The sequence below is a fragment of the Ferdinandcohnia sp. GQ5 genome (assembly GCF_059759275.1).
Window position 1 is genome coordinate 1 of the sequence record NZ_JCAXEW010000004.1, and the last position, 115,343, is coordinate 115,343.

119 protein-coding genes and 2 pseudogenes (1 of these 121 running past the window's edge) are annotated in these 115,343 nt (G+C 38.0%); 26 read left to right on the top strand and 95 right to left on the bottom strand.

All coding sequences use genetic code 11. The features are described from left to right. Positions 1-233: 233 nt before the first annotated feature. A complete protein-coding gene (locus AC6CHV_RS05935; protein WP_498078317.1) occupies positions 234-728 on the bottom strand; it encodes an NUDIX domain-containing protein in 495 nt (164 codons plus the stop codon). A 163-nt stretch (positions 729-891) separates the two neighbouring features. Here AC6CHV_RS05935 and AC6CHV_RS05940 point away from each other — a divergent pair, with 163 nt between their 5' ends. Beyond that, on the top strand, positions 892-1,173 hold the full coding sequence (locus tag AC6CHV_RS05940; RefSeq protein WP_498078318.1) for a hypothetical protein: 282 nt from the start codon (positions 892-894) through the stop codon (positions 1,171-1,173). A gap of 132 nt (positions 1,174-1,305) precedes the next feature. On the opposite strand, the gene AC6CHV_RS05945 is transcribed toward AC6CHV_RS05940, so the two are convergent. From AC6CHV_RS05945 to AC6CHV_RS05965, 5 genes are all read right to left on the bottom strand, one after another. Next, positions 1,306-1,794 carry a hypothetical protein gene (locus AC6CHV_RS05945; protein WP_498078319.1) on the bottom strand — a complete coding sequence of 163 codons (489 nt, stop codon included), beginning with the start codon at positions 1,792-1,794 and terminating at the stop codon, positions 1,306-1,308. A 2-nt stretch (positions 1,795-1,796) separates the two neighbouring features. Continuing rightward, positions 1,797-2,156, bottom strand: a complete 360-nt coding sequence (locus AC6CHV_RS05950) for a hypothetical protein (RefSeq protein ID WP_498078320.1) — start codon at positions 2,154-2,156, stop codon at positions 1,797-1,799. A 165-nt stretch (positions 2,157-2,321) separates the two neighbouring features. Further along, on the bottom strand, positions 2,322-2,669 hold the full coding sequence (locus tag AC6CHV_RS05955) for a rhodanese-like domain-containing protein (RefSeq protein WP_498078321.1): 348 nt from the start codon (positions 2,667-2,669) through the stop codon (positions 2,322-2,324). A 14-nt stretch (positions 2,670-2,683) separates the two neighbouring features. Further along, positions 2,684-2,953: an adhesin gene (locus AC6CHV_RS05960; protein ID WP_498078322.1), complete on the bottom strand. Its 270-nt coding sequence runs from the start codon at positions 2,951-2,953 to the stop codon at positions 2,684-2,686. Between the two features lie 83 nt (positions 2,954-3,036). Continuing rightward, positions 3,037-3,819 carry a methyltransferase domain-containing protein gene (locus AC6CHV_RS05965; RefSeq protein WP_498078323.1) on the bottom strand — a complete coding sequence of 261 codons (783 nt, stop codon included), beginning with the start codon at positions 3,817-3,819 and terminating at the stop codon, positions 3,037-3,039. Between the two features lie 119 nt (positions 3,820-3,938). On the opposite strand from AC6CHV_RS05965, the gene AC6CHV_RS05970 reads away from it, so the two are divergent. Continuing rightward, a complete protein-coding gene (locus AC6CHV_RS05970) occupies positions 3,939-4,670 on the top strand; it encodes a methyltransferase domain-containing protein (RefSeq protein WP_498078324.1) in 732 nt (243 codons plus the stop codon). Positions 4,671-4,763: 93 nt separating this feature from the next. Here the strand turns inward: AC6CHV_RS05970 and AC6CHV_RS05975 are convergent, their stop codons facing one another. The 8 genes from AC6CHV_RS05975 to norA all read right to left on the bottom strand — a co-directional run bounded on the left by AC6CHV_RS05975 (position 4,764) and on the right by norA (position 11,650). After that, positions 4,764-5,216: a GNAT family N-acetyltransferase gene (locus AC6CHV_RS05975; protein ID WP_440272762.1), complete on the bottom strand. Its 453-nt coding sequence runs from the start codon at positions 5,214-5,216 to the stop codon at positions 4,764-4,766. A gap of 36 nt (positions 5,217-5,252) precedes the next feature. Continuing rightward, on the bottom strand, positions 5,253-6,290 hold the full coding sequence (locus tag AC6CHV_RS05980) for a serine hydrolase (RefSeq protein WP_498078325.1): 1,038 nt from the start codon (positions 6,288-6,290) through the stop codon (positions 5,253-5,255). Positions 6,291-6,311: 21 nt separating this feature from the next. Then, positions 6,312-6,488, bottom strand: coding sequence for a hypothetical protein (locus AC6CHV_RS05985; RefSeq protein WP_341333604.1), 177 nt, complete (start codon positions 6,486-6,488; stop codon positions 6,312-6,314). Between the two features lie 36 nt (positions 6,489-6,524). Next, positions 6,525-6,929, bottom strand: a complete 405-nt coding sequence (locus AC6CHV_RS05990; protein WP_498078326.1) for a group-specific protein — start codon at positions 6,927-6,929, stop codon at positions 6,525-6,527. Between the two features lie 112 nt (positions 6,930-7,041). Then, positions 7,042-8,211 carry an MFS transporter gene (locus tag AC6CHV_RS05995; RefSeq protein WP_498078327.1) on the bottom strand — a complete coding sequence of 390 codons (1,170 nt, stop codon included), beginning with the start codon at positions 8,209-8,211 and terminating at the stop codon, positions 7,042-7,044. 1,046 nt (positions 8,212-9,257) lie between these two features. Further along, entirely contained in the window at positions 9,258-9,743 is a 486-nt protein-coding gene (locus AC6CHV_RS06000; RefSeq protein ID WP_440272760.1) for a nitroreductase family protein, read from the bottom strand. 30 nt (positions 9,744-9,773) lie between these two features. After that, the gene (locus AC6CHV_RS06005; RefSeq protein WP_440272759.1) at positions 9,774-10,178 is read right to left on the bottom strand and encodes a hypothetical protein; all 405 of its coding nucleotides are present in this window, start codon (positions 10,176-10,178) and stop codon (positions 9,774-9,776) included. A 281-nt stretch (positions 10,179-10,459) separates the two neighbouring features. Beyond that, positions 10,460-11,650 carry a multidrug efflux MFS transporter NorA gene (gene norA, locus AC6CHV_RS06010; RefSeq protein WP_440272758.1) on the bottom strand — a complete coding sequence of 397 codons (1,191 nt, stop codon included), beginning with the start codon at positions 11,648-11,650 and terminating at the stop codon, positions 10,460-10,462. A 109-nt stretch (positions 11,651-11,759) separates the two neighbouring features. Here norA and AC6CHV_RS06015 point away from each other — a divergent pair, with 109 nt between their 5' ends. Together AC6CHV_RS06015 and AC6CHV_RS06020 are read left to right on the top strand one after the other, a co-directional pair. Continuing rightward, positions 11,760-12,593, top strand: a complete 834-nt coding sequence (locus AC6CHV_RS06015) for a MerR family transcriptional regulator (RefSeq protein ID WP_440272757.1) — start codon at positions 11,760-11,762, stop codon at positions 12,591-12,593. Between the two features lie 41 nt (positions 12,594-12,634). Beyond that, the gene (locus AC6CHV_RS06020; RefSeq protein ID WP_121449010.1) at positions 12,635-13,237 is read left to right on the top strand and encodes a LysE/ArgO family amino acid transporter; all 603 of its coding nucleotides are present in this window, start codon (positions 12,635-12,637) and stop codon (positions 13,235-13,237) included. A gap of 126 nt (positions 13,238-13,363) precedes the next feature. On the opposite strand, the gene AC6CHV_RS06025 is transcribed toward AC6CHV_RS06020, so the two are convergent. From AC6CHV_RS06025 to AC6CHV_RS06040, 4 genes are all read right to left on the bottom strand, one after another. Beyond that, positions 13,364-14,161: a Cof-type HAD-IIB family hydrolase gene (locus tag AC6CHV_RS06025; protein ID WP_498078328.1), complete on the bottom strand. Its 798-nt coding sequence runs from the start codon at positions 14,159-14,161 to the stop codon at positions 13,364-13,366. A 126-nt stretch (positions 14,162-14,287) separates the two neighbouring features. Then, positions 14,288-14,545, bottom strand: a complete 258-nt coding sequence (locus AC6CHV_RS06030; protein WP_498078329.1) for a hypothetical protein — start codon at positions 14,543-14,545, stop codon at positions 14,288-14,290. 153 nt (positions 14,546-14,698) lie between these two features. Further along, positions 14,699-15,241, bottom strand: a complete 543-nt coding sequence (lepB, locus tag AC6CHV_RS06035) for a signal peptidase I (protein WP_121449013.1) — start codon at positions 15,239-15,241, stop codon at positions 14,699-14,701. A gap of 182 nt (positions 15,242-15,423) precedes the next feature. Continuing rightward, positions 15,424-15,981, bottom strand: coding sequence for a hypothetical protein (locus tag AC6CHV_RS06040; protein ID WP_498078330.1), 558 nt, complete (start codon positions 15,979-15,981; stop codon positions 15,424-15,426). 266 nt (positions 15,982-16,247) lie between these two features. On the opposite strand from AC6CHV_RS06040, the gene AC6CHV_RS06045 reads away from it, so the two are divergent. Beyond that, the gene (locus tag AC6CHV_RS06045; RefSeq protein ID WP_498078331.1) at positions 16,248-17,681 is read left to right on the top strand and encodes a PQQ-dependent sugar dehydrogenase; all 1,434 of its coding nucleotides are present in this window, start codon (positions 16,248-16,250) and stop codon (positions 17,679-17,681) included. Between the two features lie 84 nt (positions 17,682-17,765). Next, positions 17,766-18,062, top strand: a complete 297-nt coding sequence (locus tag AC6CHV_RS06050) for a 4a-hydroxytetrahydrobiopterin dehydratase (protein WP_498078332.1) — start codon at positions 17,766-17,768, stop codon at positions 18,060-18,062. Positions 18,063-18,172: 110 nt separating this feature from the next. Here AC6CHV_RS06050 and AC6CHV_RS06055 read toward each other — a convergent pair whose 3' ends face one another. From AC6CHV_RS06055 to AC6CHV_RS06110, 12 genes and pseudogenes are all read right to left on the bottom strand, one after another. Further along, positions 18,173-18,670 carry a DinB family protein gene (locus tag AC6CHV_RS06055; protein WP_121449017.1) on the bottom strand — a complete coding sequence of 166 codons (498 nt, stop codon included), beginning with the start codon at positions 18,668-18,670 and terminating at the stop codon, positions 18,173-18,175. A 396-nt stretch (positions 18,671-19,066) separates the two neighbouring features. Beyond that, positions 19,067-19,417 carry a DUF2200 domain-containing protein gene (locus tag AC6CHV_RS06060; protein WP_121449018.1) on the bottom strand — a complete coding sequence of 117 codons (351 nt, stop codon included), beginning with the start codon at positions 19,415-19,417 and terminating at the stop codon, positions 19,067-19,069. Positions 19,418-19,495: 78 nt separating this feature from the next. Beyond that, positions 19,496-19,837: an avidin-fold protein gene (locus AC6CHV_RS06065; protein WP_207900021.1), complete on the bottom strand. Its 342-nt coding sequence runs from the start codon at positions 19,835-19,837 to the stop codon at positions 19,496-19,498. Beyond that, a complete protein-coding gene (locus tag AC6CHV_RS06070; RefSeq protein WP_498078333.1) occupies positions 19,834-20,286 on the bottom strand; it encodes a GNAT family N-acetyltransferase in 453 nt (150 codons plus the stop codon). The genes AC6CHV_RS06065 and AC6CHV_RS06070 overlap by 4 nt, the downstream gene beginning before the upstream one ends. Positions 20,287-20,950: 664 nt before the next feature. Next, positions 20,951-21,406, bottom strand: a complete 456-nt coding sequence (locus tag AC6CHV_RS06075; protein WP_121449020.1) for a hypothetical protein — start codon at positions 21,404-21,406, stop codon at positions 20,951-20,953. A gap of 118 nt (positions 21,407-21,524) precedes the next feature. Further along, positions 21,525-22,407: pseudogene (locus tag AC6CHV_RS06080) on the bottom strand (PhzF family phenazine biosynthesis protein). A 39-nt stretch (positions 22,408-22,446) separates the two neighbouring features. Next, positions 22,447-22,833: a hypothetical protein gene (locus AC6CHV_RS06085; RefSeq protein ID WP_121449022.1), complete on the bottom strand. Its 387-nt coding sequence runs from the start codon at positions 22,831-22,833 to the stop codon at positions 22,447-22,449. A 99-nt stretch (positions 22,834-22,932) separates the two neighbouring features. Continuing rightward, on the bottom strand, positions 22,933-23,325 hold the full coding sequence (locus AC6CHV_RS06090) for a DUF2178 domain-containing protein (RefSeq protein WP_341330153.1): 393 nt from the start codon (positions 23,323-23,325) through the stop codon (positions 22,933-22,935). Next, entirely contained in the window at positions 23,318-23,530 is a 213-nt protein-coding gene (locus AC6CHV_RS06095) for a helix-turn-helix domain-containing protein (RefSeq protein WP_121449024.1), read from the bottom strand. Before AC6CHV_RS06095 ends, AC6CHV_RS06090 begins: the two co-directional genes overlap by 8 nt. Before the next feature lie 126 nt (positions 23,531-23,656). Then, the gene (locus AC6CHV_RS06100; RefSeq protein ID WP_341330152.1) at positions 23,657-24,277 is read right to left on the bottom strand and encodes a glycerol-3-phosphate acyltransferase; all 621 of its coding nucleotides are present in this window, start codon (positions 24,275-24,277) and stop codon (positions 23,657-23,659) included. Positions 24,278-24,302: 25 nt separating this feature from the next. Beyond that, a complete protein-coding gene (locus tag AC6CHV_RS06105; RefSeq protein ID WP_341330151.1) occupies positions 24,303-26,156 on the bottom strand; it encodes an LTA synthase family protein in 1,854 nt (617 codons plus the stop codon). Between the two features lie 170 nt (positions 26,157-26,326). Beyond that, on the bottom strand, positions 26,327-26,737 hold the full coding sequence (locus AC6CHV_RS06110) for an Rrf2 family transcriptional regulator (RefSeq protein ID WP_121449027.1): 411 nt from the start codon (positions 26,735-26,737) through the stop codon (positions 26,327-26,329). 177 nt (positions 26,738-26,914) lie between these two features. On the opposite strand from AC6CHV_RS06110, the pseudogene AC6CHV_RS06115 reads away from it, so the two are divergent. Beyond that, positions 26,915-27,802: pseudogene (locus AC6CHV_RS06115) on the top strand (sulfite exporter TauE/SafE family protein). Positions 27,803-27,880: 78 nt separating this feature from the next. Here the strand turns inward: AC6CHV_RS06115 and AC6CHV_RS06120 are convergent. Beyond that, positions 27,881-28,258, bottom strand: a complete 378-nt coding sequence (locus AC6CHV_RS06120) for a VOC family protein (protein WP_341330150.1) — start codon at positions 28,256-28,258, stop codon at positions 27,881-27,883. A 118-nt stretch (positions 28,259-28,376) separates the two neighbouring features. Further along, entirely contained in the window at positions 28,377-29,075 is a 699-nt protein-coding gene (locus AC6CHV_RS06125; protein ID WP_341330149.1) for a Type 1 glutamine amidotransferase-like domain-containing protein, read from the bottom strand. 211 nt (positions 29,076-29,286) lie between these two features. Here AC6CHV_RS06125 and AC6CHV_RS06130 point away from each other — a divergent pair, with 211 nt between their 5' ends. After that, positions 29,287-29,952 (top strand): hypothetical protein, encoded by a 666-nt coding sequence (locus AC6CHV_RS06130; protein ID WP_440272801.1) that lies wholly within the window; start codon positions 29,287-29,289, stop codon positions 29,950-29,952. A 43-nt stretch (positions 29,953-29,995) separates the two neighbouring features. Here the strand turns inward: AC6CHV_RS06130 and AC6CHV_RS06135 are convergent, their stop codons facing one another. Further along, positions 29,996-30,262, bottom strand: a complete 267-nt coding sequence (locus AC6CHV_RS06135) for a DUF2277 family protein (protein ID WP_121449032.1) — start codon at positions 30,260-30,262, stop codon at positions 29,996-29,998. Positions 30,263-30,446: 184 nt separating this feature from the next. On the opposite strand from AC6CHV_RS06135, the gene AC6CHV_RS06140 reads away from it, so the two are divergent. The 6 genes from AC6CHV_RS06140 to AC6CHV_RS06165 all read left to right on the top strand — a co-directional run bounded on the left by AC6CHV_RS06140 (position 30,447) and on the right by AC6CHV_RS06165 (position 35,635). Further along, the gene (locus AC6CHV_RS06140) at positions 30,447-30,638 is read left to right on the top strand and encodes a hypothetical protein (RefSeq protein ID WP_121449033.1); all 192 of its coding nucleotides are present in this window, start codon (positions 30,447-30,449) and stop codon (positions 30,636-30,638) included. 24 nt (positions 30,639-30,662) lie between these two features. Then, positions 30,663-31,223, top strand: coding sequence for an SF0329 family protein (locus tag AC6CHV_RS06145; RefSeq protein WP_121449034.1), 561 nt, complete (start codon positions 30,663-30,665; stop codon positions 31,221-31,223). A 407-nt stretch (positions 31,224-31,630) separates the two neighbouring features. Then, entirely contained in the window at positions 31,631-32,710 is a 1,080-nt protein-coding gene (locus AC6CHV_RS06150; RefSeq protein WP_121449035.1) for an endospore germination permease, read from the top strand. Beyond that, positions 32,710-34,239, top strand: coding sequence for a spore germination protein (locus AC6CHV_RS06155; protein WP_121449036.1), 1,530 nt, complete (start codon positions 32,710-32,712; stop codon positions 34,237-34,239). The genes AC6CHV_RS06150 and AC6CHV_RS06155 overlap by 1 nt, the downstream gene beginning before the upstream one ends. Next, on the top strand, positions 34,236-35,387 hold the full coding sequence (locus AC6CHV_RS06160) for a Ger(x)C family spore germination protein (RefSeq protein WP_207900023.1): 1,152 nt from the start codon (positions 34,236-34,238) through the stop codon (positions 35,385-35,387). Before AC6CHV_RS06155 ends, AC6CHV_RS06160 begins: the two co-directional genes overlap by 4 nt. Positions 35,388-35,509: 122 nt before the next feature. Next, positions 35,510-35,635 (top strand): hypothetical protein, encoded by a 126-nt coding sequence (locus AC6CHV_RS06165; RefSeq protein WP_498078334.1) that lies wholly within the window; start codon positions 35,510-35,512, stop codon positions 35,633-35,635. Between the two features lie 220 nt (positions 35,636-35,855). On the opposite strand, the gene AC6CHV_RS06170 is transcribed toward AC6CHV_RS06165, so the two are convergent. From AC6CHV_RS06170 to AC6CHV_RS06210, 9 genes are all read right to left on the bottom strand, one after another. Continuing rightward, on the bottom strand, positions 35,856-36,506 hold the full coding sequence (locus AC6CHV_RS06170) for a FusB/FusC family EF-G-binding protein (RefSeq protein ID WP_341330146.1): 651 nt from the start codon (positions 36,504-36,506) through the stop codon (positions 35,856-35,858). Between the two features lie 144 nt (positions 36,507-36,650). After that, positions 36,651-36,920 (bottom strand): CD3324 family protein, encoded by a 270-nt coding sequence (locus tag AC6CHV_RS06175; protein WP_121449038.1) that lies wholly within the window; start codon positions 36,918-36,920, stop codon positions 36,651-36,653. A gap of 1,521 nt (positions 36,921-38,441) precedes the next feature. Next, the gene (locus AC6CHV_RS06180) at positions 38,442-38,900 is read right to left on the bottom strand and encodes a hypothetical protein (RefSeq protein WP_440272751.1); all 459 of its coding nucleotides are present in this window, start codon (positions 38,898-38,900) and stop codon (positions 38,442-38,444) included. A gap of 451 nt (positions 38,901-39,351) precedes the next feature. Then, on the bottom strand, positions 39,352-40,008 hold the full coding sequence (locus AC6CHV_RS06185) for an MOSC domain-containing protein (RefSeq protein WP_341330144.1): 657 nt from the start codon (positions 40,006-40,008) through the stop codon (positions 39,352-39,354). Positions 40,009-40,033: 25 nt separating this feature from the next. Then, positions 40,034-40,606: a DJ-1/PfpI family protein gene (locus tag AC6CHV_RS06190; RefSeq protein ID WP_121449041.1), complete on the bottom strand. Its 573-nt coding sequence runs from the start codon at positions 40,604-40,606 to the stop codon at positions 40,034-40,036. 97 nt (positions 40,607-40,703) lie between these two features. Further along, a complete protein-coding gene (locus tag AC6CHV_RS06195) occupies positions 40,704-41,825 on the bottom strand; it encodes a M20 metallopeptidase family protein (protein WP_121449071.1) in 1,122 nt (373 codons plus the stop codon). 72 nt (positions 41,826-41,897) lie between these two features. Further along, positions 41,898-42,617 carry a hypothetical protein gene (locus AC6CHV_RS06200; protein ID WP_121449042.1) on the bottom strand — a complete coding sequence of 240 codons (720 nt, stop codon included), beginning with the start codon at positions 42,615-42,617 and terminating at the stop codon, positions 41,898-41,900. A gap of 28 nt (positions 42,618-42,645) precedes the next feature. Next, positions 42,646-43,092 carry a hypothetical protein gene (locus AC6CHV_RS06205; protein WP_121449043.1) on the bottom strand — a complete coding sequence of 149 codons (447 nt, stop codon included), beginning with the start codon at positions 43,090-43,092 and terminating at the stop codon, positions 42,646-42,648. A gap of 114 nt (positions 43,093-43,206) precedes the next feature. Continuing rightward, positions 43,207-44,340, bottom strand: coding sequence for a zinc-dependent alcohol dehydrogenase (locus tag AC6CHV_RS06210; protein ID WP_121449044.1), 1,134 nt, complete (start codon positions 44,338-44,340; stop codon positions 43,207-43,209). A 224-nt stretch (positions 44,341-44,564) separates the two neighbouring features. On the opposite strand from AC6CHV_RS06210, the gene treP reads away from it, so the two are divergent. From treP to AC6CHV_RS06235, 5 genes are all read left to right on the top strand, one after another. Beyond that, entirely contained in the window at positions 44,565-45,992 is a 1,428-nt protein-coding gene (gene treP / locus AC6CHV_RS06215) for a PTS system trehalose-specific EIIBC component (RefSeq protein ID WP_498078335.1), read from the top strand. Between the two features lie 93 nt (positions 45,993-46,085). Continuing rightward, positions 46,086-46,802: a trehalose operon repressor gene (gene treR, locus AC6CHV_RS06220; protein ID WP_121449046.1), complete on the top strand. Its 717-nt coding sequence runs from the start codon at positions 46,086-46,088 to the stop codon at positions 46,800-46,802. Between the two features lie 107 nt (positions 46,803-46,909). Further along, positions 46,910-47,056 carry a hypothetical protein gene (locus tag AC6CHV_RS06225; RefSeq protein ID WP_498078336.1) on the top strand — a complete coding sequence of 49 codons (147 nt, stop codon included), beginning with the start codon at positions 46,910-46,912 and terminating at the stop codon, positions 47,054-47,056. A 12-nt stretch (positions 47,057-47,068) separates the two neighbouring features. Further along, on the top strand, positions 47,069-47,215 hold the full coding sequence (locus tag AC6CHV_RS06230; RefSeq protein WP_498078337.1) for a hypothetical protein: 147 nt from the start codon (positions 47,069-47,071) through the stop codon (positions 47,213-47,215). Positions 47,216-47,227: 12 nt separating this feature from the next. Then, the gene (locus AC6CHV_RS06235) at positions 47,228-47,374 is read left to right on the top strand and encodes a hypothetical protein (RefSeq protein ID WP_498078338.1); all 147 of its coding nucleotides are present in this window, start codon (positions 47,228-47,230) and stop codon (positions 47,372-47,374) included. 468 nt (positions 47,375-47,842) lie between these two features. Here AC6CHV_RS06235 and AC6CHV_RS06240 read toward each other — a convergent pair whose 3' ends face one another. The 14 genes from AC6CHV_RS06240 to AC6CHV_RS06305 all read right to left on the bottom strand — a co-directional run bounded on the left by AC6CHV_RS06240 (position 47,843) and on the right by AC6CHV_RS06305 (position 57,064). Then, positions 47,843-48,436: an NADPH-dependent FMN reductase gene (locus AC6CHV_RS06240; RefSeq protein WP_099355375.1), complete on the bottom strand. Its 594-nt coding sequence runs from the start codon at positions 48,434-48,436 to the stop codon at positions 47,843-47,845. A 204-nt stretch (positions 48,437-48,640) separates the two neighbouring features. Further along, positions 48,641-49,072 carry a hypothetical protein gene (locus AC6CHV_RS06245; protein WP_341330135.1) on the bottom strand — a complete coding sequence of 144 codons (432 nt, stop codon included), beginning with the start codon at positions 49,070-49,072 and terminating at the stop codon, positions 48,641-48,643. After that, positions 49,069-49,278, bottom strand: coding sequence for a helix-turn-helix transcriptional regulator (locus AC6CHV_RS06250; protein WP_341330134.1), 210 nt, complete (start codon positions 49,276-49,278; stop codon positions 49,069-49,071). The genes AC6CHV_RS06245 and AC6CHV_RS06250 overlap by 4 nt, the downstream gene beginning before the upstream one ends. Before the next feature lie 118 nt (positions 49,279-49,396). Then, positions 49,397-49,981 carry a putative ABC transporter permease gene (locus tag AC6CHV_RS06255; RefSeq protein WP_498078339.1) on the bottom strand — a complete coding sequence of 195 codons (585 nt, stop codon included), beginning with the start codon at positions 49,979-49,981 and terminating at the stop codon, positions 49,397-49,399. Positions 49,982-50,146: 165 nt separating this feature from the next. Continuing rightward, positions 50,147-50,356 carry a hypothetical protein gene (locus tag AC6CHV_RS06260; RefSeq protein ID WP_498078340.1) on the bottom strand — a complete coding sequence of 70 codons (210 nt, stop codon included), beginning with the start codon at positions 50,354-50,356 and terminating at the stop codon, positions 50,147-50,149. Between the two features lie 225 nt (positions 50,357-50,581). Beyond that, positions 50,582-50,989 carry a VOC family protein gene (locus AC6CHV_RS06265; RefSeq protein ID WP_121449051.1) on the bottom strand — a complete coding sequence of 136 codons (408 nt, stop codon included), beginning with the start codon at positions 50,987-50,989 and terminating at the stop codon, positions 50,582-50,584. A gap of 90 nt (positions 50,990-51,079) precedes the next feature. Then, positions 51,080-52,276, bottom strand: coding sequence for a DUF2812 domain-containing protein (locus tag AC6CHV_RS06270; protein WP_498078341.1), 1,197 nt, complete (start codon positions 52,274-52,276; stop codon positions 51,080-51,082). Then, the gene (locus AC6CHV_RS06275; protein WP_341330131.1) at positions 52,269-52,589 is read right to left on the bottom strand and encodes a PadR family transcriptional regulator; all 321 of its coding nucleotides are present in this window, start codon (positions 52,587-52,589) and stop codon (positions 52,269-52,271) included. Before AC6CHV_RS06275 ends, AC6CHV_RS06270 begins: the two co-directional genes overlap by 8 nt. Positions 52,590-52,802: 213 nt before the next feature. Then, a complete protein-coding gene (locus AC6CHV_RS06280) occupies positions 52,803-53,636 on the bottom strand; it encodes a hypothetical protein (protein WP_498078342.1) in 834 nt (277 codons plus the stop codon). Positions 53,637-53,782: 146 nt separating this feature from the next. Further along, positions 53,783-54,544, bottom strand: coding sequence for an undecaprenyl pyrophosphate synthase (uppS, locus tag AC6CHV_RS06285; RefSeq protein WP_498078343.1), 762 nt, complete (start codon positions 54,542-54,544; stop codon positions 53,783-53,785). A gap of 61 nt (positions 54,545-54,605) precedes the next feature. Next, positions 54,606-54,815, bottom strand: coding sequence for a helix-turn-helix domain-containing protein (locus tag AC6CHV_RS06290; RefSeq protein WP_010676789.1), 210 nt, complete (start codon positions 54,813-54,815; stop codon positions 54,606-54,608). 10 nt (positions 54,816-54,825) lie between these two features. After that, positions 54,826-55,317, bottom strand: coding sequence for a DUF2975 domain-containing protein (locus tag AC6CHV_RS06295; RefSeq protein ID WP_341330128.1), 492 nt, complete (start codon positions 55,315-55,317; stop codon positions 54,826-54,828). Between the two features lie 192 nt (positions 55,318-55,509). Then, the gene (locus AC6CHV_RS06300) at positions 55,510-56,103 is read right to left on the bottom strand and encodes a DUF1801 domain-containing protein (RefSeq protein ID WP_498078344.1); all 594 of its coding nucleotides are present in this window, start codon (positions 56,101-56,103) and stop codon (positions 55,510-55,512) included. A gap of 88 nt (positions 56,104-56,191) precedes the next feature. Beyond that, positions 56,192-57,064 (bottom strand): LysR family transcriptional regulator, encoded by an 873-nt coding sequence (locus AC6CHV_RS06305; RefSeq protein ID WP_341330126.1) that lies wholly within the window; start codon positions 57,062-57,064, stop codon positions 56,192-56,194. Positions 57,065-57,177: 113 nt separating this feature from the next. Between AC6CHV_RS06305 and AC6CHV_RS06310 the strand changes: the two genes are divergently transcribed. Next, entirely contained in the window at positions 57,178-57,879 is a 702-nt protein-coding gene (locus AC6CHV_RS06310) for a DUF6198 family protein (protein WP_498078345.1), read from the top strand. A 200-nt stretch (positions 57,880-58,079) separates the two neighbouring features. Here the strand turns inward: AC6CHV_RS06310 and AC6CHV_RS06315 are convergent, their stop codons facing one another. The 3 genes from AC6CHV_RS06315 to AC6CHV_RS06325 form a co-directional block, all read right to left on the bottom strand. Beyond that, positions 58,080-58,274, bottom strand: a complete 195-nt coding sequence (locus AC6CHV_RS06315) for a hypothetical protein (protein ID WP_121449059.1) — start codon at positions 58,272-58,274, stop codon at positions 58,080-58,082. Between the two features lie 18 nt (positions 58,275-58,292). Next, positions 58,293-59,210 carry a DMT family transporter gene (locus AC6CHV_RS06320; protein WP_341330125.1) on the bottom strand — a complete coding sequence of 306 codons (918 nt, stop codon included), beginning with the start codon at positions 59,208-59,210 and terminating at the stop codon, positions 58,293-58,295. A 165-nt stretch (positions 59,211-59,375) separates the two neighbouring features. Next, positions 59,376-59,504: a hypothetical protein gene (locus AC6CHV_RS06325; RefSeq protein WP_440272851.1), complete on the bottom strand. Its 129-nt coding sequence runs from the start codon at positions 59,502-59,504 to the stop codon at positions 59,376-59,378. 196 nt (positions 59,505-59,700) lie between these two features. Here AC6CHV_RS06325 and AC6CHV_RS06330 point away from each other — a divergent pair, with 196 nt between their 5' ends. Further along, the gene (locus tag AC6CHV_RS06330) at positions 59,701-60,375 is read left to right on the top strand and encodes an LbetaH domain-containing protein (RefSeq protein ID WP_498078346.1); all 675 of its coding nucleotides are present in this window, start codon (positions 59,701-59,703) and stop codon (positions 60,373-60,375) included. Between the two features lie 203 nt (positions 60,376-60,578). Here AC6CHV_RS06330 and AC6CHV_RS06335 read toward each other — a convergent pair whose 3' ends face one another. The 14 genes from AC6CHV_RS06335 to AC6CHV_RS06400 all read right to left on the bottom strand — a co-directional run bounded on the left by AC6CHV_RS06335 (position 60,579) and on the right by AC6CHV_RS06400 (position 82,345). Then, positions 60,579-61,580, bottom strand: coding sequence for a substrate-binding domain-containing protein (locus tag AC6CHV_RS06335; RefSeq protein ID WP_498078347.1), 1,002 nt, complete (start codon positions 61,578-61,580; stop codon positions 60,579-60,581). 54 nt (positions 61,581-61,634) lie between these two features. Continuing rightward, entirely contained in the window at positions 61,635-62,516 is an 882-nt protein-coding gene (locus tag AC6CHV_RS06340; protein ID WP_498078348.1) for an EamA family transporter, read from the bottom strand. Between the two features lie 50 nt (positions 62,517-62,566). After that, positions 62,567-64,255, bottom strand: coding sequence for an MGH1-like glycoside hydrolase domain-containing protein (locus tag AC6CHV_RS06345; protein WP_498078349.1), 1,689 nt, complete (start codon positions 64,253-64,255; stop codon positions 62,567-62,569). 44 nt (positions 64,256-64,299) lie between these two features. Beyond that, positions 64,300-67,359, bottom strand: a complete 3,060-nt coding sequence (locus AC6CHV_RS06350) for a glycoside hydrolase family 2 TIM barrel-domain containing protein (RefSeq protein ID WP_498078350.1) — start codon at positions 67,357-67,359, stop codon at positions 64,300-64,302. A gap of 32 nt (positions 67,360-67,391) precedes the next feature. Beyond that, the gene (locus AC6CHV_RS06355; RefSeq protein WP_121449066.1) at positions 67,392-68,213 is read right to left on the bottom strand and encodes a carbohydrate ABC transporter permease; all 822 of its coding nucleotides are present in this window, start codon (positions 68,211-68,213) and stop codon (positions 67,392-67,394) included. Further along, the gene (locus tag AC6CHV_RS06360) at positions 68,210-69,142 is read right to left on the bottom strand and encodes an ABC transporter permease subunit (RefSeq protein WP_121449067.1); all 933 of its coding nucleotides are present in this window, start codon (positions 69,140-69,142) and stop codon (positions 68,210-68,212) included. Before AC6CHV_RS06360 ends, AC6CHV_RS06355 begins: the two co-directional genes overlap by 4 nt. Positions 69,143-69,212: 70 nt before the next feature. Then, positions 69,213-70,454 (bottom strand): extracellular solute-binding protein, encoded by a 1,242-nt coding sequence (locus AC6CHV_RS06365; protein ID WP_498078351.1) that lies wholly within the window; start codon positions 70,452-70,454, stop codon positions 69,213-69,215. Positions 70,455-71,248: 794 nt separating this feature from the next. After that, positions 71,249-74,314, bottom strand: a complete 3,066-nt coding sequence (lacZ, locus tag AC6CHV_RS06370; protein WP_498078352.1) for a beta-galactosidase, LacZ type — start codon at positions 74,312-74,314, stop codon at positions 71,249-71,251. Between the two features lie 489 nt (positions 74,315-74,803). Next, positions 74,804-75,628: an ABC transporter permease subunit gene (locus AC6CHV_RS06375; protein WP_498078353.1), complete on the bottom strand. Its 825-nt coding sequence runs from the start codon at positions 75,626-75,628 to the stop codon at positions 74,804-74,806. Continuing rightward, on the bottom strand, positions 75,621-76,547 hold the full coding sequence (locus AC6CHV_RS06380; RefSeq protein ID WP_498078519.1) for an ABC transporter permease subunit: 927 nt from the start codon (positions 76,545-76,547) through the stop codon (positions 75,621-75,623). Before AC6CHV_RS06380 ends, AC6CHV_RS06375 begins: the two co-directional genes overlap by 8 nt. A 99-nt stretch (positions 76,548-76,646) precedes the next feature. Next, positions 76,647-77,933, bottom strand: coding sequence for an extracellular solute-binding protein (locus tag AC6CHV_RS06385; protein WP_498078354.1), 1,287 nt, complete (start codon positions 77,931-77,933; stop codon positions 76,647-76,649). Between the two features lie 179 nt (positions 77,934-78,112). Continuing rightward, positions 78,113-79,864, bottom strand: coding sequence for a histidine kinase (locus AC6CHV_RS06390; protein WP_498078355.1), 1,752 nt, complete (start codon positions 79,862-79,864; stop codon positions 78,113-78,115). 7 nt (positions 79,865-79,871) lie between these two features. After that, positions 79,872-81,413, bottom strand: coding sequence for a response regulator (locus AC6CHV_RS06395; RefSeq protein ID WP_498078356.1), 1,542 nt, complete (start codon positions 81,411-81,413; stop codon positions 79,872-79,874). 53 nt (positions 81,414-81,466) lie between these two features. Next, the gene (locus tag AC6CHV_RS06400; protein WP_440272863.1) at positions 81,467-82,345 is read right to left on the bottom strand and encodes a LysR family transcriptional regulator; all 879 of its coding nucleotides are present in this window, start codon (positions 82,343-82,345) and stop codon (positions 81,467-81,469) included. 373 nt (positions 82,346-82,718) lie between these two features. On the opposite strand from AC6CHV_RS06400, the gene AC6CHV_RS06405 reads away from it, so the two are divergent. The 4 genes from AC6CHV_RS06405 (at position 82,719) to AC6CHV_RS06420 (ending at position 87,176) form a co-directional block, all read left to right on the top strand. Then, entirely contained in the window at positions 82,719-84,038 is a 1,320-nt protein-coding gene (locus AC6CHV_RS06405; protein WP_498078357.1) for a GntT/GntP/DsdX family permease, read from the top strand. Between the two features lie 75 nt (positions 84,039-84,113). Further along, positions 84,114-84,962, top strand: coding sequence for an NAD(P)-binding domain-containing protein (locus AC6CHV_RS06410; protein WP_498078520.1), 849 nt, complete (start codon positions 84,114-84,116; stop codon positions 84,960-84,962). A 319-nt stretch (positions 84,963-85,281) separates the two neighbouring features. Further along, a complete protein-coding gene (locus AC6CHV_RS06415; RefSeq protein WP_498078358.1) occupies positions 85,282-86,421 on the top strand; it encodes a YibE/F family protein in 1,140 nt (379 codons plus the stop codon). After that, entirely contained in the window at positions 86,418-87,176 is a 759-nt protein-coding gene (locus AC6CHV_RS06420) for a YibE/F family protein (protein ID WP_498078359.1), read from the top strand. The genes AC6CHV_RS06415 and AC6CHV_RS06420 overlap by 4 nt, the downstream gene beginning before the upstream one ends. 65 nt (positions 87,177-87,241) lie before the next feature. Here AC6CHV_RS06420 and AC6CHV_RS06425 read toward each other — a convergent pair whose 3' ends face one another. The 9 genes from AC6CHV_RS06425 to AC6CHV_RS06465 all read right to left on the bottom strand — a co-directional run bounded on the left by AC6CHV_RS06425 (position 87,242) and on the right by AC6CHV_RS06465 (position 97,259). Beyond that, a complete protein-coding gene (locus tag AC6CHV_RS06425; protein ID WP_498078360.1) occupies positions 87,242-87,472 on the bottom strand; it encodes an iron dependent repressor, metal binding and dimerization domain protein in 231 nt (76 codons plus the stop codon). A gap of 417 nt (positions 87,473-87,889) precedes the next feature. Next, the gene (locus AC6CHV_RS06430) at positions 87,890-89,839 is read right to left on the bottom strand and encodes an FtsX-like permease family protein (protein ID WP_498078361.1); all 1,950 of its coding nucleotides are present in this window, start codon (positions 89,837-89,839) and stop codon (positions 87,890-87,892) included. After that, the gene (locus tag AC6CHV_RS06435; RefSeq protein WP_341330102.1) at positions 89,829-90,590 is read right to left on the bottom strand and encodes an ABC transporter ATP-binding protein; all 762 of its coding nucleotides are present in this window, start codon (positions 90,588-90,590) and stop codon (positions 89,829-89,831) included. The genes AC6CHV_RS06430 and AC6CHV_RS06435 overlap by 11 nt, the downstream gene beginning before the upstream one ends. A 91-nt stretch (positions 90,591-90,681) precedes the next feature. Beyond that, positions 90,682-91,686: an ATP-binding protein gene (locus tag AC6CHV_RS06440; RefSeq protein ID WP_498078362.1), complete on the bottom strand. Its 1,005-nt coding sequence runs from the start codon at positions 91,684-91,686 to the stop codon at positions 90,682-90,684. Beyond that, positions 91,687-92,379 (bottom strand): response regulator, encoded by a 693-nt coding sequence (locus AC6CHV_RS06445; protein ID WP_498078363.1) that lies wholly within the window; start codon positions 92,377-92,379, stop codon positions 91,687-91,689. It lies immediately after the preceding gene. Between the two features lie 169 nt (positions 92,380-92,548). Beyond that, entirely contained in the window at positions 92,549-93,679 is a 1,131-nt protein-coding gene (locus AC6CHV_RS06450; RefSeq protein ID WP_498078364.1) for a Ger(x)C family spore germination protein, read from the bottom strand. Beyond that, the gene (locus AC6CHV_RS06455) at positions 93,676-94,776 is read right to left on the bottom strand and encodes an endospore germination permease (protein WP_498078365.1); all 1,101 of its coding nucleotides are present in this window, start codon (positions 94,774-94,776) and stop codon (positions 93,676-93,678) included. The genes AC6CHV_RS06450 and AC6CHV_RS06455 overlap by 4 nt, the downstream gene beginning before the upstream one ends. Then, positions 94,773-96,317, bottom strand: a complete 1,545-nt coding sequence (locus AC6CHV_RS06460; RefSeq protein WP_498078366.1) for a spore germination protein — start codon at positions 96,315-96,317, stop codon at positions 94,773-94,775. Before AC6CHV_RS06460 ends, AC6CHV_RS06455 begins: the two co-directional genes overlap by 4 nt. A 126-nt stretch (positions 96,318-96,443) precedes the next feature. Beyond that, complete coding sequence (locus tag AC6CHV_RS06465) at positions 96,444-97,259, bottom strand: ZIP family metal transporter (protein ID WP_440272871.1); 816 nt, start codon at positions 97,257-97,259, stop codon at positions 96,444-96,446. A gap of 388 nt (positions 97,260-97,647) precedes the next feature. On the opposite strand from AC6CHV_RS06465, the gene AC6CHV_RS06470 reads away from it, so the two are divergent. Next, complete coding sequence (locus AC6CHV_RS06470) at positions 97,648-98,028, top strand: SLAP domain-containing protein (protein ID WP_498078367.1); 381 nt, start codon at positions 97,648-97,650, stop codon at positions 98,026-98,028. A gap of 74 nt (positions 98,029-98,102) precedes the next feature. Here the strand turns inward: AC6CHV_RS06470 and ebgA are convergent, their stop codons facing one another. The 13 genes from ebgA to AC6CHV_RS06535 form a co-directional block, all read right to left on the bottom strand. Beyond that, on the bottom strand, positions 98,103-101,267 hold the full coding sequence (gene ebgA / locus AC6CHV_RS06475) for a beta-galactosidase subunit alpha (protein WP_498078368.1): 3,165 nt from the start codon (positions 101,265-101,267) through the stop codon (positions 98,103-98,105). Positions 101,268-101,590: 323 nt separating this feature from the next. Further along, the gene (locus tag AC6CHV_RS06480) at positions 101,591-102,838 is read right to left on the bottom strand and encodes an alpha-L-fucosidase (RefSeq protein ID WP_498078369.1); all 1,248 of its coding nucleotides are present in this window, start codon (positions 102,836-102,838) and stop codon (positions 101,591-101,593) included. Positions 102,839-103,068: 230 nt separating this feature from the next. After that, positions 103,069-104,739, bottom strand: coding sequence for a glycoside hydrolase domain-containing protein (locus AC6CHV_RS06485; RefSeq protein WP_498078370.1), 1,671 nt, complete (start codon positions 104,737-104,739; stop codon positions 103,069-103,071). A gap of 46 nt (positions 104,740-104,785) precedes the next feature. Then, on the bottom strand, positions 104,786-105,658 hold the full coding sequence (locus AC6CHV_RS06490) for an ROK family protein (RefSeq protein ID WP_498078371.1): 873 nt from the start codon (positions 105,656-105,658) through the stop codon (positions 104,786-104,788). Then, positions 105,655-106,344, bottom strand: coding sequence for an N-acetylmannosamine-6-phosphate 2-epimerase (locus AC6CHV_RS06495; protein WP_440272876.1), 690 nt, complete (start codon positions 106,342-106,344; stop codon positions 105,655-105,657). Before AC6CHV_RS06495 ends, AC6CHV_RS06490 begins: the two co-directional genes overlap by 4 nt. Positions 106,345-106,426: 82 nt before the next feature. Then, on the bottom strand, positions 106,427-107,362 hold the full coding sequence (locus AC6CHV_RS06500; protein WP_498078372.1) for a dihydrodipicolinate synthase family protein: 936 nt from the start codon (positions 107,360-107,362) through the stop codon (positions 106,427-106,429). 145 nt (positions 107,363-107,507) lie between these two features. Continuing rightward, positions 107,508-108,155, bottom strand: a complete 648-nt coding sequence (locus AC6CHV_RS06505) for a DUF624 domain-containing protein (protein WP_498078373.1) — start codon at positions 108,153-108,155, stop codon at positions 107,508-107,510. Between the two features lie 32 nt (positions 108,156-108,187). Beyond that, entirely contained in the window at positions 108,188-109,189 is a 1,002-nt protein-coding gene (locus AC6CHV_RS06510) for an SGNH/GDSL hydrolase family protein (protein WP_498078374.1), read from the bottom strand. 24 nt (positions 109,190-109,213) lie between these two features. Beyond that, a complete protein-coding gene (locus AC6CHV_RS06515; protein WP_498078375.1) occupies positions 109,214-110,554 on the bottom strand; it encodes an exo-alpha-sialidase in 1,341 nt (446 codons plus the stop codon). Positions 110,555-110,619: 65 nt separating this feature from the next. After that, on the bottom strand, positions 110,620-112,320 hold the full coding sequence (locus tag AC6CHV_RS06520) for a type 2 periplasmic-binding domain-containing protein (protein ID WP_498078376.1): 1,701 nt from the start codon (positions 112,318-112,320) through the stop codon (positions 110,620-110,622). A gap of 17 nt (positions 112,321-112,337) precedes the next feature. Further along, on the bottom strand, positions 112,338-113,225 hold the full coding sequence (locus tag AC6CHV_RS06525) for an ABC transporter permease subunit (protein ID WP_498078377.1): 888 nt from the start codon (positions 113,223-113,225) through the stop codon (positions 112,338-112,340). Between the two features lie 15 nt (positions 113,226-113,240). Next, a complete protein-coding gene (locus AC6CHV_RS06530) occupies positions 113,241-114,191 on the bottom strand; it encodes an ABC transporter permease subunit (protein ID WP_498078378.1) in 951 nt (316 codons plus the stop codon). 146 nt (positions 114,192-114,337) lie between these two features. Then, a protein-coding gene (locus AC6CHV_RS06535; RefSeq protein ID WP_498078379.1) for a histidine kinase crosses the window boundary here: on the bottom strand, positions 114,338-115,343 show its final stretch. It continues 1,748 nt past the right edge of the window; 1,006 of the gene's 2,754 nt are visible here — the last part of the coding sequence; the start codon falls outside the window, past its right edge; the stop codon is at positions 114,338-114,340.

A 115,343-nucleotide genomic window follows, 5' to 3' on the forward strand; every position in this document is an offset into this window, starting at 1 on the left:
TTTTCCGACTCGACCTTGTCTGAAGTTCATACAACTTCGGACACTATCTTGCTTTTCCGCCCCGTCCTTGTCCGAAGTTCATACAACTTCGGACACTATCTTGCTTTTCCGCCCCGTCCCTGCCCGAAGTTCATACAGCTTCGGACACACTCTTGCTTTTTCGACTCGATCTTGTCCGAAGTTCACACAGCTTCAGACAAATGAGTTTGGAAAAAACAATGCACCTTCCACTACTATTTTAGAACTGGTTCACCCAAGGGTATCCTGTTGAAATCCACGACATCGTCCCCGTTATAGATGAATCGATGTTCATAGCTCGTCTCGTCTTGTAAGATTTCTTGTAAATAATATTTCAAATTTGCTAAGCCTACGTTCTTCGGATGCATGATCCAGGATAGGTCTTTCCAATCCAAAATACCTTCATCGGTTTTGAGTGGAGTAGTATAGTGATAGGACTCAGGCAGCTCGGCCACATAAACGTACATTCCGTCAAAATAAGAATGAGATGGGTTTGTCCATGTAATATTACCTTTATGCCGTACGTTTTGAGGTTCCATCTCAATCCCCGTTTCTTCTCTTATCTCTCGAATGATACATTCAAAGGGGTTTTCGCCTTTCTCTAATTTGCCGCCAACGCCATTCCAAATTCCCATCCACTCAGGGGATTCGCGATTAAGAAGAAGTATTTTATTCCCTTGTTTAATAAAACAAATTGTATATGAAAACATTTTAATTCCTCCGTTAAATAATACTTGTATTATGAATTCAACAAAAATTATCATTAATCCTTTTATAACTAGTTTATTAAACCAATCTTATGGCATTTGTGGAAAAAACTTACTGTTTTTATGTTAAACTGTTAATAGTGAATTGGTTTATGGAGGTAAAATAATGAAAGAAACAATCGGAACATTTCTTATTCTACAATCTATACTAACTTATTTAACTATCGATATACTTTATGATCCTTTCCCTTACCAGTTAGAAATAAACGATTGGAATTCGGGAATTACTACTACTACAATATTGTTTAATCACCCTTTTTGGTATTACGTTATTCATGTCATGTTAATTATTACTTTTATGCTTGGCCTGTACTTAGTTTTAAATAAAGTAATAGACAAGAGTATATTTCATCTTAAACGGGTGCTTTGGTATTACAAAAATAGATAATACATACACAAAAACCACCTTATTAATGTCGGTGGTTTGTCGTGTGAAGTTTATGTACTTTCATTTAGTCCATCCTACACTAGCTTTCTTGATTCAGCACTCATTCCCGATATATATCCTTTACCATCTTCCCTATAGCTTTGTGTATGTACAACCCTTATCTTTCACACATGAAAGGCCTGTCTCGTCCAATGCGTTGAAGATGGAAAAATAGCTTGCGCCTATTTGAAACCCAATTCCGTTTAAAATGCCTAGAGATGCCTCAATGATCTCGACTTTTTCTATTTTCTCTCCAATCAGTGATGTCACAATTTCAACCATGTTTTTTTGCCACTCAAGCTGTAAATTCTGACTTCCGTACCAGTCTAAACCTTCATTCACATCTATTTCATCCCAGGTAACAGAAACACAATCTTTAAAGGAACAAAACTCTACTTGTTTTCCTCCGATAACTAAAATAACCGGACAGTCCGACCAAAACTCACCATCTTTCACATGATGTACAGTGATAATTGCCTCAAGTTGCGAACCTTTTAATCTCCTTAACCCTTCTCCATGCTCTCTCATAAACTCATTTTTATCCGAAAAGAAAGTTGGTTCATACCCTTTAATCCCAAGCATACTCAACCTTCATCCTTTTTAAGTGACGAACCAAAACTCCTTAATGTGTGAAGTCTGCCCGTTAAAATAAATAACTCGTCGTAGTTTCTCACGACGTATTCCTCAATCACATCCAAACCCTTTTGAACATCATCAACTAATAAAATTGTGTACTTTTCGTTCCAAGAAAATCGGTTTATTCTCCTAAGTTCGGATGCGTTTAGTTGAAACTTAAATTCTTCAATTAGTAGTTTCACTTGGTACCATTTATCCGGATTTTCTATGTAGGTTTTATGTTTATTTTCATAGTTTTGTTGAACGAGTTGAATAAAACCATCAATTTGATCAGCCAGCATCGTCGCGATTCTCATCTTGTAATTCATTTTGCCATCTCCCCTCAGATACCTGACTTAGAAACATGAGGACTACACACCTAAATATATGTTTCTATTATACATTCATGAAGGGTAAACAATAAATCAAATCCAGACAATAAAATTAAGTTACAAAAAGCGATCGCCTACTTTCGCAATCGCTGTCGTTTTTGATTATTCTGCTCTGTTTTTTAAAAATTCCTTCCAAGCCGTAATTCCACCCTCTAATACAGCAACATTGTATTCTTGATTTGAAAGGATGTTTGCACATTTTGTGGCGGAGTTTCCAGTTGTGCATGTTACGACTATTTCTTTATCTTTTGGTAAGGATCCAACTGCATTACTCTTGTTTTCTTCTGATTTAAAAATTTCCTCTTTATGAATGTTTTGACTCTCAACACCTTGGCCTTCAATATGAAAATCATTGTATTTCTCTTCTGCTCTTACGTCTAAAAGGGTAATCTTTTCCTGAGTATTCATTTGCTGAAATAACTCTTCAGGTGTAATCTTTTTAAGGGGCATTTTTATTCCTCCTTTTACGAATAGCTTCCTGGTCCTGTTAAAACCAATCCTACTCCATTTTCAGTTTCCTCTTTGTCTAATGTTAAGACTTCCGTCCCAGTTACACTTGGATCAAAGGCTACTTTAATTCCTTTAATCGTTTGAACACGGTCAAACTCATGTGGTTCATCTAGCGCTAAAGCAATTTGTGGACCATGTTCCTGACTAGGAACTGTGAAAAGACGAATTCCCACAGCACCTGAATTTTCCAATAATTGTTTCGCCTCGTCTGTTATGTACATCATTTTCTCCTCCTATCCATCAACACATTCATTATAAACCTTATCTTTATTAGACCCAACCCTATTGGGTTGTTTTTATATCCGAATCATCTTTTTCGAAACCGCAAAATAAGGACAGGTGGAATCTCGAGCCAATCAAATTTATCGGTCACATTTTGGAAACTCGGCTCTTCCATACCGTCCAATACAAAATTAGCCTCGAAAAATAGATTGTGATAGTACGATAACGGACGATGGAACATGAGATGTGGGCTGGACTGACCTTTTATGCCAATGGCTTGGTAGGGTTCTGGGTTGAGATATTTTGATAGTTGAATACTATTTGTAGTGATCACATTTCCATCCCTTTCTTCTGTCTCCGTAACTTTACGGACACCAGGGGGTTGAAAACATGGATGCGTGATAGAAAAGACGAAAACTCCATTTGGCTTTAACATCTTATGTAAGGATTGGACCAAGGGCGTAATATCCGCAATATCCATTAAAGCCATATTGGCTACTGCACTATCAAATTGTTCAGTTCCCAGTTCAGACAATTCCTCGTAACTGGTTGCGTCCACAACTTTATAATCGATTTGATTTATGTATTCCTTCGTTCTCATTTTTGCCCGCTCTATCATTTTTTCAGAGTAATCAAAGGCAATAACATCTGCTCCTAATTCTGCAAGTCTCCTTGAAAAGTTTCCGTTACCGCAAGCAATGTCTAATATGGTCTGGCCTTCTTTTATGTTTAATAATTTTTCAGTATAAGGGCGAATCAGTTCACGGTGATATCGATTACTCTCATACCCCATATAATCATCCCAAAGTTCCGCATTCTCTTCCCATCTTGCGTGTGAATCTTTGATTAGATCCTTCCATTCACTCAATCGGCATTCCCCTTTCGACCCTTTCAATAAAACGATGAGTTCACCCCATATTTTTACAATACATGTTAAAATAACCATTAGCAATGAGTAATTAATGTGGGGAAGGGGTTATGACGTGTATGGAATTTCGAGGAGCAAGTGCATACGATCACGAGGACTTTTTTTCAAATTATATGAAGCGGAGAGGCAGAAAGGATAGTCCCAATAATGCAATCGAAGCCCCGATTATTTATGAGCTAATCGGTGATTTTCAAAATAAAAGTATTCTAGATTTAGGTTGTGGTGATGCATCCTTTGGCAATGACCTACTGAGTCAAGGTGCATCCTATTACACGGGTGTAGAAGGTTCCGAGCAGATGGTTTCAGCTGCAAAACTTAATCTTAACAGTGAGTCTGGAACCATTTATCATGAAAACTTAGAAACATACAGCTTTCCTTCAAACCACTTTGATATCGTCACCTCACGCTTCGCGATACACTATATTTCAGACATTCGGTCTCTTTTTCAAAACGCGTATCATGCATTAAAAACGAATGGAAAATTCGTGTTCAGTGTCCAGCATCCCCTCACAACTTCCTCTTTTATAAGCAAACAAGCAGGAGATAAGCGTGGGAACTGGGTAATTGATGATTATTTTCTTGAAGGTGAAAGAAAAGAACCTTGGATAGATCAAATCGTTGTAAAATATCACAGGACGATTGAGCAATACTTCCGGGGTCTTACTGAGACTGGTTTTAGAATCGATAATTTACGTGAAGGGTCTCCCCAGCGAGAACATTTTTCAAGTGATGCTGAGTATAAAAGAAGACAACGAATTCCAGTCGTATTGATATTTTCTTGTAGGAAGTGACCGCCACTTTTACTAAGAAAACAAACTAAGGGACAGTGGCCCTGTCCCACTTTATTGGCAAACTCCTAATGGATTCGGTTACGTTTAGATCTCTTACAAAGCTACTGCGTAAATACGCGAACTCGTTCCCCACGGATGATAGCCTGTACCAATATGGTTGAACCCGTATTTTTCATATAAACCAATGTGATCTGTGCAAAGATATAAGTTTGAAAAACCTCCAGCTTTTGCATCATTTTTAGCTCGTTCTAACAGGAGTGACCCATAATTATTACCTCTGTACTCTTCTTCAATGTATATAGCACACACCCAAGGATACAGGTCCATCCGGCTTATAAAATCATTTGTAATCAGGCCAGCACAGCCAATTACTTTTTCTTCATCCATCAAAAGATACCATTGTGGCAATGGGTTCGTGTTCGAAATGCAATGTTCGATACAATCTTCATATACCTTCAAGCTTTGTTCACTAGCCCATTTGCTTTGAATATAGGTTATCGCACTTTTCATATGTTCTGGATTTTCTTTAATAGAGATTATTTTCATTTTCCGCATCCTCCGGTTATAGAATAACTAAATTTGTTATATTTCAAGGGAGTTGTATATTTCACCAATAATACCCTCCATTTGGTGAATACCTAATTCAGCGTTTGTCATGATCACCGCACCGGACTCCCTTTGCGGAAATGCCACCATCATACATTGAAACCCTATTCCCCAACCAAGTGAGGAAATTTCAAGCTCTGTTTCTTGCCCGTTTAAAAACACTCCCAATCCGCACCACTTCTTATCTCTTTGAGGGCTTATCATTTCCTTTGCTTTACTCGCAGAAATGCCAATTTTACTTTCACCTTTTAAAGCATTCATTAATTCCAGAGTTAAACGACTTAAATCTGCAGTGGTTGTCCATAAACCTGAAGCCGCGGGGTATGGATATATTGGATATTTTTCATGAACGATTTCGCCATTTTTATTATGTCCACTAGAAATGTTTGCTTTTCTTATATCCGTGGTTTGCATAACAAATAAGCTATTCTCCATTCTTAATGGTTTAAATAATAGTTCGTTCACAACCTGGTCAAATGGCAATTTAGTAATGTCTTCTGTTAGCTGCTGAATAATACAAAAACCTGCATCCGAATAATGAGATTCACTCTCAGGTTCATATTTTACTTCAATTGGTTCGTTGCAATAAGGTGTTCTTCCCTCTAATAGGTCAACCATTGAAGGTAGACCTATGTCCACTGTTAACTCTGTGAAGCTATATTTAGGGTCGACAAGTCCCGATTGATGACTTAGTAAGTTTCGTAATGTAACCTTTTTATTTTTCGTATATTCATTTTCAGGTACATTCCATGATTCAAGTTTTATGTTAACATCTTCATCTAAAACAAGGAGTCCCTGTTCGGTTAGAGTTATAACGAGCATTCCTGTTAGAAACTTACTAATCGAACAAGAATTAAAAATCGAGTTTTCGGCTACTTTTTTAGTAGTCCCTGCTTGTAAGACACCACAGTTCTCTATTTTACTGATTTGACCTTTTTCAATTAATGCAATGCTCAAACCAGGTACATGATATTGTTCCATAAGCTCTAGAATATCACGATTTTTTAATTTCATAAGATAGCTCCGTTTCTATTGCTAATCCTGTTTTTCACCATTATTTTGTTTGTATATTTTCTTAAGCGTGGAGTTTATATTATTCAAAGCTAGTAATATAAACCCTAACATGATAAAAGTTACGATTTCACCGGTAAAAAAGGATACCACCCCTAAAACTAAAAAGTAAAAGCCATACCACCAATTATTCATTTTCATACTCTCTCTCCTGTAAAAAAGCTTTTTAAAATATAATTAATTGATTACATTCGAATTCCCTTCAACAACTGTCTCTATTAATTCATCAATAGTCCCAATACACTTTTCAACTTCAGGTAAATGATAAAACGTACTTGTTGTTTCAAAATGATTTATTTGATCATCCGGGGAATAAAGATAGATTTTCTTACCTTGCCCAAGTGCTATTCCAAGTTCAATGTGACTGCCTTTTCCTGCAGGGATTAGGACTATTAGTAAATCCGATTCTAATACTGCATTTTTTTCTTCCGTCCCAATAACTTTTAAATCCTCGAATGTTGAAGCTCTTTCATTTTTTGTCCAGTCATAAGTATATATAAAACCTTTTTTTACTAATTGTCGTGCAACATAACGAACTGATTCTAGGTTCTTAAAACTTGATGCAACATAAAACTTTTTCATATTTCCCCCTGTTTTTTTGCTTTTATTACCAATTCTCCTATTCGATTAGAGAATCCTTCTGAATCCTTGCACTTTTTCCAAAGAATAAAAAAAAGCACAACTTGAAAGAAAATCAAATTGCGCTCCTGGTTTTATACGTATCCTTTTCCTTGCTCCTTACAGAAATAACTACTGTAATGAGTGATAAGATAATAAATATTCCACCTGCAAACGGGTTTACTGTAACCGAAAGTGTATCTACGATTCCAGCTCCAATCACGGACCCGACAGCCACACCTAAGTGAAGGGCTGAGTTATTCAGGCTTTGTTGAATTTCCGACGATTCAGGGGCTATTTCAATCAGATAAGATTGCATGGCTGGTGAAATCGCCCAACTGAGAATTCCCCAAACAATTAGGACAATGAAAAACACGAGATACAAATCTGCCGAGTATGGAAATACAAAGAATAATGCACTAAAAATTACTAGTGAAATAACCATTGTTTTTCTTGAGCCCAATAAATCTGCCAAGACACCGCCAAGACCCCCACCACTTACTGCTGCAAAACCAAAAATGAAATAGATAACACTAATCCACGTCGCGTTAAAATCAGTGGTAACTTCTAGATATGGCTTAAAATAGGCATACATGATCGTATGACCTGTCATATACAGAAAAGTCGTTGTTAGCCCTAGAGTAATTTTGTGATTTTTCAAGGTAGCCAGCTGTTTCTTTAATGGAATTTGAGGCTTTGGTTGTACTCTACTCATTAATAGATGAACGCCAATGATAGATAATCCCGTCAAAACCGTAATAAGTACGAAAGGTGCTCTCCAGCCAAAACTATTACCCATGATAAGACCGATTGGTACCCCTAAAACTAAAGAAGCACTTACTCCCATGGACACAATCCCGATTGCCCTGCCTTTATACTTTTCCCCTACTAAGCTAGGCGCCATAACCAAGCACAAGATGATTAATAACGCTCCACTCAGAGCAAGGATAATTCTTCCTATAAACAAAATTGAAAAAGTCGGTGCGAGCACGGTTACGATACAACCGATGAAAAAGATGTATAAGCATATTAAGGTAAGCCTTTTTCTTTCTATTTTAGCAGTCATAACAAGTAAAATTGGTGATGCCACTGCAAAAATGACAGCAAATACAGTAATCAGCAAGCCAACTTGTCCGATGCTTACCTCTAAATCCTCTGCAATTAAATCTAAGATGCCGCTAATGATAAGTTCAACTAACCCAATGATAAAGGAAATGATCATTAAAAAATAAATACGTTTATCCATGTTGTCTTCCTTCCTAATAATGTTCCAAACTCTATAGTATCTGTTGATGAAAACTTACTCAAGAAAAATAATCTCATCTATATTATTTGATTTCGTCCAATTCACAATTAGCTTAAAATTTTCCTGAAAGTATGAGGTGTTGACCTGTAGGGATGTTTCGACTATAGGCATACTGATTTCAAGGAGGGATGTCGGAATGAAAGGGGAATTCTGACAAATTTCTGGATGAAAGGGGCTTACGTGCCCGAATATGTGATGGATTCGGACTGCTTCCAATATTCCAAGGGCGGGTGCGTCCGAATGCATGCTGGATTGGGACAGCTTTTATGGTCATATAGGCAGCTGGGTCCGAATGCACTCTGGATTCGGAGTGCTTTCTGGATCCAAGGAGCAGCCGTGTCCGAATACACTCTGGATTCGGACTGCTTTCATGAGCACAGGAGCAGCATTGTCCGAATGCACTCTGGATTCGGACAGTTTTCATGGGCACAGGAGCAGCCGTGTCCGAATACACTATGGATTTTGACAACATTCATGGGCATAAGAGCGACTGTGTCCAAATGCCCGCTAGATTTGGACAGTTTTCATGGGCACAGGAGCAGCCGTGTCCGAATACACTCTGGATTCGGACTGCTTTCATGAGCACAGGAGCAGCATTGTCCGAATGCACTATGGATTCGGACAGTTTTCATGGGCACAGTAGCAGCTGTGTCCCAATGCATGCTGAATTCAGACAACTTTCATGACCACAGGAGCAGCATTGTCCGAATGCCCGCTTGATTCGGACTACTTTCATGGGCATAGGAGCAGCTGGGTCCGAATGCATGCTGGTTTCGGAAAGTTTTCATGGAAACAGGAGCTTCCGTGTCCGAAATGAACGTATTTGAATGATAGCTCAAAGTGTTATGAACGACAACCAAGTTCATATCACCCCTGGCCATCAGTGTTGTACAAAGTATATACAAAGCTTACTAAATAAAACAAAAAAGTGTGTTAATCCCGCTAAGGATCAACACACCATGATAGCTGTAACAATATGAGGTTTTTTAAGAAAGGTACTTTATTTTTTCTTGAATAGATGTTCGTTCTTTTGCATCTTTAATTTCAGCAGGATATCCGACACCAAATACTCCAATGACATCATAACCGTCTGGAACTCCTAAGATATCACGAATTTTTTGGGCATTAGCGATTGATGACCAGAAAGCACCTACACCATCTGCCCAAGCAGCAAGGAGAAAGTTTTGCACAAAACAAGAGGTTGCAATTGCATTTTCGTACGTCTCTGCTTCTGATGCACCATGTCTCGATAATACAGCAAGTACTAATGGTGCATTACCGAAGTTCGTTTTATGATTTACTTTTTTCCTTGTCTCCGGACCGACAACATACACTTCCCAAGGTTCCGTCATTCGATGGTTCGGGGCCATCGAACCTGCTTGTAACCATTTATATATCTGCTCCATTTCAATTTGATCCTGTTTAAAACTCTTTATATTACGACGTGCCTTAATTACCTCTATTATACTCAAGTCAATACCTCCTTGTGTGATCATATACACTTATACTTCATAATGTATGCTCATGCTTCGAATAATCTTCTCCCTAAGTTCGTTCAAATCCATGAGTTCATTTGATAATAGGTGAAAAGCCTCTTCATTTCTTTCATCTAGAGATTCATTTAGCTTGTATTCTAGATAGTTTAATTTTAGATCTAAATCTATAAACGAACAGAACATATTTTCAAAATAATATTTTTCAAAGTCATGGATGTTTATGTATACTTGGAATTTATCATCAAAATCAATTAACACATACCAGCCAAGGTTATCAACATATTTCCTATCTGGAGTTATGGTTAATATAGTCCCTTTTTTTACTTCTATTTTTTTCATACCCTCGCATTTGGTGCAAGGACATTCTACTTCTATTACACTGGTTCTTAATAAAACAAAGCGATGCTTCATGACATTCACCTTCCCTAAGCCAATCTTTATCCCTTCATCAGCAGGGTGGAGGAACTAGCGCTTATTTATGGTTTAATTATGGAGACTATAATTAAAAGGGGATATCACTTATGTTCCTCCGATTTCAAATGAGAATACCTCTCAATTAATACTATAAATGAAAATGATTCTCATTGTCAAACGATGTTTAGAGATAAATGGATGATGATACTTTATTCCTGTAAAAAAGCACAAAGAGGTTCCCCCTTTGTGCTTGCTTACCTACATTATTTTTATCTACCTTAATTAGCTACACTGGGCTTCACTTGTTTTACCGTTTTTTCTTGTTTCCGCCAGAATAGGGTTAAAATAATCCCGAAAGCAAGTATCACTGTTGCAAAGTAGTAAGGATAATTGATGTCGATATCGAATAGCATACCGCCTAAAATTGGGCCACTAACGTTTGCTAAACTTGTGAACATTGAGTTCATTCCACCAGCCCATCCCTGTTCATTCCCTGCGTTATTCGAAAGATATGAAGTAACAGCTGGTCGGAATAAATCAAACCCGACAAACAGAATAAATGTAACGAGCAAAATTGCGAAATAGGAATGAACGGCGGTCATTAGGAAGACAAGTAAGGCTGACAAGATTAAACTATAACGAATGAGTTTAATTTCACCCCAAATCCGCGTTAACCGATCAAACAAAAGAACTTGAGACACTGCGCCAAAAATGGCACCACCGGTAATTACAATGGCTATATCAGCTGGTGTAAATTGAAATTTGTGGTCCACAAATAAACTAAAAAATGATTCAAAAGCTGCTAAACCAAACGAAGCAATAAAAATTAAGATAAACGCAATGAAATATTTTGGAGCAAACATCCGTTTAAACCCAACTTGGTCTTCCGATGGTTGTTCGTGATTTTCTGTCTGACGTTCGGGTTCAGATAATAAAATGATCGAAAGAATCGCTGCGATCGTACCAAGTCCCGCTGCAAAAAAGAATGGAATTCGCGTCCCCAATTCAGCAAGAAATCCACCTATACCTGGACCAATAATAAACCCTGTGCTTATGGCCGCAGACATATAACCGAGTGCTTTCGGACGAGTCTCCAAAGTCGTAATATCCGCAATAAAGGCTGTAACTGCTGGCATGATGAATGCGGCACTAATTCCGCCAAAAATACGCGAAATAAATAATATCTCAATTCCTTTCCCTATCCCAAATAAGAATTCTGAGAAGCCGAATATAAATAAGCCTATGACAATCATTATTTTTCTTCCATACTTATCTACAGCCTTACCTGCAAATGGTGAGGCAATCAATTGAGCAATCGCGAACACAGCAGTTAAATAGCCAACTGTTGTACCGGTTAAACCTAATTCATTCATTAACGTTGGTAATACAGGAATGACAAGGCCAATTCCCAAAAATGCAATGAATAAATTCATTAATAATAACCATAAAGTGACTTTATATGTCTTCATCAATTTCACACTCCTTAAACAAAACAAATACCATTAGACTTTTCATTTGTTTACAGATTTTATCGTAGTGTATATAGTTACTATATAGTCAAGAATGGAGTTGTAAAAAATGAATGAAAAAAATGTAAAGTATTTAACGACTGGTGAATTCGCAAAGCTTTGCAAGGTTAACAAACAAACTCTCTTTTACTATGATCAAATCGGACTTTTGTCTCCAGTATATAAAAATGAAAAAGGATACCGATTTTATTCCATTAATCAAATGGAGTTATTTTATGTAATTGATTTATTAAAAGATCTCGATATGTCACTACACGACATTCAACAATACACACAAAATAAATCCCCTGAAAGCTTTTTACGTTTAATGTATCAAAAACGGGAAGAAATCGTGAAAAAGCGCCAAGAAATTGAAATGAAGGAAAAGCTAATTGAGGCTAAAATAGGATTAATGGAAGAGGCCGCACAAATTAACTTTGACCAAATTACCCTTGAACACTTACCTGAAGCCACACTTTATTTAAGTAGAAATATCGAAAATATTTCGGATGAAGAATTTGTAGAAGTCATTTCTGAATTTATTGACGAATTAAATGAATCACAACTTGACACTGGCCACCCTATAGGTGGTATAACCAAACGGGAGCAAGTATTAAATGGAGAATTCTCTAAATATAGCTACTTATATATGGAACAACCTAATCCCAAAGAGGGTTATCCTTATTTCCAAGCTGTAAAAGGTGATTTCCTTATCGGATACCATGTCGGTGATGATAAAACAATACATAAAACATATAAACGACTTCTTTCGGAAATGGAACGATTAAATCTAACCTTAGGAAATTATGTGTTTGAAGAGTATGTTTACGATACGGTTGTAACGAATCAAAAAGAAGAATATATAACAAAGATTATGGTAGAAGTATTTAAACCTGATAAATAAGTTTGAACCAAACTATTTGTTTAAACAATGGAGTTGAGTATATGGAAGCCATTTTACATGGGATTATCTTAGCATTTGGTCTAATTTTACCTTTAGGTGTACAAAATGTATTTGTATTTTCGCAAGGGGCAACACAGCCAAAACTACTGCGGGCGTTTCCTGCAACTATTACAGCTGGTTTGTGCGATACACTGTTAATCCTTTTAGCTGTGTTTGGTTTGTCAGCAATCGTTCTACAATTTGAATGGTTGCGGATTAGTCTGATGAGTGCGGGGATTTTGTTTTTACTATATATGGGATACGCAATTTGGCGGTCTTCACCGACAACAAATGAAACGAACAAAGCTTTGCCTATCCGGCAACAAATCATCTTTGCTTTATCCGTTTCCTTGCTAAATCCGCATGCCATCCTAGATATCGTCGGGGTGATTGGAACAAGTGCATTAAAATATGTCGGAACAGAACAAATGCTATTTACCGTTTCTTGTATTTTTATATCTTGGATATGGTTCTTTGGATTAATGCTGGCTGGTGCGGTTATGAAAAGATTAGATGGTACTGGAGTTTTAATGAAGGTATTCAATAAATGCTCTGCGATCTTTATATGGGGAACAGCTATTTATCTTTTGGTTGGGTTAATTTGAGTTAAATAGAGATGAAAAAGCCATATAATAATTTCACTTATATGGCCGAATGTATTGTGTATTTAGTTTTTCTTTAAATCTACGAAAAAAAGCAAAACATTTTAATCACTAACCATTCAGCTTACTTTACAGGCCATACGTCTCATATGGTTTACATAGATAGCGTTCGATGAACTCAGCTAATCCATCATTTTGGTGGTGCCCTGTAACAAAATCAGCTACTGCTTTTACATCATTATCTGCATTCCCCATAGCCACACCAGTACCGACATGACGAAGCATTTGGATATCATTTGGTCCGTCACCAATGGCGACAACTTCTTTTGGGTTAATGCGATAAGCATGAATTAAGCTTTTTATAGCAGACCATTTCGAAACTTTAGGTGCAACTAATTCAAACCCATCATTCCAGTCAATGACTTCTGCTTCCTTTTTAAATATAGAAGATAACTCTGGACTTGCTGTTCCTGTTCGAACACTATATTTAAGTACATCTTGGTACTGAGCCTGTCTTAAATCTCCAATATATGTTGGTGGAGATTGCCCAACTTTTGTCCAATAATCGATTTCTTCATCTGTTTCCTTACAATAGAGCCCATCTACTGTATGAACGATAACATTACAAGGTCTATCAGCAGTCAGAAGGTGAAATCGCTCCTCATTTATGTTGACGGTTCTCTTTTGTAACGCTTTTCCCGTCCATGCATCATGAATAGAGGCGCCATTCAAACAAATCATGGGTGTTCGTAATCCGATTTCTTTATGGTAGGGAGCCGTTACTTCGTAGTGTCGGCCAGTTGCTAGAAAAACCTTTACTCCCTGATTAATCAGTCTATAAATGGCTTCTAAATTCCGTTGGGAAATATTGTTTGAAGCTGTTAGCAATGTACCATCCATATCAATAAATAGTGCACGTACATTCATTTATAATGCCTCCTCATTCGTTGATAAATCAATCATATCATCTGAATATTAAAGCCAAGTAAATGTTGTGTACAGATAATATAAAGTTTATCGGGAAACTTAAGGCAAATCTAAATCCTTTTCTACTTACTTCACTCGTGAATGCCTTTTATCAGCAGCACTTAAAACAAATAAGGTGGCAATACCCCAGACAATACCTTGGATAATCATTGTCATCCAATTATCTATAGGGAATAATAGCGAAAATAGAAATAATAATAATGGACTGATTATAATAATTGACATGCCGATCATGAATGCTTTTTTCTCGGGTAGTGCTTTAATCTTAGCTAACATTATTTCACCCCGTTCCTTTTTTACCTTTTCTCCTATTGTCCAAAACATGAGCAATGGCACCAAATATATTCTCAAGAATTGTATAAATCGCTTCCATCAAGACCATCCCTTTAGTTCATCTTACATGTGTATACGAAATTAAAAAGAGAAAGTTTCTAATACATTAAAAAAAGGTGCTATTGGAGAGCACCTTTTATATACTTAATCAAGTATTTTGATCTCTTTGATTGGCCAGACTACAAGATTTGTAGTTCCAACCACACTATCTATTGGAATCGCCCCAATGTGACGACTGTCCATACTATTTCGACGGTTATCCCCCATCACAAACAAATGTCCTTCTGGAACTACATCACTACCCACAGGAGTTTCCCGTAATGTGAATGAATTTGTTAATGGGCCATTGATTAGCTCTTGTTTACTCTTGTCTAAATAGGGCTCATCGTATGGTTTTCCATTAATGTACAATGTATCATCTTTATACTCGATGCGATCTCCCGGCAAACCAATCACTCTTTTAATATAGTCTTTTTCCTTAGTTGCGTGAAAAACGACAACATCAAATCTTTTCGGTTCACCAACTTTTGTAACAATCATTCGATTTTGGTCTTGCAAAGTAGGCTGCATCGAGGCACCTTCAACAATAGCAGGTGTAAAGAAAAATACACGAATAATAAAAGCTATTAAGAGTGCAATAAAAAGGGCTTTAATCCATTCCCAAAACTCACTTCTAGTATCAACCACATTTTCACCTTCCTACATACTCTCCATCGTATTTCGCCTTTATTCTCTGGTATTAAGAATACTTTGGAAATCTATTTTAATAAATATATTCCACAAAAACACCCCAAATTCCTTCTTGGACCAACAAGCTATAACCAATCTTCACAAACATGGGACACAGGGACAGGTCCCTTGTCCCACCCTCATCGTGAAACAATTTTTTGGAGAACTTTAAAAGCAGAGATACTTACTTTCATCCAAATCCAGCTATACAATAAGCAAAAAGCAAATATCGCTAATAGAACCACACTATCAAAACGTAGTGATACGGATGGCCCTAGTATAGGAAACTTAATTACATATAATAAAAGACTTATACCTAACGTCAAATTTAATGCTGCAAACGCAACTGTTAATACGCTCTTCTTTAAATACTTAAGCCCAATGCCTAAACTGAGCCCTAATAATCCTGTGGTAAAGAGAAATACCAATAGTTCACTTGGCTGGAGCATAACCAATAGAAATGCGGATACGAAATATGTCATCACACCAATTTTAAGTGACATTAGGCTTGCAAGTACAAGAGGGCCCGTACTCATCATACTTAGGATAAAACCGATCCCCGTAAAAACCCCTGCAGACTGAAAAATGACGGCCGCTGAACCTAATAATCCACCTACTACTAGCCTCATTGACTTTGGATAACCGTCAATTGATAGGTTTGTCTTATCTACCCAAACTTTCTTAATAAATGACCGCATGTGACACCCCCATAATAGGTAGATGCAGTAAGAAAGAAGTTTATGCTAGAAATTGTTGTTCTAGACCAGCAGTCATTTTTATTTGGTACTATTAGAAATCTTCGACTCATATTCTAAAGTGATACTTCAATCAGGGGGCATTCTTTCCCCACTGATTGTTAGTTGAACCAATCGGGCTTTTATGGGCAGTTGCCACCTCTGAAAGAGGGCTTACAGCCCGTTAATGCAGGGCTAGAAGAAAGCAATGAGAAGGGGTGTAAAGTTTGTTGAGCAAAGTGAAGGTTCGTTTACGTCCCATTGTACAACGGATTAATTTACCCACTGTTTTGAAGACCGCTTTTTTACCAGGTGACTCAATTGAACGATTATTTATTGCAACCCAAGTTGGAGAAATCTTTTACATAGGAAACGGTGAGATTCGAACTTTTTTAGATATTCGATCTCGAATCCTTAAACTAGGTACTAACGGCGGATATGATGAGAGAGGTTTGCTTGGACTAGCGTTTCATCCCAGATTTAATTATAACGGCTTATTTTATCTTCATTATTCAGTAGCTGGAACACAAGGTCCAGGTGCTCTTCCAGAACCTTATGCTCCGAACCCGTGTGATACCAACACATTAAACCTTAGATGGACAAATCGAGATACTCTCTTTGACCATATTGATACTGTAGAAGAATGGATATTACAACCGAATGGCCAGCCCCAAAAGAGGCGAACTTTACTTAATCTAAGAAGGCCATTTTCAAATCATAATGGTGTTAACAGCTTAAACTTTTCACCCGAAACAGGAAAACTTGTTTTAACAACCGGGGATGGTGGTTCAGGGTATGACCCGTTTAATTTAAGCCAAAATGATATGGAAATCGCGGGGAAAATCATTGAAATCGATGTTGGTAGAAATACGTCAATCCATAATCCGTCCGTCGTCACTCGTTTTAGTGAACTATCTGTACCTATTCAGGAAACGCTCACGGTTATAGCCAAAGGCGTTCGTAATATACCAGGCATTTCCTATCAACGGTATAATAATCAGTTTATCAAATACGTGGGAAATGTCGGTCAGGATTTAGTTGAGTCCATTTTTTCATTCGTTCAAATTAAACCATTTCCTGTTACTCAGCTTACGGGGCAGAGTTCCTCTTTCCAAATGGAGGCAGGAAATCCTCGTCCTCTCGAACAAGAAGGTTTTATTAATTTTGGTTGGCGTGGGTGGGAAGGTGATTTGCCTACTTCGATTATTAGAAACTGTACATCTAGCCAAGATGTAAATGAGAAAATTTTTGCCTATTACAATGAGGTAATTGAAACATCAGTGAGTCGGATTCATCCTTTAACTAGTTATTATCATCAAGATCACCGACCTGATAAGTTTAGTGGGACGGCGCTCACAGGAGTGCAAGCCTATATGGGGAATGGCATTCCTGACTTAACAGGAAGTGTCGTATTTATTGATTTCGCCCGAAAGGACAAATCACAACCTCCAGTCAGAGGGGCCTTAGCTTATACGAGGGCACGAATAGATGGTAAACCAAATGATTATAGCATTATTGAAACCAATTATAACTCCGGCACTCAATCAGCATATTACGTTAGCCTAGGAACAAATCTAAATCAAACCAGATTATACCTAGGAGCTTATGGCTCTACGAAAGTGACTGACTTTAACCAAGGAACAGTCTTTGAAATTGTTCAATAAGTGGGACACGAAGGACAGGTCCGTCGTCCCAGCTGGGACAGGGGACCTGTCCCCGTGTCCCATAAATACAAAGGGGAAATAAACATGGATAAACTTAGCGATGAAGCTATTAAAGAAAAACTAGCAGAACATCCAGACTGGAAGCTAGTCGATGGAAAATGGATTCAACGGAAATATCGATTTAAGGACTATCTAAACGGAATAGAATTTGTTCAGAATGTCGCCCAGCTGTCAGAGAAAATAAATCACCATCCCTTTATCTCCATTGACTATAAACTGATTTCGATTAAGATTACATCGTGGAGAGCAAGGGGACTAACAGCTTTGGATTTTACATTAGCCGAAAAATATGATGAGTTGTATTTACACATAAAAAAATAGGTGATCAATAAAATGATCACCTAATCTTGCCCTCTATCATTGTTTGAAGTTCAATCCTAATCACCTATTATAATTCTTAACTCTAACACCATTTGTAAAACCAATTTGATTTAGGACCAATCAACGCCATCCCAAGTGGATTGCAACTTCCGTAACAGAACAATTTGGCCAAGATGATACGTATCGTGCATCATGATATGGCTTAGTAAACGCTCAATAGAGTATCTGTCAGCAGCATAAGGAGCTTTTAACTTTTCATCGTCAAGATCCGCAATAACCGTTTTTAAATGATTCATGACTTCATTAAGGCGCTGCATTGTCTGAGCCCACCCATTTACGTCTTCTGGATCCCCTGTGTTTCCAAAGGTCTCTTCATTGTCTTCTGCCTTTTGCGGGTTTTCTGTGCCCTTAATTCGATGGATTACATCTTCATTCCAAAAGATCAAATGGTTAACAATCTGCCAAATTGAATTGCTGTTTCCCGAACTTGTCCATGCTGCCTCAGTCGCGGTGACTCCACGAAGCGCCTGATCCATGGATGCAAACCAATCATTTTTATGATAATTCATCTCAAGTTGTTCTAAAAACATGTTAGTTACAACTTTCATTCAACCAATCTCCTTACTGTTTAGAATATCTTTCAATGTTAAAGACTTTTTTCTAAAAGATTGCTGCTTTTTGTTAAACCAAGTTGATTGGAGCGTAAGGTGGCGACTCCAGATTTTGAAAATAAAACAAAACCTTAAACACTATGATTTATTCGGCTCATCCAGCTTTTATTCCTTCTTCATTAAATATAAATTACCCTATCGGACTAGACATTTTTTTAATAACTACGAGGCTACCTACCTTACAAAGGAAAGAGGCACCTTTTAAACTACTGCGTTTTTCATTAAAGTTTCATATGTTTCCCCTTACGATGTTAAACGCGTGGGTGAACATCAAAAAAGAAACACTTTTCCTTTTACATTTAAATGGAATCAGTGTTTCTTCGTGTTTAATTATTATTTCCGCAAAATTTTCTCCATTGCTTTTCCTTTTGCTAACTCATCGATTAGCTTATCCATATAGCGAACTTCCTTCATCAACGGGTCTTCAATTTCTTCTATGCGGACTCCACAGATCACACCTTTGATCAAAGCACGTGAAGGATTTAATTTCGGTGCTTCGGCAAAAAGATCTTCAAAGTTTGTCTTATTTTCTATATGCGCTTCTAACTCTTCCTGACTATACCCTGTTAACCAACAAATGATTTCATCGACTTCTTGTTTCGTACGCCCTTTTTTCTCGGCCTTCGTAATATAGTGAGGATAGACACCTGCAAAACTCATTGTATAAATCCGATGTTTAGTCATAATACTTCCTTCCTTCTATGTTTTCTTTATTATAGTTGGAAAAAAAGTTGGTTTCAAACAAAGTAACCGACTAGTGTTCTAGTTTACCTCTTCAATGGTAGATTTCCCTTCAGTTTGTTCATTATCATGCCATTTCCAACTCTCGTGTAGTCTAATTCTACCGTCTGGAAGTAATTCGGGAGTTGAATAACATTGCCCTCCCCGTATCTCATTCCTTATATTCACATGGTTATATCTAAAATGTAAACTACCATTCTCTTCAACTATACCGATAAGTGTACCTTTAACGATTTCGCCACCACTATAAGAGGCTGAAAGGATATTTCCATCTTGTTCATAATCAAAAAAAGTCTTTGAAGAAACTTCTCCATTCTCAGTGTTAGCAATTGAAACAAATCTTTTCCCATTGTAATTAATCATAAAGCCCCCGCTAGTTCTAATTCATAATGATAAAATTGAGAATCCCTTTTGTAGCCATTCTTTTCATATAATCTTTGCGCTGAATCATTGTCTGGTGCCGTGCTGAGACTGATGCTTTTAGCACCTGTTTCAATGGCATATTCTTTTGCTTTCTGTAAAAGCATATCTCCTATGCCTTGTTTTCTTGCATTTGAATCAACATATAAGTCATTTAAGATCCAAGCTCTTTTCATATATATAGATGAAAAAGTAGGATAAAGTTGTGTAAAGCCAATATAGTTTTCGTGGTCTTTCACGACAAATATGACGGACTCCTTGCACTCCATACGTTCTTCTATGTATGCCTTAGCCCCTTCTATATCAGATTCTTGTTGATAAAACATTCGATATGAATTAAATAATTTTGATACTCCATCAAGGTCTTCCATTGTTGCCTGGACTATTTTCATAGTTTCCCACCCCATTAAAAATGACTTCATGAGTTAACTTTATACTAATATTGAGATTTTTTCTTTAGTCTCTTTTCTAAAAGATTGTTGCTTTTATATGTAGGGTGATTTCCGCTCCTGGTACTCGCTTTCCGCGGGCAATCCGCAAGCCTCCTCAACGAAATGTGAAGGCGGCTTGCACAGAAACGAGAAAATTGGCCGACTAAAGCGCCACGTCGTGTGCCTCGGAGACTCCGACAAAGAGGCGTATTTTGCCTCTGAAGGAGGAGTTGAAATTTCTCGAGTTTCTAGCCGCTGCAACTGGACAAGTCGTTATGTCACTGCGGGGTCTCGCTTGGCTCGCTATTCCCGCAGGACGTTGGATTGCTTCCTTGAAACTACACCGCACGAAGAAAATGCAAGCATTTTCGAGGATCTCGTACCATCCACTGAAATCACTGAATGGACAATAATCTATCCCTATCATACTCGGATCAAAAAGCAACAAAGTTTACGAAAATAGCCTTTCATTAAATTAATATAGTATGAAGACAATATTATGAAAAGTTGAATCTATCATATGATGGCTTATAAACCAAAATCATGAAAAAACAAGGTGAAAATTAAAACAAAAAGGAGTAGTAGCTACCCCTTAAGCCTTCATTTTTAAGTATTCCAACACATATTAAGTTAATAACCACGGGATATTTAGTTGCATCTCCATTTGAATTGTTGGCATTGGAAATCCATCTGGAACTAACGATAAATCTTCAGTAAAACTTATTTCAAAACCATGAACGTTAACAAATAAAAGTGGCGAATCTTCGCCATTCTTCTTAGTAGGCTGTGAATGCTCGGGGCGCTCAATGATTTTGCCAACAAGATGATAAAAGGCAATATATATATGTGTTCCATCCTCGTTCTTCATAAACTCAGAAACCTCTCCCTCTTTTCGAGGATCAATACCTAGTGTATGAAAAAGGTCTGTTACCTCTGGAGAGAACGTGTCACAAGCTAAAACAAAATTCGTACAATAATCACAACCGCAATCTTCGGTGATAAAATGATACGTTTCATAGAATTCCTTTGTTTTTGCAATATCAATCTCAATCAACCAAGAATCAATATTCATTTGTTTCATAGAGTCCACCTCTGTAACTGCCCTATTGATGCCATTCCCATAACAGGGTCATAAATAATGGCTGTTTTCATAAACTTTGTTGCTCTTTTGTCTGATTTTACAAAGGAGCACATCATGGTTATAGAAACCACTCACCTTGAGCTATTTTTATGACTCTCCCACCTACATAAACATTCATTTTCTCGTTGCGCTCATTCGCTTTTAGAAATAATAACGACTTCCGACCTATTTCATATCCTTGTTCTACACGAATGTTAATTTCACTCTTATTGAAGTACTTATATTTCACAAGGTATGCAGCTAAGCATCCATTCGAACTTCCCGTAGCCGCATCTTCTGGAATACCATAGTAATCTGCAAAGTCTCGAACATTAATATTATTTTCAGAGTGATAGGTTTCTGGTGAAAAAACTAGAATTCCTTTCGCTTCCAAGTGTTCAATTAATGTATAATACTTTTCTTTATTTATATTGACTTTCTTTACAGCCTCTAAAGACTTTAAAGGGACAATTATGGACGGAAGTCCTGTTGAAACCTCTTGAATTGGAAAATCATCTTCTATGTATTCATGACCAATGTTTAAAACATCAGAAACTATTTTTTTATCTAAAAGTGGACCAAAAGTTGGTTCATTTTGTTTCATCCAAATAACTTCATCTTGATCAATTAAATGATACTGGGATTTTACCAGCCTTATAATTTAGAATCAGTTGTTCTACGGGTTCCTCTACTAATTCGTTTTGAATAATAAAAGCAGTTCCTAAAGTAGGGTGACCAGCAAAAGGAATCTCTTCATTCGGTGTAAAGATTCGAACATCATACCCACCGGTATTTTTTACATCAGACAAGATAAAAGTAGTTTCGGAGTAATTAATTTCTTTAGCTATTTGTTGCATTTCTTTATCAGGAAGATTTCCAGTGTTTTTAAATACCGCAAGTGGATTTCCTGTATATTTTCCTTGTGAAAACACATCAACAATGGAATATTTAATTTTCATTATTTTCTCCCCCAGAAAAAGGCGACATCCTCACTTAAAAAGTTAACCTATCTGTCTTTTCACTAGAATATATTGAACGACTGGATTAATGGTATACGCTAAGCACAAAGCAATAAAAAGTGGATAGTTATGTTCATTCCCAATAAATAAATAGTCTATGATCCAAATAATTAATAATGCTATAAAAAGAATGTTATAACTTATGTTATTGCTTTTTTTAATTATCTCTTTACCCATTTCATCTTTTTGAACCTCTCTGCGTGACCCCCAAGTTATGAACTCCGACCAGGCAATAACGAGTCCGATAACAACCAAATATTCAGGAATCCCAAATGTATCCCCAATATAAAAGTAGCTGACTAATGTGAATCCAATATATACCGTGATTCCCGTTAAAACAATTAACCAAATGATATCTTTCTTCTTCACGTTTTATCTCCCCTTCCCTACATAACAATATGAAACAAGAAGCGTCTCCCCTTGATTTACGTAAACCTCTTGATGTTATTTAGATAGAAATTGCTCGAATTACTTGTACTTTCTAGAGTAAATAAATTCTGTAATCGGAACGGTAACAAATGTAAGGCAAACCACTAGCAGCAAAGGATAATTATCAATATGATTAAAGTTTCCGGTCCCTTCAGATATAAAGAGTATTAAACCGGATAGTACCATTAGCACATAATAACCGATTTTGGCACTTTGGGTTTGAATATGTTTGTCTAATTCGTCTTTCTCGCCACCACCTTCATGATTCCCCCAATTGAGCCAGTTGAAAAAATAAGTTAAAGCAAGAAAACTAAAGAATATTGAACCAGCATCAATCGTTCCATATCTTATCCACTTGTATAAGGAGAATCCTGCAATTGTTAAAAATACAAGAAAGGCTATAACCCCAATTACTTTTTTTGTTTTATCCATTCCTTTTCCCCCCATTCTCTGGCATAAAGATTTCTTCCATGGTGACTCCTAATGTCCGTGCAATATCAAATGCTAGCTGCAAGCTGGGATCATATTTATTGTTCTCGATTGCATTAATCGTTTGCCTACTGACATTACACATTTCTGCTAATTTCCCTTGTGAGAACCCACTGCTTTCTCTGTATTCTTTAATTTTATTTTCCATTCGCGATGCCACCCTTGCTTTTGTAAGCTGTAAAGACTTTTTTACACCTTCATTATAAAAAAAAGCAAACAAGGTGTCAAACATATTTGACACCCTATTTACCTATTTAGTAACATTCCATATCCATCACTTCTTTTTAAACATGCTCGAAACCCTTGTTTCTGTTTGGTTTTGGATTCGTTTCCAGTTTTCCATATGTTTATAGATACATAGTAATGTTAAGGCGAATGTAATCAATATTGCAGACAAAGGATAACCAAATAAATAAGTCAGTACTACCCATGAAAGATACATAACGAGTACACCAATTGGAAGGTAATCGCTAATAAGAGTAATTAGAATGAGCAGGACAAAACCAATTAACCCCACCTTCCAATCAATCGCGAAAGCCACTCCTATCATTGAAGCTGTCCCTTTTCCACCACTAAATTTCATGGTTACAGGAAAATTATGACCAATAATAACGAAAGCTCCATTTAAAAAAAGTAGAATGTAAAAGGTTCTCTCATCAAGAGAATAGCCACTTAACCAATATCTCATTATTAAAACAGGCACGATGCCTTTTCCAATGTCAATTAAAGCTACTATAATGCCGTACTTCCAACCTAAAACAATAGTGGTGTTGGAAGCACCTGCATTTTTAACGCCACTTTCTTTAATATTAATCTTTTTAAGTTTACCAACGATGTTTGAACCATGGATGCAACCAAATATATATCCGATTATGATACTTACTAGTCCTAACATACTTCTCCTTCTTCATAAAAAAAACTTATTCTTCAACCATGAATCGTAATACATCACCGAAGATGATACTGTCCGATAGTGTTAGTTCTTCTCTTACCACGTCCAAATAAGGATCACATTTATGAAGGTCTACAGGTTCTCCATCTTGCTTCCTATAACAAACGTTATCCTTATATAAGTAATGTTCGCTTATAAAACCACCATCTCGAAAAATAACCGGATGGTCGCTATTTCTTGTGAACAGATTATGTCCAAATGAATAACGATTATCGATTTTGATACCAAGGAGGTGGAGTAAAGTAGGGCGTATGTCTATTTCACCGCCTTGAGTAGATATCGTTTCCCCTTCTTGGCCAGGCACATGAATAATCAGTGGTATTTGTTTATGCTTTATTTGATTAACAATCGAATCCTCTTCGCCTAGTAACTCATTAAGGCCATCTTCATATTTTTCAGAAATACCATAGTGGTCACCTACAAGTACAAACACGGTATCTTCGTACAATCCCTCTGCTTTTAACTTTTCGAAAAAAAGTTCAATTGATTTATCCAAGTAACGAACTGTTGTCACATAGCGATTCACTACTTCTTCCCCTGTATTTGCTGGTTCAATAAACAGATCTTCCTCGTCTAATAAATATGGAAAATGATTCGTCAAGGTAAGGAATTTGGCATAATACGGTTCACGTAAATCCTTCATATGTTCCACTGATTGAGTAAAAAATGGAATATCTTTTAATCCATAGTTAACAGAGTTTTCTTCTGTTACCTGGTAATCATCCATTGAGAAAAATCGATCATAGCCTAATGCTTTGTACATGACATCCCGATTCCAAAACGTATTTACATTACCATGAAGTGCTGCAATATAATAATCATTGTTCTCTTTTAGAATATGAGGAAGACTATAGTACGTATTCTCAGGTCTTCTTACAAAAACAGATCCGCTTGATAATGGATATAGACTTGTATCGATCATAAATTCCGCATCCGATGTTTTTCCCTGTGCTGTTTGATCATAGATTTGATTAAAATAAAAACTTTTCTTAATCAAGTCATTTAAGAATGGTGTCACTTCTTCACCATTTACTTTTTGATTAATGACAAAGTCTTGAGTCGATTCCAACGTGATTAGGACCACATTTTTACCTTTTGCCATTCCGAATAAGTCAGTTCGCTCAGAATCTTTACGCTGCAAGTGCTCCTCTAAGGCAACGGCATCTGCCTCTGTTACAAGTAATCGTTCTAGAGGAGCTTTGAGACCTAAAGCAATATCATACAAATGATAATTTAGTGGCCCTAATGATTTCACCATTTGTTCCCTGTCATAAGCTTCTGAGAAAAGATGAACTGATTTAACCAAGCCTAAACAAATCGTCAACGCAATGAGCCCTGAAGCAGCTGCTATATATTTCTTTTTAACATGTTTTTGAACGGTAATGACGGACTTTATTTTTAAAAGCCGCCATCCTACAATAAATAAATCAACAAACAAAAAGAGATCCCATGGACTCATTAATTCAACCGTACTTGCACTTAAACCGCCAACATTATTGAACTGAAAAAGGATTGGCACCGTTACAAAATCATTATAAAAACGGTAATAAAGTAGATCAGCATAAAGGATGGCAGTCCCCAAAACGAATAATGCAAACAATACGAATCTATTTACCTTTTCACGAAAATAAAAACTGAAACCCATCATTAATAATAAAGACCCGATGGAACTTGTAAGTACTAATAAAATATCAAAATAGGATTGGATGCTAAGGTTAAATCCGACAAAACAAACAATCACCGTCTTTAACCAGAGAATACCCGTTATGAGCAAAATATGTTTTAAACTTGTTGTGTTTGTTAATTGAATTTTGCGAAACATTAGACGAATCCCTCTCCACTCTAAGTTCTTTTCCTTTTCCAACCATTTTACACTAAAATTCGAGGTTTTTCGTTCTTTACCTTAATAAATTTACAATTATTTTACATTAATAGGATAGATAGTAGTCGATTGCATAGGAAAGATGGGATTAAAGCAGTCATCTCTTTTGTCTAGATACTACCCTTTAATAAGTCGGAAAGTGTCGTATGATCTAATAACTCTGCCACTTTATCTCTAACAAGTGCCCATAAAGGTTTTAATAAACAATTACCTTCTAATGGACAACTTTCATAGGATGTAATACTAACACACCCCATAGGTGCTAATGGCCCTTCTAAGTTTCGAATGACTTCTCCAATAATAATCTCATTTGGATTTCTACTTAATTTGTAACCTCCGTTTACCCCTCTTTTACTTTGGACATATCCATTTCTTTTTAGTTGCAACAGGATCTGTTCTAAGTAATTAACAGGCACAAGTGTTTTCTCCGATATTTCCTCTATATTTATTAGATTATTCGTTTCTCCACCAAGACAGATTAATGCCCGCAGTGCATATTCTCCCCTACTTGAAACCTTCAAAAGATGATCTCCCCTTCCGCCAAAAATCTAGATGAAGCCTATTTTTTTTAGACAAAGAACCCACCCAAAGAATATGACATATCTTAGGTTAGAATCTTGATTAGATTAGTCAACAATTCAAATTTTTTCTAATCATTTCTAGTCTATTCAGGATTGTTGGAAAAAGGAGAGATAAATATGAGAAGGTTGATAATTCTTGCCTTTATAGGTTTAGCTGCACAGTTAGTTGATGGTTCTCTAGGAATGGCATACGGGGTTACATCCACTTCGTTGTTACTTATGTTTGGAATTGCACCAGCAGTTGCCTCTGCATCCGTTCATATGGCAGAAGTAGTCACAACAGCTGCATCAGGTGTATCACATATTCGCTTTGGAAATGTTGATAAACAAGTCGTATATAAACTAATTTTACCTGGCTCGATTGGCGCTTTTCTTGGTGCTTGTTTCTTAAGTAGTATACCAGGCGATATGATAAAGCCCTACGTATCCACTTTTCTATTAATCCTAGGGGTTTTTGTTATTTATAAATTCCTTTTCAAAGGGAACTCCAACAGAACAACCTCAAATAAGAAATGGACAAAAAAACAATTTGTTCCACTTGGCTTTATTGCTGGTTTTTTCGATGCAACAGGAGGTGGAGGATGGGGTCCAATCGCGACTCCAGTTTTATTGACAGGTAATTAAATGGAGCCGCGAAAAGTGATAGGTTCAGTTGATACAAGCGAATTTGCAATAGCTGTTTCATCTACATTGGGCTTTCTTTTAACATTAGGTTGGACCAATATCAATTTCCAATGGGTGCTTGCCCTGATGATAGGTGGAATCATAGCAGCTCCAATCGCGGCGTGGATCGTCAAAATTATACCTACAAACCTCTTAGGCGTACTTGTAGGCGGCATAATTATTATTACAAATATCAGGACATTATTAGGGGCATTAGATATTTCTAAGACATTCTCACTCTACACGTATACTATACTTGGAGTTCTTTGGCTTATAGCTGTAAGTAACGTCATTGTAAAAATAAAAAAAGGGGCATATGCTCAAAAACAACTATTAGAATAAACGAAAACAGCACAAAGAGGGTCGCTCTTTGTGCTTGATATTATTTGCTAAGTTCATGCTTGTTTATCAGTTGGCCAATTACTTTTTCTCCATTACTGCAAAGTAATTTTCTTCGTTATCCGCAAAATTAAATACCTTGCCCGAAGGCATCGTGACTATTTCCCCGACGGTAATATTTTTGTTTGATAAGTCGGTATGTAATTGATCAAGATTTTCCGTAAAAAACATTAAAGATGGTGTGCCAAGATTTAAACCAGGTGACATTTTTGCAACGAATTCCTTATCATGCAGAATAATGCTTGTTTCTGCACCTTTTGTAGGAGCGATTTCAATCCATCTCATTTGACCATTATCTTCTTCATCAACTATTGTAAAGCCTAATTTTTCTGTCCAAAACTTCACTGCCTCATCCTGGTTATTGACATATAACATAACCTGACCCAATTGACTAAACATACGTTTTTCACTCCTTTAAATTATCCTCTATCAACTAAATGTACCCTAGTATAAATCGTTCTAAACTTTCGTTACGTGGTGACTTCTACGAATTACGTTTTTTAAAGTGCCTATTTGCTCATGAACCTAAGTATATGGTTTTTATTTCTTCTTCGACAATTTGATTATGTGTCCTTCTAACAAAATATGACTTTGCGCTTGGTCGGGAACTAATCGATTGAGTGAGGGTTTCATTTACAAAGTGTAGGGCCACACCATCATCTAGGCCATAACCTTCTTTTATTTTTCCTTCTAAGATTAATTGGTGATAGGATGGCCTTCTTTTATTCTCACCATCATAATGAGGGCAATTACTCCCTTCTAACAAGCCTAAACAATCCAGTTTATATAATGGTGCATTTAATGGATCGGTTAATCCTTCTTCAAACCAGCAGATTGCACCAGCACTTAGGCCAGCAAGAAGAATTCCATTCTCATATGCTTTTCTCAGAACGTGATCTAAACCCCACTCCCTCCATAAAAGAAGCATATTTCTGGTATTTCCCCCGCCCACATATATAACATCCTTCTCCAGAATATATTCTTCTAGATCCTCAAAATTAGGTTCAAATAGGGATAAGTGGGTTGGTTTGCAGGGAAGCGAATGAAACGCCTTATAAAACCGCTCAATATAGTTTGTTTGGTCTCCACTAGCAGTTGGAATAAAACATACCTTGGGGAAATCTTTGTTTACTTGAGCCAAAATATATTGATCTAACAAAAGATTATTTGGCTCCATCGAAAAGCCCCCGCCACCCATGGCAATAATCTGTCTCATTTCAAGATTTTCCTCCTAGAAACGTCTTTTTATATACATTCAACAAATTTAACCATTATCCTTTTTCTATCAAAATCTCTCTGATTAAATTTGGACATTCACCCAGCTAATTCAACATGAATATCTTAGTAAACATCTACATTTAAAAGGAGTGTTTTCATTGAGTCGTTTTTACACACATTCCGTTCAACCTGGTGATAATCTTTGGCAGTTGGCGAGAGCATACAAGACTACTGCCGAAGAGATTTTTCAAACAAACCCAGTAATTAATCCATATTATTTGAGAGTTGGGGAATATATTAAGATTCCAAATACACAACTTAAAAAAGATCGTTGCATCAGCCAAACCGAGCTTGATTACCGTAACGATATGCGTAGCCTGTGGGAGGAGCATGTTGCATGGACAAGAATGGCAATTATTAGCCTCACCTTCAATTTGCCCGATTTACAATTTGTACTTACTCGACTCTTACACAATGCAACAGACATGGGGAATATGGTTCGTCGGTTGTATGGTGACGCGGCTGCAACCACTTATGGAAATTTAATTAAGGAACATCTTCTGATTGCAGCTGACCTTGTAAAAGCAGCCATTGCCGGTGATCAACAAGCTGCAAGTACAGCAGAAAAAAAGTGGTATCAAAACGCAGATGAAATTGCAAAGTTCTTGAGTAGTGGAAATCCATATGTATCTGAAGAAACAGTAAGGAAGATGTTTTATCAGCACCTAGACTTAACAAAACAAGAAGCCGTCACTATGATTAATAAGGACTATCAGAAAGACATTGAAACTTATGATAAGATTGAAAAGCAAGCCCGCGAAATGGCAGACATGATTTCTGATGCCATGGTTCTTCTGTATCCGGATATGTTTTGACGTTTTCCCTCCTTTAAAGTAGGAGGTTTTTTTTGATTATATTTTATCCAAATCTTTTAGCTGACCGAATCCGAGCACGCTCTGCCTCTACCTCACGATTTTTGGGTTCGGCGCTAGTCTTTAATGAGTTTAATAAATTACTCGTAATCAAAGCTATTTCATTGATTGCTTGGTTAAATGCCTCTTCGTTAATCTTTGATGGCTTGTTAAACCCAGTTATTTTTTTAACGTACTGCACAGATGCAGCGTGAATCTCTTCATCCGTAGCTGGTGGTTCAAAATTAAATAAAGTTTTAATGTTTCTACACATAAGGTACCCCTCTTTTTCTTCATTTTTATTCTAGATTATAAACTCACTATACACGATTGGACCATGTTAAATAAACTCAGTGTCATTATTTTTATCCAAATCATTTAGTTTAAAGGCAGAATATCATCAATATCAATTATAATTGGATTAACTAAATGAAATAGAGATCAGGTAGGTAATTTTAATGAAGGTATATCGATTAAAAAAGCAGTTTAAAGGATACAAAAAAGGAACACATTTTTACCTTGTTGCCCAATCGGAATTTATTGGGGTTAAAGAGTTTGTTTTGAGAACGAAAGATTTAACGGATCATCTATCTCTTAGTGAAGCTGAATTTCTAACGTATTTTACTTTTTTGAAAGATTCTTATCAATAACGCCGTATAGTGAGGGTGATTTCTATGCAATGGAGTAAGACGAAATCCACAATTGAAAGTTTTCTATGTAAAAAACTAAAAGGACGCATCAAAGTACATGCAACGGTTTATCGCAAATTCCATGATCGTCCAAGCAGAGTCTGGATAACATTAGACAAAAAAGAAATAGTAAGTGCGTCCGATATCTCTTATGCAGTAACGTATGAAAAGTTATATCAAAAGATGCAAAAGGAAGCTGGTCTCAAAGGGATTCCCTATAACGAAAATTGGGAAGTCATGTTTAATTCAAAGGAATATCAGAAATTAGAAGAGCTATCCGATGATGCTGAAAAATTGATGATGAACCAAAATATGTTTGAGAGTTATCATATTTATCAAGCCTTTATGAGATATAGCACTTTATCAATTGAGGAAGCAATACACTCAGAAAATGTTCTTATTAGGGCATACGCCATGCTCGATAGAAGGCTGGGAAAAAGAAGATTAACAGAACTGGATTTAACGGAAGATACACATCCATTAATTGCAGACTTTTACAAAATAAGATGTGATGTAGAAGGAATACAATACAAGGAAGTGCAGTAGAGAAATAGAAGAAGATCGGTCACCTTTTATCATCCTCCAGTCTCCCTGCTCAACAGTATTGTTGCACTGTGTAGCAAATGACGGTGTTCTGCAGTTTATCAATATAAACATAAAAGTTACCTAAAACATTTATTGCGCATTATGATTCAACTAAACTCCCAGTCAGCTAAATAAAGTATTTTTTAATAATTCACTATGGTTGTATTTGCTGACAAAAAAATAATATGTGTCCATTAAAGGTTATGACTTTTTGCCATAACCTTTTAAACATTTTCAAGTTCTTTTAATCGTTCCTTCTATCAAATAAACCACTTAACAGGAAAGTTTCCATAATGAATAGAACCAAGTTAATGAGGGAATTCTACCCATGATATTTCCATTCCATTTGTTGGAAATGAGGTGAGATTTTGCCTAAGATATCTCCTATTCAGTCATACATGATTATTTTGCTCTCGATTGGATTGTTGAACCACGTTCTTATTGTCCCGTTACTGCTAGGAGTATCAGGGCGAGATGCTTGGCTTGTCGTCCTTCTTGTTTTTGTCTCTTCACCTGTGTTGATAGGTTGTTTGAGCTACATCCTTAAAAACATGAAGAATCAACACTTCAAGAAGTGGCTAGAGCAGTGCTTTGGGAAGTTTTTAGCAGCACTTTTACTTATTTTCTATAGTTTATTTATATGGCTCATGGGCCTTATTTCCTTAAAGGATACTCTAACATGGACGATCGCGGCGTACTTGCCTCAAACACCCATGCTTTTTCTCGCTGGAATCACACTTGTTGCTTGTTTCTTTGCTTCAAGGCAAGGACTCAGCACGATTGCGATTGTAAGCGGGATATTAGTTCCTTTTGTTATTATTTTTGGTTACTTTGTGTCGTTTGTGAATTTTCAGTTTAAAGATTATACCCTGCTATTCCCTGTGTTAGCAGACGGAGCTGCTCCATTATGGAAAGGTATTCCATATGTTGCCGGGGGATTGCTCGAGTTATTTATATTGATGATGCTCCTTCAGCATCAATTAACAAAGAAACCAGGATTCAGAAGTTTGATGTTAATGTCCCTCATCCTTGCAGGACTTACATTAGGACCTTTGATGGGCTCGATAGCAATATTCGGACCAGATGAAGCGGCTAACCAGCGATACCCTCCTTACGCTCAATGGAGAATAGTTAGAATGGGAGAATATGTAGAGCATGTCGATTTTCTTTCGATTTACCAATGGTTATCCGGAACATTCATTCGGGTGTCGCTTTCAATCTATCTCTTGGCAGAATTATGGAATATACAAAATCATAGATGGTTTCCCATGTTATTAGGAGCATTTTCCATGCTTATTGCCATTTTGTTACCAATTAGTGACATGACTTTTCTAGGACTGTTGGGCCGATTTTATTTTCCTTCATTCTGCATTTTTACAATAGGAACCTTGACCTTGTATGTCGTACGAATCATTTTTTCTAGACAGAGCAAAAGGAGAAACAGCTGATGATGAAACGATTCAGATCCAAGATGGCGACAGGAAAAAGGCCGTCAACTAATAATTCAGAGGCAACAGTTTCGCAACCTCTTAATGAACAATCACTGATCCAGCACTTTAAAATGTGTCAAGATGTAAAGCACCATGTTTACAAATTACAACCTAATGATGAACAATCGAGAATCCTTTTGGTCTTTTGTGAGGGTTTAAGTGACAACAAAACGTTCATTCATGAGACAGCGCTCCCCCATTTGACACGTTTTTATGAAAACTATGGTTTTCATCATCATGAGGAAATTGCAGAGTCGAGTCAATTAAAATTAGAATTCGTCACTCCTGAGGAGTGGGAGCAAACGGCCGAAACGGATATTTTTGAAGGCAAACTGCTGTTGTTTATCCCGACGCTACAAACTTTGTTTTCCCTCGATATTTCAAAAAAACCGTCACGAAATCCTGAAGAATCCAGTATTGAGGTCTCGGTAAAAGGTCCAAAAGATGGATTCGTAGAAGAACTGGGTGTCAATGTGGCGTTAATACGAAAACGCATTAAATCAACGAGCATGATATATGAAACAAAAAAAGTAGGCGTTCGCACTAAAACAACCGTTGCGATTCTTTACATGCGTGACATTGTTAACCTTAAGATCGTTCAAAATATAAAGAATAAATTGGATGAACTTCAAATTGACGGAGCATTCAGTGCTACTCAACTAGAAGAATTAATGAAACCGACAAAAGCATTGTTTCCTTTGATGGGCTATACAGGCAGACCAGACTTTACAGTGAACTGTATGTTAAATGGCCGTGTAGCGTTAATTGTGGATGGCACACCGGCTGCTTTAATCGCACCAGCTAATTTGTTCCTACTCGTGAAAACCCCCGAAGATATCCACCATACTGCACTAGCGGCTACGTTTGGTCAATTTCTTCGATTATTAGGGTTGTCTGTTTCCTTACTACTACCTGGTTTTTGGGTTGCCATACTTGCCTATCATCAAGATCAACTCCCCTATTATCTACTTGCAATGTTGGGGGTTAACCGATTGGGAATTCCATTTGATGTCATAGTGGAAATGTTTATTGCTCTTGTCTTTTTAGAAATCCTACGAGAAGCTGGTATCCGATTGCCTTCAGCTGTCGGCAGTACGGTAACGGTTGTAGGCGGACTTATACTGGGGGATGCGGCCATTCGAGCAGGTTTCTTATCCCCTGGTATCGTTGTCATTGGAGCGCTTACTCATGTGTTTGGTTCAACTTTATCTAGCCAGGCATTGGCTGGAACGATTAGCATTTTACGCTTCTTCCTTTTCACGCTTTCCGCTATGCTTGGCATCTACGGGTTCTTCCTTGGATTATTTATTGTACTCAGCCATCTAGCCTCATTGCGTTCATGCGACTTGCCTTACTTGGCACCGATCTCACCTCCATTTAAAGACTTTGCCAATGCACTACTTCGAGTGCCTTGGCGATGGAGAAAAACTCGGCCGGATATGTTGAATACGCAAGATCCTACAAGCCAAGGGGACAGGAAAAAATGAGGGGATATAAAAGTATTGTTGTCATTCTACTCCTCCTCACCCTTACTGGGTGCTGGAGTAGATACGAAGTGCAAAACATGAACTATGCAACGGCTGTTGGAATTGATTATCTCGATGGCCGATACATCATTTATGTGCAATTGCTCGATTTCACAACAGTGGCAAAGCTCGAGGTACAGCAAAAGGCGGAACAGCCCCCGGTTTGGGTGGGCAAAGGTGAGGGTTCCTCATTTACAGAAGCGGCAAATGATTTGTATAGTACATCACAACAGCGCTTAAACTTTGGACAAATTTCTGCCATTTTGTTTAGCGATAGACTACTAAAGGAAAACAAAGTCGGAGAAGTACTGGAATTAATCAACCGATATCGTGAAATAAGGTACTTATCATGGCTTTTCAGTACAAAAGAGTCTATTGAAGATATCCTTTTGGCAACACCGTTTTTTAGATTGTCACCAAAAGCATCGATTCTTCACAATCCCGAACAAAATTTCAGACAGCGTTCCATCCTTACTCCGATCCGCCTACAACAATTTATATTAGATTCAAACGAAAAGTCCAGAACTAGTTATATACCGGAAATATCGATACGTAAAGGTCAGTGGAAGGAAAGTAATAAACCAAAAGAGTTGCTTAAATATTCCGGTATACATGTTTATGATCAGGACAAATATTTTGGACGAATGGAACTCAAAGAATTATCAGGAATGCCCTGGCTAAGTAGCCACACGATTCGAGTGCCTATTGAACTGATTACCGAAGAGAAACTTGAAGCTGTCCTCGTTGCAGAAAAACCCGATTATAAAGTAACCCCGATTGTAAAAATGGACAAAGCGTTTTTTGATATTTCTGTGAGTGTGAAAGCCGGAATCAATGAATTACATACGGATCTTAGCGAACAGGAAATCTCACAAATGGCTCAAAATGAAATAGAGAAGCAAATTAGGAATACGTATCAAACTGCATTAAATAAGGGTATAGATATATACAACTTAGGTCAATCTTTATACCGCAAACATCCGCATCAATGGAAACGTATTGCTACAGGAAAACAGTATCTCGTTTTAAATCAAGATTCTCTGCACCACGTAAATGTCGAGGTGAACATCGTTTACTCTGGAAGATATAAATTAAATGACAATAGTTAATCACAAAGAGCACTTTGGCTTACTTATCAGCAAAAAACATTAATTATTAGAATGGTGGAAAAATTGATAAAAAATGCGGATGATGAGGAAGCAAGGGAAATTATGGGTGGGTGAAGCAACAGATGGGCTATTATGTTTTACAAATAGAAGGGATATTCCAGCAAGAAGGAATTGTTAAACCTGTCGGATTTACTCAAGAAGATGTAAATTTGGATGCCCCTAAATTATTAAGTAGACAAGCACAGTAATAGTGCTTGTCTATTTAGTAATGGTCTTTTTCCATTATTTGATTTGCGGAGTAAGCTCAATAAATGACTGGATACTTTTTAAATTCATTTTTACATTGCCTGCGTAATACGTTAATACGTTTATAACCTAGAATTCAATTACCCGTTTTACTGCTATTAAAAAAGAAAGCATCCTTATTCTTGAACCGCTCCAGTTAAGTAAAGAAATCACCATCAGTTTTCATTTTCCCAGTGAATCTTTTAAAAAAGCATTTAAGTATTCAACATTCGATATTTTTTTATTGCATTCAGTACTGTCAACACAAATAAGATTACCGATGGACTTGTAATAATCCGGATTATTAGATTTTTTCGCTTTTGTTACGGTGGAAAAATAGGCAACATCACCAAAACTATTACAGAAGGAACAAAGATTTTTCTTACTAGTTGGTGTAAATTCGCATTCAATGCCGACCATTTTTCCCTCTAGCTCATAAACTATAAATTTTTTATTATATCCTAGGTCATTCCAGCTTAAATAGGTCAACTGGTTAAGGTCTATATTTGATAAATCAGGTAGTTTAATTTTTTTATGTTTTGGAAACATCTTTTTCAATTGCTGCTGAGTGATTTCTGGAAAGGGTAACAAAAAGTCAGAAAGGTTTTGAATATACTGCTCGTATTCTTTATCAGTTTTCGGTCCTGCAAGAACAAGCATTTCTTTTTGTTCCAATGATGCATTTGGAAATAGATCCAAGATTTTGGCATTGGCCAAGTCAATCACAGCTGCCAAAACATTTTGAGGTACGTTCTTGTTGGTGCTATCTTTAATTAAAGCAATTTGTTTTTTTATAAAATTTAACTGTTCATTTTTAATAAATTTTCCATTCATCTCGTATAACTCCAATCATTTGCTGCAGAATCTCTACTTTTATGATAAACAATGCAGCAAACCACCAAAATGGAAAAGATGAGTTAGAAACGTTTTTTACATACGAACAAGCACTGCCAAAAGATTTTCAACAGTGCTGTTCTCCTACTTTTTATGTGAATAAACGATTTTTTTAATGGTTTCGGTTGAAAGGTAATATTCCTCAGCCAGTTGCTGGATACTGCTGCCACTTATAAAAGAACTTCTAATGGTGTCATTACGGCGATCAAGTAACCGTCTCCCACCACTTGAGGTTCCCCATTTCAGATGTTCCGTTTCCGGCTTGGGAATGTATAACGTTTCCCCTTGAACATATTTTTGGATTTCTAGAATTAGCTTTTCAGGTAAAACTTTGGTTGCATTAATATATTTCAATTTTGCTCGCTCCTTATTTTGATATTTAACAAATAAGGTGCAAAGCCAAAATATTAGAAAGCTTGTTTAGCGATAAAGATAAATGTTCGCCCCATGCAAAGTATCGCCTTTCCAATACTAGGCTTTGCATGAGTGTAAGAAGTACCAGATATTCTTAAGTGATTATCCAACTGTAAGCACCCCCTTTAAAATGAATTATAGAGAAATTTACTAATAGATGAAAGCGTCTTTTTATGATTTTTTTCATTCTTATTTTTTCAACACAAAATGGCCAGATTTACTCCAATGATTCATATCCCTTTAATAATTAATTAACGACAGTTTCTTTCTTAAGGAAATCGGCTGCCTAATTAACGTGATAGTTGTTTTTTATCAAGTTTCCCTAGAGGCGTGTATGGTAGATTCTCAACAATTTTGATCGTTTTGGGAAGTTGGAATCTAGCTACTCTTGGGCGCACTGAGAACCACTGGTTTCCTCTTCATCAGTTCATGAAGGGGATTCAATCGACTGGAACTCACTGGTTTCCTCTTCATCTCGGTTATGAAGGGGATTCAATCGACTGAGAACCACTGGTTTCCTCTTCATCAGTTCATGAAGGGGATTCAATCGACTGGAACTCACTGGTTTCCTCTTCATCAGTTCATGAAGGGGATTCAATCGACTGAGAACCACTGGTTTCCTCTTCATCACGGTCATGAAGGGGATTCAATCGACTGAGAACCACTGGTTTCCTCTTCATCGCGGTCATGAAGGGGATTCAATCGACTGAGACTTGCGGTTTTCCTCTTCATCGCGGTCAGGAAGGGGATTCAATCGACTGAGACTCGCTGGTTTCCTCTTCATCACGGTCATGAAGGGGATTCACTCTCGTGAGACTTGCGGTTTTCCTCTTCATCGCGGTCATGAAGGGGATTCACTCTCGTGAGACTTGCGGTTTTCCTCTTCATCGCGGGCATGAAGGGGATTCAATCGACTGAGACTTGCGGTTTTCCTCTTCATCGCGGTCATGAAGGGGATTCACTCTCGTGAGACTTGCGGTTTTCCTCTTCATCGCGGTCATGAAGGGGATTCAATCGACTGAGACTTGCGGTTTTCCTCTTCATCGCGGTCATGAAGGGGATTCAATCGACTGAGAACCACTGGTTTCCTCTTCATCGCGGTCATGAAGGGGATTCACTCGACTGAGAACCGCTGTTTTCCTCTTCATCACGGCCATGAAGGGGATTCACTCTCGTGAGACTTGCGGTTTTCCTCTTCATCACGGTCATGAAGGGGATTCAATCGACTGAGACTTGCGGTTTTCCTCTTCATCGCGGTCATGAAGGGGATTCAATCGACCGAGACTTGCGGTTTTCCTCTTCATCGCGGTCATGAAGGGGATTCAATCGACTGGGAACCGCTGGTTTCCTCTTCATCGCGGTCTTGAAGGGGATTCATCCACATCGGACTCACCGGTTTCCTCTTCATCACAGTTATAAACTCTTAACAAGCACCTAGTTTTGTTCCACACTTATAAACTCTTACTTTTTTATTAAATACACTACTCCCTCTTCTCGCTCAACTTGAAATGTCAGTTCATCCTCTACATGTAAGACTGTTGCAGCCTCGGAAAGAGTTTCTCCTGATAAAGTAATTCCATATCCGATATTGGCCGGATACCCATATATGTAGCACACTACTTTTCCGTCCTTCATAAATACGATTTGGTTCATGTCTTCGTTCACGGTTTCCTGGATGCGGTCCCATTTATAGCCTACTGTTTCATAGATTGTATCCTTTGGTGTATATGGGCTGAAGGAGTAGACCTTGTCCCATTCGAATGGTGTAACCTCTTTTAGATTTATCGTTTCAACCGATTGTGGGATGGATACGATTTCTTCTTTAAGTAAGTCCTCATTCTTCTCCCACAAGTCCTTTTTAAATAGTAAAAATAGAATCACTATGATTCCTAGAAGGACGATCGTCTTTTTGTACTTCATCAAACTTTCACCTCCACACATACTTCCACAAAAAAGGGCATTAATCCTGCAAGGATTAACACCCTAATCTACTCTATATGTCTTTCAATTGTGAACCAGGCACACAAGCGAACGATGGGAACCAAAAGGGCAACTATTCCGACAAACAGAAGCCCTCCACCATCTAAAAATAGAATCATAGCTAACACGAAGGCTAAAATCGCTTCAAGATTACCAGAGAATCCATTGATCGGTTCATTTCCAACAAATAGTGTTTTCCTGCCTTTTAATGTTCTTGAATAACAATGATCATGGTAAGTCGTGATATAGAAGAAATACGTTGCATTTACAAGATGCGTTTATCTGTGATTTCAGCCGCACATTTTTCACAATAAATACTTTTCACCGTTTCATCCCCTCGGCAATATGTTACCTTGTTTACGGGAGTTTCCATAAAAAGGTTTCATACTATTTAGCGTGGGTGGCCTAGTCTAGTTAATCGCTCATCTAGCATCTCTTTCCACTCATCTGCTAATTCTTCTACCGCCAAAATCTTGTTGATTCCTTCTATATCCCTTGGTCTTTTATAATAAATCTCATTTGCCTCAAGGATCGAGACTTGATTTGGATTTCGTACCTCTAATGAAATCGAAGAATCCTCTCGTACCATGCCTTCTTTTAAAACTCTCGCCAAGTAACCCGTAAAGCCCGTTTGGACCATCATCTTTAAAAGATGAGGATTGTTCGTTCTTTTTGTAATGGTGCTACACGGTATTCTCCCCTGGGTGATTTGAATAACAGCGTCACCGATTTGATAAATGTCTCCGATACAGACATCTTTTTCCTCCATATTCGTAAGGGTTACATTTTCCCCGAAAGTCGGAAGTGCAAACTGAACTAAAAATTCACTTTCCCATAATGAATAGTGCTCATATGGGTAAAAACATACCGCACGGTCAGGACCCCCATGATGCTTTAAATCGGCCACTCCATCTCCACTGAATCCGTCTTTTGTTAAAAAAGCTTCTTCTACTTTCTTTTTTCGGATTGCCGTTATGACTTCTTCGTTCTCTCCGTATGTCATTTTTTCGGGCAGTCCAATTGAAAAATTCTTAATTTCGATTGTCATCTCTCTATTCCCCTCACTAATAGTTTCACTTTATGGATTCCTCCATCAGCCGATTTCGTTGCCCTTTGTAAAACTCACTACTGTATTCAGTTAGAGTTCCCAGCTTTTCAGCAACAGCAAGTGCAAAATCAACATAAGCATGGCCTTGTGCGGTAATGATATGACCAGCTTTCACAACCGGCCCGTATCGAAAATTTACCTCTTCAAAACAACCAAGAAAATGGCGCTGCTTTTGGTGCAGAGTGACTGTATATGGTTTCCCTTCAAGTACTCCTGCTTTTGCTAACACATATGTACCACTGCAAATGGCTGCAGTTAGTTTGTTCTGTTCGTGTAGTGTTTTCGTTATGTCATATAGTTCCAACGTATCTTTGACATGGATCAAGTCTCCACCAGGGATGATGATCCCGTCGTACTCCGTCGGGTCCACTTGTTGATACATTAAATGCGGCACAAATTGAAGACCTGATTCTCCAGTTATCGTTTTGAGCGAGTCAGCAGCGGTTATTATCTGGTGCGTCCCTCTTAGCATTGCGGTCGCTACGGTTATCTCAAATTCAGAAAACGAGTCATAAATGGCGAGTAATATTTTTTTCACAATAAAGCACCCCTTTTACCTAGAAGTTCTACAAGGTTGGAACATTTCCCTTCTAGGATTCTATTATTAAAAGAGGTACGAGTAGAACGTAAAATTATTACTCCATCCCCACTAGTCCTTTAAACATTTCTACGCCGATTTCAATGATTTCATCTCGGAAATCGTATTCGTAGGTATGGATTGATGGATATTTCTCACCATTTCCTATATAAAAATAAGCACCTTTTACAAGCTTTAGATAATGACCATAGTCTTCTGATGCACGGTATGGTGAGGTTAGCTCACGTAGTGGATATTCTTTTACTGCCGCAACTTGTCGCACTTTATTTACCGATTCCTCATGATTAACGGTTTCCGGAAATTCATCCCTATACTCAAAGCTAACGTTAATGCCCTGCTCTTTCCCAAGTCGAGTCGCAAGATCCTCGATTCTTTGCTGAAGCGCATTAAGTTCCGCCTCTTTTTCCGCACGAATGGTTAACCGTAGAACACCATTATGGGCTGCAATCCCGTAATTCTCCGAACCAATATCTACTTGTATAATCGTGCATAGAACGAGTCCATCAAATTTTTCGGGTGAAGCTAACTCGGGTAGAGTCTCAATGATTTTAGCAATTGCAAAAGAAGGATTGACTCCATCTTCAGGCTGGCTAGCGTGGGCTGGTGAACCAACCATTTCAATGGACATCCCTTTTGAGGCACAGTGGGCTGTCCCATCAATCACATACACGGCCTTGAATTCGATGCCAGACATATTGTGGTAGCCGTAAATTTCATCGACTTTTTCTTCAATCATCATTTCAGCGCATTCAATGCCACCTTGTCCCGTTTCTTCTGCATGCTGGAAAAGGAAGATAATATTTTGATCGGCACCCTTTTGATCTACCTCAAGGGCAAATCCAGCTAAAGTAGCGGAATGACCGTCATGCCCACATTTATGGGAAACACCTGGATTGTTTGATTTCCATGGGAGGTCAATTGTTTCCGGAATTGGAAGGGCATCAAAATCCGCTCTAAATGCAATCGTGGGTTGATCCTCACCAACTGTGTATTTCGCATAGAAATAGTTACCCTTGTCGATTATTTCGATATTTGTTGTATGTTTTTGAAGGAAATTAATTATATACTGTTTGGTCCATACCTCTTGATAGGACAATTCAGGATTCATATGTAAATCATGGCGTAACTCAATCGCCAACTCTAGATTTTTTTTATTCACTGTAATCTCTCCCATTGGTTTTCCATTTCTCAATAGTATCTATCCTGCATAGCCTCATTAGGGTGCCAGCCGTTATTGATTATCGCTATCCCGGAGTTTCTCTTTTTGTTCCTTACGATAAAGAAGTCCTTCGTATACGGATTGCTGAGGATTTTCCTCATCGTATACCCAATCGGTAGATATTGAGTTATACAAATTACCCTCATTAAATTTATGTCCCGTAAACTCAAGAGGAATCATCGCTCGAAATACGTCATAACCGCTGCTCCCATCCACTTTTCTCATACTAAACGGATGTATATTCAAGAAGTCTACTAGAGCGCTCGTTATTTTTTCGGACATCTCTTTCATATTTTCCTCATTTAGATCTGTAATGACAAAATCAGTTGTTTCTAGATACCCGTTGATATCCCGTAAATTTGAATATTGGCCGTTCTCGATAAAAGCAAAATAATCATTTATTGCTTTCTCCTTATCGATTGAGATTCCAAAATACTTCATATACAACTCTGGTGCATAATGAAGAAACGCCACATCCATATAATTACTATTCATTCCAACAACCGGTAATCCTCCTGCATCCCCTTGATAAAGGTAAGCATGAAATTGAAGCTCAGGATTAGACTTTGGTGCTACTAGCAATACATCATATCCTTCATCATTCACACCAACCACTTCAATGAACTCAAATTCTTCTTTATAATCACGCTCTAAATCCCCTAACGTAAGCTCTATATTTTTCTTGGTGCGCAGGATGCTAATAAAAGGACACACACTAAAATGACAGCCCATCTACCCTTCTTAAAATAAATCATCGGCATTACTCCTTCAATTTATATGAAACTATCAATTTTGTATGGGGTAAATAGTCAAAGGTCATATAACGTCCAACGTGTTTGCTTTCAATTTTTGTTGATTCAAACCATTCACCGTTCACCTCAACCTCATTCTCCCAACTCTTCCCTAGGTCATCTACATATTCAATGAAACCTTGTCCAGAAGAATAATTTCTTTGAATGACATGTGGAAAATCTTTTATATACGGAACGCTCATATATCCCAAAAATACGGCAAGAGTCGCAAAGGCAAGAAGTGCTCCCGTTAGCTTCATAAAACTCTTAAAATCCCAAGATTGCTTATTCTTAGGTTTTAACTTTCGTTCACGAATTGTCTCGCTACCAATAACAATTATAATCCAAGGTATGATAACAATGGCCAACAGAACAATCGCCAAACAAAAAATAAACGTGAACCAATAGGACCACATTCTTTTTCACTCCCCCTGTCTATCCTTGATGAATAACGTTAATTCCATTCTACTGGAAATTGAGCATTGTATAAATAAAAAATCGACAAGCAAGACACTTGTCGATTACATTGTTTATAGTTTTAAGACAACCTTGATACAGTTGTCTTCCCTGTCGTTGAAAATTTTATAGGCATGACTTGCTTCATCTAAAGGGACCTTGTGTGTGATGATATCAGTTGGATTGAATTCCTTGTTAACGATTTTTTTGTAGAGCTCTGGCATAAAGTGAACGACAGGAGCTTGTCCCATTTTTAGTGTGATGTTACGTGAGAAAAAAGCACCTAATGGGAACATATTATAATTCGCACCGTATACTCCAGTCAGCTGTACTGTACCGCCTTTTCGAACAGCCTTTGTCGAAATTTGAATCGGCCCAAGTGTTCCACCTTGTAGCTTCAGCTTTTGCTCGATTAATTCTAGAGGTGACTTTTTCCCGTCCATACCAACACAATCAATCACGACATCAGCCCCACCACTCGTGATTTCCTTTAAATGTTCTCCCATATCATCATGCTTTGTAAAATCAAATATCTCTACTTTATTTGTTGCTTTGGCGTGTTCCATGCGGTAGCCGATATAATCCACTGCGATGACCCGTTTCGCCCCTTTCATCCAAGCGAATTTTTGTGCCATTAAACCAACCGGGCCACAGCCTAGAACGATTACCGTATCGCCCTCCTTCACGCCTGCATTCACCACACTCCAATAAGCGGTTGGTAGAACATCACTTAAAAAGAGTAAAGCCTCATCTTCTAATTCACAGTCTACTGGAACTTTAAAAGGAGTAAAATTCCCAAATGGAACTCGCATGTATTCGGCCTGGCCACCTGGGTGGTCGCCAAATTTTTCCGAGTAGCCAAAATAGCCTCCTGAATCGTAATGGGGATTGGCATTATCACATTGACTTTCTAATTCGTGTTCACAGTAATAACACTTTCCACATGCAACTGTAAATGGAACAATAACACGGTCGCCTTTCTTTACATGTGTTACATCAGGTCCTACCTCTTCGACAATCCCCATTGGCTCATGCCCTATTACATAACCGTCTGGCAAAGGAAAATTCCCTTGATATAGATGGAGATCGGATCCGCAAATGGCGGTTGATGTGATGCGGACAATGACGTCATCGCTTTTAATAATTTTGGGAGCTTCTACCTCTTTGACTTTTACTTTATATGGATTCTGATACGTAACAGCCTTCATTTACACACTCCATTCTCGATCGTTTACAGGTTATTTTTTTACATTGCGTGAGAAGTTATGCTAAAGGGCTTTTGGCATAAAAATCCTGCGTTCGTAAAAGCTAAAAAATGGTGAAATAAAATAATTGACATACTTGTATATACAGGTTAAACTGAAAACGTAATCAAAACCTGTATAGACAGGTTTTTGGATAAAAATATCCTTTAGTTTAAGGGGGAAAATACATGAGTAAGTACACAGATCCTGCAAAGGAACTGCTTGACCATATTGGTGGGAAAGAGAACGTTGCTGCTGTCACACATTGTGCAACTAGAATGCGCTTCGTTTTAAACGATCCAAAAAACGCAGATATAGAAAAAATTGAAGGAATTGGGCTAGTAAAGGGTACCTTTACACAAGCAGGGCAATTCCAGGTTATCATCGGAAATGAAGTTGCTTCTTTTTATAATGAGTTCGTCAAACACGCTGGTGTTGAAGGAACGAGTAAGGAAGAAGCAAAGGTTGCTGCTAAGCAGAATATGAACTGGCTACAACGAATGATGGGTCACTTAGCTGACATTTTCACACCGCTTATTCCAGCCCTTGTAGTTGGGGGTCTGATTTTAGGTTTCCGAAATGTAATCGGTGAAATTGATTTAGTTGATAACGGTACAAAAACAATCGTTGAAACCTCTCAATTCTGGGCTGGTGTTCATGCATTCCTCTGGTTAATTGGTGAAGCTATCTTCCACTTCTTACCTGTCGGAATCACTTGGTCAATCACGCGTAAAATGGGAACCTCACAAATTCTTGGAATTGTGCTAGGGATTACCCTTGTATCTCCACAATTGCTAAATGCATACGCAGTGCCAAATGCTGAAGAAATTCCTGTTTGGGATTTTGGATTCACAACTATTGAAATGATTGGGTATCAAGCACAGGTTATTCCAGCTATACTAGCTGCGTTTGTACTTGTATTCTTAGAGCGTTGGTTACGTAAGATTTCACCAAATGCGATCTCAATGATTATTGTTCCATTTTTTGCACTTGTTCCGACTGTCTTAATTGCTCATACTGTTCTTGGACCAATCGGTTGGACAATTGGTTCTTGGATTTCTGATGTTGTATACACAAGCCTAACCTCAGCCTTTGGTTGGTTATTCGCAGCAATCTTTGGATTTGCATATGCACCACTTGTTATCACTGGTTTACACCATATGACAAATGCGATCGACCTTCAATTAATGAGTGAATTTAACGGAACAAACCTATGGCCAATGATTGCCTTATCTAATATTGCGCAAGGTTCTGCCGTACTTGCAATGATTTATATTAATCGTAAAAATGAAGAGGAAAAACAAGTTTCCATCCCAGCATGTATCTCGTGTTATCTCGGTGTAACAGAGCCTGCGATGTTTGGTATTAACTTAAAATACGGCTTCCCATTCCTTGCTGCGATGCTCGGCTCAATGGTAGCAGCCATCATCTCTGTAGGTAGTGGAGTTATGGCGAACTCAATCGGAGTTGGTGGAATACCTGGAATTTTATCCATCCAGGCTGGTGACTGGCTAATGTTTGCGATTGCGATGCTTGTAGCGATTGTCGTTCCATTTATTTTAACTGTCATCTTCGCAAAAGCTAATGTTGGCAAAATTTCATTTGGTAAAAAATAAAACGTGTGGGAGGGGAAATTACCCCTCCCTTTTTTCGCATTAACGCGGTAAAATGAGAATAATTAAATATTACCATCGATTGGGGATTCTTTCATGAATAACAAGTATCTAACAATCTATAGCGATTTAGTAGAAGAAATTAAAAATGGAAACATCAAAGCGAATAGTCTTTTACCTTCTGAAAATGAATTAAAGGAAGTATACAATACCTCTCGTGAAACGATTCGAAAGGCACTGAACCTGCTTTCACAAAATGGGTATATTCAAAAAATGAAGGGCAAAGGCTCTATCGTGATTGACGTGAATAAGTTTGATTTTCCGGTATCAGGGCTTGTGAGCTTCAAAGAGCTAGCCGAAAAAATGGGGCAAAGACCGATAACGCATGTGCATGAGTTGACGGTCGGTAAGCCGGATACATTTATTAAGCAACAGCTTCAGCTTTCTAGTAAAGACCAGGTGTGGAAAGTCGTTCGCACAAGGGAAATGGGCGGCGAAAAAATTATTTTGGACAAGGATTTTATTTCACGAAAGTTTGTCCCCGAGCTTACGAAGGAGATTTGTGAAGAATCGATTTATGCCTATTTGGAGAATGAACTGAAGATTACCATCAGTTTTGCAAAGAAGGAAATTACGGTCGTGGAACCAACAGATGAAGACCGAGAGCGACTAGATCTAGATGGCTTTCATAATGTCGTTGTTATCAAAAACTATGTGTATCTAGATAATGCGAGCTTATTTCAATATACAGAGTCTCGCCATCGCCCGGACAAATTCCGATTTGTCGATTTTGCAAGGCGGACACATGTGTAGATTGTAGCTGGGGTTTTCTGAGGCAAGGTAAACTGAAACAAGGCGGTTGAGAACTTCTAAATGGCATTTACTGGTTTGGATATGGATATCTTTAGGAGACTGTGTACTTGTTTATGACGTTAACTGGTTCAGAAATGGATATATTTAGGATAATGCATGCTAATTTATGCTGTTATCTGGTTCGTAAATGGATATATTTAGGAGATACCATGCTTGTTTATGCCGTTAACTGGTTCGGATATGGATATCTTTAGGAGATACCGTACTTGTTTATGCCGTTATCTGGTTCGGATATGGATATCTTTAGGAGATACCGTGCTTGTTTATGCCGTTATCTGGTTCGGATATGGATATCTTTAGGAGATACCGTGCTTGTTTATGCCGTTATCTGGTTTGGATATGGATATCTTTAGGAGATACCGTACTTGTTTACGCTGTTAACTGGTTCGGATATGGATATCTTTAGGAGATGCCATGCTAGTTTATGCCGTTATCTGGTTCGTAAATGGATATATTTAGGAGATACCGTACTTATTTATACAGTTAACTGGTTCGGATATGGATATATTTAGGAGATACCGTGCTTGTTTATGCCGTTATCTGGTTCAGAAATGGATATATTTAGGATAATGCATGCTAGTTAATGCCGTTACCTGGTTCGGATATGGATATCTTTAGGAGATACCGTGCTTATTTATACAGTTAACTGGTTCGGATATGGATATATTTAGGAGATACCGTGCTTGTTTATGCCGTTATCTGGTTCAGAAATGGATATATTTAGGATAATGCATGCTAGTTTATGCTATTATCTGTTTCACAAATGGATATTATTAGGAAATACTGGCTAGTTAATGCTATTATCTGTTTCACAAATGGATATTACTAGGAGAATGGGAACCTGATAAAGCCGTTAGTCGGTTTAAAATTTAATAATATAGGATAGCACTTTCCGCAAGGGGTCCAACTGGACCCCTTTTTCAGTTTTTCCCGCACAAAAACAGGATGGCCCTTTGAAGGATCATCCTGTTTTTTCGTAATTAGCGAACTGTTTTTAAAGCGCCGCTCCAAGATACAACTTGGTCTAGCATTAAGTTTACGTTGTCTAGGTGTAGGTCTTGTGGTTTGAACTCTGAACCATTTTCGAAATCTGTGAATAATGAAAGTGTTGGATGTGTACGAACGTCTGCGATCATTAATTCACCCATGATTCCACGTAGGTGTTCAGCAGCACGTGCACCACCAGTTGAACCGTAGCTTACGATACCAGCAGCTTTGTTGTTCCAAGCTTCACGAGCTAGGTCTAACGCATTTTTCAATGCACCAGTGATAGAGTGGTTATATTCTTGAACGATGAATACGAATCCATCAAGATTAGCTAATTTTTCATTCCAAGCAGCGATTCCAGGTGCATCAGCTTCACCTAAGAATGGTAATTTGAAGTCTGCGATATCTACGATTTCGTAGTTTGCATCTCCACGCTTATCAGCGATTTCCTTTACCCATGCTCCTACTTGAGGACTTACGCGTCCTTGACGAGTACTACCTAAAATAATACCAATGTTTAATTTTTCGTTTGACATTACTTGTTCCTCCTTTTGTTGATTACCAAAAAGTTTATCTAGTAAACCCATGATGTACTCTCCTTTTTATATATTAAAGGCTATTTTTGTAAAATACCTTTAATTTATTTATCTTCGAAGTATTTATCTTAACTTCAAGATAAATATTATATCAAATTGATTTTAAAGTCAACCCAAAGACATGTAAATAATTTGTTTATTTTTTATGAAAAACAAAAAACGCTTATAACATGATAAGCGCTATTTTCTAATTCCTTATTCATCTAGGTTTTCTTCTTGTCGTTTTATTCTCAAATAGCGGATATATAGGATTGGGATGAGACCACAAACAAATATTATTCCCCCCATAATCAATCCATCCAGTATTCCAAACCCATTCGTAAAGTTAACAGCAATACCTATAATGACCGAAATGGCTGTTAAGATTAGTAGAGAGAGAACGGTCCCTTTTTTAGGCGATTTTTCACTACTTTCATGGTCTACACTGATATTCATTGAAAGATATACGGAAACAATGGTTGTGATCATAAATACAATCCATAAAGGATTTTGCCTCATCCCTTCCATCCCTTTTGTGAATAAATCATATCCCAATATCCCGAGAATCCCAATTGTTTGAATGATATACGCGGTTCGAACATTTTGTAAGTTTTTTAAAATTAAACGCTCATCCTTTATTTTTTTCATTTCATACCACTCTCCTTTTCGACCCAAAATATTTCATCCAATGTTTTATGAACGGCGTAACATATATCCAGACACAACTTTAAGGTTGGATTGTATTTTCCTTTTTCTATTAAACTAATTGTTTGTCGGGTAACTCCAATTTTCTCGGCTAATTGCTGCTGGGTTAAGTTTGCTTGTATTCGAGCAATCTTCACGTTGTTTTCCAAATGATGTAATCCCTCCTTAAATTTTATTGTAACATATATATTACATTACGCAATATATATATTACACCCAAAAGAATAAAAAAGACCAAATCGAAATTTGATTTGATCCAAGTGATAGTTATCGAATCGGGTTGCCTGCACGTATTTTTTCTGGAATATGTCTTCTAATCGCAAATATAAGTTCACCAAGAAAATACAAGGCTACTGTTGGCCAGATCAAAGCCCAGAAACCTCCAACAGCCTCATACAAAGTGACAAGCCTTGGATGAACATAAGCTAGGCACAAAAGAGAAAGCGTAATCCAGCAAATGGAATAGGAGAAACAAATATGGCCTTGCAGTTGGAACTTATGCCCTGAGTAGTCCCACCATTTCCGACCGAAAAACCACTCAAGCAGGAATCCGCTGCAATACTCCACTAACGTTGGGATTAGAAAACAGAGAGCCAACACAACTGTCCAATGCATATCTTTACCTATTAACAGAATGAGCAACAATGGTGCGAACCCGTACATGGGCTTAAATGGCCCGAAGAAAAAGTTATCCTTAAAGAACACTCGCTTCCTTGCATAGCTATAGCTATTTTCCAAAAGCCAACCGAAAAATGAATAAATGGTAAAGAAAAAGACAATTGCCATCACTCCATCCCAGGAAAACAGGATCGGCATCTCAAAATCAAAACCACTTACTAAACCCTGAAACATTCACAAATCACCTCAAGGAAAATATTCCTAATTAGGATTTACAGACTCAAATGAAAATATACAAGAGTAGTACCGGTTACTACCTAGAAGACAATTGCCCCCTATCTTTTCAAAAAGAGCGCCCAGTTCAATTAAAAGAAACTGGGCACTACTTTAATTGGGACGTTATCGTGATTCTTTTGGAGGTTGGCAAACGTCACATTTACGTTGATGATTATTTTTAAATTTTGTAAATGTCTTTTCAAAATTGTTCCCACATGCACATTTAAATAATAATTTTTGAGAAAAACCGTGATATTCTGTCGTGAGCAACTTGCTCTCCGAATTTTTTTCAACAAATTCGTTAATTTTGCCGATTGTCCATCGTTTATTCATTCTTAACACCTCATATATTAGATCGCTAGACGAAGTCTTTTCCAAGTACCCGTTCTACTTAGCCTCTAATTATAGCATGTGCTTTTTGACAATAAAATAGTTTGGAATTGAGAACCTTTCTTTTATATCTTCGAAATAGGAACTCAGCGTATCAGGAAATGGAAAAAGCATTCCTCATTACGAGAAATGCTCTATCCTTTGTATGTTTAGATTGTAAATGGTTTGTTAGGCTTCATAGTTAAATTGCCATTGGATGTTGTACTTGTCAGTCAGGCTTCCGTACATTTTGCTCCATGGTACTTCTTGCAGCTCCATTTGAACAGTACCGCCCTCTTTTAACTTTTCGAAGGCATCTTTCATTGCTGCCTCATCACTACTTATATATGCTAGGGTAAAATTGTTGCCCTCCCGATATTCCATTCCTGGAAAATTGTCAGAAAACATTAATTTGCTTCCAGCGATTTCTAAGTTCGTGTGCATGATCAAATCCTTTGTTCCTGGAGGCAATTCTTCTTCAGAGTGCACCGATCCAAAAGTCATAAAATTTGGTTCTTCTGTTCCAAACACTTTTGCGTAAAATTCAACAACCTCACGTGTATTACCATCAAACACTAAGTAGGGATTCAAAGCCATAATATCACTCCTATAATTGATTTGTATGTATGTCTAAATTTTAACATTTCAAAGTAACGATTGCAAACATATGTTCTAAGATTTTCTTATCTATTTATGACTTGTATGTTCTAGCTTTTCTACTATGCTATCTAAAACCAAATCTACATTAGCATAACCATTATATCGAACAAATATAACTTCTCTTCCTCTAGAAGCAAATACTTCTTTCATATACTCATCTTCACGAACAATCAGAAGGTCAAAGTCGGGATGCTTCGTTTCAACGTAATCTTCAACGGGATTTTCATGTCTATACCAATCTATTAAATCAAAAACTAGATTATCCGCCATGGCTGGAATAGTGAGTTGATAGTAATTTGTAGAAATGCTTGGTGAATATTCACCGCTCAACCCTTTCCACACTTCCCCTGGAACTACCCCACTTTCATCTGTATCATATTGGACAGGTGCAAACGGACTCCATTTAGATGTGTAGCGATTGGCCCAATCGATATCATCGATAAAATATTTTTCACGAACTAAAGCAGGATTCTGCTCTATATCTGCTAACCTCACAATTGGTAAGTCTGTACTTTCTCCAGGCAATATAATCGTTTTATGATTTAAGAGCTGTACAAATGGCATAATAGCTGTCAACCCAAGAAGCAATGTAAAAAGAAAAGTGATTGTCGAATGTAATCGTTGGTGTTTCTTCCAAGGTGCGTGATGATCAATCGATTTCCCTTCAATCAAATCGTTTCTTAGTGCACGAATGGATAGTGCCGCTCGCAATGAAGTATAAGCTTGATATCCGATAAAGATGGATAGTATCGTTTGTTGAATAGCAATTCCTTCAACTAAAGTACGGATTGGTGTCCCATCAAGAAACCAAACAGCGGACACCATAGCAATCATGATGAGTAACGCGACAACAACCATACCTGCATTAAAGGCCAACTTTTTATCAAGTGCTTCTAGGGTATACGATTGCTCCGCAGGATCTGTATGTATTTCTGGAGCATTTCGCTCGACTGGTGAAGAAAACACATGAAAAAATTGATAGCCTGTCACATAGTCCCAACCACTTTCTGCATACATTTCGATCTGCTCAGGTCTCATTCTCTTTTTCATGGATACTTCAATTCTGTACTTCATTTTCTTCGGTTCAACCTTTTCAAAGTGAGCAAAATGAATCCCCATTTTTTTTAGATGTAAACCTTGTGACGCCATGTCAGCAAACCAACTCTCATGCTCACCGATGCTCCAATAGTCACTTGGACGTAATTTACGGACGACCTTATCCATTTTCATCACCTGCCTCTAAAATTTTCCCATCCTGAATTTGAGATTTTAATCGGCTGTACTCCACTCGTAATGCTTGTTCGCCTTCTGGTGTAATTTCATAGGTTTTTCGTCTTCCATCATCTTCTGCTAAGGAAATCAGGCCATCCTTCTGCATTCGTGAAAGGACTCCGTATAGAGTACCAGGGCCCATTTTCACCCTACCATTCGAAACTTCCGTAATGGCTTGCATCAGCTGATACCCATGATTAGGATGCATTAGCGCTAATAGAACATAGTACATCGCTTCCGTCATTGGCCCCCCATTATATGCCATTCCTTACACCCCTTCTTTCGGTGGGACACAGGGACAGGTCCCTTGTCCCAAATGGGATTAGGAATCTGTCACCACGTCCTACACTGGTATTATGTATCTCGGTATTATGCGTCGCGATATATCGTATGACATAATAATAATAATTTAAAAAGTAATTAATGTAAACCATAAAAAAAGGCAATTGCATTCATTTTGTTGCAATCGCACAAGTAATTAAGTATTTTTAGGTTTTGGTAAACAATCTTCTTCAGGCTTGATGTGAACTTGTTTCCAAGGCTCATTTCCGGCTTTTCGAAACTGGGCAATTTCAACATCCGTTCCATTCGTTAATGTAAAAAATAGAATACAATAATCCGCGCCATCCTTACCTTGGAAACAAATCGTTTTAATGTATCCATTTCTCATAGTCGGGTACAAATGTTGAATCATTTTACACCATTCGCCATACTTAATTTCTACAACCGATTCTGCATCGTGGTCCCAGCCATGATATGGCGCACATAAAAAATCTTCTCCAGTTTTACTCATATCCGAAATTCGAAAGCCATCTTTTTCGTGTTCCAACTGGATAAAACCATACGAATAGCCAAAATACTCGACCATCAGATCTTCCCTCAACTCAATCGTTTCAATTTCATAAAAAAATCTGATTGCCCTTTTTCCATCTGGCACCTGACAAAGCTTTAGCAAACTCGTATGCCCAATTCCAGCAAACGAATCTACATATTTTTCATAGCTTAGTTTATCTTGATAGGCTTTGGACAAAAAATTATAGGCAATTGGAAATGGCATCTGACCATTACCAATTGAACCGCAACTCCTTTTTCCTAAACTTGCTGCATCTCGTAAAATACTAAAATAGTTGATAAGAGTATCTTGAGGGGTCCTCGTTAATTCTGGAGGTAACTGGATTTGTTCATGTGTTTTATCATAATATGGATCGAAGAACTTCCAACTGCTAAATCTTAGATTTAAAGCTTTTGAGCAAGACGGCCGAAAATACTTTTGATGATAAGAAGTTATGTCCATTTGATTCCGATTTTGCATATTTATCACCCTGGTTTCAGTTTATGGGCGAGTGTTGGAATAGGTGTATGAACTCTTTTTTCATAATCTTCATCTTCGAAAATAGTACACAAAAGGACAGGTCCCATGTCCCAACTGGGACGAGGGACCTGTCCTTCGCGTACCACTTATACTCCACCATATCTTCTTTTTCGTTGTCGGTATTCTTGTAATGCTTGCAGGAATTCTTCTTCATTGAAATCAGGCCACAGCACATCAGTAAACCAGAATTCTGTATAAGCCAACTGCCAAAGGAGGAAATTACTCAGACGTTTTTCTCCGCCCGTGCGAATCAGAAGGTCTGGTTCTGGCAAATCTGCTGTATACAAGTATTGATTAAACTGCTGTTCATCTAACTCATCCAGGTTTAATTTCTCATCTTTCATATCCACGAGCATGGCTTTCATTGCATGAAGAAGCTCGTTTCTGCTTCCATAGTTGAGAGCAAAATTAAGCAGAAGTCCGTCATTATCTTTTGTGCGTTCAATTGCATACTCAATCGCTTCACGGGTATGGGACGGAAGATTCCCCATATCACCAATCGCCTCGATCCGTACATTGTTGGAAATAAGATCTGGTAGATAAAGCTGGAGAAACTCCTTAGGTAGCCTCAAAATAAATTCTACCTCAGGCTTTGGGCGCTTCCAGTTCTCCGTGGAAAACGTATATAACGTCAAAACCTTCACATCAAATTTAACTGCTGCCTTTACGGTTTTTAAGACGGCCGAAATCCCTTCCTTATGGCCAGCCACTCTAGGCAAGCCCCGCTTCTGAGCCCATCGGCCATTGCCATCCATAATGATCGCAATATGTTCCGGAGTCTGACCTTCACCATAATCGAAGGATTCTTTCGGTTGTTTCTGATTAAAAAAAGGAATTCTCATTGCCATATTTTTAACTCCTTAATAATTAATATTTCCACTGGGACATAGGGACAGGTCCCTCGTCCCATTATTCGTCACTTCGGTATTCTAATATATCCCCCGGCTGACAATCCAAGGCTTTGCAAATCGCTTCTAATGTTGAAAAACGAACCGCTTTTGCCTTTCCATTTTTCAATATGGAGAGGTTAGCCATTGTTATTCCTACTCTTTCAGAAAGCTCAGTTACGCTCATTTTTCTTTTTGCTAGCATTACGTCAATGTTTATAATAATCGCCATTGTTATCACCTCAGACCGTTAAATCATTTTCTGTTTTTATATTGATCGCTTCTTGTAAAAGTTTTTTAAGTAGAGCCGCAAAGACTGCAACCACCATTGAAGCACCAACAATGACCAATCCAAGTAATGCAAGTCCTGGTGCGTCATCCCACTCCGCTATGATAAAGACGAATGGTAAAGCTAATGTATATAAACCACAAATCGTAATAGCACAAGTTCTGATTTTCTTTAAGGCTATTACTGAAAGATCTGAGAAAGCAATGTTTTTGTCGATATAATTTAAAAGCTTAAATGCTTGATACAAGGCAACGTAAAATGGAATTGCCGAAACATACATTATTGTTAAAGTACCAAGTACTATATATCCTAACGTTGCTCCATTTGCTGCTTCTTTAAATGCGACACTTGCAATTTGTGGAAGCCCAAAAATACAGAGAGCCAAAACTGGAATTCCTATTATAATAACTGCCAACCTTAAAAAACGTGTTGAACTTAGTTTCATAACATACACCTCATTTATTTATTGTCAATTTAATTTAACATAGTTTTTATCGTTTTACAATAAAATATTATTGAAAATTATCTTGTTTTTGTTGTTTAAGAGATTTTTTTGTTCCCTTAAGGCATAATAAAAAGCATTTCTGATGAATGAAATGCTTTAAATGTTCGGATACATTGTAAAGACGATCAGGAATTAATCATTCAATCCCTTACCATTTAGAATTTGCTCGATATATTTTTCAATCTTTGATTCTCGAGTTTTTGATTGTTTGGCTTTTGAAAAATAAAGGAGGTATGCTCTTTGTCTCCCAGGCGTCAAAGCTTCAAAGGCTGTTTTTAATACCGGCATTTCTTCGAATTTCGTTTGAAGCTCTTCTGGAACAGAGAAATCTGTTGTCTTTTTTAACTCGACTTCTTTCCCTGATTGCTCCACCTTTATTGCTTCCTGAATATAGGTTTTCAAGATGCTTTCCATTTCAATGATTTCCTGAACTTTGGTAAACCTTATTTGGCGCTGAGCCTGAGAATTCTCTCCGGGTTTGACTAGAATACCATTGGGATCCTTTAACAAAGCACCTTTAAAAAACATCAGTGCACAGTATTCCTTAAAGTTTTGAATAATCACGATATTCCTATCCTGAAACGTATAACAAGGCAATCTCCACTTCAATTCTTCAGTCAAATCGCAGCCAAGATTGATCATTCTCAATTTCTCAAACTCTTCCTTCCACTTCTTTTCCTTATGTAAAAATTCATCAACCTTAGGATTCATTCTACCATTCGTCATCAAAGTACACCTTTCATTTATCAAATTTCGTTTGGTCATTGGTTCCTAATCCCAAATGGGACGAGGAACCTGTCCCTGTGTCCCAGGTCTATTTTATCATTCCCCAAAAATGCATGGCTGCTTTTGAGGTTGGCACATCTTTTAGTTTCATCATCACGGGTTCTAGACTAATATCAAAATTCCCGAACTCGTAAATCTGTAAATGCTGGTAAAATAATGATTTATAATTCATTCTTGGAATGATGGAGATTCCTAACCCACGATTGACAAGTGCGACAACCATGGGAATATCTTTGCATTCAACAACAATATTGGGTTGTACGTCATGGTCTTGAAATGCTTTTAAAATACTTTCATGAAAGGTGTGTCCTTCCATCGCACCTAGCATGATAAAAGGAAGGTGAGCAATTTCCTTAAAGGTAGGTTTTGCCGAGAGCTCACTTGTTAAGCTATTAGGAACAATGAGGATTGCAGGTTCTTTCTTCAGTGTTTTCATTTCAAATTGCTCCGTATGACTCGGTCTGAAAAGTAACGCAAGATCAATTTCTTTTTGTTTTAACTTTGCTAATAAACTTTCCGAGTCCCCTGAAAAAATAGTAAATTTGATTTGAGAAAACTGTTTTCTAAAGTCTTCAATGTAATCAATCAACATATTCGAACAGGCTGATGAGAATCCAATACGTACTGTTCCAGCGGCACCTTCTTCTATTTCATGAATCCTTCTTTTCACTTCTTCCATTTGACTTACTAATTGTTCAGCATATTGATATAACAGCTGGCCTGATTCGGTTAATTCCCATTTCTTACGATAGCGGTGAATTAATATAGTACCTAACTCTGTTTCTAACTTTTTTAGTAATTGACTTAACGGGGGTTGTGCAATGTTTAGTACCTCAGCCGCTTTCGAAATATTCCCTTGTTTTACGATTTCTCTATAATACTGTAGTTGTCGAATATCCATTTTTTTATACTCCATTATATGTAATTATATATGATTTATGAATGAAATATATATTATTAATATATCATTTCACATGATAATATTGAAGTTGGACTATTTTTAAGGAGGACTATATGAATCATATTAATGTGATCATAAAACGACTTAGTTTGTATATTATTGGCTTATTTTTCCTTGCACTTGGTGTTAGTTTTTCTATACAGGCAGACCTTGGTGTTTCACCAGTCTCGTCTTTAGCTTATGCATTTGCGCTTGCTTCAGGGTTATCAGTCGGAATGATGACCATAGTAGCAAATGTTTTATTTATTATGATTCAAGTGGTACTAAGTAAACAATTCAACTTCAAAGAATCAATCGTTCAATTAGTCGTTGCTTTTTTATTTGGCTTCTTTATGGATTTATCCTTATTCCTTGTGCAACTCGTTCCAATGCCTGAGTCGATATTCATGCGATGGGCTTTTTTAATCATTAGTTTATTCGTAGTTGCAATAGGTTTACTTGGTTATTTCACTACGAAATTCCCACTTATGCCTTACGATCAATTAACGTTTGTAATCAGTGAAAAGTTTAAATTAAAAGTCGGTAAAGCTAAAATATCCAGTGACTTAATTAATGTTTGTGTGGCAGGTGTTGTCTGTGTAGTCACCATTCAATCATTAGGTGCAGTTGGGATTGGTACAGTAGTTGCTGCATATTTTATCGGAAAAATATTAGGTTGGATCATGAAGTATTTCCAACTACCCCTGTCTCAATGGATGAATAAAAACAAGGTCAATGAAGTAGTTGAAAAGAAAAATACGAGTCTTTCGTCTTGATAGAAAGATTCGTGTTTTTTTACGTTTCGGTAATATGATGTAACTTACTTTCGACTGAGCATAGTGCTGATGGTATGATTACGGTCTAAGCTTACCTTCACTCTTGCATTCCCCTCCAACTGAGGGAGCGATTATCGAATATATCTTATAAATTAAAAAAGTGTCCTCAAGGACACTTTTAACAAATAATAATTCTCTCTTTATACATATCTCCAAATATACACTCCAACCGCAATTAATGAGAGCAGTATCACGATAGTATAGATAAGGGTTAAGTTGATGCTGTTTCGCTTTGTTTTTTCTCGGTAGTTTGCGTCCCCTTTTCCTGCTATTAACATGGTTCCAATTAATGCTGCGATTCCAAGGATAATGACGATAGTAAACGCCGTATTCACTTTACTGTTTCACCTCGATTATAAAGATGTCTCATTTTCGATCATTGCGTTTTTCGGGAGCTTTTCGCTTGTTTCTTGAACGATGATCACAGCTGCAATCACCATAATAATCCCAACATATTGCCACATTTGCAAAGTTTCTTGAAAGATAAAGAAGCCTATAATGGCTGCAACAACTGGTTCTATCGTTGCAATTATGGATGCCCGGCTTGACTCAATATACTGTAAGCCTTTTGTATATAGGATAAACGCCATCATCGATGATAGAAATCCTAATCCAATGATGTAAATCCAAGCTTTTAGATCCGTAAACAGATTCGCTACCGTCCATATACCGCTGAACGGTGTTACTGCAACAGCAGCAAAAATAAACGTATACACCGTGACAGTAAGTGAATCATATTTTTCAAGGGCAAACTTGCCAAAGATACTATAAAGCGCGTAAAAGAAACCGGATCCGATTCCCACCACTAGACCGAAGGGAGAGATGGTACCTGAAAAGTTTGGAAAGACCCCCACAACAAAGGCACAGCCGACAATAGTTACCACAAGGGCCAAGATTTTTCGAATGGTGAGTTTCTCTTTAAATAAAATTCTAGCAAATATCGTGACAAATGCTGGTGCTGTATATAGGAGAATCGCAGCAACAGAAATCGATGTTTCCTCAATCGCTACAAACATGCACCAGTTAAAAAAGACAATACTTATTATTCCTGTACCGATAAAATATTTACTGTCAGATAACTGAATCTTGAAGGCTATCGGATTTCTTAATAAAGCATATGTAATGAGAAAAATGGAAGCTGCGATTGCTCTCACAGTGACAACCTGAAGTGGCGTAAAGCCAATTGCGTACAGATTGCTTACAAATAAACCAATAATGCCCCATAAAGCCGCACCTGCTGCAATTGAAAGCCCCGCTGTCTTTTTGTTCATTAGCGTTTCCCCCGATGGACGTATTGCCCACATATTACCAGATTTTCTGATTATTGAAAAGAATCTACACCTTTAATCATAGCAAATATCTAAAGAAAAGGAACTCTAGAAATAGTCAATGCTTAGAATAAAAATAATCCTTATTTTCCCCTTTGGGGTTTTGCTTCAAACATAGCCATATCGGCATCTTGCACAAGGACATGTGCTGTAATGCCCTGCTGCACTCATCCCGATGTAATGGATGCCGGCAAATGGTGCAGGCTCTTTTAGCTTACCTTGAGTTAAAAAAAACATATATCATGCACCAATTCAAAAGATTTGGGGCGATGCGGTCACCACCTTAATCTTAGGATGGTTTTATAGAGAAAATACATTCTACAAAACACCATGAAATCTCCAACCAAAAACCAAAAAAGGCTCTTAAATCCCACTCCCATGCAATTTCATTGCATAAAATACTTGTACGCCAATTTTGCAAAGGAGAGATTACGTGGGAGACAAAAGTACATCAAACTCTTCGAATGACCATTCTCATTGTTTTGAACCATTCATTAGCCCTAACCCCATAACATCATCCAATCCGATTCAACGCTTTCCTCAGATAGATAAAACAGCTTTTGTGAGTCAATTTTCCAGTGTCATAGGTGATGTTTCTATTCGAAACAATGTTTATGTAGCACCTAATGTCAGTATACGTGCGGATGAGGGAACTCCGTTTTATATAGGTAGTCATACAAATATTCAGGATGGAGTCATTTTACACGGCTTATTAAATAGAAAGATTTCGGTTGGAAGTAAAAGGTATTCTATCTTCATTGGTAATGAGGTGTCCATTGCTCATGGGGCTCTTGTCCATGGTCCTTGTTTTATTGGAGACAAAGTATTTGTTGGTTTTAATGCCATTGTTTATAATGCAATTGTTGGAAGGGGCTCATTTATTTCATATAATGCAGTAGTAACAAACGGTGTTCGAATACCACCTAATAGGTTCGTCCCACCAGGTGCGAATATTGATTCTCAAGTTAAAGCGAACCAACTTTCACCGGTGCCAGAAGATAGTAAGGAATTTGCACGTGAAGTCCAACGGGTCAATCAGGAATTCCCCGCATCTTATCATTTATTATTTGGAAAAAACCGTTGCTCCTGTGGAATGGCATATGACTAGCTATATATTAACCCTGACATAACTAGCTTCAGATAATGAGAAAGGTGAATTTGAGGATGTTCAAATTCACCTTTCTCTTTTATTCGTGTAAAATCTTCTATTACCTTAGTTGTTGGAAGTGCAATTTTTTATGGTAACTTATTTTATCAGAACTATTCCTTCGTTTTATTTCCGATATGGCTTTTGTCCTAATCTATTCAATTTTAGCCATTCTTCACCTTTGTAGCACTGCCTCTGACAATGAGCTTTGTGTGAATGGTTATTTTTTTACAGACTTCACGCTTGGTTGCAATTTGCTCAAGCAGTAAGTCGACCGCGGATTCGCCCATAATTTCCGTGTACAATTTTACGGTTGTAAGCGGTGGCATCATGTATTGTGCAGAGGACACATCGTTAAAGCCGACGATGCTTAGGTCCTCCGGTATTTTAACACCTAGTTCATAAGCTGCCTTGTAGCAACCGACTGCAATGGAATCATTAGCCACAAACACCGCGGTTGGTTTTTCGTTCTGACTGAGCATTTCCTTAAGGATTTGATAGCCATCCTTTGGATTATAGCCGCCAATTTTGACGAAATCTTCATTAAAAATTCCTTTTTCCTTTAGATAGCATTCAAAGACATCCTGTCGTAAGTCCTTGAACCGATTCCCATACATATCTGTTTCAACGCCACCGATAAATCCTATTTTTTTGTGTCCTAGTTCAACCAGATAATTAAGCGCCGTTTTCGTCGCAGAGGTAAAATCGATGACTACCGCATCAAAACTATCCTTATCTGGATTTGAATCCACAAACACCGATGGCTTATCAAAACTTTTAATCAACTCAATATCTGCTTTTTTAAAGGTTCCAAGGCAGATAATCCCGTCCAATTTTGAAATACTTCGCTTTGTATCGTCCTTTGTAATTCTGAAAAATTCCATTCCCATGCTTTCAAGCTTCTTTTCTAATGCAACCCGAATCGAAAGGTAATAGGTGTCGACCAATTCCTCTTCAAGTGAATAGGAATAGTAAAGCCCCACTACCCCTTTCTTTTTCGTTTTTTTCTTTTTCGGGGTAACGACATAATTTAGTTCCTCTGCCGCTTCGAAAATTCGCTTTCTAGTCTCTGGTGCAACGTTTAACGTTTCATCATAGTTTAACACCCGAGAGACCGTTGCCATGGAAACCTGCGCTAAATCTGCTATATCTTTAATTGTCGCCATATATCATACCCACTTTGTCTTAATACTTCTATTGTAATACATAAAATTCCAATTTCACACTGCTTCTTTGTAGCTTTTTTTCCTTATGAATTTCAGCTTTGTTTCGGAAATGATGATCGCTACAAGGATAATGATGGCTCCGATGATCATTCTTGTGGTTAACACTTCACTTAGAATGATAACGGAGAATACCATGCCCCAGAATGCTTCTGTTGATAAAATGATGGCCGCATTTGTTTCGGTTGTGAATTTCTGTGCGACTGTTTGCAATAAAAACGCGATTGTTGTGGAGAATATCCCTAAGTACAGAACCGCGGATACTCCTTCAAAACTTGCCGCAAAATTCATTTCTCCTTTGAAAAGGACGACGATGAATCCCAAAACCGTGGCAGCCGCCATTTGAATAACCGTTAATAGCACTGGATCTTCATCCTTCACAAACTGTGCCGTATAGAAAATATGGAATGCGAATGCAACCGCACATAATAGAGTTAAGAAATCTCCAAAGTTGATGCCTCCTGAGAGCTGAAGTGATAACACCCCTATACCTGTTATCGCAAGCACTGCGCCTAAGAGCTCAAACTTATCCATTTTTCGTTTAAAGATAAAGAATGCAATAATCGGAACAATGACCACATTTACCGCCGTCAAAAAGGCATTTTTCGATGGTGTGGTATAGACTAACCCGACTGTTTGTAGAGCAAATGCTAAATATAGAAAGATTCCAATAATCGAACCCTTGATTAACGTACTCTTTTTGATATGTTTTAGTTTCTTAAAAAAGACAAGACTCAACAAAATCACACCAATTAGGAAACGGATGGCTAGAATTTGATAAGGTGTATAATGTTCCAGCGACACCGCGCTCGCCACAAACCCGCTTCCCCAAATGATGGCTACGATCGTAAGACCTATTTCCCCAAAATATTTCCGCATGTAAACCTCCACCTATTGGGACGAAGGGACAGGTCCCTCGTCCCATTTTTTTAGATTCGTGGGACAGGGGACCTGTCCCCGTGTCCCATTAATTGAAGAAAGACGCTTGATGTCCATGTGAAGGAGGTATCGACGAGCCCTGTTCCGTTATGAGGGTCGAAGTTTTCTGCCATTCCGCCGACAAGTGTTAGATTTAAGTATTTCTCTCTGATTCTTTCTCCAATTTCACTGTAGCCAAAACTTATTAATGAATCAATAAAAAGATAGGTGACTGGTGCCCAAATTGGTCCGAGCCAGTAGCCATTTTCCTTATAAAATGGGCTTGATGGGATTTCTGTTGCAAATCCATATTTCGTTTCAAAGTTCTCCGTAAGGTCATCCACAAGCTGATCCATTACCTTTTTATCAAGACGATAGCCGATTAATACAGGTAAACGGAGAATCAAGCTTGAGCGAATATCGATCATTTCAGCATCTTTACCAACGCGGCCAAAGAATCCATTTTCGTCGTACAATCTTTCCATTAATAAAGCAAACATTGAATCTGCTCTTTCTGTAAATTGCTTTGCTTCTTCCTGCTCTCCAAGCATGCCTGCAAATTTCGTTAAAATATCATATGTTCTGATTAAAAAGCTAGCAAGGTCTGGTGCTTCAACCGGCATACCGCGATGGAATAATGACGCATTATCCCAGCCGGAATCATTGCCGTGCTTATAATGTGGAAGTCGACCTTCATATGTTCGATATAGGTCAAAATACTTCATAACTTTTTTTGTAGATTCATAAACCTCTCTTAAGCGGTTTTCATCTTTAAAATAATCATTTTCTTCCATGAGTTTTTCATAAACATATGCAAAGATTGGTGGCTTAATACAGTTATAGGATACAAATTTATCATTCACAAAATCAGGGTATGCCCCAGATTCATCCTGTGTATCGATAAAGATTTTTAGTTGGGCATACGCTAGTTCAGGATACTTAGCACCTAGATTTAGCGCATTGAAACAATTGTCCCAGGACCAAATATTGTACATCCACAACTTTGACATATACATGGCATAATCTTTTAATTGGCCATCTGGGTGAACGACACTTGACCAAGTGATATACGCAGCACGGTCGATAGAAGCTTGATAGACTTCATTTTTCTCCGTTATATTTCCGAGCCACTCTTGATAGAGTTTCTCGACCTTTTCTTTCCCCGCTTCAAAGCTTGCATATTCCTTTGGTTTAAAAACAGTACGATAGCTCTCAATCACAAAATGGCCATTACGCATGCGAATGTCGATAAAGTCATTTCCGATAACATTCCATGGTGCTTCAACTGACATTTCTCCGGTGAGCTTGCTGATCATCAGCTTTAGTTCCTTCGGATAGATATGGTATTCATACATGCCATCCTCATATTCATGCAAGGTATCGTATTTCACTTTGCTTGCCTGCAATCGTACTTCTACTCCACTAACTTTCATATGGAGCTCATCCTCTTCAGGAATGATGATTTCCGCATATTTCTCCAAGTCATCTATTAGATGAAAACGCAAGGACGTTTCTGTTGCTAGAATCTCAAATTCTTTTTCAACACCATCCTGCAAAAGATCGAATTTAAAAAGTTTTGAAGGGGCGTCATCCCCACCATGAACATCGCGTATATAAATTTCTTTAGAATCCTTTTCCTGTGACACGCAAAAATAAGAACCAAATCTAGAAAAAGGAATTTCTCTAATATCTAAATTCATCTATCATTCTCCTTTATGGAAGAAGCAGGGTTTCCCCTGCTCTCTTAACGTGCTGTGAAAAATTTACTTTCTTCTACTAGGCTATCCTTTTCAATCTTTCTTATTTCAAATTGAAGGCGGAAGTCCTCAATCACTGTTCGATATGGAGGTAACTGCTCTTCACCACAGCTATTGCTTCCAACACCACTTTGTTTGTAATCAATGGTCAATACATTAAATGGTGACTTCTGAATATTACTTCGGTGTTTCGCCTCTTCAAGTGCACTAGTTTCATAATCATGAATCGTAAAGTCATACTCTTCTTTAAAATTAATCAGGTACTTGTGATCACCTTTTGCCAGAGCTAGGAAAGAGGTATCACATCTTGATCCATTCTCCTGTGGATACACATAATCAGTGTGCATATCTTCTACAGTCTTGTTGTAAAGGCCAATTGGTTGACTACGTTTCGTATCCTGATAGGATTCAGAATCCCCACGGCCATACCAAGTAACCTCGCTGTAATCTTGGTTAAGATGCATAGTTACACCGATTCGTGGCAGCATTTCTGGAATTTCTATGCCGCGTAGAACTTTTTCACCTTTTAAGTCAACATTTAGCACACCATTTTTCGTGATACGGTAATTGTATGTTAAATGGAAACCCCATGCTTGGTTTACAGTTGATACGTACTTCGTGATGACGACGTCCACATGGTCTTCAGACACCTCATAAGTGACTTCGCCGAGCTGTTCTTTTGTGTTTTTAAGGAAGTACTTGTTAATCCAGTCATCCTTTTTATACATATCATTGTCAATAATCGCTCTCCAAAGCGTTACCTCAGGACCTTTATTAATAATCTCTTCCCCTTCAGATTCAAAGGATTCAAGTGTGCCATACACATTTGAGAAAACAGCCTTGAACATATCATTTTCGATTTTAAGCTGAGCTGCTTCGTCTTCAATGACAAAATCAGACCCGATTGAAGCGACAGTTATTACACCTTTTTCAAGTTTCGTAGATTCTAGTAAAAAACTTTCTTTTGTAATCTCGTGTCCTTTTTCTGCATAGAGCGTATCTTCCGCCTCTCGATAGCTTAGATAGATACGAACATCGTCATATTGAGCAGCTTTTGCAACATCGATTGGCAACGTAATTTCTGCTACTTCATGAGCCTGGATACTCGGTAGCTTGATTTCTTTTTCCTCGATAAGTGTGCCGAAAGATTTCACTTCAATATGAACCACGATACCACTAATGTTTTTAAAATCGTATAGATTCTTCACACGGATTTTGCCTTCTGTTAAGTTAACTTCCTCCGTCACGATTGGCTCGATGACCTTTTTATATTCAATTAGTCCTGGTGATGGCGTTCTGTCTGGGTAGACAAGTCCGTCAATACAGAAGTTTCCGTTTGTCGGGAAGTCACCGTAATCGCCGCCATATAAATAGTAAGTTTCACCATTTTCATTCGTCGTTTCGATTCCATGGTCACACCATTCCCAAATAAATCCACCTTGTAATCGAGGATACTTTCGCATTAACTGTTGGTACTCTGTTAATCCACCAGGGCCATTCCCCATTGCATGTCCATACTCACATAATATATGAGGCTTCTTACCTTCTGCATTTTTACCGATTTCTTCGAGTGGTTTTAAGCGAGTATACATAGTTGTGTAAACATCACTATAAGCTGCAACTCTGTCACCCTCATAATGGACGAGTCTAGTAGGATCGATTGCCTTGATTGCGTTGTACATCGCTGTGAAGTTGCGTCCAGCCCCTGACTCATTTCCTAATGACCACATCACAATACTTGGGTGGTTGCGGTCTCTTTTTACCATGCGAACTGCACGGTCTACATATTGTTTTTGCCATAATTCATTATCGGAAATCCAGTTGTAATTACCCGTGTTTTCGAAGCCATGGCACTCAAGGTCCGCTTCATCTATTACGTATAATCCGTACTCATCACATAAATCATAAAATACATCATTATTTGGATAGTGGGCTGAACGAACAGCATTAATATTATACTGCTTCATCATTTTAATATCCTGAAGCATATCCTCATAACTTACCGTTCTACCTGTCTTCGGATGTGAATCATGACGGTTCACTCCGTTAAAGAAAATGCGCTTTCCATTGACACGAATTTCATTGTCGATGACCTCAATTGAACGGAAACCAATGCGAAGCGGCACAATTTCCTTATGACCGTTCGGTAAACAATATTCAAAAACGAGATGATAAAGATTAGGCTCCTCTGCATTCCATAAATGCGGCTTATCTATCAATCTACTAATCTCGAATTTTCCATCAGCCACTTCAATTTCAAACTGATCCACTTTCTCATTTTGGTGATAAAGAGTCGCAAATAAACCTTTTACATTGCTTGTTAAAAATTCTCCACCGATTTTCAAGGTGAAATTTTCATAGTTTTCATCAGGCAGTGTTTCCACAATAACATCCTGAAGCGTATTTTTGTTAATTTTAAAAAGCTCTACACTTCTAAAAATTCCTGACAGCCACCACATGTCCTGGTCTTCTAAATATGTGCCGTCAGAGAACTGATAGACTCTTACTGTTAAGCGGTTAGTTCCTTGTTTTACATATTCCGTAATGTCAAATTCAGACGGTACTCTGGAAACCTTGCTGTAACCGACATGCTGTCCGTTCACATATAAGTCGAATGCAGAGTCAACCCCATTGAATTTTATAATAAGTGCTTCGTCGTCTGCTAAATCTGAAACCATTAACTCCCTAAAATAGATCCCAGTAGGGTTTTCCTGTGGTACAAATGGTGGGTTGATAGCAAATGGGTATAAAACATCTGTGTAATGCATGTTTCCGTAACCCTTGATTTGCCAACTGGATGGTACTTCGATATCATCTAAACCTTCGATAGCAAAGTCCTCTGCCTCGAACCCCTTTGGTGAAAGCTCCGGCGCATCAACAAATAAAAACTTCCACTCGCCATCAAGTAATGAATATCCAATACTATTTTCTTTGTTGAACGTTTTTGCGTTCTCTTTCGTTTCATATCTATAAAAATCCGTATGTGCAGGGAGTCTGTTAATCCCCGTCAGATGGATATTCTCCCATCTTTTCATCTCTCGTCGCATTTTATCTTCCTCCGCATAACTCTATGTTGATCTTACTTAATTGATCCGCTGATTCCCTCGACAATATACTTTTGGGCAAATAGGAACACGAGAACTGGTGGAATAATCATGACTAACGTAATAGACATAATTGGTAGAATTTGAAGGTCATGAATTCCTTTAAATGCCGCAAGCCCAAGTGCTAATGTATATTTTGATTGATCCTGAAGGTAAATTAATGGACCTAAGTAGTCGTTCCATACTAATAAAATATTTAATACGGCGATTAGGATAAGTGGTGCTTTCATAATCGGTAAGAATATTTTAAAGAAAATCTGGAATTCGTTTGCACCATCAATTCTCGCTGCATTTTCAAGATCTTTCGGTATGTTCATTAAGAATTGTCTTAATAAAAAGATGTAATACGCTGATCCAAAAAACGCCGGGACAATTAATGGTTTTAAGGTGTTAATCCATCCAAATAAATTGAATTCCATGTATAACGGAATCATCGTTACATCCCATGGAATCATCATCGTCGCTAGCAACAAGATGAAAAGTCCATTCTTATATTTGAAGTCGTATCTTGCAAATCCGTAGGCAACTAGAGAGCAAGAAATTAATTGACCTAGCGTAGTCATTACAGTGACGATGACTGAGTTTTTTAAATAGGTTCCAAACGGTTGACTGTTCCATGCATCAATAAAGTTTCCCCACTGTGGCACTTCCGGGAAAATCTTTGGAGGGAAGCTAAACACTTCTGCCTCTGTTTTTAACGCAGAAAGGATTACCCACACAAATGGTAATAAGAAGTAAAGTGAAAATAACCCAAGAAGGCTGTACATTATGATTTTATATTTCTTTGACATCTTCATTTTTTCTTCTTCCCTTCTTTTTTCACTTCATTTTCGTAAAATACCCATGTGGATGATGATTTAAAGATTAACATTGTTAAGATTAAGATGACGATGAACATAAACCATGCGTTTGCACTTGCATATCCTAGTTCATGGTGTTTGAAGGCGTTGTTATACACGTATAGTCCATAGAAATATGTTGATTTTAACGGACCTCCACCTGTTAAAAGTAAGACTAGCGCCAATTGTTGTAGTGCGGCGATTACCGATGTAATCACATTGAATAAAATAGTTGGTGTGATACTTGGGATCGTGATACTGAAAAACTGACGAAACGGACCCGCACCATCAATTGCTGCTGCTTCATATAACTCTGGCGGGATTCCTTTAATGTCTGTATAAAAAATAAGCATCATTGTTCCGACACCCCAGGCACTGGCAATGACGATTGTCAAGATAGCCCATTTCGGATCGACTAGCCATTTTGGCCCTTCAATGCCTATTAATGAAAGCAAGTAGTTTAAAATTCCATATTCAGAGTTGAAAATCCAGCCCCAAATAATTGAAATCGCAACTCCAGATACAACCGCAGGTAAATAGAAAATGGTGCGGAAAATTTTCATTCCTTTTAATGGTTGAGTAATGAGGAGTGCTAAGGTTAGGGCAATAACTAAGTTTAATGGCACAAAAATCGCGGCAAATTTAAATGTAATGACTAAAGATTTATAGAATTGTGGATCGTCCGTGAACATCGTTTTATAGTTGTCGATTCCCACAAAGCTTGGTGCACTTGTAATTGGCCAATCAAAAAAGCTCATGATTAATGAGAAAGCTAATGGACCAAGGGTGAACACCAAAAATCCAATTATCCAAGGTGAGATAAATAAATAGGGTACTTTCCTACTTACTAGCTGATAGCTATTCGCTTTCTTTGTTTTATTTGACATAAGATGACCCCTTATTCAGATTAGAAAATAGGGTAAAGCACTGTAAAAGCGCTTTACCACGTTAAGTTTTTTACTGAGCAGCGTCCTTTAATGCTTTTTCAGGATCTACCATTGTGCTTGGGTTAAAGATTGATTCGAACACATAGTTTAGATTGTCAGATACCTGGCTCCAGTCCTCCACGATGAATGAAGCAGGAGTGTAACCTTCACTCTTTTCAAGCATTGAATAGAACACACTCTTAATTTCGTCTTGTTCAAGCTTTTCGCTTTCAACTACAGATTTTAGAACTGGTAGTTCGAAATCGATTCTAGCTTTGTTAGCTTCCTCACCAGTCCAGAATTTAATGAACTCAAACGCTTCTTCTTTGTGCTTAGAATTCTTAGAGATAGAAATCCCTGAAGAACTTAAGATACTAACACTTTGTCCCTTTTCAAACTTAGGTAATTCAACAACACCATAGTCAATTCCAGCCTCAGTTAACGGGTGAAGCCCCCATGCACCATAGACAAACATGGCAACTTTACCAGATTTCATTTCTGTAGCTCCAGAACCCTCAGTTGAGATGGCATAGCCTTCCTTCAACATATTTTGGAACATGTCAAACACTTCAACTGATTCTTTTGAGTCAAGATTTCCTTTTAAGTTTCCTTCTTCATCAACATAAGCTGCGTTGTTACCCCATAGGAACATTTCGAAATCATAAGGGTCAGGCTTTCCAGAGAAAGCAAATCCAGTTACCTTTGATTCTTTGTTTGTTACTTTCTTAGCCGTTTCTTCAAGATCTTTCCAAGTCCAGTCTGCTTGCGGATATTCAACACCTGCTTCGTCAAATAGTGCTTTGTTGTAATAAACAACATGTGTTGTGTATCCAACTGGTAATCCTAGGATTTGGTCATCCGCTGAGTTATAGTTCCAAAGAGTTTCATAGAAATTGTCTTTGTATTCAGCGCCTTCTTTTTCAATGTAAGAATCAAGTGGCTCTAATGCATCCTTGTATTGTGGGTAGTTCCACATATACATAATATCCGGAGCATCCTTCGCACCCATTCCAGCTGTGATTTTTGTATCATACTCACTTCCGTAAGCCTCTAAAACAACTTCAATATTCTCGTGAGATTCATTGAATTTGTCGATCATATCTTGCTGTAAGCCCACATCATCCCCAACATCCCATGTAGCAAATCGAAGTTTCACCTTTCCATCTTCCGTCGTGTCACCACTGCTTTCCCCAGAAGATGAGCTACAACCTGCTAAAAGCAATATTGTTGCAATGAATAAAAAGAAAATAGATTTGAATTTTACTAGTTTCATAATTGCCCTCCTTTTTATTTGACACCTTCATTATATTTTGAATTTTACTAAATGTAAACGGTTTTATTAATAATTTTACTAAAAACTATTTTTCGTTAGATATGTATTACTTATAGTGTTGGTAAGGTTTAACAGTTTTTTTGTTAGTTTAGTAAACAGAGAGAAAAAGACTTTTTCATTAGTAAAGTGCGCTTATCGGATTAGTTAGTTTTAGTAAAAAATGGGTCACGGGGACAGGTCCCTTGTCCCAGTTGAGGGGATGGATACGGAGGCTGACTCCTGTCTTAGATATGTGGACATGCTTCTGCTCCTAGGGCGTGGAGAATTGAGTTTTGCTGTATTATGAAGGACTTTTCGCATGGGATTTTCGCTCCAAATGATCTTCACGGGCTTATGAAGAACTTTTCGAACGAGTTTTTCACTCTAAATGATCTTCATCGGGCTTATGAAGAACTTTTCGAACGAGTTTTTCGCTCCAAATGATCTTCACGGGCTTATGAAGAACTTTTCGAACGAGGTTTTTGCTCTAAATGGTCTTCATCGGGCTTATGAAGAACTTTTCGAATGAGGTTTTTGCTCCAAATGGTCTTCATCGGGCTTATGAAGGACTTTTCAAACGAATTTTTCACTCCAAATGGTCTTCATCGAGCTTATGAAGAACTTGTCGAATGAGTTTTTCGATTCAAATGGTCTTCATGCTTACAAAACAATTAATCTCATCAATAGTAAAAAGCCGATTCCCCACATATGGGAAATCGGCTCATTTATTTTTTGGGCCCATAAAACAGGCACCTCTAGATCGGACTAATCGTAAATTCAAATTCCATGTCTTCGTTTGGATTTAGCAGGTATTCTGGGTAAACAGGTGCTCCCCAGCTGTCATCTCCTCCAACGCCCATTTGTTTGCATGCTACCGTTACAACTGTGTAATGAACATTTGGCAGTTCATAATGATGGGCAGCATTTTCTAGTTCAAACGCCGTGTAAGGTGAGAAATTACATTCTACTGGACGGGAAGTAGATGCAATTTTAATTCCTTTTCCTTCACGGTTGGTTAGGTTTACCCAACGTACTCCCGTGCGATTGCCAGACTCTTGCGGTTTTACATATCCAGACAAGTTGTCTGCAACTGTATTTTTAAATACCCCGAGCCTTGCGCCAGTAGCGCGGTCTGAATAATTTTCTTCTGGCCCCATCGCGTACCACTCTAATTGGTCATATTCAGCAGAAACCTTAAATGAGAGTGCAAAGATTGGCATTTGCGGAAGGTTGTCAGCGCCATGATAGTTTGATTTTACACGAACACTTCCATCTGCAAATACAATAAACGTATTTTTCACTTCAATTTCCGAATGGACCGAGAAATTATAGGTAAAAGTAACCTCGATATGGTCCTCTTTTTCCTCTACATCCCAGCCAATCGATTTACGAGCTAGACTAGCTGCATACCAGCATCCTGATGTAAACCCTTGAGAATATCCTCTGTCATTGTCGGTTGTTGCTCTCCAGAATAGTGGAAGTAGTGGTGCCTCAATCATCTCTCTACCTCCATATTTCATCGAAATCAGACTACCTGCCTTGCGACAAAACATGATTGTAAAATCAGTACCATGTATACCAACATTCTGTGTTCCGTATGCCACTCGTAGATTCCCGCTAGGAACTTTTGCAATCTGTTTTTTCTCTTCATACACAAATTGGCCAAAAGCAATCTCATAACCAGCATCTGCCCAAATCTCTTCTTCTTTCAGTTTAAAAGATGTATGGATGACATACTCGCCTGCTTCATCAAGTAATTCAGATGGCCAACTAAATTCAATTCGGCCCTCACTTTGTGCAGGAATCACTACTGTTTGTTTCTGATTACGATACAATTCCTTACCATCTAAGAATAAAATGTATTCTAGTTCATATTTTGATGTGTCTTCAAAAAGATTTTCATTTATAATCGTTACGCTTGTTTTATCCACAATAAGTTTTATATTTTGATAGAGATATTTTACTTCTTGCATCTTTGGTGATAGCTCGCGATTGGCATAGACAATGCCATTCGTACAGAATCCGTAATCAGTAGGGCGATCACCGAAATCTCCTCCAGTTGCAAGAAAATCCTGACCATAGCGGTCCTTTTTCACCAAGGATTGGTCAATATAATCCCAAATAAATCCACCTTGGTACATCTCATATTTATTTTCAAGAGCCGTGTATTTGTCCATGCCCCCGAGGGAATTACCCATCGCATGCATATACTCACAGCTTATATAAGGCTTTTCAGGATTGTCAGTTAAATATTCCTCAATATCTGCAGGCTTTGCGTACATCCGACTTTCCATATCGCTTGTGTCATTGTAGTCACGATTATGGAACACACCCTCATAGTGGACAAGTCGACTTGGGTCAACAGATTTAAAGTAATGTGTAACATTTAAAATAACCTCACCTGCATAAGACTCGTTCCCACATGACCAAATCAAGACGGACGGATGGTTTTTGTCTCTCTCTAGCATTGAAACGGCTCGATCTAAGACAATATCATTCCATTCTGGCTTGTTTCCAGGAATATTCCAAGATGGTTCAACCTGCCCCATCTTCTGCCAGGATCCATGTGTTTCCAAATTCATTTCATCAATCACATAGATTCCGTATTCATCACATAACTCATACCAATAGCTTTGATTTGGATAATGGGAGGTACGAACGGCATTGATATTGTGTTGTTTCATTGTTTTAATATCCCAAAGCATGTCTTCCTTAGTAATCGCACGGCCACTACGATGGTTAAATTCATGACGATTGACACCCTTGAACACAATTCTTTCGCCATTGAGTCGCATGATTTTATCCACAATCTCAAACTTACGGAATCCAACCTTTTGTGGAATAACCTCAATAAGCTCACCTGAAGCGTCATAGATTTGGAGATAAAGTTTATACAAATACGGGTTTTCCGCACTCCACAACGTTGGAGCTTCTACTTCTATCTCTACTGAACCTTTTTCATCCGTAAGTGCACTACTTGTTTTTACTACTCTGTTTCCTTCTTTATCACAAAGCTCAGCTACAATTTCGGAGCCAACTGGGAGAGTTGGGAGAAGCTTAAAATCTACTTTTAGCTCTGCCTTTTTAAAAGATGAATCAAGTTCGGTATGAATGTGGATATCCTGTGCATGAATTTTAGGTACGGTATATAGATAGACATCCCTAAAAATACCGGAAAATCTCCAAAAGTCCTGATCCTCTAACCAGCTTCCCGTGCTACGTTGAAACACCTCAACTGCCAGTTTATTTTCACCTTCTTTTATAAAAGGAGTTAATTCAAACTCAGCTGGTGTGAAACTGTCTTCGCTATACCCAACAAATTCCCCATTCAACCAAACGTAGAAAGCGGATTCTACACCTTGAAAAGAAATATACACAGGTTTGTTTTCCATATTCTCTGGTACTTTAAAGTACTTCACATAGCTGCCAACAGGGTTAAAATCCGTTGGGATTTCTGGAGGGCGTATATCTTGATGTCCATCCCACGGATAAATTGTATTCACATATTGCGGCGTTCCATAACCTTGTAATTGAATGTGGCCTGGAACGGTAATATCTCCCCAGGCCGAGCACTCAAAGTCCGTTTCGTAAAAGCGTTCGGGTCTTGAATCAGGGTTGATTGAATAATGGAATTTCCAATTTCCGTTCATGTCGTAACGCATCTTCATTGCAGATGCATCTTTCGCTTCCTCCATTGTTTCATAGTAAACATGGTCAGAATGAGCAGGTATTCGGTTCACTGCAAACACATTTACATCCGTTAGCCAATCGATACTTGGAGTTTGGACTCGTTTTGTTTCTTGAATTTGAGTATTCGCCATCATCATATTCTTCCTTTCTATTCATCTACCAAATGGTGTTTGTTATTGACTGTTTTCTCGAGCATTGTTGCTATTGGTAAAGCCATTATTTAATCACGATGAGTATTACGTTCAGTGATTGGAGCATATGGCACAAGATCCTCGAAAATGCTGGCATTTTCTTCGTGCGGTGTAGTTCCAAGGCAGCAATTTCAACGTCCAGCGGGAATTGAGAGCCAAGCGAGACCACTTAGTGAGGTAGCGACTTGTCCAGTTGCAGCCGCTAGAAACTCGAGAAATTTTCAACTCCTCCTTCAGAGGCAAAATACGCCTCTTTGACGGAGTCTCCGACGCACAGGACGTGGCGCTTTAGTCGGCCAATTTACTCGTTTTTTTGCAAGCCGCCTCCACATTTCGTTGAGGAGGCTTGCCGATTGCCCGCGGAAAGCGAGTGCCATTAGCGGCAATCACCCTGCATTAAAAGCAACAATCTTTTAGAAAGAAGCCCAGTTATTTTACCGATCCCATCATTCCTGCTACGAAATGCTTTTGAAGTAGGAAGAAGATGAGTGCTGTTGGTAATGTTGCAATCACAATTGTTGTCATAATCATCCCGAAATCAGGTGCATGGCTCGAACCAAGATTCGAAATAAGCAATGGAATCGTATGGTTTTCAGGTGACTGTAGTACAACGAGTGGCCACAGATAATTGTTCCAACTTGCCATAAACGTAATGATAGCTGCTGCCGCATAGGTTGTTTTCATCGTAGGTACATAGATCCGGAAGAATACACCAAGCTCTGTTAAACCATCGATTCGTCCCGCCTCTAGGAGCGCTCTTGGAAACATCTTTGTATTCTGTCTGAAGAAAAAGATCAGAAATGCTGTTGTAATACTTGGCAACATAGCAGCAGTTAATGTATCAATCCCAATCCCAGGTGCATATTGAGAAATAGTCCCAAACATCCGGAAGAGCGGAATCATCAGCGCTGCAAAAGGAATCATCATCGAAAGAAGCAAGATATTAAAAACTACATCTTTTGCCTTACTTTGGTAGATTTCAAAGCCATATCCTGCTAGTGATGCAATGACAAGGGATAAAACGGTCGTTGCGATTGAGATGATGGCTGAATTCATTAGCGCAGGAACAAGGTTGACCGAATTTAATAGGTTCTGGAAGTTTTCCATCAAATGTGTTCCAGGCAATAACCTCCCATTTGTTACATCAACAGATTTATTTGTCGCACTAACAATCATCCATAGAAACGGAAAAATAGAGATGACTGTAAAAATAGATAGAATAATATAAACGAAAGACTGTTTTATTTTATGCATTTTTATCACCTGCTACTTTGAACTGAATGATCGAGAAGAAAATGATCATAATCACGATTGCATATGACACAGTCGCAGCATAGCCAAAATCAGGAGTATATTTAAATGAGAGGTCATAAATATACTGAGAGATTGTTAATGTTGCATTACCAGGTCCACCCTTTGTTATGTTCATTACTTCATCAAATAATTGAAGCGTACCAATGGTTGATGTGATGGATGTAAATAAAATAATCGGCTTTAGCATTGGAATTGTGATTTTAAAGAATTGTTGAAAAGCATTTGCACCATCAATTTTTGCTGCTTCATATATTGAGTTATCCACATTTTGCAAAGCAGATAGATAAAAAATCATATTATAGCCTGTCCAGCGCCATGTGATGGCGATAATAATCGTTACCTTTGCCCAAAAAGGATCTGTGAGCCATTGAATCGGTTCTGCGATCAGCGAGAGATTGATCAGCATTTTATTAATAATGCCATCTGTACTAAATAAATATTTGAATACGACCGAATACGCGACAAGTGACGTAATACAAGGTAAAAAGATGGCCGTACGAAAGAATCCTTTTAGCTTCAGACTTTTATTATTTAACATCACCGATAAAAACAATGCCAGAATGATCATGACAGGTACTTGGATGATCAGGTAGATTACTGTATTTTTCACAGCCGTTATAAACGTCGGGTCCGTAAATAGCCGCTTGTAATTTTCGAAACCTACAAACTGTAGATTTGTGCCAGCACCTGATTGAAAAGAAAGAATCAGCGCTTGGACCATTGGATAGAAGTAAAATATACAAATCATGGCCGTTGCTATTGAGATAAACGACCAGCCAATTAACCCATTTTTAAACCGGAGTTTGTTGTTATATTTTCTTGGTTTCGTCTCTATGTTCTGCTTCGTAGTTGCTTGTATCACTTCTCTCAACTCCCTACTAATCTATATAAGAATAGCCTCGGAAGAGCCCACTTCCGTACTGCAGGTGAGTTCCGAGGACTATTAAATTCGAATCTATTATTTGATTTGTGTTTCCGCTTGTTGTTGTGCATCTTCTAGGACTGTGTCTAAGTCTTGTCCATTCAGATAATTTTGCATGGCCACAATTAAAATACTTTCAATCGCATATGTGTGCATCCCATAGTTAACTTGTGGAATTTCTTCAGCCCATTTCGAAAAATCGGAGACAATAGATTGTCCACCAAAGAATTCATCTGTTATCTGATAGGCTTCTCCTTCTGTAGCCGGGATATAAGTACCAATTACCCCAATTTCAGTTACTAATTTTTGATACAAATCTACATTCGAACCAAATGTCTTTGTAAGGAAATCAACTGCGTTCTCTTTACCCGGAACATTAAGAACATACCACGATGCACCACCTAGGTTGGATGCATTCACAGATTCAATGCCTGGAAGAGTTGGATGTGGAGCTACAGCCCACTTACCAGATTGAGAGCTTTCGGCTTTGATGGAAGGAGTAATCCAGTTCCCAGTCGTTACTGTCGCAACTTCTCCACCGTTAAATGTAGCCAAAAATTGATTCCAGTCTGAATGAAAATTCATTAGGTCGTTCTCAACAAGTTCTTTATAAATCTCAAATGACTTTTTAAGAGCCTTATTATCAGCTATATGTGGCGTAGTCCCATCTTCCTTGACGTACCACTCACCTGCTGACTGAATCATGGTATGAATAATTCCTAACTCATTTGGGTCAAGCGTAAGTAATCTCTTCCCTGTTGCTTCTTTTACTTTCTTACCAATTTCAATGTATTCTTTCCAATCGATGTTTTGTAAGTCTTCAACCGTATAACCCGCTTCTGCTAAGTAATCTGTTCTCACGTATAATCCAGTTACTCCTGAGTCAAATGGAAGACCGTAGTTTTCGTCATTTACACTCGTTGCTTCAACTTTATATGGAACAAAATCTTCTGTTTTATAAGTTCCAGTGAGTGGATGGAACATGTCAGAATACGCTTGTAAAAAACTTTGTGCACGATAATCCTCAATTAATACGATATTTGGCAATCCTTTCGTTGTCCCAGAACTTAAGCTCGTATTTAGCTTTTGCACAATGTCATCTTGCGCATTTTCAATAATCTTGATGTTGACGTCTGGATTTTCAGCAGCATACGCTTCTTTTGCTAATTCAATTGCTTTAATGTTAAAGTTTGGATCCCATGCCCAAACAGTAACCTCATTTGAATCTGAGTTTCCCTCTGGTTCAGTACTATTCGAAGACCCCGAAGAACACGCAGCCAACAAAAGCATGCTAACCATTAATAGTGCAATTACTTTCTTCATGTTTGAATCCCCCTTAAGAATGTCAGTTAATGTAAGCGTTGTCCTCCTTACATTTTCAATGTTATCATCACCTTGTGTGCATGAGTTAGGACGATATTTTTGTAAATTTGTGATATTTTTGTATGTTGGTTACGCTTCCATTTGCTGACTTAGATTATCTTTAGGTTTTGTGAATTTTTTTAGCTTTTTTGTATTGGAAGTGTGATACGAACCTTTGTCCCTTCTCCGAGATTACTTGAGATCGTCACACCATAGTCTTCTCCATATAATAGCCGGATGCGTTCGTTAACATTCCGAACACCGATCCCACTGAACATATGTTGTTTGCGCTTCGTATCCGGAAGTATATGATCGGTAGACACTTCCATACCGTCACCATTATCTAGGATCTCACATATGAGGGTATCCTCTTCTTTCCAAACGAGAACATTAATGGTCCCACCACTCTTTTTATTGAAGCCATGGAAAAAGGAATTTTCAATAAATGGTTGTAAAATGAGTTTCGGAATTTGGACATCATTGCTCTCCGGTCCGATAAAATAATTTACTCGAATTCGCTCACCATATCGTTTCTGATTAATAAAGACATAGCTTTTTAAATTATCTATTTCTTGGTCCACAGTGATTGTTTCACTAATATTGCCAATGGTATTTTGGAGGAGAGAGATTAGCGCATTGACTGTTTCGGTTGCTTCTTCTTTTCCACCTTGCTGCACCATGAACTTGATTGAAGTTAACGTATTATATAAAAAATGTGGATTGATTTGTTGCTGGAGTGCCGCTAATTCTGCATTTCGTTTCTGTTTTTGGCTCAGTACAAGCTGGTCTACATACTCATGAAGCTCATCAAGCATTGAATTGAAGGCTTGACCAATTTGTCGTGTTTCATACGTACCCGTTACCGGTATATAGTGATCAAAATCATTTTTTGGGGTATTTTCAATTTGCTTTACGAGTTTTGTCAACGAATTTGTCAACCTTCTTGAGGCAAAAAACACAATGATAATCGCTAGGATCATAAATAGTACGCTTATCATGACAATTGATTTTTTATCAATGATATCCTTAAATGCTGTTTGTTTATCAATTAAATTGACCAGATACAAATTCATGGTAGGGCTAAATTCTGACATAATAATATGATCTTTCCCCTTAAAATCTGTATCCATATAATTCTTTTGTTGATCCTCTAATTGGATGGCATAGTTAAGAAGTTCTACTTCTTTTTTTCCAATGAACTCCTCCCGATTACTAGATAAAATGGTCCCCGACGGATCCATCACTAGCACGTCATTTCCTAAACTAGTATAGCTACTATAAAACTTTCGAAAATCTTCTTCTAGAATCGTAAAGTACATGGAACCATAAATATAGTTTGACGTACGTTCCATAAATGCCTTTGATGCAATAATGAATTGATCATCCTTTTGTTGTTCAAGATGATAAAGCAGTTTTTTAGGCTGTTTTAGTGTAGCCGTAGTAATGAAGTGATCCTGCAATCTTTCATCGGATAAGGCCCATGAAGGTCGATCCGTTGCATAACTAACACCATTTATACCATGGACCAAAATGCTAACATTATAAGCTTCTACACTTGATTCTATCGTTTCCAATTGTGAATTTACTTGATAATAATAGCTACCCAACATACGATTTGAGTGATTACCTGTGAGAAAACTCTTAACCGTTCCGTTTTGCAAAAGTTTATTCGAAGCGATCACAATCGAATAATGAAAAGTACCTAAGCTCTCTTTTATCTGGTCCATCACCTTGCTATTGTTAAAACTAAATCGCTCGACAAAAAACTTCTCTGACATTCGGAAAGTGGTCCATGATATCAATGAGGAAACCGTAACAATGATAACGATGGTAAGAAGAAACATTTTATAAAACAGACTATTATGTTTAAATCCATTACGTAAAATTCTCATGTACATCTCATCTCTTTTTTCGTCTAAATTTACTAGGTGACATTCCGTGTACCTTTTTAAAAACTTTACAGAAATAACTATGATCCGAATAACCAACCATTCCACTAATTTCTGAAATGGGTGCTGTATCCTTTAGCAGGAGCTGTGAAGCTTTTTCAATTCGAACTTTATTCAAATACTCAATAAATCCTTCTTTATTATGAGTCGAAAAATAGCTGGACAAATACGAAGGATTAAAATGGAAATGTTCGGCTACACCAGCAAGGCTTAGTGGTTCCGCATAATGGACTTCAATATATTGCAGGATTTTTTTCATATTCAAATTAATCGGTTGATTCTTATCCGATTGTAGGCATTTGTTTACTTGTTCAAAAAAAGTTAGTAGAATTTCGACCGTTTCAGTAGATGATTGAGCCTCATTAATTGATCTGAAATATTCATACTTGGCATTCTCTATCTCCGTGAAATCGTACTCCGAATTACCAAGAAGAACGGTAATGTGAAAGATGATATGTTCAAAGAATGATTTAAACTCAAATACATCTGTTGTATAGCTTGTAGAAAATGAAGTTACATAATCCTGCAAATAGCTGAAAGCATCTTGGAAACGTTCTTGCTTACATTCGTTTGTGAACCAGTCTATCTTAAAAGGTTCAATGTTAGGAATGTCTCTTTGTAAATCTTGCTCCCGTAAAAGAGGGATGTCCGGAAAATAAAATCGATATTGCATTAATTTTGAAACCTTCTCACGATAAATGAGTCCAATCTGTGAGAAGTTTACGAACGGATCACTTAGAACAAAGCCTGAATCCGTTTGGCTTTCTGCCACCATGTTTGCAAAATCAACGACCCTTTGGGTCTGGTCTTTATTTACATTCAGAAGAATGACGGTTTCATCTTTAGTAAAGGGAATCATGTGATAGATTCCTTGGTCTACAAATGATTGAAACTGTCCGGTGATTCGTTCCTGTATTTGACTGCGTTCAACCCGTGGAAGGTTCCCACTAAAAACAACCCCTAATAGATAGAAACTGTCATAAGGAAACACCCTAGCTATCAGTTCGGCATCGTAATCTGTTTCATACCCTGACATGATCTTATCAATGACATGATCAATCGATATGTGATCCTGTTGTTTAGTCTCAATTGCATCTGCAGAGGGTAATTTGCTTACTGCTTTATTTAGCACGCTTAAAAGTGAATGAGCATCCAGCTTGGGCTTTAGTATATAATCAACAACTCCACTTTGAAAGCTAGACCGAACATAATCAAACTCTCCGAAACTACTTAATACGATGATTTCAATCTCTGGATATTTTGACTTTACGTTTCTGGTCAATTCTTCTCCGTCCATAATTGGCATTACAATATCAGTAATGAGGATTTGGGGCTGCGTTTGTTCAATGATCTCAAGAGCTTCCTTTCCATTTGAAGCTTCCCCGACAATTTGAAAACCTTCCTGCTCCCAATTCACATAATGTTTGATCCCCTGTCTAATTAAGACTTCATCATCAACAATCACAATTTTACACAATTCCTTTGTTGCCATTTGTTGTTCACCCTATTTGCAAATTTTTAATACCTATTATACACGTCTATGTCTTATCTCCCTCGCGAACAAATATATGAAACCATTTCCTTTGCTGCATAAGAAACATACTTGTCTTTTTTTAATATAATTCCTATCTTCCAGATAATAGTTGGTTCAATCGGAATGGCTTTAATGAGACTTTGGTCTACTCTTTTCGCAAGGGATTGAGGAAATATCGAAACGCCCAGATTCTGCTTCACCATCTCCGTAATAAAGTCCCAATACGTACTTTGGTACGTAACATTGGGGCGGAACCCGGCTTTTAAGCATTCCTGCAGAACTTGCTGATAGAGAGTGGAATCATCTTGAAAATGGACAACTGATTCATCCTTTATGTCGATTATAGACACCTTTTCTCTAGTAGCAAGAGGATGAGAAGAATGAACAAATAACATCATCTCCTCCTCTACTATAGGAATCACATCAAATTCATCTTCCTCTACAGGTAATGGGGCCACACCTAAATCAAGTATCCCTTCTTTTACCGAATCCTTTATTTTTAGTGCACCATTTTCAACTAGTTGGATCGAGATATCAGGATGTAAATTTCGAAATCCTTTTATAATTTTTGGGAAGAACAAATATCCAATAAGAGGAGGCACCCCAATTTTCAGCTTTCCTTTTTTCAAATTCATCATGTCATTTAAGAGCGAAGATAAATCATCTATCTTCTCTAAAATCTTTTTTCCTTCCTCAAATACAATTTCTCCTGCAACGGTTAACTCGATCCTCTTCGCTGTCCGATCAATTAGTTCCACTTTCAACTCATCTTCAAGATTTCTTACCATTTTACTAATGGTCGGTTGCGTTAAGCAAAGGACTTGAGCTGCACGAGTAAAGCTCTTTTGCTTTGCCACTTCAATAAAATAATATAATTGCTTCGTATCCATTGTTCGACTCCTTTATAGATAGTGTTCATGACTGGTAACGTTATTATTCATTTTAGCTATATGTAGAATTTTGTACAAATTTTCGAAGATGTTGCAAACCAAAGGCGTATCGGGCTAAATGTTGAATCATAGATAAAATGCATAGGTTTAATAATTAATATTCATTTTACTTATGTTTTTATATCAGTTACATTATTAATTGTTAGGGTAATAATATCTTGAATTAAAGATTCTTTAATTAAGTGTTTATTGTTTTTCTATTATTACTTGATTGTACTTATCGAGGGGGTGTTGATAGAGATTCACATTGATTCAAATTGATGTAAACGTTACTTCTAAAGACTTAACAGCATGAATAAAGGGGAAAATTAAAATGGATATATTAGGTATATTGGGGATCTTATTAGGTATCGTCACAATCGTTCTCTTTATTATTAAAAAGTTCAATATCATCGTTGCTGCACCTATAGCGACGATTGTCGTGTTGCTTTTTAACGACGTACCGATACTCGAAACTGTATTCGGCAAGGAAAACTCGTATATGACGTCTCTTGCTGGGTTTATTGCATCCAATTTCGCGATTTTCTTATTAGGTTCTATCCTAGCGAAGTACATGGATAAAAGTGGGGCAACGGTTTCAATTGCAAATAAAGTATTGTCTGTAGTAGGAACCAAAAATCCGTACAACGCATTAGTGGCATTGTTTATTATTTCTGCTTTGCTTACGTACGGTGGTATTAATGTATTCGTGATTATCTTTGCATTAATTCCAATGGCGAAACCAATCTTTAGACAACTAAATCTTTCGTGGAAATTAGTTACCATACCCGTATTTGGTGGTACTTCAACATTCACAATGACGATGTTGCCAGGGGCACCTTCATTACACAATGTTGTTCCTTCAACGGCTTTAGGTACTACATTAACGGCTGCGCCGGTTATTGGAATTGTTACTTCCATCGTAGCCATACTATTTATTCTAATTTTTATGAAATTCTCGTTGTCCAGAAGTATAAAGAAAAACGAAACATTTAATGTAGATGAGAAGGTTGAAAGTGGTAATGAGGCATCTAAACGTGACCTCCCACCATTCCTTTTCAGTTTACTTCCTATTATCGTGTTATTGGGCATCATATTAGTATTTAGTTCTGTAAGTAACATCATTATTGTCGCTCTTATCGCTGCGATTGTGTTGAGCGCTTTAATATTCCGCAAACAAATTGCACAACAAAAAGATGTATTAAATCAGGGTGCGAACGAATCGTTATCTTCCACAATTACTACTGGTAGTACGATTGCGTTTGGTAGCATTGCAACAAGTGTTCCTGCGTTTAAGGGCGTATTCCAATTGATTCAATCGATTCCTGGACCTCCAATACTTTCATTAATGATTGGGACAGGTCTTATCGGGGGTATTACTGCTTCAGCGGTTGGTGCAATCGGAATTTCTGTTTCGAATTTTGCCCCTATTTATTTGGAAATGGGACTAGACCCTGAAACAGTTCACCGCGCAATCGCAATCGGTTCTGGAGCACTATCAATTGTCCCTTACTCTGGATTCTTGATTATCTTTAACAATATAACTGGTTTAACAATGAAAGACACTTTCAAAAATGGATTTATCAGTATTAGTGTTACCCACTGGATTGCAATGGCAGTTATTGTCATCATGACAATATTAGGATTAGCTTAAGTTGAATGAATCTTTGCAAAAGACGTGACAATAAGGACTTTATTTTAGAGTGCTTTTTGTAATAAAAAAAATCATCTGGAGGAATTGATCATGAGTAAAAAAATTGGATTTGTTGGATTAGGAACAATGGGCTTCCCAATGGCAGTTAACTTAAAGAAAGCTGGGTTTGAAGTTATCGGTTATGATGCATTTAAAGGTGTTTATGAGAAAGCAGAAGCTGCTGGATTTACTATGGTTGATACGTTAAAAGAAGTGGCGGAACTAGCCGACGAAGCAATTATCTCAATGGTACGTGACTATGCGCAAAATGTAGATGTAATCTTCAGTGAAAATGGACTATTATCTGCACAGCCAAAAAATAAAACAGTTATTGTCATGAGTACCCTTGATCCTCAAACAATGAATGAATTAGGTGAAAAAGTTGAAAGTGAAAGTGATTTATCATTAATTTCAGCTGCAGTAAGTGGAGGTCGTTCAGGTGCAGAAGCTGGAACACTATCCATTATGACAGCTGGTAAAGAAGAGATTGTAAAGTCTTTCCATCCATACTTTGACGCAATCGGTTCTAACACATTCTACTACGGTAGCGAGCCAGGTAACAGCCAAGTAGCAAAATTAGTGAATAACATGATTCTAGGCGTGAACATGAATGCAGTGGCTGAAGGACTTAAATTAGGTAAACATTATAACTTACCTGAAGAAGAAATCTTAAACCTATTAAAAGTAAGTACTGGTGATAGCTGGGTCGTTAGAAATTGGAGCGATGTATCTGAGTGGACAGCAGAAACTGCATTATCCGTTCTACTTAAAGACTTAATTGCTACTTACAACCAAGGCATTAAACATAATGTATCTATGCCGTTCAATGCCTTATCTTCTACACAATTATTTGACTCTATGGGTAAAGAAAAACCAAAAGCGTAATTTAGTTAGTCGGCCTTCCGGTGAATCGGAAGGCTTTTTTTGTGGCTACAAATTTTGTTTGGTCCGATATAATAGTGTTTTGGTCCGATATAGTAAGATTTATGTCCGATAAAATTCAGTACTTGTCCGATATCCTGCCAGCATTGTCCGATATTTACGGAGTTTTGTCCGATATCCTCTGATTCAGAAGTTAGTTCTTATGAACCCACTCCAATATCGTTTTAAAAGCTGCGACTCTGTTCAACGAGAAATGGCCACTGGGACAGGTACCCCCTCTGTGCTATACTAGATTCCATATTATGGTTTGGAGGGTCTTTTTTTGAATTTGATCTTAAATTTTTTTAAAAAGATGACGTTACAACATAAGTTGTTTTACATTATCCTTCTCCTTTGTTTTCTAGCTAGCATTGTGTTTGTCTATAACAATTATACTTTTTATGAACGTCCGATTGTTAAAGTTATTGAAGTAAGTTTGGAAGATGAGACGGAAATGGAGGATGGGCTTGAGAACAAAGACACATTGTTCACCCAGCATATCATTGGGGAAATAAAAAATGGCGAAGAAAAAGGAAGCCTGATTCATCTTGAAAATGAATACTCCTCCTCAAAAGCGTACGATTACGAATTTCGTGTTGGGAATGAATTGTTTGTCACGATTGATGTGGATAACAAAGGGGATACAGAATTAACTGGCACAATCCTTGAAGTTAAACGTGATAAATATCTACTAATTGTTGCTTGGATTTTTATTTTTATTTTGCTTATTGTTGGGAAAAAGCAAGGGCTGTTCTCTATTTTCAGCTTGGTAATCAACGCTCTCATTTTATCGTATGCCTTGGATCTTTATTTGGACAAACCGGACCGAAGTCTGTTAATGATATGCAGTATAGGTATTATTTTCTTTACGGTCATATCACTGTTACTCGTCAATGGTTTTAATGAAAAAACGTATAGCGCGATTATCGCAACCCTACTTGGCACTTTTGTTTCTTTAGCCGTTGCGTATCTAGTAATATGGTTGACTGCCGGTGAAGGTCTCCGCTATGAAGAACTGCAATTTATTACACGCCCGTATAAAACAGTGTTTATGGCTGGGTTATTTATTGGTTCCCTAGGGGCTGTGATGGATGTAGCAATTACCATGTCTTCTTCGATCTTTAGTTTGTTTGAAAAAAATAATAACATTTCCGTAAAAGCACTTGTGAAGTCTGGGTTGGAAATTGGGAGAGACATCATGGGAACGATGACAAATATTCTGTTTTTTGCATACATAAGTGGTTCGATCCCTTTATTGATTCTATATTTTAAAAATGCATCTCCATTCGGTTTTACTCTGAACATGAATCTTTCGCTAGAACTAGCCCGTGCACTAGCTGGTGGGATCGGAATTGTATTAACCATTCCGATTGGGTTGTACACGACGATATTTTTCATTAGCAGAAAGAGGGCGAGATTATGAATGCTTTAGTCTTACTTGCCGCCATTTTATTTATCTTAATGGCTCTTATCGGTGGAAAAAAAGGGGTACGGTCCTTTTTAGCATTGTTCTTTAATTTTGGTGTGCTCATGATTACGGTCATTTTTATGAATGATCCGAATATGAATCCGATTTATCTAACCCTAATAGCATGTGTTGCAATAAGTGGTATTAATCTTTTTTATATCAATGAAGTAAATAGTAAAACAAAAACAGCCTTTATTTCTACGATAATCACAACGGTCATACTGCTGTTGTTTATTATCGTGATTACCGACAAAACAATGATTCAAGGGTTTGGAGAAGAAGAAATCGAAGAGCTTGGTATGTTCTCACTTTATATTGGAGTCGATTTTGTAAAAATTGCGGCTTCCGTCATCATAATGAGTACCATTGGCGCCATTACAGATGCAGCAATTGCAATCTCATCGCCTATGCGTGAAATTTATTTCCATAATCCGAATCTAAGCCGCAAGGAATTATTTGCTTCTGGATTAAGCATAGGAAGGGATATCCTTGGTACAAGTACCAATACATTATTCTTCGCCTTCTTTGGAGGCTATCTTGCCCTATTAATTTGGTTTAAGGATTTACATTATTCAATGGGTGAAATCGTAAACTCAAAGATATTTAGCTCTGAAATGGTGACGATTCTTATAGCCGGAATTAGCGTAACTCTTGTTATTCCCATTACCGCATGGATTACGGCCTACTTCTTCGTGAAAAAAGCAAACTAAATTGTGGCGGGTCACAAGAACAGGTCTGTAGTAACAACTGGGACAATGGACCTGCCCATCCGTCCCTAATCCCTTTTTGTTAGAAAGGTATCTAGTTTTTGGATGACGTCACTACTCATATAGGGCTCTATTTTTTTTACTTCTTTTTTAATGTTCTCTTCTTTCACTTCAATTAGTTGAAAGAAACGGAAGAGGACTTCGTGATTTACTGCCAATTGTTTGGCGAACTTTTCTCCTTTTTCTGTGAGGGTAATAATCCCATATCGTTGAAAATCAATCAGGCCCTCCTCCTTCAACTTCTTCGACATTTTTGACGCGGATGGAACGGAAACATTCAATGACTTTTTCTAAGATGTGTTTTTTGCTTGAAATGGTCTCCATCGGATTTATGAAGGATTTTTCAGATGTGCATTTTGCTCAAAATGGTCTTCATCGGGCTTATGAAGAACTTTTCAGACGTGTTTTTTGCCCGTTTTGGTCTTCATCGAACTTATGAAGAACTTTTCAGGCGTGTTTTTCGCTCGTTTTGGTCTTCATCGAACTTATGAGGAACTTTTCAGGCATGTTTTTTGCTCGTTTTGGTCTTCATGCTTACATAACACATACTATAACTTTAACTAAATCCATCTCATGCAAAAAACCAATTCCCCTCCATTTGGGAATTGGCTCTTTGCGATTGAAACACAGGAACAGGCGGAACAATAGATCTGTCTCTATAGTGCTTCTTTTATGATTTTTTTGTAGTACATCACAGATAGGATACCGAAGATGGAGTAGAGCAGAGTGTATAGGACCATAACGATAATCATTGGTGTCCATAGTTCGGTTCCGAAGAAGAACCAGCCTGATTTTACTGCAAAATAACTGTGAGATAACCCAACCACCAATGGTATTCCAAAGTTATATAATTGTTTGATCTTGATACCATTTATCAGGTCCGACCTTGTGAAACCTAATTTTCGCAAAATCGTGTAACTTCCTTTTTCCTCTTCGCCTTCATCCATCTGTTTGAAATAAAGAATACAACCTGAGGTAACTAAGAAGACCAATCCAAGAAATCCGACGATAAACATGATCATACCCATATTTCTTTTTTGGTTGGTAAAGGCATCTAATTGTGATTCGTGCCCCGCCCACTCTGCTAAGTCTAATTCATTAAAAAGATCGTTTGCCTTTTGTAGGTCATCACTTTTATCGATATCAATCCCAATGGATTTAGAAAATTCATTGGTTACTTCTGGGTCTAGATCGGAAGCTAATTGCTGATAAACTTTATCATCAACAACCGCGACCGGTAACCCTCCATTTGTTAAGCGTAATGGAAGTACATTTTTTCCTTCAAATCCTAAAAACTCTAAATCAATCGATGTTGTTTTACCTTTCACAGTAAATTTCCCTTGATTAAAAGTCATAAATGACTCGAGAGCAGAGTTATTATTTACAAATATTGATTCATTTTCAGCCACATCGAGACCATCAACCGAAGCATCTGAAACAACAACCAGTGGCATTTGATCGATACTATCCGAATTTGACGCTTGCTCAAGACTAATTTCGAGTATATTAGTCTGGTCTGAAATCACATGTAAAAACTCAACTTCTGTCTCCGAGTAGCCAATTTGATTTTTATCCAACGCTTCTACAAATTGACTGGCATGCTCCTCGTTCGGAATGGAAAAGTCGTAAACGACAGATTCCATTGCTGATTTTTCTGCTGAATAATACGAAATATACGTGAGTGACAGCAGTCCTAGAGATAGAGCCGAAACCGTTGTAATGACTGTCAGTAAAATAGAATTGGATCTCATACGAAACATAATCGACGACAAAGACAGTACTTTATTCACCGACAAATATCCGTTATTCTTTTTTCGTACCAGATTAAAAATAAACCGAATCGACCCTTTGTAAAAAAAGTACGTCCCGATAATAACGGACCCAAGGATAGCTATCATGGCAGTAAATAATCCGCCTACCGTGGTAAACTGTCCATCAAATAATTTCGTTGATAAATAATAGCCAAAGATGATGAGCCCAAGTCCGAGAACACCAATCACTACTTCAAGTACGGAGACCTTACGTCTTTTATCTTCTGTTGTTGAAGTCGTATTGAACAATGATAAAATTTCCTGTTGTTTAATAAATAATGCATTTATTGCCATGATCACCACATAAATAGCAGCAAACACTAGCACCGTTTGAACAAGAGCTTCAGGAGAAAAGCGGAGCTCCGCAACCTCATTGATCCCAATGACTTTTAACAAAATCATCATTACAAGTTTTGAAGATACAAAACCTAGAAAGATCCCTATTATCATGGAACCGAAATACAGAATCATGTTTTCGACACTTAAAATCCAAAATGTTTTTCCTTTTGAAATACCGACTAATTGGAACAACCCAATTTCCTTCCCACGACGCTTAATAAACAACGTATTAGCATAAACGAGAAAGACCATGACGATGCCTATGAGCGTCACAGACGCAGCCTTCATCGCAGCAGCGCCCTTAATTGACCCCGCCGCTTCATCCATTGCTGGGTCGTACTGCAACGTGACAAAGGCAAAATACAACGAAACACTAAAAATGAGTGCAAACACATATAAATAATAGTTTCTGATGTTCTTTACTAGATTTCGGAAGATGAGGCTTTTAAAGCTCATGCTGCACCCCACCTAACACAGCCTGGGTCTTAATGATATCGTTAAAGAAGTCCTGTCTGTTCTCCTCGCCTCGATTTAATTTCGTAAAGATTTGCCCATCTCTAATAAAAATTACCCGGCTACAGTAGCTTGCTGCTTGTGGGTCATGGGTGACCATCACTATGGTTGATTCCCGTTTTTCATTTAAGTAACTTAGTTTGTTTAGCAAGTCTGAAGCCGACTTCGAATCAAGCGCCCCTGTTGGTTCATCCGCAAAAATAATACTTGGTTCATGTACGAATGCACGTGCTGCTGAAGCCCGCTGCTTTTGACCTCCTGAAATCTCGTTCGGGTATTTATCTTTCACTTCAAAGATTCCTAATTCCTTTGCCACATCCTCAAACATGACTTGGGCAGCCCTCGGTGAAATCTTATTTACTGTTAGTGGTAGCATAATATTTTCTTTGACTGTTAATGTATCTAATAGATGATATTCCTGAAATATAAACCCGAGGTGTTGTTTGCGAAATTCAGCGAGTTGTTTGTCTTTCATGCTTGTGAATTCCTTGCCTTCCACTCGGATAGACCCTGAACTCACGCGGTCAATGGATGAAAGTACGTTTAGTAACGTAGTTTTACCAGAGCCTGAAGGACCCATAATTCCTACAAATTCGCCCTTTTTAACCTCGATATCGATTCCTTTAAGAACCTCTTGGCGGTTCCACTTGTTTCCGTATGTTTTTACAATCTTATTCGCTTCTAAAATGTTCAATTGTATCAACTCCTTACCTATAGCATAGACGGGGTTCGTCTCATTTTCCTTCGAATCACCGAACAAAATATGAAAGCATGTGACATTCTTGTCACATGCTTGTTAGCTTAAGGATATCGTTCTTTTTCGGGAAGAGTAGTGTAAATGTTGTTCCCTCTCCATATATAGAATGGACATCTATACTAATTTTTAACGACTTTGCCGCATTTTTTGTGAGGTAGAGACCCATTCCTGTTGCCGCATGATCCCGATGGTCCGTTGTAGACGTGAAGCCTTTTTCAAATATGCGTGGAAGGTCTTTCTCCTTAATGCCACGTCCGTAATCTTTAATTTCTAAGACCACTTGATCAGCCTTTTGATAGCTGCGGATTTCGATATCTGCATTTTCACTATATTTTACCGCATTGGTTAGGAGTTGCCGTAATATAAATTGAAGCCACTTTCCGTCAGAAACCACTTCTGAAACCTCTAGCGACATATCAAAGCCAATCCCCTTTTGAAAACACCATGATTTTAATGATTGAATTTCTTGAATGAGTAACCCTTTCAAATTCACCTTTTCGATATACAAGTCGTTTTCCATGAAAGGGATTCTCCGCCCGTGCAACTGAAGGTCAAGAAGCAAGTGAATCCGAAGCCATTCTGACATGAGCTGCTCTTTTAACGTGTGGTCCTCGACCCGTTCAATCATTAATTTCATCGTTGTTAGTGGCGTTTTTACTTCGTGAATCCAAGATAATAAATCATCTTTTTCCTGTTCAACACTTGTTGCGTAACGACTTATTTCTTTTTTATAAAAATGGTGATGCTGGTTAAGAGCCGATTCTACCATTTTTTCAAATGGTGTGTTACTTTCCTTGAGACTCTCGATACCTACAGCTGGGTCCCACTCTTCTATATTTTTATAAAAAGCAGCTTCCCGATTGTAACGAATGACGAGAAATAAAATAAAGACGACGAAAAAGACAAAAACAATATAGAGAACAGAACGAAAAGCCAGGGATGAATCAAGATAGCCAATTAATAGGATCAACACTTGAAGAAAACAGAAAAACAGAATCCAACTGCGCCTCTCAACGAGAAATTTCTTGATCATTTATGCGCCATCCTCTTCCCTAGCCAAATATCCTTGTCCGACTTTTGTTTCAATATATTGCCCTAGGCCGATTTCATCTAGACGCTTTCGTAGTCGATTGACGTTTACGGTCAGGGTATTGTCACTTACAAATCGTTCATCATCCCACAGGCTTTTGATGAGCTCCTCACGACTGACGATTTGGTTTACATGATCGATTAGGATTTTCAAAATAAACATTTCATTTTTTGTTAATTCAATTGTTCCATTGTCCTTTTGCACGGTGTTATTTACGTAATCAACAGATGCCCCATTCCAAATTTTCAAATGAATTTGCTGTTCAAGGCTATAGTTGTAGACTCGTCTAAGCACAGCCTGAATTTTCGCAATGAGTACATCAAAATGAAACGGTTTCTGGACAAAGTCATCCGCTCCAAGCTGCATCGACATGACCATATCCGTTGGATGATCTCTCGACGACAGAAAAATAATTGGGACCTTCGAATGCGTTCGAATCATCCGACACCAATGAAAGCCATCAAATTTCGGCAGCTGAATATCGATAATGACCAGGTCAGGTTGAGTTCTAGTAAACTCCTTCATCACATTACCGAAATCACCGATTCCGTAGACATCATATGACCACTGCATCAACCGCTCCCGAATCTCATTAAACAACGTCACATCATCTTCAATCAACAAAATCTTAAACATGCAACCACCATCTTATCTGGGACACAGGGACAGGTCCCGCGTCCCACCATTTTATGGGAAACACTCCCTCATACTCCACTATAATAATACCATAAACTACCACAAAAAGGCCTGAACCCTATGATGGATTCAGGCACTATACTTTATCCCGTCGTAACCAAAAGTTTGTTTACTTACTCGTGTCATTGACAGTACCCATGCTCTTAATATCTACTTCAACAGTTACATTGATATCAGCTTCGGATAGTGCTTGACCCCAGTTATCCTCTACCTTTTTAAATTCTTTATACTGATAGGCTCTAGCGTAGATCCCAAATCCGAACGGGTCGACTTTATGACCTTGAATTTTTTTAAACAGTTCCTCATATCCCGTTTTCAACCGATCCTCAATTGTTTTCTTGAGTTCCTTTTCATGAGATATCATATCTACTGGTAATAAACTTTCAAGAATAGCGACGGACATCGAAATTTTAACATCAAACTTAAATCTGTCCTCGTCATGCGACGTTTTAACCTTGGACTTCACCGTTTTTACTTCAAAACTCAAATCATTTTTATGAAAAATCCCCTCCTCCTTTTCAGCCGGAATCGTAATGGTCGTATAACTAATTTGATGTTTCCGATTATGCTTTAAAAAGAGGTATAACGTGGATTCCGATAAATCAAGTGAATCCACATATTTCCCACGATTGTTAAGTAAGGCGGTTCCAGTTACTTCAACCTTTTTACCCTTTTTCACATTGGCTAAAGCTGGTGTCACTCCCTTGTCAAAAAACTCAGAATGAAGTTGTTGAAGCGTCCCTTTTTCGGTTCGTGTTCGTTTATGATTTTTATCAATATCATTTTTCAAGTACACCGCAAGAAGTGCATTGCTTTCCGGATTATAATTGACGACATCCGATACTTGACCGTCCACAATAACCACTCTTGTATTGATCGAAAAATTACTGTTCCGGTACATTGTATCTAGTATAGGAAACCAGTCCCCATGTTCCACAACCCGTTTTCCCAGTAAAAGGATCTGGATTTTGGCAGCCGATACCTCGCCACCTGTCACTGCATCAAAAAATTTTCTAGAATCTCGAATGGTATCAGCCTTAGTGTGGTATATATCCCTTTGCGACTTTGCCCCCTTACTAAATACAGGGCTTGACTCATAAAAAATGAGGTTATTGTCCTCATCCAGATCAATCCCAAGGACGAAGACAATCGTCGTATCCTCCAATGGAACCTGGTATCCACAGCTCGTAAGCATCATTAAAAGTGAAACACACAAAAGTGGAAGAACGTAACGTTTCATTTCAAGCTCCTCCTCTTCATTAGCCCATGTATGAGGACATACCCCCATAAACAAATCGGGAAAACATACGAAAAGAGATAACTTATTCTGTGTATTTCCTTAGCCAAAATTAAATCCATACGTACTGAGGGAGGAAACAATAAAACATAAATTACACTTATGACCAGGAACCAGAATAATGGTTTTGAGTGATCCACTTTTCCAAATATCCAACTTGTACTAAACACAGATACGAACATAAGTGGAAGGACTTTTGTAGACATCACAAATATATAAAATGCAAATACTACAATCTCCAATCGTTCGATAAAGGTCAATTCAATTACTTTCAAGACTGTGATGGTTGGTTCATTAAATTTTGTAATTTCATCAGGACTAAAGACCACAAATGCTCCAAGCGTTATAATTAAATAGGCAATCATTGTAATGGTATTCGCAATAACAACTCCAATTGAGGCATTTTCCTTTTTTTCTAAAAAGGGATAAAGGTAAAAAGCGATATCAAATCCAACATAGATAATAATGCTGATTTTTAAAGTTTTCACGACGGGTTGCCAGCCTTCCTTTAAAAGAGGAAGAAGGTTTAGAATTTGGCCCTCCTTAAAAGAATATACATATAAGACAAGAATCCAAATCGTCATTAAAAAAACTACCACCGAATATCTGCCTATAATTTGAATATTGTTACGAACCAATAAATACGATGGGATCGATAACAAAATTAATAATAAAAATATAGAAACTCTTGGTAAGACCCAAGCTTGTATAAACATCGCCTCTGTAATAAAAGAATAGAGTGCTAATAAACCAAAATACACAGCCAGGATACCCCCACCCACTTTAGCAGCCCACTTACCAAAGTAATGTTTCAACAGGTCAAGAATCGTTCCATTCGGGTATTTTTTCATAATTTGAATAATAATTAAACTAGTAATTGTAGCAATGAACCATCCTATTATTATGCCAATCCACCCATCAGTCCCTGCCTTTTCTGCTACATCTCTAGGTAAGGTAAGGACGCCAACGCCTACTTGAACACCATGAATTAATAAGATGTACTGAACGATTGATATTTGTTTACCTTGAACATTCATCATTTTTTGTCTTCCTTTGGACGAATAGAATCCGCCCTTCTCAATTGAATAGCTAAAGAACTAACCGGACGCTTGGTGATTGACCATTGTGGAAAGCGTATAAACAAATCCTTCCAGTCTTGAATTCTCAAGGGAGAAACTGGACTAGTATAGGAGACACCAAGCGATTTTAGCTCAATTAAATGGATTAGTAATGTCATTAAACCTACACTTAATCCAACAAATCCAAATAAAGATGCCATAATCATCATTGGAAATCGAATAAGCCTGATGGATGCACCCATTTGATAATTTGGAATGATAAAAGAGGCAACTGCAGTTATGGCAACAACAATGACCATAATATTACTAACGATTCCAGCCTGTACAGCCGCCTGTCCAATCACAATACCACCGACGATTCCAATGGTTTGCCCAATTTTGGCTGGGAGTCGAATTCCGGCCTCACGTAACATCTCCAGGGCAATTTCCATAATTAATGCCTCTATAAACGGCGGAAATGGTACCCTTTCTCGCGACACCCCTATAGACATTAGCAATTTTAAAGGAATCACCTCAAAATGAAAGGCTATGATTGCGATATAAGTCGCTGGTAGAAAGATTGCCGTAAAAAAACCAATATACCTTAACAGTCGGATAAAAGAGGCGACCAACCAACGCGACGTATAATCATCTATGCTCTTAAAAAAGGAAAAAAATGTAGATGGCGCAACTAAAACATTAGGTGCCCCATCCACCACTATCACAATTCTTCCCGCTAAAATCTCCAAAGTGGCAAAATCAGTACGCTCTGTAACAAGAAGTTGTGGGAATGGCGAATAGGGATTATCCTCTATGTATTCTTCTAATATGATACAATTTGTAATACTATCAACCTTAACCTTTTGAAGACGGTTTTCAAGTTCCTTAATTAAATCCGGATTGGCAACATCGTCTAAGTATAAAAGGGAGACCTTCGTTTTCCCTCTTTCACCAATGCTATAATCATTTATTTTTAAACGTTGATTTTTAATATGTTTTCGGATGAGTGCAATATTTGTACTTCCAGATTCAGTAAACCCAATGTGTTCACCATAAATGGAAGACTCAATCGGGGTATCCTCAATTGATCGCTCCGGCCATTTTCCAGTATCTAAAAGGAATGCAACTTGGGACCCATCCATAAATAAGACGCTTTTTCCTTTTAAAATTTCGTCCGTGACTTTTGACCATGTATTCACTTCCTTGATATGGGGGACCGATACCTTAGGTGTTAAATCCTCATGAGTAGTATCAACATGAAATAACAATGGTCTTAGTACATGCTCACTGACCACCGTAGAATCTGTAAGTTCACCTAAATAGACGAGTGCAGCTTTCTCATTTGTTTGTTTAATCACAATGTTGGTCACGACTAAATCTGGTGTTTTACTAAAAATGCTTTGTATCTCATTGATGTTATCTATTAAATTCAAGCTGATCAGTTCCGCTTGTGGTTCTGAATTTTCGTTAGGGCTCGTTGGTTGCTGTTGTGTTTCCTTTTTATACTTTTTAAAAAAAGACATATGAAAACCACCTACGATATGATGGTTTAGTATGCGACAAAAACTGGAAAAACATGCAAAAAGGGAACCGGGTCAATGACCGGTTTTTCAACGTTGAATGGTTGCACCTATAATGTTTTGTAATAGTTAGCCCAATGCGACGTCAAGTATCATCATCACAACAAATCCAATCATTAAACTCATGGATGCGAGATCTTTATTGCCTTTTTCCTGAGAACTTGGAATGACTTCTTCTGCGACAACAAAAATCATCGCACCAGCCGCAAAGCTTAATGCGTAAGGAAGCAATGGTTCAATGAAGGATACCGCAACTGCCCCAACAACTGCAGCAATCGGCTCGACCATCCCTGAAAATTGCCCGTAAAAGAAGCTCTTTCGACGGGACATGCCGTCCCCTCTTAACGGCATTGAAACCGCAATACCTTCCGGAAAGTTTTGAATGCCAATTCCAAGGGCCAAGGTCAAGGCACCCGCTAAAGAAGCTTCCGTCCCTCCATTAGCAAGGGCACCAAACGCGATTCCAACAGCCAATCCCTCAGGAATATTATGAAGTGTAATCGCGAGAACTAAGAGCGTACTTCGCTTTTGTCCTTTTGGATGTAAGCCTTCTGCGTCATTGATAGGTGCATTTGGGTGAAGATGAGGCAAAATCTTATCAATTCCCCATAGAAAAATGCCCCCTAACAGGAATCCGAGCGCTGCGGGAAACCAAGCACCAATTTGATTGTCGCTGGACATCTCAATCGCTGGTCCCAAAAGCGACCAATAGCTAGCAGCAATCATTACGCCTCCAGCGAAACCTAACATACTATCCAAAAGACGCTGATTGATCGTCTTTGTTGCAAAAACAAGGGTTGCCCCTAGTGCAGTCATCCCCCATGTAAACAAAGTTGCAATCAACGCTTGCATAACCGGATGAAAATTCTCGAAAAAGTCTACCATACTCAAGAACTCCTTTTTAACCAATTACATGATAGTTTAGCTTAACCAATCTTAGGGTAAATTATGGGGCAGGGTTGGGTACGAGGTGGAGTTGGACAGATACAGATTGAGTTTTCGGGTTTTCGGACAAACTTTTCCGGTTATCCTACAAAGATTCATGGTTATCGGAAACAGGCTCCAGGTTATTGGACATAAATAAAGGTTAACGGACACAGTTTCCCTTTTATCGGACATAAACTGATGGATATCGGACACAAGCTCCCTTTTATCGGACATAAATTAAAAGATATCGGACAAAAGAGTAAATTTATCGGACAAACCATCGTCCATGGCTAATTTCACAAAAGAATAGCCTGCTTGCTATAATTAGTAGAAGAGAGGTGAGATCATGCAAAAACTAGTTTTTGAGGACGCGTGGGATCGGACGATTTCACAGAACGATCGTGATATAATCCAACAGCTTTTTAGTAAGGAGACCCCGGAAAAAGGAGTTGGTTTTACACCCTTCCGGATTGCAGTAAATCACAAAAACGAACAATTAGTAACCGCCATTATTCATAATCGAACGCCACAAAATCTTGTATTTGAAAATACATCGCTACAGCTTTTTGATGAAAAAAAACTCCTGGCTGAGCACGAATTTACCCTTCCTGCCCTCCAGGTGCCACCTGAAACCAGCATGCCGTGGACTTTTATTTTTCCACCTGATAGTTTTCAAATCCTAAATTCAATCGAACATGTGACACTTAAACTTAAAAAAGAGAAGTAGACTCCATTTTTGAATCTACTTCTCTTTTCTTTATTGGACTAGACCTTTTGTAATGTACCTTAATCCATGCAATCTCATATCAGAGGAGTACTCAGTGCTTTTTGTCCATGCTTTGACCTTAGTGACTTTCCTATATCTACTTTTGAACTTTCGTTCGCAGAAAAGGGCTTTAAGTGAACAGCAAATTGGAAATTCTCGTTTTTTAATCGGTATGGTTCGTCTACATCTGGCCCACAGCTAGCCGACCCAAGACCATGCTGTTGATGATCCAAGTTAAACGTGATAAAATCCTGCTTTATCAAATCATATGTGTGCTGAGCCTTATCCAGATTTTCCGTTGTATAATAATGAGCACTGAAATCAATTGTTGGTTCACCCGCTACGACAAATCCTATTCCTTCAGTATTTGTCAAAGTCAACCAGCGAACTTCATGGCGATTGCCATTTTCCTGAGGATAGATATATGGAGTATACAGCTCCTCCACCTTTTTATCAAAAACGCCAATTCGCGTGGCCTGCCTACTGTCGCTGTAGGCTTCGCCCGGACCTCTTCCATACCAGGACACATCATCTAAATAAACTGGCAACCTCATTTGCAAGCCAATCCGTGGTAATGTTATCGGGCCACTACCTTCTGGACATCCTTTCACAGTAATAGATATTTCACCATTGCTAGATATTGTATACGTATAAGTAACACGAATTCCCCAGGATAAAATTGGCGGTGCAATTCGAACGCTAGAAGTAATCACTACCTGATCGCTGGTTGGTTGTTGCCACTCCACGCCATCTACACGATGTTGCAGCCAATGCAGGCCATATTTCTTCCATTCAGACGCTGAACGGTGATCATTATCAATTAACGCCCTCCACAAGTTAAGCTTTGGTCCTTCTTCCATAAGGTTAATATCTCGATAAGACCATGAATCCATCTTCCCATAAACGAGATTAAACTCAATCTGAAAGTCCTCACCCTGTACTAAAAGCTGATTATTCTTTTCAAGACATGATAGAGGTTGATGGAAAGATGGAACAATCTCCTTTTCAATCGTACTCGTTACAGGTAATTCAAACTGCGTCCAAGCAATTTCATGTCCTGTTTTTGCCCATAGCGCATCAGCTGCCAAGGTAAATTGAAGGTTTAACCAAAAGTCTGTATCAGGTTGGAACAGTTCGGGAAGCTTGTATGGAATTGCAAGCGTCATCGTTTCACCTGGTGCAACTTCAGGAGCTGGTATCACACCATTGTCAATAACCTTTCCATCTGATTCAACTGACCACGATAAATGTAAATGACTCAAGGAAATAAAGTCATAGAGGTTCGTGATACGTACCTTTCCATTATTTAAATCTACAGCCTCGACATGAACAGGTTCAATCACTTTTTTATACTCAATTAGTCCCGGAGACGGTGTTCGATCAGGCATCACAAGCCCATCAATGACAAAATTATAATCATTCGGGGTATCACCAAAATCTCCGCCGTAAGCATAGTATTCTACTCCATCTTTTGTTTGAAGACGAATCCCATGATCACACCATTCCCAGACAAAGCCACCCTGTAAACGTTTGTATTGGTAAAATAGATCCCAATACTCTTTGATTCCACCAGGTCCATTTCCCATCGCATGGATATATTCACAAAGAATATGCGGCTTGCTTAAATCCGTTCTTTGCCCCAGCTTTTCCAAAATGTCAATAGAGGTGTACATCGTTGTATGTATATCGGAAACAGTTGGATCTCTTTTTGGATCATCACCGTATTGATTCATGATGCTTCTCGTTTCACCTTCATAGTGAACAAGGCGTGTTGGGTCATTTTCTTTGATCCATTTACCCATTGATTCATGGTTACAGCCAAATCCAGATTCATTCCCTAATGACCACATAATAATAGAAGGATGATTTTTATCGCGTGCGACCATTCGTTTAGCCCTATCTAAATACGCTTCTTCCCACTCTGGATTATCACTTAACTGATTTCCATTACCAGCACGTTCGAAGCCATGGGTTTCTAAATCTGCTTCATCGATAACATAAAGACCATAAACATTACAAAGATCATAGAATCTCGGATCATTTGGATAATGAGCTGTTCTTACGGCATTAATATTATTCTGTTTCATCAGAATGACATCCTTCTCCATCATAGCGAGAGGTACAGCCCTACCTAAATCTGGATGATGGTCATGACGATTTACACCCTTGAATTTAATGGCCTCACCATTAATGAGGCAAACTCCGTCCTTCAATTCCACCGAACGGAAACCAGTTCTATTCGGTATCACCTCAATCTGATTTCCTGAATGATCCTTCAACGTAATCAACAAATGGTATAAATAGGGGTGTTCCGCTGACCATTTTTCTGGACTCTCTACTGGAATATCGATATGGAAACTTGCTTTTTGATTTTCCGGCAGAACCACCTGTTTAGACTGTTTGGAAACCAACTTTCCTCCCTGATCAAGAAGGCGGTATTCGAGTTGATATTTTTCAAAAGCTTGACAAGTATAGTTTTCGATTACCGTATCGATGGAAAGGATCGCATCTTTATACTGGCCATCCAGATTTGTTTTGACAAATAAATCTTGAATATGGACCTTTGGTTTTGCTAATAGATACACATCTCTAAAGATCCCACTTAACCACCACATATCCTGATCTTCTAAGTAACTGCCATCAGACCATTGATAAACCCTGACAGCTAATGTATTCTCACCTTCCACAATATATGAAGTGATATCAAATTCAGATGGAATCCGGCTACCTTGGCTGTAACCAACTTCCTGACCATTAACCCAAACGTGAAAAGCGCTGTCTACTCCCTCAAACCTCAATATCATTTTTTTCTGAAGCCATTCTGTTGGAATGTAAAAATTACGTCGGTAAGACCCGTTTGGGTTTTCTGTTGGAACGTATGGTGGCTCAACCGGAAACGGATATTGAACATTTGTGTAATGCGGCTTTCCGTATCCATTCATTTGCCAATGTGAGGGAACCATGAGACTATCCCACTCACTCACATCAAAATCATTTTTATAAAAATGCTCGGGTGCGAGTTTTGGGTTTTCAGCATAATGAAATTTCCAACTTCCATTTAATAATTTAAATCCTTCGGAATTTCCTCTTTCGTATGTTAACGCAGATTGTTCATCTGTAAACGATAGAAAGTAGGCGCGTTCAGGCAATCTTCCCCTTTGTAGGACATTTATGTTTTCCCAGTCATTTTTCTTAACCATTCAAATCCCCCCCAAATACCTTTTGAAATTCAATATTTCCTCTATCTTAATAAGATGATAAAACGCACGAAAACCCTTTCAATCTACCACTCTCTAAAGAATAGCACCTTATCTTAATCGATTTCTTAAATTATCTGTATGGATTAAAATAGTATTAGCATTCACTAAAAAAGTCTTAAGAGTTTTGTATATTTTGAATAGGGAAACGTCCGTGCATGTATACATTCAATTTCGTAGAAGTAATCTTTGATATTAAAAAAGACTCATGTAATCAATAACACGAATCTAGTATAAAAATATCAATAGCTTTTAACATTTATACATCATTCTTCTAATGTTTCTACATAGTAACAAGAAAATTCTTTTACGATTGGATTCTTCACAGACTCCTTGATTTTCAGTCTCAACTTACTGGATTTAATTTTGGGGATTTGTAAAATATAACGGTGGCCCATCGCCGTACCTAATGCAATCGAAATCCATTCGTTATCCACGAATGCCTCTAACTCAAATTTCCTTACACGTTCACCAAATCGAATCTCTTCCATTAACACAATGTGGTTGATACTTGTTTCTTTTTCCAGCGTTAATAGTAATTCTCTTCCACATCCCGAGGTCCTTCCCAATGGACTGGAAAATCTCCTTCTGATTTCATTCCCAAATTCTATTAACCGCTCTGCGTCCGGTTTCGGTATCAATCCCCGATTATCAGGGGAAATATTTAATAATAAATTTGTTCCATGACCAACAGAATGATAGTAAATATTCATTAATTCATCCAATGATCTTAAGTTTATCTCTGATTTTGGATGCCAGAACCATTGTAATTTACGAATGGGAACATCGCATTCTGCAGGGAGCCATTCGGGTGTCTCGGGTAGCCAATCCACTGTTTCGTTGGAAAACATACTGATTTTTGCAGCACTATTTGTATTCCAGCAAGGATATGGTGCCACTCCTTCTTCATTTCCCACCCATCGGATTGTTGGCTGTCCCATATTAAAGATCATGGCATTTGGCTGATAAGTCTTTATTATTCCGATCATTCTATCCCAATTATAAACTCTGCCTTCTGATCCTGCTCCATCAAACCAAACCTCAATCATTTGACCATATTGGGTCATTAACTCGGTAAGCTGCTGGCAATAGAAATCATCATAAGCTTCTTTATCATGATAGCAAGGTTCATGGCGGTCCCAAGGTGACAAATAAATCCCAAAGTGCATTCCTTCTTCTCGGCAAGCATCGGCACATTCACGAACAACATCACCTTTTCCATCTTTCCAAGGACTGGATTTCACAGAGTACTCGGTCGTCTCAGTTGGCCAAAGACAAAAACCATCATGGTGTTTTGCAGTTAGGATAAAGTATTTGAACCCTGCATCCTTGGCAAGCTTAACCCATTGTCTAGCATCTAATTCCATAGGATTAAAAAGTTGGGGAGAGTCGTTTCCATCTCCCCATTCTTGATTACAAAAGGTATTAATTCCAAAGTGACAAAAAATCCCTAAGTCAAGATTTTGCCACGCGATTTGACTTTCCGTGGGCAGGGCTAATTTGACCTTATTCATTCGTTTCACGCCCTTTGACTTTTTAGTAAGGGGTTCTGGAGTCGATTTCAATTATCCCAGAACAGGTTTTTCCACAAATGTAATCAATCGTTTTTGCTCATGTAATTCAAATAGGGCAAGCCCTTTCTGGAACGATTCGAAAATAATGCTTTGTCCTGCTTAATAACCGGGTCTCTTTGCCATCCATAAAATGATCTTTCATTAAATATAAATGGTGACTAATAAACCTTCTACCTTGAGCTTATATCTGCGATTAAAGATTTATCTTTAATCTTTTGGTTAATCTGTTCCCTTTTTAACAGGTACCATTCGAGGTCTTTAGGATATTGGTCAAACGTGATTTCATCATCCAATCCTTCTTCCAAAAGGACTAAAACTTGATCTCTACCAATCAGGCTTTCTAGCAATTGAAGCGCCCTTAAGTCTTGTAGAGCTTCGTATAAAACCTCAAGTCTTATCGATTCGATTGGACCATCTTCACCAGGATAAACGAGAAAGGCATCCCCTGAAGGGAATGAATAATTAGCATCCGTATTTTTAAATGGGTCTATTGCTTTTTTTGAGTATTGTGAATACCAAAAATTATATCCCCAATGAAGAAAGCCAGCGATATTATATTTATACAGTTGTATCCCGAGAATCCGATTACGGAATGATGGCATCGAGAAGAATCGGTTTGCAACTTTTTTATATTGGGCACAGCAATAATATGTCCAAAGATTTTTTACACCATTTTCTAAAAATGGTTTGATATGATCATTGGAAGGAATCGGCGTTTTGACGAGCCCTTTTTCATAAAAGGTAAAATCTGAAAGTGCATCAATTACTGGAAAGTCTTCCAAGTGTTCTTGCAGAATTGAACTTGCTTTTTCATATGACTGAACTTGATCAAGATGCGGCTCATCGGATACATGGAAAAAACATTGGCTTTCTAATCCATTGTCTTTAATAAAATCAACTAACTCCGGAAGAAATTGATGGAGAAATTGACGGTATTCATTGCTTGTGGCATCCGTTTCCCAGCCGAAGAACCGTTTAAATTCTCCATTTTCAAGACCAACTATTTTCGGAGCGTGCCTAGCTCCCCATTGGGTAAAGAGATGGGAAAACTCAAAATGCTTTATACCTTGTTTTCTACACAGCTCAATCCATCTTTTGAGCTTTTCAAATTTGAAGGAGTAACTTTCTCCTACCTTTTCTACATCAACAAGCTGGACTGTTGGACGTTCTCCTCCGACCTCCGTATCTAAAGGAGGTGTAAATAACGGTGTTAGGATCATATTCATTCCATGTTTTGCTGCCGTATCAACAAATTGCTCAATTCTCTTCCAATGTTCCTCACTAAAGACCTCAACATTGTAATAGGTTGCCAAGCAATCGGTATGAAACCATTCTGTATGAATTAATTTTTGTTGGGGCAGTTCAGCCGGAATAACCTCTAATTCGAAAACTTCCTTACCAAGATATTCACCATTTTCCTTTTCAAAGATGATATCAATAAGGTATTTGTCCGGATCCATGTCTAATAGATTATCGACAGTAATCCAAAGCGAACGCCACTGTTTCGGAAAGGCTGTTAAACCATCCTTATTTTGATACTGATAAAGAGGATCTGGATATAATCCTGGTGTAGATTTAAGTATGAGATCATCATGATCGTGGTAACACGGTAATTCAGATGGAACCAATCCTACGGAACGTACCGTAATATTCTCTTTCAAAGCAGAGTTTATTCGTACTCTTATATTCTTTAATAAGGTGCTAGATTTATAGGCAACCTGGAAGGAGTACGTTTCGTTTAAAAGTGCTGAACCTTTTGTGACAGCCTTTTCATTTAACTCTTGAGTAGCAAAAACCTTCGTTAAAGAACTTAAACATCTCGTTAAAAATTCTAGCTCCATTAGCCATTCTCCACTCTTTCTCGTATTAGATTATAGTACCCTGCCTCTAACGCATACGTAAAAAATGATAAACCGCTCCGATCATTCCAGCATGATTAGATAGCTTGGCAAGTACAATCTCTGTATTCTTTTGAAAAGAAGGAAGCAAGTAGTTGTTGATTTCTGCTTGAACTTCCTGTAAAAAACGCTCCCCCCGAGCAGTGACCCCACCGCCGATGATGACTTTTTCCGGGTTGAAAATATAAATAAGATTTGAGATGCCAATCGATAAATAACGGTAAAACTGTCTGACAGCCTTCTGAATCTCCTCATCACCCTGATCGTATAAGTCAAAAATTTCTTTTCCAGTCCATGGCCGTTCTTCCTTATAATGATTAGCAAAATGAATTAATCCCGACACCGAGGCATTTTTTTCAAAGGGTTCTCCGTCAACAAGCATATAACCCCATTCCCCCGCACTGAATGAGTGCCCTGAATACATCTTTCCATCAATGACAATCGCTCCACCGATGCCTGTGCCCACAGTCAATGTAATAAAATCTCTTGAACCGTGATGACCTAGCCACATCTCACCAAGGGCCGCACAATCCACATCATTTCTAACTTCTACAGGCAGTCCAAGTGCCTCACTGACAAGCTTCTTAATGTCAATCCCCGTATAATGAGGGATTGTTTCACCGGCAGCGACAATCGTTCCCGTTTGGAAATTAACCTGTCCGGCCGTGCTAAGGGCAATTCCGCTGAGGGAATAATTTGCCACCATGGTTTTCCCCGCTGCTATTACTTTTTCAATGATTGCCTGACCGCCTATATGGGCTGCAGTGTCCATCATAAAGTGAGAAAGAATATCTCCATTTTCGGTTACAATCCCATACTTAATTTGTGTTCCCCCGATATCAAAGGCTAGGTAGTGCTTCATCCGATGCCAATTCTCTCTGCAAAAGTTTTTGTGATTAATTGCGGTCTTGTTATCGCGCCCCCCACTACGATCGACCAAGCGCCTAATTCCAACATTTTACGTGCTTGCTCTGGTGTTTGGATGCGACCTTCAGCAATGACTGGGACGGGTAATAGTTTGGAAAGCTGTTCGACTAGTTCAAAATCTGGATCTAGTTGTTTGGGACTATCATTGGTATAACCAGAAAGGGTTGTAGAGACCATATCCGCACCGCATTCCATCGCATATTCGGCATCCCTTACGTTTGCAATATCTGCCATTACTAACGTATTACTGTGCTCATGAATATAATTGACCAAATCCTTTAGGGTTTCACCGTTGGGTCGCTTGCGATAAGTAGCATCAAGCGCAATTACATCAGCCTCTACTGCCAATAATTCCTTTACCTCTTTAAGGGTTGCTGTAATATAAATTTCACTGTCTGGGTAATCGCGTTTGACCAGCCCAATAATTGGTAGACCTGTTTGTCTCTTAATAGCAGCCACATCCACAGCCGAATTACTTCGGATCGCCTTTGCCCCGCCATCCTTAGCTGCCTGAGCCATTTTTGCCATTATTTCAGAACCGTGCAACGGCTCATCTTCAAGTGCTTGGCAAGAAACGATTAAATCATTGTGTATTGACGAAAAAAAAGGATGATTCCTCATATCATCATCTCCTTATTAAAATTTAATACACGTTTGTCCTTCATTCGGTAATGAAGGACAATTTTCATAAAATAGTATGCTATTAATATATTTTTTCTACTTCAACAATATAAGTGTTGATCAATCGCAGAATACGATCATTTAATTCAGACAGGGAAGCATAATCCTGCTGAACGACTGGTAGTAATGGTAACCTCGGGGACCCCGTTTCAATATTTCTTAGTGATAAAATATACTTACAAGCACCGTATAAAGAAGGGTAACTTAATAACTTTTTAATCACGCTATTAATTTCAAATTGTAATTTCTGGGCCTTTTCAAATTCATTTGCTCGATACAATTTATCGAGCGTACAGAATAGTTCCGGCATTACTCCATACGTTCCGCCAATGCCACCGTCTGCTCCCATAATCCGGCCGCCTAAATATTGCTCATCCGGTCCGTTAAAAACGAGAAACTCTTTTCCTGCATTTGCTTTGAATTGTTGTAATTCATAGACACTTTCGCCTGACATCTTAATTCCGATTACCTTTTCTTGAGCAGCCATTTTTTGAAATAGCGATTGAGTCAAATTAAATCCTGTTGTCTGTGGAATGTTGTAAATAATAAATGGTAAGGAGGTGCTATCGATTATCTCCTGCCAATGTTTTTCAACCGATTGCTCTGACAAACGATAATAGATTGCTGGAACGGCTGATATCGCATGCGCGCCGCATTTTTCTGCATGAATCGCTAGCTCCCTGCTTTCTTCTGTTGAGTTTGCTCCAACATGGACGATTATGGTTAGCTCTCGTCCAACCTCCTGCATGACGGCCTCTACGACTCTCTTTCTTTCTTCCGTTGTTTGCAGGATTCCCTCACCAGAACTGCCTCCGACATATAAACCAGTAACTCCGCTATTTACATAAGAACGGGAAAGGTTTTTCACTCTTTCTTCACAAACCTCGCCTGCGTCATCATAGGCGGAATACATTGCAACAAATACACCTTTAAATTGGTCTAAATCCCATGTTTTCATGTTGCTATCCCCTTTTTGGATTTAAATTTTTTGTTATGAATACTATTTCTATAATTCTAGAAAAACACCACTAAAACGAAGGGCGATAAAATGAAGGTTAGCTAACGTTATTGTTTCATTACATCCATCTTTTTGTAGAAAGTTTTTATACCGAACTATTCGTTTGTCTGAATTTAGATACTTTCTGTTCCATTTTTGTAAAGGCTGAATTTGCTATCCACATTACTCCAAACGCTAGCAGACTGAAACTAAAGAATGGAAATAGTCCCGGAATAAGGATAATCACCATGCTAAATCCAACAGTAAGTGCAGCTATACTTGCGGTATGGAAAGGATGAGCAATTGCAATGATCAGTGCATGCTTAGCAACACTAAACAGCTTGATATCAAAATGAACATATACTGGAATCATTAATAAAACTGTCATTAAATATAGGATTCCCGCAATCCATATGGCAATGAATAAGACAATATCCATCATACTTTCTGACCCTTTGAACAGCTGGAAATAATAATAGATACTACAGCCCGTTAACGTGGTGACCCACCCCAAAAGATTGGTCTTTAGAAAGCCCTTACGGTACAATTCCCAAAAGGTCTTAAAAATTGGAACTTCCGTTTGTTTATTGATCCATTTCCGGCAAATCGCAAACATCGTAAAAGTTGCCGGGAATATGCCCCCAATGCCTAGACCCACAAGGCAGAATAATATCCAGATTAATTGAAGGACAAAGAACCTTGTGATCCATTCCATAATTGTGTTTAATTTCTCCATGTAGCCAGCTTGAAACATATTCCCACCTCTTTTAGATAAAATTTATCTACTTATATCTTTGCTTTGAGTGGCACGTGTTTTTCAATCAGCTGTTGAAAACGAACGGCCATTATTTTATCGCCTTCACCGTTTGGATGCAGCCCATCAGGCATATATTTTTCATACTCTTCTCCAAACAGTTTAAGCCCGTCTATATAATAAATGTTTTGATCGCCATGTCGAATTAACATATTCACGACTTGAACAATTTCTGCTCTCACTTTCTCCAGTGATAATCCAACTTCATTTTCAATTTTTTCTCGTTCTCTGTGAAAAATAGGAGAAATAATCGCAATCGGCACGTCCTTGTGCTTTTCACGAATCGTTTGGATAAATCCAATCAAGGCAGGAATAAAAGTTCGATCTGATAATGTATTTCCCCCGACTATATTTATCCCGACACATAAGGAAATAAAATCAGCAGGCAGATCACGAATCATTCTTCCAACCATTGGTTCTAAATGACAATTTCCGCTATACCCAAGGCAAGTAAGGTTAAAATCCATCTGAGCGGCAGCAAGTGCTGGCCAGGTTTGCGATGGACTATCTGAATAATAACAATGAGTGATCGAACTTCCATACGTAATCCAGCGCAAACGGAAATCGTCTACCTGTTCCCACTCTGCCCCATCATCAATCCATATTCCCGAAATTTGGACAGGTACTTTCTGGGGTAAATAGATCTCTATCACCTTCGATTGACCAGAAAGGGAATCAAAGACAACGGTTGATTCCCCTGCTGGAATATAGGCGGTTTTTACTAGACTACCATCTATTAAACAATCCATCTCCATCCATTCAGCGGATTTAGCCATTCCAATCTGAATAGACTGAGTATTACTTCGAATTTTAATTCGAACACCCGCTGGCATCTCCGCTTGACCATTTATGCTATTAGGAAAGAAAAACTCCTTCTTCTCGAAAGGGATTCTCCAAGGCTTCAAGTAATCCTTTGTTCTTTCAAATGAAACGGCCCCATGAAACAACTTTTCAGATAATGGTATCTGTTGCAAGCTCATTCCTCCAATAATATCAAACTATGACTTTAACCAGTCCAACGAAAACTTAACAAAAGCAATGTCCATGTTATTCCAGTCTGAGTAATCATATACCCGTTCATACAGAACGCCAATTTCGCCAGTTTGCAGAACAGTGAGGCAAGAATAACCGTAGAAGCTTTCCTCAATTACTTTACTATATGGCCATGTTTTCCCGCCGTCTTCACTCAAACGTACGGTTCCTTTAACCCTTGTTTTTTCATCAGCTGGGTTAGAGAATAGAACCCGTACTTTTCCGTCACCTAAATCTGGATAAAGGACAACACTTGATTGACAGATAGGATCAATTAATTCCATGTCAAACGTTACCTCACCCCATGTTTCGCCACCATCCGTACTGGTTGTGACTGCTGTTCTTTGAAGTCCATAATGATTACGCAAATAATATTTTAATTCACCTGTTGGCAATTCTATGACCTGGGACTCTGTTAAATACTGTTTTCCATTATTAATTGTCTGTGCAGTGAGAACCTCACCGTCAAGCTCCCTGCCATCATTTGGTGATTCACCACGCTGCCAAGTAACACCATGATCATCGCTATAAATACAAGCACATGATAGGTGGCCTGCTTCATTAGAAAAATAGATTGGGAACACTAATCGTCCTTTCTTTTCTCCGTGCTTCAACTGAATACCGCACCCAGGACCAGATCCAATAAACTTCATCCATTCTTCCTTAACCGATACATTTAATTCTCTTGGTTTGGACCAAGTAAGCCCATCGTCTTCACTTTGAATGATTTGCAAAAAGCATGTTCTTGCTTCTAGTAAACTTTCATTTTGGTCAATTCCCTTTTTAAAATAGATATTTCCTGCAGCCTGACCATTATTGAAGACATAACCATTTTCATCAACTGTATAATTTGTTACATTATTTTCTGTATCATAAACTTTTCCTGAATCCGATAAAAAGTAAACATTTCCTTCATTATCAAATAACTTCCTACGTCCATCTGCATCGAAACCGATTCCCGGTTCACTATTCCATAGGCCAATTCCACCTGGTGAGTGGCAATAAATCATAAAAATGGTTCCTGTTTCTTCATCCTGTAAAAGCGACGTATCAATCGCCGCTGCCCCATCTAAACCTTCACCCGCAAATGCGACTAGCTTTTGAACAGGTCCCCAAGTCTCACCATGGTCTTCGCTGCGTCGAATCGTAGCATCTATTTGGTTCGGATTATCTGTTTGATCGACAATCCTTGCATCTATACCTGCAATAACCGTTCCCTTCGTTGTTGTAATCATTGAAGGTATCCGGTAAGCTCTTGAACCTGCAAGGTTTGGATAAAAAACTGCTTCAGCTTGGATATTTGACATATAATTCTCCCTCTACTTTCAAAATAAATGTGGGTACCAAAAGCACCCACATTTGTTTTTTTGTTCTATTCATTCATCAAATCGGAAACTTTAGGGGCTTTTTCTAACTCAGCAAGCATTTCTTTCCCGCCATTATTCATCCAAGTTTCTACGTAATTGTCCCACTCTTTGTCTATATCAACTTCACCAACAATCGCTTTCATTCTGAATTCGGCAACAACTGTATCTAGTTGTCCTTTGTAACGCTTCTCGACTTCCTTAATATTTGTTTCATTTAATACATCCCATTTATACGGGCGAATTACCATTTTTTCTTTTACATCTTCTCGCGCAAAGAAGTCATTTTTTAATTTCATCGTATATTCAGATGTAAACCATTGTACTCTCTCTTGATCATACGTACGGAAATTGTATGCCCAAAAACCTGAATTTCCTTCTTGCTCTGCAAATTCTGGGCGTACTTTTAGAGCTGACTTCTCAGGTGTACCTTCCCAATCAGAATGCACGCCAACTTCTCCATACAAGGTCCATCTTGCTTCATTATCAAAGTTAATATAATCAAAAATTTGAAGGATTCTTGCCAATTCTTCATCCGTTACATCCTTTGAAATAAAGAATGCATCCGCTAAATTTCCAACAGGAATAAAAGCTCCTACACCCTGCTGTCCGTCTTTACCAATCTCAGGTGCGGTTGCAAGTATTTTGGCAGTAGAATCTGGATTTTCGACGATGTTTTGCGGTGCACGGCCTTTTGCCCAGTCATCCATAGCAATATAGGCAGGCTGCGCAATATAGTAACCGATTTGTCCTTGCTTATATTTTTCCCAGCTCTTTTTATCGTCGAGTGTAGTAAATTCAGGATCCACTAATCCCATGTCATACCATTTTGCCATTAACTTTAAGAACTCTTTATAGTTTTGTGAAATTTCTGTTGTAACTAGTTTGCCATCTTCCATTAAGTTAAATGTTGGAGCAATTCCAAATGCACCCATTAAAGAAACAGCCCAATTGGTATTGCTATTCCACGGTGAAATTCCATACGTATCATTTTTTCCATTCCCATCAGGATCATCAAACGTAAAGGCTTTAAGAATTTCTTCTATTTCTTCAATCGTGTAAGCCTCTTCTGTATAATAGATTTTTTCACGGCCACCACTTGGTCCTACTTGCTTGATTTCACCTGGCGGTTCAATACCTAACTTTTCCATCCAATCAAGACGGAATGTTGGAGTCCAAGTCAAACCATCAACATGGGCGTATTGTCCGATTAATTGTAAATATTCGTTATCTGTCCCTTCTTTTAAATTCATAATTGGACCTGGAGGGTTTTCTGATAACATTTTCATATAACGTGGAGCATACTTTTCAAGCATTTCTTTCGGAATTGTTCTCGTTAAGCCAGAATCATATAATTCTTGTGCTGACTTTCCTCCTGCAGTAAAGGCAAATGTATCAGGAAGGTCACCAGATGCTACCATTAAGTTTACTTGGTCAAGATTCCAAGTATCCGTTTTAGTATTGATGATTTTGACATTAAATTGCTCTTCTAATCTTTTTTGAACATAGTTTCCATCCTCTACCTTACCTCTTGTAACAGATCCTGATAGATTAAGCTCAAGCTCTTTTGAAAAATCCCCAGCCTCAGGCAAGCTTGCAACATCAACTTTTTCTGCTTCTTTGCTAGCTTCATTATTAGAGCATGCTGCAGTAAATATAAGTGCACTTGAGACAGCAGCTAACGAAAGTTTTTTCGCGAACTTTTTCATCTAAAAAATCCCCCTTTTTAACCTTTTAATGAACCAATCATAATACCTTTAATAAAATATTTTTGTACGAATGGATATACTAATACAATTGGACCAATCGAGAGTATTACAGTCGCAGCCCGAACATTACTGAGTAATAGTTCTGCATTACCAGCCATTCCGCCTCCGCCCATTTGGGCATTCTGAGTAAGATCCATCGCTGTCAGCATATCCCTTACTACAATTTGTAAAACCGTTTTTGAGTCATCCTGTATATAAACCAAAGCGTGGAACCATTCATTCCAATGATAGACAGCTGCCCAAAGTGCCACAGTTGCGATAACAGGCTTTGAAACTGGAATAATAATTTTAGTAAGAATCGTTAAGTAGTTTGCTCCATCCATAATTGCAGATTCTTCAAGCCCTTTATCAATGGTCATAAAATAGTTACGCATGATGATAATAAAAAACACATTAACCGCTGAAGGTAAAATTAGCGACAAGCTATTGTCAAGTAATCCTAGATTTTTAATTAATAAGTAATCTGGGATCATTCCTCCTGAAAAGAACATTGCAATCAGGAAAAATATCGTAAAGAAATTGCGGTAAGGCAAGTCTTTCTTAGAAAGCGGATAGGCAGCCAGAACAGTAAAAGTTACAATTAATATCGTTCCAGCAACAGTACGCAAAATTGTATTTACATAAGCTACCATGATGTTTTCGTAAGTAAATACAAACTGGTAGGCATCTGTAATCCATTTGTCAGGCCACAGATTTAAGCCAAGACTAGATGCTGATTCTGCGTCCGAAAAGGATAAAACTATGGTCTGCCAAAAAGGGTAAATGACCAGTATTGAAAAGATAATAAATCCCGTTATGTTGAAAATATTAAACAATGAGATCTTTTTCCTAGATTTTGCTGCCATCTTTTATCCTCCTTTCTACCAAATTCCATGTTCACTTTTTCTTCGGATAATTGCGTTCGCACTTAGGATCAGTACGATTCCAACGACATTTTTAAACAACCCTACTGCAGTAGCATAATCAAACTGGAATTGCTCTAACCCACTTCGATATACATACGTATCAATAATGTCCGCAACTTCATATACTAATGGATTGTACAAGTTAAGAATCTGGTCAAATCCTGCATTTAATACACTTCCAAGTCTCAGAATAAATAGAATAATGACCATAGGCATAATGGAAGGAAGCGTTATATGAATCATTTTATGAAATCTGCCTGCTCCGTCCATGTCAGCTGCTTCGTATAATTGCGGATCTATCGATGCTATCGTTGCTAAATAAATAATGGCTCCCCATCCAATCTCTTTCCACATATCAGTCAGGATCAATATCGGAATGAATGCCGTTTTGTCTGACATGAAATTGATAGGTTCCCCACCAACGAGCGTAATAAAGAAATTAATAATTCCCCGTTGCGGAGAAAATACTTCAATAACCATGGCGGATAAAATTACCCAAGACATGAAATGCGGTAAATAGGAAATGGATTGACTCACCTTTTTAAACTTTTCATTTGTGATCTCATTTAACAAAATGGCAAAAATAATTGGTGCTGGGAACACAATGATAATTTTCAGTAGACTGATCACAACTGTATTTTGCAGTGCCCTTAAAAATAAGAAATCACTAAACAGTCTCTTAAAGTGTTCAAAATTATTCCATGGACTATCCCATATACCTAGACCTGGTGAAAAACTTTTGAAGGCGATTAAGATCCCATACATTGGAATGTAGTGAAAGAGAAATAACATGCCCATTGGAATCAACATCATGATGTATAGCATCTTCATTTTCTTCATACGAACCCATGTCGTATTCGCCTGCCGCTGTGGCTTTGCTTTGGCCTTTTGGACTACAGTTTGCATTTAAATATCCTCCCCTCTCTATTATCTGTAAACGTTTTCTATAATCAGAATAATATAAATTGTTAATAGATAGTTTTACTTTCTTTAGGAAAAATAACACTATTTAAAGATATAATAAAAAAGGCCACTCCCAAGAGTGAGCCTCGTTAATTAAGGGCTGGAATGACTATGGTCACCTTTGTCCCTTGCCCTCGTTCGCTTTCGATATCAAGCCCATATTTTTCCCCGAAATGGAGCTTTATTCTACCATTTACATTGTAAATACCGGCTTTCTCTATCGAAGCTGCAGCCAGGTGGCTTTTAATAACCGTCAGATCTTCATCTCTGATGCCAGCTGCGTTATCCTGTACAATAATATAGATTTTGTCCTCTCTTATCTCGCACGAAATATGAATTGTCACCATATTCTTTGTTTTCCTTGCACCATGATTAATGGCATTTTCGATGACCGGCTGCAGAATAAGTTTAACCGTTTCATAATTCATTACACTTTCATCAATGTCCCAAATACATTCAAAATTATCAAAGCGATACGACATAATGTTAATATAGTTTTTTGTATAGACGATCTCTTCCCGAAGCGTTATCATAAATTTTTCTCGGTTCGTGATAAAGCGGAAAAGTTGGCTTAAGGAAGCAATCATTTCAGTAGCTTTATCCGTCTCATTCGTTTCTACCAAAAAGAGCAAATTATCCAAGGTATTATATAAAAAATGAGGATTAATTTGCGACTGGAGTGCATTCAGCTGCAGCTCCCGCTTTTCATACTTTAATTGAACTTTCTCTTGATTTGTCATGATGGTCTCATGAATCAATTCTTCTATTCTCTCAATCATTCTATTAAAATTTTTTGTAAGTGAATCCACTTCATTGATTCCAGATAATTTTTCTACCACATCGTAATGGGAGCCCTTGAGATCAAATGTTTGTAATAACTCATTCAACTGCCCGATAGGTCTCAGCATTCTTTTCGAAATCCAATATGCAAAAATAAGCAGCAAAAGCAGAATGAAAAATAATAGATAGAGGTCACTAATAAATAATTGATTAACCTGTTTTTGAACATCTGAATAATTGTATTTTGAAATAAATTCCCAGTCCATACTAGTAATTTCGGTGCTGTAAGCATGAAAATTTTTCCCTTCATCCCGT

Excerpts from the sequence above, each read along its gene's own strand:
- AC6CHV_RS05935 (WP_498078317.1), bottom strand. The coding sequence starts at position 728 with ATGTTTTCATATACAATTTGTTTTATTAAACAAGGGAATAAAATACTT.
- AC6CHV_RS05940 (WP_498078318.1), top strand. The coding sequence starts at position 892 with ATGAAAGAAACAATCGGAACATTTCTTATTCTACAATCTATACTAACT.
- AC6CHV_RS05945 (WP_498078319.1), bottom strand. The coding sequence starts at position 1,794 with ATGCTTGGGATTAAAGGGTATGAACCAACTTTCTTTTCGGATAAAAAT.
- AC6CHV_RS05950 (WP_498078320.1), bottom strand. The coding sequence starts at position 2,156 with ATGAATTACAAGATGAGAATCGCGACGATGCTGGCTGATCAAATTGAT.
- AC6CHV_RS05955 (WP_498078321.1), bottom strand. The coding sequence starts at position 2,669 with ATGCCCCTTAAAAAGATTACACCTGAAGAGTTATTTCAGCAAATGAAT.
- AC6CHV_RS05960 (WP_498078322.1), bottom strand. The coding sequence starts at position 2,953 with ATGATGTACATAACAGACGAGGCGAAACAATTATTGGAAAATTCAGGT.
- AC6CHV_RS05970 (WP_498078324.1), top strand. The coding sequence starts at position 3,939 with ATGGAATTTCGAGGAGCAAGTGCATACGATCACGAGGACTTTTTTTCA.
- AC6CHV_RS05975 (WP_440272762.1), bottom strand. The coding sequence starts at position 5,216 with ATGAAAATAATCTCTATTAAAGAAAATCCAGAACATATGAAAAGTGCG.
- AC6CHV_RS05980 (WP_498078325.1), bottom strand. The coding sequence starts at position 6,290 with ATGAAATTAAAAAATCGTGATATTCTAGAGCTTATGGAACAATATCAT.
- AC6CHV_RS05985 (WP_341333604.1), bottom strand. The coding sequence starts at position 6,488 with ATGAAAATGAATAATTGGTGGTATGGCTTTTACTTTTTAGTTTTAGGG.
- AC6CHV_RS05990 (WP_498078326.1), bottom strand. The coding sequence starts at position 6,929 with ATGAAAAAGTTTTATGTTGCATCAAGTTTTAAGAACCTAGAATCAGTT.
- AC6CHV_RS05995 (WP_498078327.1), bottom strand. The coding sequence starts at position 8,211 with ATGGATAAACGTATTTATTTTTTAATGATCATTTCCTTTATCATTGGG.
- AC6CHV_RS06005 (WP_440272759.1), bottom strand. The coding sequence starts at position 10,178 with ATGAAGCATCGCTTTGTTTTATTAAGAACCAGTGTAATAGAAGTAGAA.
- norA (WP_440272758.1), bottom strand. The coding sequence starts at position 11,650 with ATGAAGACATATAAAGTCACTTTATGGTTATTATTAATGAATTTATTC.
- AC6CHV_RS06015 (WP_440272757.1), top strand. The coding sequence starts at position 11,760 with ATGAATGAAAAAAATGTAAAGTATTTAACGACTGGTGAATTCGCAAAG.
- AC6CHV_RS06020 (WP_121449010.1), top strand. The coding sequence starts at position 12,635 with ATGGAAGCCATTTTACATGGGATTATCTTAGCATTTGGTCTAATTTTA.
- AC6CHV_RS06025 (WP_498078328.1), bottom strand. The coding sequence starts at position 14,161 with ATGAATGTACGTGCACTATTTATTGATATGGATGGTACATTGCTAACA.
- AC6CHV_RS06030 (WP_498078329.1), bottom strand. The coding sequence starts at position 14,545 with ATGTTTTGGACAATAGGAGAAAAGGTAAAAAAGGAACGGGGTGAAATA.
- AC6CHV_RS06040 (WP_498078330.1), bottom strand. The coding sequence starts at position 15,981 with ATGCGGTCATTTATTAAGAAAGTTTGGGTAGATAAGACAAACCTATCA.
- AC6CHV_RS06050 (WP_498078332.1), top strand. The coding sequence starts at position 17,766 with ATGGATAAACTTAGCGATGAAGCTATTAAAGAAAAACTAGCAGAACAT.
- AC6CHV_RS06055 (WP_121449017.1), bottom strand. The coding sequence starts at position 18,670 with ATGAAAGTTGTAACTAACATGTTTTTAGAACAACTTGAGATGAATTAT.
- AC6CHV_RS06060 (WP_121449018.1), bottom strand. The coding sequence starts at position 19,417 with ATGACTAAACATCGGATTTATACAATGAGTTTTGCAGGTGTCTATCCT.
- AC6CHV_RS06065 (WP_207900021.1), bottom strand. The coding sequence starts at position 19,837 with ATGATTAATTACAATGGGAAAAGATTTGTTTCAATTGCTAACACTGAG.
- AC6CHV_RS06070 (WP_498078333.1), bottom strand. The coding sequence starts at position 20,286 with ATGAAAATAGTCCAGGCAACAATGGAAGACCTTGATGGAGTATCAAAA.
- AC6CHV_RS06075 (WP_121449020.1), bottom strand. The coding sequence starts at position 21,406 with ATGAAACAAATGAATATTGATTCTTGGTTGATTGAGATTGATATTGCA.
- AC6CHV_RS06090 (WP_341330153.1), bottom strand. The coding sequence starts at position 23,325 with ATGGATAAAACAAAAAAAGTAATTGGGGTTATAGCCTTTCTTGTATTT.
- AC6CHV_RS06095 (WP_121449024.1), bottom strand. The coding sequence starts at position 23,530 with ATGGAAAATAAAATTAAAGAATACAGAGAAAGCAGTGGGTTCTCACAA.
- AC6CHV_RS06100 (WP_341330152.1), bottom strand. The coding sequence starts at position 24,277 with ATGTTAGGACTAGTAAGTATCATAATCGGATATATATTTGGTTGCATC.
- AC6CHV_RS06105 (WP_341330151.1), bottom strand. The coding sequence starts at position 26,156 with ATGTTTCGCAAAATTCAATTAACAAACACAACAAGTTTAAAACATATT.
- AC6CHV_RS06120 (WP_341330150.1), bottom strand. The coding sequence starts at position 28,258 with ATGTTTAGTCAATTGGGTCAGGTTATGTTATATGTCAATAACCAGGAT.
- AC6CHV_RS06125 (WP_341330149.1), bottom strand. The coding sequence starts at position 29,075 with ATGAGACAGATTATTGCCATGGGTGGCGGGGGCTTTTCGATGGAGCCA.
- AC6CHV_RS06135 (WP_121449032.1), bottom strand. The coding sequence starts at position 30,262 with ATGTGTAGAAACATTAAAACTTTATTTAATTTTGAACCACCAGCTACG.
- AC6CHV_RS06140 (WP_121449033.1), top strand. The coding sequence starts at position 30,447 with ATGAAGGTATATCGATTAAAAAAGCAGTTTAAAGGATACAAAAAAGGA.
- AC6CHV_RS06145 (WP_121449034.1), top strand. The coding sequence starts at position 30,663 with ATGCAATGGAGTAAGACGAAATCCACAATTGAAAGTTTTCTATGTAAA.
- AC6CHV_RS06155 (WP_121449036.1), top strand. The coding sequence starts at position 32,710 with ATGATGAAACGATTCAGATCCAAGATGGCGACAGGAAAAAGGCCGTCA.
- AC6CHV_RS06160 (WP_207900023.1), top strand. The coding sequence starts at position 34,236 with ATGAGGGGATATAAAAGTATTGTTGTCATTCTACTCCTCCTCACCCTT.
- AC6CHV_RS06165 (WP_498078334.1), top strand. The coding sequence starts at position 35,510 with ATGGGCTATTATGTTTTACAAATAGAAGGGATATTCCAGCAAGAAGGA.
- AC6CHV_RS06170 (WP_341330146.1), bottom strand. The coding sequence starts at position 36,506 with ATGAATGGAAAATTTATTAAAAATGAACAGTTAAATTTTATAAAAAAA.
- AC6CHV_RS06180 (WP_440272751.1), bottom strand. The coding sequence starts at position 38,900 with ATGAAGTACAAAAAGACGATCGTCCTTCTAGGAATCATAGTGATTCTA.
- AC6CHV_RS06185 (WP_341330144.1), bottom strand. The coding sequence starts at position 40,008 with ATGACAATCGAAATTAAGAATTTTTCAATTGGACTGCCCGAAAAAATG.
- AC6CHV_RS06200 (WP_121449042.1), bottom strand. The coding sequence starts at position 42,617 with ATGGGCTGTCATTTTAGTGTGTGTCCTTTTATTAGCATCCTGCGCACC.
- AC6CHV_RS06205 (WP_121449043.1), bottom strand. The coding sequence starts at position 43,092 with ATGTGGTCCTATTGGTTCACGTTTATTTTTTGTTTGGCGATTGTTCTG.
- AC6CHV_RS06210 (WP_121449044.1), bottom strand. The coding sequence starts at position 44,340 with ATGAAGGCTGTTACGTATCAGAATCCATATAAAGTAAAAGTCAAAGAG.
- treP (WP_498078335.1), top strand. The coding sequence starts at position 44,565 with ATGAGTAAGTACACAGATCCTGCAAAGGAACTGCTTGACCATATTGGT.
- treR (WP_121449046.1), top strand. The coding sequence starts at position 46,086 with ATGAATAACAAGTATCTAACAATCTATAGCGATTTAGTAGAAGAAATT.
- AC6CHV_RS06240 (WP_099355375.1), bottom strand. The coding sequence starts at position 48,436 with ATGGGTTTACTAGATAAACTTTTTGGTAATCAACAAAAGGAGGAACAA.
- AC6CHV_RS06245 (WP_341330135.1), bottom strand. The coding sequence starts at position 49,072 with ATGAAAAAAATAAAGGATGAGCGTTTAATTTTAAAAAACTTACAAAAT.
- AC6CHV_RS06255 (WP_498078339.1), bottom strand. The coding sequence starts at position 49,981 with ATGTTTCAGGGTTTAGTAAGTGGTTTTGATTTTGAGATGCCGATCCTG.
- AC6CHV_RS06260 (WP_498078340.1), bottom strand. The coding sequence starts at position 50,356 with ATGAATAAACGATGGACAATCGGCAAAATTAACGAATTTGTTGAAAAA.
- AC6CHV_RS06265 (WP_121449051.1), bottom strand. The coding sequence starts at position 50,989 with ATGGCTTTGAATCCCTACTTAGTGTTTGATGGTAATACACGTGAGGTT.
- AC6CHV_RS06270 (WP_498078341.1), bottom strand. The coding sequence starts at position 52,276 with ATGGATAAGGTCGTCCGTAAATTACGTCCAAGTGACTATTGGAGCATC.
- AC6CHV_RS06275 (WP_341330131.1), bottom strand. The coding sequence starts at position 52,589 with ATGGCATATAATGGGGGGCCAATGACGGAAGCGATGTACTATGTTCTA.
- AC6CHV_RS06280 (WP_498078342.1), bottom strand. The coding sequence starts at position 53,636 with ATGCAAAATCGGAATCAAATGGACATAACTTCTTATCATCAAAAGTAT.
- uppS (WP_498078343.1), bottom strand. The coding sequence starts at position 54,544 with ATGGCAATGAGAATTCCTTTTTTTAATCAGAAACAACCGAAAGAATCC.
- AC6CHV_RS06290 (WP_010676789.1), bottom strand. The coding sequence starts at position 54,815 with ATGGCGATTATTATAAACATTGACGTAATGCTAGCAAAAAGAAAAATG.
- AC6CHV_RS06295 (WP_341330128.1), bottom strand. The coding sequence starts at position 55,317 with ATGAAACTAAGTTCAACACGTTTTTTAAGGTTGGCAGTTATTATAATA.
- AC6CHV_RS06300 (WP_498078344.1), bottom strand. The coding sequence starts at position 56,103 with ATGACGAATGGTAGAATGAATCCTAAGGTTGATGAATTTTTACATAAG.
- AC6CHV_RS06305 (WP_341330126.1), bottom strand. The coding sequence starts at position 57,064 with ATGGATATTCGACAACTACAGTATTATAGAGAAATCGTAAAACAAGGG.
- AC6CHV_RS06310 (WP_498078345.1), top strand. The coding sequence starts at position 57,178 with ATGAATCATATTAATGTGATCATAAAACGACTTAGTTTGTATATTATT.
- AC6CHV_RS06320 (WP_341330125.1), bottom strand. The coding sequence starts at position 59,210 with ATGAACAAAAAGACAGCGGGGCTTTCAATTGCAGCAGGTGCGGCTTTA.
- AC6CHV_RS06325 (WP_440272851.1), bottom strand. The coding sequence starts at position 59,504 with ATGTTTTTTTTAACTCAAGGTAAGCTAAAAGAGCCTGCACCATTTGCC.
- AC6CHV_RS06335 (WP_498078347.1), bottom strand. The coding sequence starts at position 61,580 with ATGGCGACAATTAAAGATATAGCAGATTTAGCGCAGGTTTCCATGGCA.
- AC6CHV_RS06340 (WP_498078348.1), bottom strand. The coding sequence starts at position 62,516 with ATGCGGAAATATTTTGGGGAAATAGGTCTTACGATCGTAGCCATCATT.
- AC6CHV_RS06345 (WP_498078349.1), bottom strand. The coding sequence starts at position 64,255 with ATGAATTTAGATATTAGAGAAATTCCTTTTTCTAGATTTGGTTCTTAT.
- AC6CHV_RS06350 (WP_498078350.1), bottom strand. The coding sequence starts at position 67,359 with ATGCGACGAGAGATGAAAAGATGGGAGAATATCCATCTGACGGGGATT.
- AC6CHV_RS06355 (WP_121449066.1), bottom strand. The coding sequence starts at position 68,213 with ATGAAGATGTCAAAGAAATATAAAATCATAATGTACAGCCTTCTTGGG.
- AC6CHV_RS06360 (WP_121449067.1), bottom strand. The coding sequence starts at position 69,142 with ATGTCAAATAAAACAAAGAAAGCGAATAGCTATCAGCTAGTAAGTAGG.
- AC6CHV_RS06365 (WP_498078351.1), bottom strand. The coding sequence starts at position 70,454 with ATGAAACTAGTAAAATTCAAATCTATTTTCTTTTTATTCATTGCAACA.
- lacZ (WP_498078352.1), bottom strand. The coding sequence starts at position 74,314 with ATGGCGAATACTCAAATTCAAGAAACAAAACGAGTCCAAACTCCAAGT.
- AC6CHV_RS06375 (WP_498078353.1), bottom strand. The coding sequence starts at position 75,628 with ATGCATAAAATAAAACAGTCTTTCGTTTATATTATTCTATCTATTTTT.
- AC6CHV_RS06385 (WP_498078354.1), bottom strand. The coding sequence starts at position 77,933 with ATGAAGAAAGTAATTGCACTATTAATGGTTAGCATGCTTTTGTTGGCT.
- AC6CHV_RS06390 (WP_498078355.1), bottom strand. The coding sequence starts at position 79,864 with ATGAGAATTTTACGTAATGGATTTAAACATAATAGTCTGTTTTATAAA.
- AC6CHV_RS06395 (WP_498078356.1), bottom strand. The coding sequence starts at position 81,413 with ATGGCAACAAAGGAATTGTGTAAAATTGTGATTGTTGATGATGAAGTC.
- AC6CHV_RS06400 (WP_440272863.1), bottom strand. The coding sequence starts at position 82,345 with ATGGATACGAAGCAATTATATTATTTTATTGAAGTGGCAAAGCAAAAG.
- AC6CHV_RS06405 (WP_498078357.1), top strand. The coding sequence starts at position 82,719 with ATGGATATATTAGGTATATTGGGGATCTTATTAGGTATCGTCACAATC.
- AC6CHV_RS06420 (WP_498078359.1), top strand. The coding sequence starts at position 86,418 with ATGAATGCTTTAGTCTTACTTGCCGCCATTTTATTTATCTTAATGGCT.
- AC6CHV_RS06430 (WP_498078361.1), bottom strand. The coding sequence starts at position 89,839 with ATGAGCTTTAAAAGCCTCATCTTCCGAAATCTAGTAAAGAACATCAGA.
- AC6CHV_RS06440 (WP_498078362.1), bottom strand. The coding sequence starts at position 91,686 with ATGATCAAGAAATTTCTCGTTGAGAGGCGCAGTTGGATTCTGTTTTTC.
- AC6CHV_RS06445 (WP_498078363.1), bottom strand. The coding sequence starts at position 92,379 with ATGTTTAAGATTTTGTTGATTGAAGATGATGTGACGTTGTTTAATGAG.
- AC6CHV_RS06450 (WP_498078364.1), bottom strand. The coding sequence starts at position 93,679 with ATGAAACGTTACGTTCTTCCACTTTTGTGTGTTTCACTTTTAATGATG.
- AC6CHV_RS06455 (WP_498078365.1), bottom strand. The coding sequence starts at position 94,776 with ATGATGAATGTTCAAGGTAAACAAATATCAATCGTTCAGTACATCTTA.
- AC6CHV_RS06460 (WP_498078366.1), bottom strand. The coding sequence starts at position 96,317 with ATGTCTTTTTTTAAAAAGTATAAAAAGGAAACACAACAGCAACCAACG.
- AC6CHV_RS06465 (WP_440272871.1), bottom strand. The coding sequence starts at position 97,259 with ATGGTAGACTTTTTCGAGAATTTTCATCCGGTTATGCAAGCGTTGATT.
- AC6CHV_RS06470 (WP_498078367.1), top strand. The coding sequence starts at position 97,648 with ATGCAAAAACTAGTTTTTGAGGACGCGTGGGATCGGACGATTTCACAG.
- ebgA (WP_498078368.1), bottom strand. The coding sequence starts at position 101,267 with ATGGTTAAGAAAAATGACTGGGAAAACATAAATGTCCTACAAAGGGGA.
- AC6CHV_RS06480 (WP_498078369.1), bottom strand. The coding sequence starts at position 102,838 with ATGAATAAGGTCAAATTAGCCCTGCCCACGGAAAGTCAAATCGCGTGG.
- AC6CHV_RS06485 (WP_498078370.1), bottom strand. The coding sequence starts at position 104,739 with ATGGAGCTAGAATTTTTAACGAGATGTTTAAGTTCTTTAACGAAGGTT.
- AC6CHV_RS06490 (WP_498078371.1), bottom strand. The coding sequence starts at position 105,658 with ATGAAGCACTACCTAGCCTTTGATATCGGGGGAACACAAATTAAGTAT.
- AC6CHV_RS06495 (WP_440272876.1), bottom strand. The coding sequence starts at position 106,344 with ATGAGGAATCATCCTTTTTTTTCGTCAATACACAATGATTTAATCGTT.
- AC6CHV_RS06500 (WP_498078372.1), bottom strand. The coding sequence starts at position 107,362 with ATGAAAACATGGGATTTAGACCAATTTAAAGGTGTATTTGTTGCAATG.
- AC6CHV_RS06505 (WP_498078373.1), bottom strand. The coding sequence starts at position 108,155 with ATGTTTCAAGCTGGCTACATGGAGAAATTAAACACAATTATGGAATGG.
- AC6CHV_RS06515 (WP_498078375.1), bottom strand. The coding sequence starts at position 110,554 with ATGTCAAATATCCAAGCTGAAGCAGTTTTTTATCCAAACCTTGCAGGT.
- AC6CHV_RS06520 (WP_498078376.1), bottom strand. The coding sequence starts at position 112,320 with ATGAAAAAGTTCGCGAAAAAACTTTCGTTAGCTGCTGTCTCAAGTGCA.
- AC6CHV_RS06525 (WP_498078377.1), bottom strand. The coding sequence starts at position 113,225 with ATGGCAGCAAAATCTAGGAAAAAGATCTCATTGTTTAATATTTTCAAC.
- AC6CHV_RS06530 (WP_498078378.1), bottom strand. The coding sequence starts at position 114,191 with ATGCAAACTGTAGTCCAAAAGGCCAAAGCAAAGCCACAGCGGCAGGCG.